Raw genomic sequence first — 111085 nt, forward strand, 5'->3', positions numbered from 1 at the left:
GAACTGGGAAGAGCATCTCGAGTTCTTCAGCATCAAGGTTCCCGATGGTCCGCTGACTTCCCAGCTGCAGCATTTGAAGGAAGGCGACGAGATCATCATCAGCAAGAAGCCTACCGGTACCCTGGTACTGGATGACTTGAAGCCTGGCAAACACCTGTACCTGCTCAGCACCGGCACCGGCCTGGCGCCGTTCATGAGCGTCATCCAGGACCCGGAAACCTACGAGCGTTTCGAAAAAGTGATCCTGTGCCACGGCGTGCGTTACGTCAACGAAGTCGCCTACCGCGAGTTCATCACCGAGCACCTGCCGCAGAACGAGTTCTTCGGCGAGGCGCTGCGTGAAAAGCTGATCTACTACCCGACCGTGACCCGCGAGCCGTTCGAGAACGAAGGCCGCCTGACCGACCTGATGCGCAGCGGCAAACTGTTCAGCGACATCGGCCTGCCGCCGATCAACCCGCAGGACGACCGCGCTATGCTGTGCGGCAGTCCGAGCATGCTCGACGAGACCAGCGAAGTGCTCAACAGCTTCGGCCTGACCGTTTCGCCGCGTATGCGCGAGCCGGGCGACTACCTGATCGAGCGCGCCTTCGTCGAGAAGTAAGCGGCGCAGGTGTAGGTAGAAGCGAGCTTGCTCGCGATGGATCTGTAAGCAACCCGAGCATTCAGAAACTACGCGTTATCGTTAACGCCCATCGCGAGCAAGCTCGCTCCTGCAGCAGCACACAGAAAGCCCGCGTTGCCTTTCCAGGCAACGCGGGCTTTTTCGTTTTCAGGGGCCGTCAGCGCGCGGGAACCACTTCCAGGACCTGGATCAGGCCCGGCTGCGGGTAGTGCCAGCGTACATCCAGGTCCCAGAACTGTGCGCCGTATTCGCGCTCCGGGGTAGGCGTCTGGTAGGCGGGGCGCGGGTCCTGGGCCAGGCATTGCTCGATCAGTTCGAGCAGCGGCTCCTGCAGGCGCTGTGCGTGCGTATGCGCCTGTTGCCGGGCATTGTCGCTCCATTGCACCGGGATCAGCTGCGGGGCCGCGCTGGCGATGCTGTTGCTCGCGCTGGGGATGATGTCGGCGTAGGGCACGTAGGGCTTGATATCGAGAATCGGCGTGCCGTCCAGCAGGTCGATGCCGGAGATCCACAGGCGGTCGGCCTCGACCCGGTCCAGCTTGACCACCGATTGGCCGATACCGTTGGGGCGGTGGGTGGCGCGGGTGGCGAATACGCCCATGGATTTGTTGCCGCCCAGGCGCGGCGGGCGGACCTTGAGCCGCGGCTTGTCCTCCAGCGCCTGGTGAAACAGGAACAGCAACCAGACATGGCTGACCTGTTCCAGCCCCTGCACCGCGTCGCCCTGGTCGAAGGGCGCCACCAGTTCCAGCACGCCACGGGCCGCCGGGGCCAGTTGCGGTTGGCGCGGGATGGCGAACTTTTCCTTGAAGCAGGAACGCACGAAGCCAATGGGGGAAACGCTGTAGGTCATGGTCTGGAGTCGAGGCGGGGCAGGGCCGCCATGATAACCCGAGACGGGCAGGGGCCGATGTCGCTATCGCGAGCAAGCTCGCTCCTACGGACAGCGCGAATCCTGTAGGAGCGAGCTTGCTCGCGATGAGCCCCCTACAGGCTGAACCCGCCATCCAGCGGGATGATATTCCCGGTCATGTAGGCCCCGGCGGTACTCGCCAGGCTGATGGCCAGGGCGGCCATTTCTTCCTCGCGGCCCCAACGCTTCATCGGGATCAGCGCGGTGTCGTCGGCCAGCGCCTGTTCGTCGTTGCCGATATGTTGGGTCATCTTGCTGGGAAAGCGTCCGGGGGCGATCACGTTGACGTTGATGTGTTGGCTCACCAACTCTCGGGCGAGGATGCGCGACAGTTGGTGCAGCGCGGCCTTGCTCGGGCCATAGGCGTAGGCCTGCTCGCCGAAGGACGAAATCCCGGCTACCGAACCGATATTGATGATGCGTGCCGGGTTGGCCGCGGAGCCGGCCTTGCGCAGCAGCGGCAGCAGTTGCTGGATGCAACTGAACACCGAGGTCACGTTCAATTGCATGACCTTCTCCCAGCCCTTGACCGGGTAACTTTCCAGGGGCGCGCCCCAGGTGGTGCCGGCATTGTTCACCAGGATATCCAGCTGGCCGATCCGGGCTTCGAGGTGGGCGGCGAGTTGCTGTGCGCCTTCCTCGCTGGCCAGGTTGGCGACCAGGGCATGGCACTGGCCCAGGGCACCGAGCTGCGTCGCGGTCTGCTGGCAGGCCTCGGCGTCGCGGGCGCAGAGGTAAACGGTGGCGCCGGCTTCGACATAAGCCTTGGCGATCATCTTGCCGATACCGCGGGTGCCGCCGGTCACCAGGGCGGTGCGGCCTTGCAGGGAAAAGTAGGGGTGCATGGCGAATCCTGAGGGCTGAGGGTCAGTGCATACCCTAGTCGTCAGGCGCGGCGGGCGGAGCCACTATTGTGCGGGGGAATGAAGGGGCATGCATGGCGGCGGCCGGAAGCGGCCACCGCGAACCAGGACAATCAGGCGCGAATGCGCAGGGTCAGGCCCTTGAGGAAGTTGCGCAGCAACTGGTCGCCGCACGGGCGGTAGTTGGTGTGGCCGAATTTGCGGAACAGCGCGCTTAGCTCAGGCTTGGACACCGGGAAGTCGGCGGCCTTGAGCACGGCGTGCATGTCGTCTTCCTTCAGCTCGAAGGCCACCCGCAGTTTCTTCAGGATGATGTTGTTGGTCACCGGCAGCTCGATCGGCAGCGGCGGACGGCTTTCGTCCTTGCCCCGCTTGAAGATCACCAGGCCGTCGAGAAAGTGCGCCATGACCTCGTCCGGGCAATGCACGAAACCTTCTTCCTCGTCCTTTTTCAAGTAGCTGACCACGTCGTCCAGGCTGACGTCGAAGCCGGTGAGCTTGATGATCTCGACGACCTTCTTGTCGCTGATGTCGAGCATGTAGCGCACGCTGCGCAGTACGTCGTTATGAATCATGTCTACAGTCCTGATGTGTGCGTGTTGAGCGCCGCGGGCGAGCGCGGCGCTTGAGTGGAGCTCGCCTAGAATTTCTCCTTGGCGGACAGGTAGCGCCATTGCCCGAGCGGCACCTTGCCGATGGACACCCCGCCGATACGGATGCGGCGGATGGCGACGACCTTCAGGCCCACGGCTTCGCAGAACAGGGCGATCACGCCCGGTTGCGGGTTTTTCATGGCGAAGCGCAGGCGGTTTTCGTTCTGCCAGCTGGCCTTGACCGGCGGCAGTTCCCGGCCCTTGTAAGTCAGGCCGTGGCTCAGGCGATTGAGGCCGTGGTCGATTATCTCTCCCTCCACCTCGACCACGTATTCCTGCTCGATCTTGGCCGCGTCGGCGGTCAGCTTGCGCAGGACTTTCCAGTCCTGGGTGAACACCAGCAGGCCGCTGGCGTTGGCTTGCAGGTCGGCGCTGGCGGTCAGGCGCAGGAAGTGTCCCTTGAGCGGCCGTTTGCCGAAGCGGTGTTCCTCGGACAGGCTGGCGGCGCCCAGCGACGCCATGGCGCTCTCGACATCCTGGCCGGCCGGCACGTTCAGCAGCAACGTCACCGGTTCCGGTGCGGTGGCCTTGGCCTGCGGGTCGAGTTCGACTTTCTGGACGTCGACCTTGAATTGCGGCTCGTCGATGACTTCGCCATCCACGGTGACCCAGCCGCCCTCGATGAACAGCTCAGCCTCCCGGCGGGAACAGCCGACGAGTTCGATGAGGCGCTTGGAGAGACGAATCGGGTCGGTCATGACAGGGGCCGTAACAAAAGGGGGCAAGTATTGTACCTGCCTGGCGCCGGTTAATCGCGGGTCCATTTGCCCGCTGTGGCTATTAGCCGCGCAGCGCCTGCGGCTGTGGCTGTTTCAGGCGCATGTGCAGCAGCGGGTAGGGCTGGCCCATGCCGTCGTGTTCGGAGCGGCCGATGATCTCGAAGCCCTGCTTGAAGTAGAAACCCAGGGCTTGCGGGTTCTGCTCGTTGACGTCCAGCTCGTCGGCGTTCAGGTGTTCGATGGCGTACCTGAGCAGTTGTTTGCCCAGGCCCTGGCCGCGGTGGGCGGGGTCGATGAAGAGCATTTCGATCTTGCCGGCGGCGACCCCGGCGAAACCGGTGATGCGCTGGCGCTGATCCCGGGTACAAATCAGCATCACCGCATCCAGGTAGCGGTTGAGCACCAGGTTCTTCAGCAGCTCGATGTAGCTGTCCGGCAGGAAGTCGTGAGTGGCGCGTACCGAGGCTTCCCAGACCCGGGTCAGTTCCGGGTAGTCGCTGTGTTTCGGGGTGTGGATGACCGAATGATGGCGCATGCCGCCTGCTCCTGTGCTGTGACGCTGGGGGATCCTGAGCAAACGATAGACGTAAAAAAGCCCCGCATCTCGCGAAGAGAGCGGGGCTTTTGCGCTTTTACGCCTTACAGGGTTTCTGCCCACAGGTCGTATTCGTCCGCGTCGGTGACCCGGCACCAGACCTTGTCGCCCGGCTTCAGGCTGCCTGCGCCGTCGATGAACACGTTGCCGTCGATTTCCGGGGCATCGAAGAAGCAACGGCCTACGGCGCCGTTTTCGTCGACCTCATCGATCAGCACTTCGATTTCCTTGCCGATGCGCTGTTGCAGGCGCGCCGAGCTGATTTCCTGCTGGTGCGCCATGAAGCGCTCCCAACGGTCCTGCTTGACCTCGTCTGGAACCACGTCCAGGTCCAGGTCGTTGGCCGGCGCGCCGTCCACCGGCGAGTACTGGAAGCAGCCGACGCGGTCGAGCTGGGCTTCGGTCAGCCAGTCCAGCAGGTACTGGAAGTCTTCTTCGGTCTCGCCGGGGAAGCCGACGATGAAGGTCGAGCGGATGATCAGCTCGGGGCAGATCTGGCGCCAGTTCTTGATCCGGGCCAGGGTCTTGTCTTCGAAGGCCGGGCGTTTCATGGCCTTGAGGACTTTCGGGCTGGCGTGCTGGAACGGGATATCCAGGTACGGCAGGATCTTGCCGGCGGCCATCAGTGGGATCAGCTCGTCGACGTGTGGGTACGGGTAGACGTAGTGCAGGCGGACCCAGACGCCCAGGGTGCTGAGGGCTTCGCACAGCTCGGTCATGCGGGTCTTCACCGGCGCGCCGTTCCAGAAACCGGTGCGGTACTTGACGTCGACGCCGTAGGCGCTGGTGTCCTGGGAAATCACCAGCAGTTCCTTGACCCCCGACTTGACCAGGCGCTGGGCCTCGTCCAGCACGTCGCCCACCGGACGGCTGACCAGCTTGCCGCGCATCGACGGGATGATGCAGAAGCTGCAGCTGTGGTTGCAGCCTTCGGAAATCTTCAGGTAGGCGTAGTGGCGCGGGGTCAGCTTGATGCCTTGCGGCGGCACCAGGTCGATCAGCGGGTTGTGGTCCTGTTTCGGCGGTACCACTTCGTGCACGGCGCTGACCACTTGCTCGTACTGCTGCGGGCCGGTCACGGCCAGCACGCTCGGGTGCACGTCGCGGATATTGCCTTCTTCCACGCCCATGCAGCCGGTGACGATGACCTTGCCGTTTTCCTTGATGGCTTCGCCGATCACTTCCAGGGATTCGGCCTTGGCCGAGTCGATGAAGCCGCAGGTGTTGACCACCACGACATCGGCGTCCTGGTAGGTGGACACCACGTCATAGCCTTCCATGCGCAGTTGCGTGAGGATGCGCTCGGAGTCGACCAGCGCTTTCGGGCAACCCAGGGAAACGAAGCCGACCTTGGGGTTGGCTGGCGCGGTAGGGGTGGACATGTCTAACCTCGGTATAGGTGTCGGGTCGCTGGGCGGTTTGGATAAAACCGCTGGCGACGAACGGGCGCTTGGCGCGCCTCTGATCAAAAAGTGCGCAATTCTAGCGATGGGCGAGGCACTTGACCAGCTTTATGCAGGGAAATGCGACGAGTGCTGCGCTATGCTTCGCGCCGTTGCGCCAAGGTGAGTTCTTACAGTCAACAAAACGTCTGTAACAACAAGTAAAACAAGGCATGCTGCACGACAAAAGCATAGTGCTTCGCTTAACGAAGCCGGGTCTGGAATCAGGAGTGTTGGATGGGTCAGGCAAGTAGTCAGGCGGCGGGCGCCGAGCATTCGGCGGCGAAACCGCTGAGCATGCTGGTCGCCGCGGTCGGGGTGGTTTATGGCGACATCGGCACGAGCCCGTTGTACACCCTCAAAGAAGTGTTCTCCGGCGGTTACGGCGTAGCGGTCAACCATGACGGCGTGCTGGGGATTCTATCGTTGATCTTCTGGTCGCTGATCTGGGTGGTGTCGATCAAGTACATGATGTTCGTCCTGCGCGCCGACAACCAGGGCGAAGGCGGGATCATGGCGCTCACCGCCCTGGCCCGACGAGCTGCGGCGGGCCATGCGCGGTTGCGCGCGTTGCTGGTGGTCTGCGGCTTGATCGGCGCGGCGCTGTTCTATGGCGACAGCATGATCACCCCGGCGATTTCCGTGCTCTCGGCCATCGAAGGCCTTGGCCTGGCCTTCGAGGGGATCGACCACTGGGTCGTGCCGTTGTCGCTGGTGGTGCTGGTGGCGCTGTTTCTGATCCAGAGCCACGGTACGGCGCGGATCGGCATTCTCTTCGGGCCGATCATGGTCACCTGGTTCCTGGTGCTCGCTGCCCTTGGCGTCTATGGCATCAGCCAGCATCCGGAAGTGTTGCAGGCGATGAACCCGATGTGGGCCGTGCGCTTCTTCATCGTCCATCCGGGCATGGGCGTGGCGATCCTCGGCGCGGTGGTGCTGGCGTTGACCGGTGCCGAGGCGCTGTACGCCGACATGGGCCACTTCGGCCGCAAGCCGATTGCCCGTGCCTGGTTCATCCTGGTGCTGCCGGCGCTGGTGCTCAACTACTTCGGCCAGGGCGCCTTGCTGCTGGGCGATCCGGAGGCCGCGCGCAACCCGTTCTACCTGCTGGCGCCGAGCTGGGCGCTGATTCCGCTGGTAGGCCTGTCGACCCTGGCCACGGTGATTGCGTCGCAAGCGGTGATTTCCGGCGCATTCTCCCTGACCCGCCAGGCCATTCAACTGGGCTACATCCCGCGCATGCACATCCAGCACACCTCCAGCGCCGAACAGGGGCAGATCTACATCGGCGCGGTGAACTGGTCGCTGATGATCGGCGTGGTCTTGCTGGTATTGGGCTTCGAATCTTCCGGGGCCCTGGCCTCGGCCTATGGCGTGGCGGTGACCGGCACCATGCTCATGACCACCATCCTGGTGTCGGCGGTGATGCTGCTGCTGTGGAAATGGCCGCCGGTGCTGGCCGTGCCGGTGTTGCTGGGCTTCCTGTTGGTGGACGGCCTGTACTTCGCCGCCAACGTGCCGAAGATCATCCAGGGCGGTGCCTTCCCGGTAATCGCCGGTATCGCCCTGTTCGTGCTGATGACCACCTGGAAACGCGGCAAGCAATTGCTGATGGATCGCCTGGCCGAGGGCGCCTTGCCGCTGCCGATCTTCATCGGCAGCATCCGCGTGCAGCCGCCGCACCGGGTCCAGGGCACCGCGGTCTTCCTGACCGCCCGCCCGGATGCCGTGCCCCACGCCTTGCTGCATAACCTGTTGCATAACCAGGTGCTGCATGAGCAGGTGGTGCTGTTGACCGTGGTCTACGAGGATATTCCGCGGGTACCGGCAGGCCGGCGCTTCGAGGTGGACTCCTATGGCGAAGGGTTCTTCCGGGTGATCCTGCATTTCGGTTTCACCGACGAGCCGGACGTGCCGGAGGCGCTGAAACTGTGCCACCTGGACGAGCTGGACTTCAGCCCGATGCGCACCACCTACTTCCTCAGCCGCGAGACGGTCATCACCTCGAAGATGGTCGGCATGGCCCGTTGGCGCGAGGCGCTGTTCGCCTTCATGCTGAAGAACGCCAACGGCAACCTGCGCTTCTTCAACCTGCCGGTGAACCGGGTGATCGAGCTGGGGACCCAGGTCGAGATGTAAGCCATCGCCATAACAAAAGCCCCCGTCACCTTGGCAGTGACGGGGGCTTTTTTGTTGGAGGTGCCCGGGTGTGCGCAGGCATGAAAAAGCCCCCGGTGCCGTTGGGCAGCGGGGGCTTCTTGGCCAGCGTTCAGGTCACTCTTCGGCGACCTTTTCCTTGCCCTGGCGTTTCTCGATGATGTCCACCAGACGCTGGGCCAGGGCCGGGTAGTTCTCGTCGAAGTGGTGGCCGCCCGGCAGCTTCATGGCTTCGCCGACCGCGGTCTTGTCGGTGCAACCGCTTTCGTCGACTTCTTCCTCGCCATAGATGCACACCACCTTGGCTGCTGGCAGCTTGGCCATTTCCGGGCCGGTGGCGGCTTCCTTGCCGGCGTTGCCCAGCCAGCCTTCGACTTCGATCTCGAAGCTGCCGGTACGGGCGAAGGCCAGCAGGATAATGGCGTCGACCCGCTGCTGTTCGGCTTCCGGCAGACGGTTGTAGATCGCCGGCAAGACATCGGCGCCGAACGAATAGCCGGTCAGCACGAAGCGTTTGGTGCCCCACTTCTGTCGGTAGTGCTGCATCAGCTCGGCGAGGTCGGTGGCGCTCTGTTCCGGCGTCTTGTGCTGCCAGTAGTAACGCAGGGTGTCGATGCCGACCACGGGGTAGCCGATCTTCGCCATTTCGCCGGCCACGTCGCGGTCCAGGTCGCGCCAGCCGCCGTCGCCGGAGAGGAACAGGGTCACGGTGTCCTTGGTCTGGCCGGCCGGTACTTCGACCACTGGGATGTTCAGGCCGCCATTGTCCGAACCCACCAGCAGCTTGCGCAGTTCGTTGTTCAGCACCTGGGGCAGGTGGATGTCGTAGTCGCTGATGCTGGTGCTGGCATTCGGCGTGTCGCGCACGAAACCGGCGCTTTCGTCATCCGGGTTGTCGTTCCAGGCCACCAGCCAGTGGCCGTGGGCCAGGGTCTTGGGCAGCGGATCGGTGCAGCCCGGCGCCGGGTTGATGGTGAAACCCACCGACACCGCCTGGGCCTTGTCGTCGTTCTGGGCGGCGATCCAGCGCCAGGCCAGGGCAGCGCCCGGGCCGATGCCGCTGACCAGGGTCGCCGGGCCCTTGAGTTGGCCAAGGGCGGTTTGCAGGGCTTGTTCCTGCGCCTTGCAGTCGTCCTTGGGCAAGATCACCTGGACGATCTGCGCCGCGCCGCCGCGGCTCAGGGCTGTCAGCTGGGCGTCGGTCAGGGCTTCGTCGGCGAGGACGGCCACGGCGACCCGAGCCTTGGCCTGGGAGGCCGGGGTGACGCGGGTCAGGGTCGAACCATCGGCCTGGGCCAGGCGTTCCAGGGTCGGCTGGGGAGCCGGACGACTCCAGAACCAGTAGCCGCCTCCCGCAATCAGGGCAAGCACCACCAGGGTGGCTAATACATACCGCCAGGAGCGTTGAATCATCAGCGTTTCACCAATCCAGTCAGGCCGCCCGCAATCAGGGCGGCGGTATCGGCCAGTGCCACCAGCGGATCCAGTCCGGCGGGCACGGCCATATAACGAGGTTCCCAGTCAGGCTGGAATTTGTCTTTGAAACGGCGCAGTCCCTGGAAGTTGTACAACTGCTCACCCCGACGGAAAACCATCGATCCCAGGCGCTGGGTCAGGGGGGCGCCGCGCCGGGGTTGCAGACCCGACAACGGCACCATGCCCAGACTGAAGCGTGCATAGCCATGGTTTTTATAATGCTGGATCAGGCCGACCATCATGAATTCCATGGTCAGCTTCGGGGCGTCCGGGTGGGCGCGCATCAGGTCGAGGCTGGCCAGGTCGTGGCTGTAGGTCTCGAGCAGGTTGGCGAAGGCCACCGGACGTCCTTCAAAACGGATGATCGCGATACGGAAATGCTTGAGGTAATCCTCGCTGAAGCGGCCGAGGGAGAAACCCTTCTCACGGACGTTCTTGCCGGTCAGCCAGGCATCGGAAATGATTTTCAGCTCGTCCATCGGCGCGTGCCCGGCCTCATGGATATCCAGGGTCAGGCCGTCCCGGGTGCCACGGTTCCAGGTGTAGCGCAGGTCCTTCATCTCTTTGCCCTTGGCTTCGAGATCAAAGCGATTCAGGTCGACCCGGGCTTCTTCGCCCAGCTTGATGGCGGTCAGGCCGATGTCCATGTAGTACGGCAGGTTTTCCGCGCGCACCTGATAGAACACCGGTCGCGCATGGTGGAGGTCGCACAGGTCGCGGAACTGCCAGATCATCTCGGCCCGCTGCTGGGTCGGCCCGATCGGGTCGTACAGCGCCACCAGGCTGCGGCCGCGCCGAGCGTACATGAGGAACGCATCGTCGTTGGGGTGGAACAGCAGGGCCTTGTCGCCGGTCAGCGCCAGGCCGCCATCGGGCTGGGAGGAGGCCATGAGGATTTTCGCCGCGCGGTCCAGCTCTTCGCCGGTGGGCTGGTGGATCACCGGACGTGCGGTGCGCAGCAGCCAGGTCAGGGACACCACCACCAGCAGCACCGCGGCGCCCAGCAGCGAGCGCAAGCCCCGTGGGGCGTCGGCGTCGAGGGTGAACTGCCACCAGAGCTGGTGACTGTAGGGCACGTCCTGATAGGCGAACAGCAGCAGCCAGATCGAGGCACCGAGCACACAGACGCTGGCCACCAGGTACAGCGGCGAGAACGGCAATTCGGTGAGGCGGCTCGGCCGGTAGAAAGAACGCCGGAAGATCGCCAGCAGGCTGGCGGTCAGGGTCATGAGGCAGGCTTCTTCCCAGTCGAAACCCTTGAGCAGGGAGAGCAGGGCGCCCACCAGCAGCAGGATGGTGGTGAGCATCCAGGCCGCGGACAGGCGCCGGCGCAGGCCCTGGGCCAGCAGTAGGCAAAGCACGCCGATCAGGCTGGCGCCGAAGTGCGAGGCGTCCACCAGGCGGTGCGGGATAAGAAAGCCGATGTGCTGCAGGCGGGTGTCGATTTCCGGAGTGGCGCCGGAAAACAGCAGCACCACGCCGGACAGGAATACCAGCACCGCGAGGATGGGCGCTGCCAGGCCCGAGGCCACGCGCAGCGATTGGCGAGTCTGGAACAGGCGCTGGGCTTCGTTGATCAGCAGCAGCACACAGGCCACCAGCATCGGCAGGATCACGTAGATCAGCCGGTACAGCAGCAGGGCCGCCGCCAGTGGCGCCGCGCCCAGCGTGTCGGCGAAGGCCGCTAGCAGAATCGCCTCGAACACCCCGACGCCGCCGGGCACATGGCTGAGTACGCCGGCTGCCAGGGCGAGCAGGTAGACCAGCAGGAAGGCACCGAAAGGCGGCGCTTCAGGCAGCAGCAGATAAAGCACGGTGGCCGCCGCCGCGACGTCCAGGGCGGTGATGAGCAGTTGCAGCAAGGTCAGGCGTCGACCCGGCAGGCGCAGGGTACGGCGCCCGGCCCGGACCAGCAGGTTGTCGAGCAATGGCTGTTCGGGCAGGCGACGACGGTAGATGCCGACGACCAGGATCGCGAAGAGCATCAATACGCCGCCGGCGATACCGGCCAGCAAACCTTCGGACAGGCGCAAGGCCGCGGAGGCGGCGGGCAGGTTGCTCAGGGTCGCGAGGGCGGCAAGCGGCGGCAGGGCGCAGCCCAGGGACAGGCTGGCGAACAGCGTCATGTGGGCGACGTCGCCGGCGCCCACGCCATGCCGGGCGTAGAGTCGGTAACGCACCGAACCGCCGGAAAGCAGCGACAGGCCGATCGCGTTGCCAATGGCAAAAGCGGTAAAGCCGCCCAGCGCCAGGGTGCGCGCCGGCAGGTCCACCCCGGCGTAGCGGCTGGCGGACCATTCATAGCCGAGCAAGATGACGAAGCCGACCACGGTTGCGGCCAGGGCGCCAAGCAGGGCCGGTTTCGGCACGTCGAGGATCGAGTCGTGCAGGGCGTACAGGTCCAGCTCGCTGAGCAGGTGACGGCAGGCAATCAGGGCGATGCCGAACAGCAGCAGGGTGACGACCATACCAATGGGCTGGCGGTACTTGCTCAGCAGTTCCAGCCAGCGCAGGCGCGTGGCGGCGACCGGTTGGTTCGCTGTAACGGTATCGGTGTCTTGTGAGTCAGACGAGTTGGCGCGCATCAATCACCTCGTGGATTGTGCGCGACAGGATGGGGGTATCCAGCCAAGTTACCAATCCCTGCAGAAAAAATAATTTCAAATATTAACGCGTCTCACCCTGGCCCTGCGAGCCCGGACGGTCAGGGTTTCATGTTGCGACCTGGGAATGAGCATAGCGGGTTGCAAGCAAGGAGGGAGGCGACTGACGGTTCACGGAAGATTGCCAGGTCATTGTTGCGAAAAGATTTTTTCGACAGATACAAAAAAGGCCACTCTTTCGAGTAGCCTTTTTCGATGTTTGGTTGCGGGAGCCGGATTTGAACCGACGACCTTCGGGTTATGAGCCCGACGAGCTACCAGGCTGCTCCATCCCGCGTCTGATGTGGCGGCATTCTACAGGCGAATGCCGGGGTGTCAACCGTTAATGGCCTGCTCAGTCAAATTAATGCTTTATTGCCCTCGAGAGGGCTTAAGTCTCGGTCTTGAAAGGGGTTTTATTTTTCCCGCGGCCCCGAGCGACAAAACCTGCACGCACAAAAAAGGCCACTCTTTCGAGTGGCCTTTTTCGATGTTTGGTTGCGGGAGCCGGATTTGAACCGACGACCTTCGGGTTATGAGCCCGACGAGCTACCAGGCTGCTCCATCCCGCGTCTGATGTGGCGGCATTCTACAGAGAATCGCCAGGCTGTCAACCTAAGAGTTTTAAAAAACTGTTCCTGTTCAAGCGCTTAGCAGGAAGAGGCAGCGGCTGAATTGCCCTTCAGGGCATGCCAGGCAAGGCTTTCAGCTCTATTGAAGGGTTTTGTTCGATTGAGAAAATAAATTCACATTGAGATTTTTCCGGCCCCGGTCAGGAGAAATCAAACTACTGGTGCTATATACAGGTCTCAGTGAGATACTGTCGGCCCATGTTTCATGATTAACCTCCTGCCTCCATGAACTCTGCCTTTATATGACGCAGCGCAAAATCATCCACATCGATTGCGATTGCTTCTACGCCGCCATCGAAATGCGCGACGACCCGCAATTGGCCGGCAGGCCGATGGCGGTGGGCGGCTCGGCGGAGCGTCGCGGGGTAATTGCCACGTGCAACTACGAGGCCCGCGCCTTTGGCGTGCGTTCGGCGATGTCGTCGCGGCATGCGCTGACGCTGTGCCCCGACCTGTTGATCGTCAAGCCGCGGATGGAGGCCTACCGGGAGGCGTCGAAGGAGATTCAGGCGATCTTCCGCGACTACACCGACCTGATCGAGCCGTTGTCCCTGGACGAAGCCTACCTGGATGTTTCCGACAGCCCCAACTTTGCCGGCAGCGCCACACGCATCGCCCAGGATATCCGCCGCCGGGTGTCCAACCAGTTGCATATCACCGTGTCGGCGGGGGTGGCGCCGAACAAGTTCCTGGCCAAGATCGCCAGCGACTGGAAAAAGCCCAATGGCCTGTTCGTGATCACCCCGGATCAGGTCGAGGACTTCGTCTCGGCCTTGCCGGTCAACAAGCTGCACGGCGTGGGCAAGGTCACGGCCGACAAGCTGGGGCGCCTGGGCATCGTCAGCTGCGAGGCGTTGCGCGAATGGAACAAGCTGGCGCTGGTGCGTGAATTCGGCAGTTTTGGCGAGCGCCTGTGGAACCTGGCCCGGGGCATCGATGACCGGCCGGTGCAGAACGACAGCCGGCGCCAATCCATCAGCGTGGAAAACACCTACGACGTCGACCTGCCCGATCTGCAGAGCTGTCTGGACAAGCTGCCGGAGCTGATGCAGACCCTGGCGGGTCGGATCGAGCGAATCGACAGCAGTTATCGGCCGGGCAAGCCCTTCGTCAAAGTGAAGTTTCACGATTTCACCCAGACCACCCTGGAGCAGGCGGGGGCGGGGCGGGACCTGGAGAGTTACCGGCAGCTCCTGACTCAGGCGTTCAAGCGTGGGGACAGGCCGGTGCGGCTGTTGGGGATTGGCGTGCGCTTGCAGGATTTGCGCGGCGGGCATGAGCAATTGGAGTTGTTCAACCGCTGAAAAGAGCATCGCGAGCCAGCTCGCGCCTACAGGGTCAGGATCAATCCTGCAGGAGCGAGCTGGCTCGCGATGGCTTTCCGGTCAATTGGCGCCAGGGTCGGCGACCAGGCGGCCGGCGTTCTTGGTCAGCGACTTGAGAAACTCGCTTTGCAGCTCCGGATCGTTGCGGGTCAGCTCGATCAGGCTCTGTTCCAGTTCGCTGGCTTCTTCTTCCAGGCCCAGCTCGGAGAGACGCTTGACCCGGTGTACCCACTGGCTCACTTCGTCGTCTTCGAGGTCGTCGTAGATCAGGTTGTGCGCTTCGAGCAGCTTGCCGCGCAGGGTGCCACTGATGGCCAGCGACGAGTCGGAATGCACATCGTCCTGGGCGTCGGTGACGCTGATCTGCAGTTTGCCGACGTGGTTCAGGTCCTGCTCGGAAAACGGGCTGTCCAACAGATTCAGGCGCAGGACGCCGTTACGGTCGGTGCTCAGCTCATGGGTTTCCTTGCCGGCCTTGACCTGCACCGGGCGTTCGCTCCAGGGCAGGCTCGAATACTCCACGCGCTTGTCGCGCTGGACTTCATCGATGCCCGCCAGGTTCTGCTGCGCGCGGCCATGGGACGGTACGTTCATGAACGGGTTGAGCCCCGCCACGCCGTAGCTGATCCAGTCCTTGGTGACGCTGTCCGGCAGGTTGCCCAGGGCAAACACGTTGACCACATTGGCGCCGACCCCGGCAACCACGGCTACCGCGCCCAGCGGAATCTCGTAGAGTTCCCGCCAGGGTTGATAGGGCGTGTAGCGATCGTAACGACGCGTGACTTCGAATTCGGTGACTTCGAAGGTCTTCTGCTCGTGGATGCGTACCCGGCGTTGCGGCAGCTCAAGCACCTTAGGCTCGCCGACATCGATCTGCAGGCTGTGATCGAGCAATTTGCGCTCGACACGTTCCTCGTGTTCGCTGCGTTGCGACATCTGGTTGGCACAGCCGCTGAGCAACAGGGCGCCGCACAAGGCGGCGCCCCCGAAGCTTAAGGTGTTTCGCTCGAACATGACTTCTCTATCTGGTTTCAGCGACGGATACGGGCTTGGAGGAAGGACAGCACGTCAGCCACCGGCAGCGCTTGCGCCTCGGCTTCGGTACGGCTCTTGTATTCCAGGTTGCCTTCGGCGAGGCCGCGGTCGCTGACCACGATCCGGTGTGGAATGCCGATCAGCTCCATGTCCGCGAATTTGATGCCCGGGCTGGTTTTCTTGTCGCGGTCGTCCAGCAGCACTTCGAAGCCGGCGGCGGTGAGTTCCGCGTACAGCTTGTCGGTGGCTTCGCGAACTTGCTCGGTTTCATAGCGCAGCGGTACCAGGGCGATCTGGAACGGGGCCAGGGTGTCGCTCCAGATGATGCCGTTGGCGTCGTTGTTCTGCTCGATGGCCGCGGCCACCACGCGGGATACGCCGATGCCGTAGCAACCCATTTCCAGGGTCACCGGCTTGCCGTTCTCGCCCAGTACTTCGCACTTCATCGCCTTGCTGTACTTGTTGCCCAGCTGGAAGATGTGCCCGACTTCGATGCCGCGCTTGATTTCCAGGGTGCCCTTGCCGTCCGGGCTTGGGTCGCCGCTGACCACGTTGCGCAGGTCGGCCACGGTCGGGACCGGCATGTCGCGTTCCCAGTTGAAGCCGAAATAGTGCTTGTCATCGACGTTCGCGCCGATGCCGAAGTCGCTCATCAGGGCGACCGAGCGGTCGACGATGATCGGCAGCGGCAGGTTCAGCGGGCCCAGGGAACCGGCACCGGCGCCGATGGCGTCGCGCAACTCGGTTTCCGAGGCCATGACCAGCGGGCTGCCGACGCCAGGCTGGTTGGCGGCCTTGATTTCGTTCAGTTCGTGGTCGCCGCGGACGATCAGGGCGATCAGCTTGCCGGCTTCCTCGGCATGCACCACCAGGGTCTTGACGGTCTTTTCGATTGGCAAGCCATAACCTTCCACCAGCTGCGCGATGGTTTTCGCGTCAGGGGTGTCGACCAGGCGCAGGGCTTCGCTCGGCGCCGGGCGCGAGGTTTCGCGAGGCACGGCTTCGGCTTTCTCGATGTTCGCCGCGTAGTCGGAGCCGTTGCTGAACACGATGTCGTCTTCGCCGGACTCGGCCAATACATGGAACTCATGGGAACCGGCGCCGCCGATGGAGCCGTTGTCCGCTTCCACCGGGCGGAATTTCAGGCCCAGGCGGCTGAACACGTTGCAGTAGGCTTCGTGCATGCGATCGTAGGTGACCTGCAGCGACGCCTGGTCGGCGTGGAAGGAATAGGCGTCCTTCATGATGAACTCGCGACCGCGCATCAGGCCGAAGCGTGGACGGATTTCATCGCGGAACTTGGTCTGGATCTGGTACATGTTGATCGGCAGCTGCTTGTAGCTGCTCAGCTCGTTGCGGGCCAGATCAGTGATCACTTCCTCGTGGGTCGGGCCGGCGCAGAAATCGCGACCGTGGCGATCCTTGAAGCGCAGCAATTCAGGGCCGTATTCTTCCCAGCGACCGGATTCCTGCCACAGCTCAGCCGGTTGCGTGCTCGGCATCAACACTTCCAGCGAGCCGGCGGCGTTCATTTCTTCACGAACGATGGCTTCGACCTTGCGCATGACCCGCAGGCCCATCGGGAGCCAGGTGTACAGGCCCGAGGCCAGTTTGCGGATCATGCCGGCGCGCAACATCAGCTGATGGCTGATCACGACCGCATCGGAAGGTGTTTCTTTCTGTGTGGCGAGCAAAAATTGACTGGTGCGCATGGTAGGCCGTTGTCGGTTGCTGAGACTGGAAATGACGGAGCATTGTACGGGCGAGATCCGCTGGCGTACAGGATTGCGGCCGGGGCGGGCCGGGGCGGCGGGCGAATGCCGGCGTGCCCCGGTGTTTCCTAGGGTTCTTCGCTGACGGCCGCGGCGGGCGGCGTGGTTTCAGGCTTGGCCGGCGGCTCGGCGCGACGGCTTTCCTGGAACCAGTGCAGGGCGATCAGGATCAGGGTCGGTACGCCGAGCAGGGCGGTGATCATGAAGAAGTCGTGATAGCCGAACTTTTCCACCATGACTCCCGAGTAACCGCCGATCAGGCGCGGCAACAGCAGCATGATCGAGCTGAGCAGGGCGTACTGGGTCGCCGAGAACTTCAGGTTGGTCAGGCTCGACAGGTAGGCGACGAACGCCGAGGTGGCCAGCCCCGAGCTGAAGTTGTCGAGGGAAATGGTCACCACCAGCATTTTCAGGTTGGGGCCCATGTCGGCGAGCATCAGGAACAGCAGGTTGGTGGCGGCGGAAGTGGCGCCGCCGATGAACAGGATCGGCAGGATGCCGAAGCGCACGATCAGCAGGCCACCCATGCCGGCGCCGACCAGGGTCATGATCAGGCCGAAAATCTTGCTGACGCTGGCGATCTGGTCCTTGGTGAAGCCCTGGTCGATGTAGAACACGTTGGCCATCACGCCCATTACCGTGTCCGACATCCGATAGGTGGCGATCAGGCCCAGCAGCAGCAAGGCTTGCCAGCGATAGCGCAGGATGAAGTCGTTGACCGGCGTCAGCACCGGGGCCAGGCCGCGGCGACCCATGGCCGACAGGCACAGCGACGTCAGGATGATGTAGAGAATGGCGCGCAGGAACGCCCGGTCTTCCAGCAGCAGGTCCAGCAGGCTGACACCCTCGAACAGCACGCTGGCGAAGTCGGTGTTGTACAGCTGGGTGAACATCGCCGGCACGGAGACCAGCAGCACGATGAGTACGAACACCGAGGCCAGCTGATGCACGAAGCTGTAGCGTCCGGCCGAGAGCTGGGTGCGCAACGGCACCGGCGGCTCGCGCATGAACAGGGTGGTCAGCAAGGCGGGGATCATCAGCACGCCGAACAGCACGTAGGTGCCGGTCCAGGCCGAGTGCTTGTAACTGAAACCGGTGGAGCCGAAGCCTTCGGCGAAGAACAGCGCGCCGGCAGTGGCCAGCAGGGCGGCAACGCGATAGCCGGACATGTAGCTGGCGGCAAGGGCTGCCTGGCGGCTGTCTTCAGCGATTTCCAGGCGGTAGGCATCCACTGCGATGTCCTGGGTGGCCGAAGCGAAGGCGACGACAACGGCAATGGCGATCAGCCAGGACAGATGTTTTTGCGGATCGCAGAACCCCATGCCAATCAGCCCGAGGATCACCAGCGATTGCGATAGGACCAGCCAGGAACGGCGGCGTCCGAGTTTGCCCAGCAGCGGCAGGCGCCATTGGTCGAGCAAGGGCGACCAGACCCATTTGAACGCATAGGCCAGGCCGATCAGGCTGGCATAGCCAATGGTTTCGCGGGCCACGCCAGCTTCGCGCAACCAGACGGAAAGTGTAGAAAACACCAGCATGTAGGGCAGGCCGGCAGCGAAACCAAGCAGCAACAGCACGAGCGTCGAGGGGCTGGCATAGGCGGCGAGCGCGGCGCGCCAGGTTTTACGGGGCATGGGCTGGAGTCTGCCTCAAGAATTACGGAAACAAAGCGCGCACTCTAACCGCTGTGCTCTACCGGACGCCAGCCATGGCGCTGAATATCCACACGATTGTTCAGGATCGAGACACCTTCGGTGCGTAGCCGCGCGCGCTGCTCGTCGCCCGACGGGCTGCCCACGGGCAGGCTGATGCGGCCACCCGCGCCGAGTACGCGGTGCCAGGGCAAAGAGGTGTCGGCGGGCAACTGGCTGAGGGTGCGTCCCACCCAGCGGGCGGCGCGCCCCAGGCCGGCCATTTCCGCCAGCTGCCCGTAACTGACCACCTTGCCTTCGGGAACCTGGGCGAGGGTCAGGTAGAGCGCCGTGCGTCGGATTTCGGCGGGACTTTGCTGGGTATCGAGCGCTTCGGTCACATTCGGGTTTCCTGGCGAGGGCCTGTAAACAGCCTGTAGGACAAAGGGTTTATCAACGCTAGAGAAATTGAACTCACTATAGATAGTCGAGTCAGTCCTACCTGATGCGTTATCGATGTGGATAATGCCGGTTTTTTCGCGAACTCGAGCCCTGTATCTGTTTATGTTGTCCAGAACCCTGCTATGCCTTGCCGTTTTCAGTGCCTCCACCCCTTTGCTCGCCGATACCGTCTGGTTGAAGAACGGCGACCGCCTGAGCGGCAAGATCAAAGTCTTCGATGGTGGCAAATTACTGATCCAGACCGAGTATGCCGGAGCCATTCCGATCGACTGGAAACAGGTCAAGACCCTGGAAAGCGATCAGGAGTTGCTGGTCAAGCAGGATGCCTATACCGGCGAAAAGGCCAAGGCCCTGCATGCCGCGGAGGACGGCAAGGTCACACTGGCCAACGGCGAGGCGCCGAAGACCGTCGAGTTGGCGAGTATCCAGCAGATCATGAAGCCCAAGCCGGTGCTCGAGGACCTGGTGTGGAAGGGCAATGTCGACGTGGCGCTGGATTATCAGCGGGCGGACAAGGACACCGATGACTACGACGTCAACTTCAAGACCTCGGCCCGCCATGGCAAGTGGCGGCACACGGCGGAAGGCGAGTACAACCGCGAATTCCAGAATGATGTGGTGACCACCGACAACTGGCGTGCCGAGTACGCGCTGGACCGCTTCCTGACCGATAAATGGTTCTGGCAGGGCCGGCTGAATTACAAGCGCGACAAGGTCGAGGAGCTGGCACGCCAGCGCGTGGTGGGTACCGGTCCGGGTTATCAGTTCTGGGATGATGAATTGGGCGCGTTCTCCCTGGGCTCGCTGTTGAACCGCACGGACTATGAATACAAGGACGGCGGCATGGACAACTTCTATTCCCTGGCCATGAAGTGGGACTACAACCGTTACCTGATTGGCAAGCGGGTGGAGCTGTTTACCAATGGCGAGATAGGCAAGCCGCTTTCCGATGTCGCCAACTACGCCCTGGATGCCGAGGTCGGCCTGCGCTACAAGGTCACGGACTGGGCCTCGCTCAACCTCAAGGCCGAGCGCGACATCATCAGCGGCACCAAGGACAGCGACCTCAACAAGACCCGCTACACCGCGGGCTTTGGCGTGACCTGGTAAGGTTTTGTGCAGTATGGGCGTGCGGGGCCGTTTTGACGGCCGGGGAGCAGTGGGTCGGTCGGCCGCGTTCTATAGGGTTCAGCTGCAGGACGCTCGAACGCCTGCCTGATACTGGCAGGCGCTTTGCGGGCTGCCGTCCTGGTTCCAGAGGCGCATCCAGCCTTGCTCTTTGCCATCGATATAGTCGGTGGATGATTCCATCTGGCCATTTTCATACCAAGTCATGGCCGGGCCTTCGAGTTTCGCGTCCTTGTAGACCTTGTGGTCCTTGAGCGTGCCGTTGTCGTACCACTCCTTGAAGTCGCCCTGCTCGCGGTGCTGTTCGTCCCATTGCCATTGCAGCGTTTGCACGCCCTGTTCGTTCCAGGTGGCGTAGCTGCGCTGGGTGCCGTGTTCGTCGTTGAACTGTTTCTGTTTCACCTTCCCGTTGGGGTGGTACTGGACTTGCCAGCCCTGGGGTTGGTTGTCGACGTAATCGGTCGTGCTTTCCAGCGTGCCGTCCGGGTAGTAGGTCGGGCTGGGGCCGACTTTCTTGCCCGCAACGAACTGCCCGCTGTCCTTGATTCGGCCATCCGGGTAGTAACTGGTTATCGGGCCGTCCGGTAGATTGGCGCGGTAAGTGATTCGGCCAACCAGCTTGCCGTTCTCGTCGTATTCCAGGTATTCGCCGTCGACGCGTTTGTCCTGGTGCCAGTTGTAGGACTCGGCGACCTTTCCATTGTCGTGGTAGGTGGTTTGCCAGCCTTCAAGAAGATCGTCCTGGTAGTTGGAGCGTTCGACGACGACACCGCTTTCAGAGTAGGTCAGGGCCTCGCCCTGGCGTTTGCCGTCGGGGTCATAGCGAACACTCTGGCCGACCTGGCCATCCGGGTAATAGGTTTTCGAGGCGTGCACGGCCTTGCCCGAAACGAAATCCTCGGCGCTGACGAAATAGTCCCGGCGCAGGGTGGCTGATTCGACATAGAAGACTTTCGCGCTCCAGGCTTTCTGCTGCTTGTCGTAAGGCATTGGCATGGCCAGGAAGTACGAGGCCTGGCCTTTGCCTGTCGGAGCGTAGTGTTCGTCGAGGTAGAGTTTGCCGTCGACCAGGGAGGCCGTGAGTTCAGCGCATTCCTGGGCGGTGCAGGGCCGAACCTGTTCGAAAAAGGCCCGCTTTCCTTCGCACTGCGACAGCGTCAGCAGGAGTGGGGTCTGGTCGTCGATCAGTTGCTGGACCTCCTCCAGGACCTGGCCAAACGACTCGCTGGGAACGCCGATGGATTCAGGTGTGAGGTAAACCTCGTTGCTCCCGCAACGGTGGGCGCTGGAGAGCTCCAGCAGAACCGCGTGGTGCAGTTGGGGCTGTTGTTTGGCGTCCATGGCGATGTAGCTGGCGCCGCTGTCCATACTGACGATGACCGTAGGGTGGGCGGGGAGAGGGGCTGCGCCGAGCGCGAGAGGGGCAGCGAGCGCGAGAGCCGCGACGCTCAAGAACTTCCAGTGTTTGAACGGCATCCTGCTGTTTCCATGTTGTTGTCCGAGGGGGCGGATCATAGTGCGTAGGTGCCGCGGGCAAAAACACCCGGGCACAAAAAAGCCCCGCTTTGAGGGCGGGGCTTTTTTACTGTTTCAGTACAAGTTAGATAACTTGAACTTCTTCAGCTTGCATGCCTTTCTGACCGCGGGTAGCGATGAAAGAAACCTGTTGGCCTTCTTTCAGGCTTTTGAAGCCGTCGGATTGGATAGCTTTGAAGTGTACGAACAGGTCGTCACCGGATTGTGGAGTGATGAAGCCGAAGCCTTTTTCATCGTTGAACCACTTAACGGTACCGGTTTGGCGATTAGACATGGTGTATCTCCTTGGACAAAGTTAACTGCGACTCAGGAAAAGCCCTGGCCGAGACTGAGTGCAAAGAGCAGGAAAAATTCTTGGAGATGGTTGGATCGAAATTCAACATCGTGTAGAGATTCTCAGTGACACAAGCAGCACAGTGGCGCCACCTTAACCCTTTTTCCGGAACCTGCCAATGTTCTTTGCGAAGGATTCGCGCTTTTAGTGACTGGCGGTGTTGCACATGGTCTCCAGCCCACAGGTCATGCGGCTTGCAGCGAGAAAAGCGGCCCAGACTTTGAACCCGCGGGCGCACCCCGGTAAGATGCCGGACAGAATTTTTCCACCTCGCTATTTCAGGACACCCGCCATGAGCATCAAATCGGACAAGTGGATTCGCCGCATGGCGCAAGAGCACGGCATGATCGAGCCTTTCGTGGAGCGCCAGATGCGTGGCGAAGGCGCGGAGCGGCTGATTTCCTTCGGTGTCTCGAGCTACGGCTACGATGTGCGCTGCGCCGATGAGTTCAAGGTGTTCACCAACATCAACTCGGCGACCGTCGATCCGAAAAACTTCGATGCCGGCAGCTTTGTCGACGTCAAGAGCGACGTCTGCATCATTCCGCCCAACTCCTTCGCCCTGGCCCGCACCGTCGAGTACTTCCGTATTCCGCGCAATGTGCTGACCATCTGCCTGGGCAAGAGCACCTATGCCCGCTGCGGCATCATCGTCAACGTCACGCCGCTCGAGCCTGAGTGGGAAGGCCACGTGACCCTGGAGTTCTCCAACACCACCACCCTGCCGGCGAAGATCTACGCCAACGAAGGCGTGGCGCAGATGCTGTTCCTGGAGTCCGACGAAGAGTGCGAAGTGTCCTACAAGGACCGTGGCGGCAAATACCAGGGCCAGCGTGGCGTGACCCTGCCGCGTACCTGATGCCATCTGACCAATAGCGGGAATTCCTTGGCGGGCAGGCACTCTAACCAGAGGACTGCCCCGGTTTGCGCAATGCGGACCGTGCTTTGCTCAGGAGTGCCCCATGAAGATCGATCCGCTTATAAGCGCCACCCTTGCCAGGCTTGAGCCCAATCAGGTCGGCGTCCTGGCCTGGTCATTGCTGGCGCACCCCAGCGTCGCGGGGGGAATTCCCGGTCAACCCGACCCGGACTACCCGCAACCCACCGAGCCGACGGAACCTGGCGAACCGACCCTGCCGGACGAGCCTCCTCCCGCTCCCGTCGCCTGAACGATACCTAACCCATGAAAAAGCCCGCCGGGACCTGTAAGGTTCCGGCGGGCTGGCCTTCGTCTGGCGGCGGGGCTTACTTCAGGTTGCCGCTGAGAAACTGCTGCAAGCGCTCGCTCTTCGGATTGCCCAGCACCTCTTCGGGCGCGCCTTCCTCTTCCACCAGGCCCTTGTGCAAAAACAGCACCTGGCTCGAGACCTTGCGCGCGAAACTCATTTCATGGGTGACCATGATCATGGTCCGGCCTTCCTCGGCCAGGCCCTGGATCACCTTGAGCACTTCGCCCACCAGCTCCGGGTCGAGGGCCGAGGTGGGTTCGTCGAACAACATGACTTCCGGTTCCATCGCCAGGGCGCGGGCAATCGCCACCCGCTGTTGCTGGCCGCCGGAGAGAAAGGCCGGGTACTGGCCGGCCACGCGGGCGGGCAGGCCGACCTTGTCCAGGTAGCGCCGGGCGCGCTCCTCGGCTTCGTGCTTGCTGACGCCAAGCACCCGGCGCGGCGCCATGGTGATGTTTTCCAGCACGGTCATGTGGCTCCACAGGTTGAAGTGCTGGAACACCATGGCCAGGCGGGTGCGGATCCGTTGCAGTTCGTCGGCGTCGGCCACGTGCATGCCGTGGCGGTCGCTGACCATGCGGATCTGCTGGCCGTCCAGGCTCATGGCGCCGTCGTCCGGGGTCTCGAGGAAGTTGATGCAGCGCAGGAAGGTACTCTTGCCCGAGCCGCTGGCGCCGATCAGGCTGATCACGTCGCCGGTCTTCGCCTTGAGCGAAACACCTTTGAGCACTTCATTGTCGCCGTAGCATTTATGCAGGCCTTCAATGGTCAGTTTGTACATGGCATGCATCCTCAAGGCGAAAGTAGGTAACCGCTGCGATAGGCTTCGCGGCCGGCGACATGGGCGACCACCATGCCGGCCGTGGCCATGCGGCGCAGCGAGCGGGCGTAGAGCAGGCCGGCGCCGCTGCAGTGAATGGGCGTGACGCTGTCGTTGATCGGATCGATGACTTCGGCCACCTGCTGCCCGGCTTCCAGGTACTCCCCCGGCAGGGCGGTGAAGACCAGCAGGCCGCCCACGGGCGTGCTCACCGGTTCGACGCCGGCCAATGGCGTCGCCGGGTAGGGCAGTTCGGGCAAGGCCGGAGCCTCGCCGGTAATGGCGCCGAAATGGGTCAGGTAATCCACCAATGCCTGGCAATCGAGGCTGGCCAGGCCATGGTTGACGTCGCCCTGGCCGCGCAGTTCGACGGTGACCGAGAAGCTGCCCTGGGGAATGGCGAACCGCTCGCCGAAGCGCTGCTGCAATTGCCACCAGAGCAGGGTGAAGCATTCGTCGAACGACTGGCCGCCGGAGTCGGTGGCCAGCAGGCTGGCCTCGGAGCCGATATAGCGGGCCAGCGGCTCGACCTGCGGCCAGGCCTCGGGCGTGGTGTACAGATGGGCCACGGCTTCGAAGTCGCAATGCAGGTCCAGCACCATGTCGGCGTCGCAGGCCAGGCGCTGCAGGGCAAGGCGTTGGGATTGCAGCTGGGTGCCAGCGGTCTGCTGCGCCAGGGCCTTGCGCAGGCTGGCGCGGATCAGCTCGCGGTTGTGCCGCGGGTCGTCGTTCAACTGGCCTTCGACGTCGTTGCCGACCTCGTCGCCGAGATCGAGGAACCAGCGATTGAAATTCTGCCCGCTTTCCAGCTCGTAGCGGCCCAGCGGTACATCCATCAGCACCTGTTCCAGGCCGACCGGGTTGGCCACTGGCACCAGGACAATCTCGCTGCGCAGGCGGCCCTGGGTTTCCAGCTGCGCCAGGCGTGCCTTGAGGTGCCAGGCCACAAGCATGCCCGGCAGTTCGTCGGCGTGCAGCGACGACTGGATGTAGATCTTGCCTTCGGCCTGCTCGGGGCCGAAGTGAAAACTGTGGATCTGGCGCGCGGTCCCCGGTACGGGGGCGAGCAGATCATGGGTCTGGTGGCGCATGGGTGAGGGTTTGCCTTGTCAGTGGGTTGGCCCGAGGAAGGCCAGCCAGCGGCGTTCGGCGAGACGGAACAGGCCGACCAGCGCGAAGGTCACGGTGAGATAGATCAGTGCGGCGATGCCGAAGGACTCGAAGGTCATGAAGGTCGCCGAGTTGGCGTCGCGGGCGACTTTCAGCACATCCGGGATGGTCGCGGTGAAGGCCACGGTGGTCGAGTGCAGCATCAGGATCACTTCGTTGCTGTAGTAGGGCAGCGAGCGGCGCAGGGCCGACGGCATGATCACATAGGCGTACAGCTTCCAGCCGCTGAGGCCGTAGGCCTTGGCCGCCTCGACCTCGCCGTGGGCCATGCTGCGGATCGCCCCGGCGAAAATCTCCGTGGTGTAGGCGCAGGTGTTCAGCGCGAAGGCCAGGATGGTGCAGTTCATGGCGTCGCGAAAGAACGCGTCGAGCACCGGCTGGGCGCGGATTGCCGCGATGCTGTAGATCCCGGTGTAGCAGATCAACAGCTGGATATAGAGCGGCGTACCGCGAAACAGGTAGGTGTAGAACTGCACCGGCCAGCGGATGTAGCGCTTGGGCGAGACGCGGGCGATGGACAGCGGGATCGACACCAGGAAGCCGATGCAGATCGAGGCGCTGAGCAGCCACATCGTCATGGCCAGGCCCGTGATGTTGTAGCCGTCGCTATAGAGGAAGGGGCGCCAGTATTCCTGCAGGAGCTCGATCATCGCACGGCCTCCCGCGAGCCCGCGGCATAGTGGCGTTCGAGCCAGCGCAGGACCACGTTGGACGCGCTGGTGATGACCAGGTAGATCAAGGCTGCCAGCACCAGGAAGTAGAACAGCTGGTAGGTGCTCTTGCCGGCATCCTGGGCGGCCTTGACCAGGTCGGCCAGGCCGATGATCGAGACCAGCGCGGTGGCCTTGAGCATCACCATCCAGTTATTGCCGATACCCGGCAGGGCGAAGCGCATCATCTGCGGGAACACCACGAAGCGAAAGCGCTGGCCGCGCTTGAGGCCGTAGGCGGTGGCGGCTTCGATCTGGCCGCGCGGCACGGCGAGGATCGCGCCCCGGAAGGTTTCGGTGAAATACGCCCCGTAAATGAAGCCCAGGGTGATCACCCCGGCGCTGAATGGGTCGATCTCGATGTATTCCCATTCCATGAAATTGGTGAAGGACGTCAGCCAGGTTTGCAGGCTGTAGAAGATCAGCAGCATCAGCACCAGGTCCGGCACGCCGCGGATCAGCGTGGTGTAGAGCTGGGCGGGCAGGCGCACCAGGCCGATCCGGGAGAGTTTGGCGCTGGCGCCGATCAGGCCGAGCAAGACGCTCAGGAGCAGCGACAGGACCGAGAGTTTGATGGTCATCCAGGTGCCTTCCAGCAGCAACGGACCGAACCCCTTGAGGCTGAAGGCGGAAAGCCCAAGGGTTTGCAAAAGTTCTTCGAACATAAATCAGAGACCTGTGGCGATCAAAAAGGCGCCCATCGAGGATGGGCGCCAGGCGCTTATTTACCGCTGTAGAGATTCAGATCGCCAAAGTGCTTTTTCTGAATGGTGGCGTAGGTGCCATCATCGTGTAACGCTTTGATACCTTTATCCAGAAGCGCCTTGAGCTCTATGTTACCTTTCGAGATACCGACAGCTGTCTTCGCTGGCAGCAGAGGGCTGTCCACCGGCTTGCTCACTTCGTAGTCGGCGCCTTGCGGCGACTTCAGGAAGCCCAGCTCGGCTTGCAGCATGTCCTGGATCGAGGCATCGAGACGCCCGGAAATCAGGTCGGCATACACCTGGTCCTGGTTCTGGTAGGCCTGGGTTTTTACCCCGGCCTTGTCCAGCACGGCCTTGGCGTAGGCTTCCTGGATGGTGCCCTGCTCGTAGCCGACGGTCTTGCCCTTGAGCGAGGCGGTGTCTTCGCTCAGGCCGGAGCCTTTCTTGAACACCAGGGAGGTCGGGCCGGAGAACAGCTCGCTGGAGAAGTCGATGACTTTCTCGCGGGCCGGGGTGACGGTCATGGACGAGATCACGCCGTCGAATTTATTGGCCTTGAGGCCCGGGATCATGCCGTCGAAATCGCTTTCGACCCATTTGCACTTGACCTTCAGTTCGGCACAGATGGCATTGCCCAGGTCGATGTCGAAGCCGACCAGGCTGCCGTCGGCGGCCTTGGATTCAAACGGTGCGTAGGACGGGTCGACGCCGAAGCGCAGTTCCTTGTATTCCTTGGCCAGCGCCGAGCCGGCGGCCATGCAGAGAGCCAGTGCAGAAAGGGTCAGCAATGCTTTTTTCATTATTAAATCCCTGGAAACCAATATGAGCGCTCGTGGCGCATTAGTACTGTTACTGCAAAGCGTCAGACTCAATGAAAGTAGCAATTTCCGAACCAGAGTCCCGAACAGGTGTTTTAAAAGGTGGTGCACGCGCGCGTCATGGGCCGGCCCTGCCCTGAAAAGGAGCGTGCCGCAGGCCATGCATCAATAGAGCGCGGGTTGTTCGGCCCGAGAAAACGAGGGGAGGAAAGATTGAAGGGCGCAAGGGCCGGCCCGCCCCTCAGGCGAGGGGCGGGCGGTGCAGGGCTACTTGCCCGGGGTGAGGGTCAGGCGGGTCTTGCCGTAGAGACGGTCGAAGTTCTGCGGCTGCAACGGCAAGCCCTGATACTGCCCCTTGAGCCAGGCATCGATGCCGTTCAGGTAGTAGGGGCTGGCCGGATTGCCGGATTGCCCGCTGCTGTTCATCACGCTCAGCGGTTCGCCCTGGCCGAAATCGACGATCAGGCGCAGCGCCGGGGCCTGGGTGGCGTTGAAGTCCTGCCCCCAGGGGTAAGGCGAGCTGTTCAGGGTGGCGTGATCGCCCCCGGCCGCCAACGGGCCGCGAATCGTCTGGCCGCTGGCGTTTTTCCAGCTGTAGCTGTGCAGCTTGCCCCATTGCCAGGAACGGCGGTCGCCGCCCAGTTGGCGTTCGCCGACGCTGATGGCGGCGGCCAGGCTGCGGGCGAGGATCGCCGGTTTGTCTTCTTTCTGCGGGGTGCGGCTGTCGTCCCAGAACGGACTGTCTTCCTGGCCGAGCAGATGGTCGGCCTGAGCCGAGTAGGACAGCGTGCCGTTGGCGACCAGGGCGCGCCACGCCGGGCTGGACTCCGGGCCCAGCTTGTCGAGGAAGATCTGCCGGGCGCTTTCCTGCAGGAACAGCTCGTAGATCGCCGCGTCGGCGGACACCGGGCTGAGCTTGCCGTCGAACGCCATCAACCGGCTGTAGGCTTCGCGGGCCTTGCCGCGGTCCGCTTCGGGCAGGGCGTCGATGGCTTTCTTCAGCGGCTGGGCCATGCCAGGCGCTTCGAACATCTTCTTGAGCTTGGCGGCGAAGGGGGTGGTCTGGTCGTATTGCATGGCGATCATGCTGCGGCCGTCGTGCTTGCCGCTGCCGGCCAGTTGGGCCAGGCGCTCGCCGCGTTCTGGGTAGTACCAGGAGTTGGACAGCTGCATGCCGTAGCCGTGGGGGATGACCCGCTGGTTGGCGGTGCCGAGCCAGCCCTGGGCCGGGTCCTGGTCGTAGGGGTGGAGCATCGGGTCGGCGTAACCGTCCCAGTCGTAACGGCCTTCCCAGCCCGGCGACGGCAGCAGGCCCTCGCCCTCACGGCGGTTGGGGAAGCGGCCGGTGACCTGCCAGCCGATATGGCTGGCATCGGCGAACAGCATGTTCAGGCCGATGGCGCGGATCTCGCGGCTGGCGTCGGAAGCCCGCTCCACGTTCTGCGCCCGGGTCAGGTCGAAGAACGCGTCCAGGCTCTTGTCGTCTTTGAGGTCCGGCTGTTGCAGGGCCAGGCCGTAGCCGGCGTTGAGGTTGCTCGAACTGTTGAGCAGGGCGCCGTGCCGGGTCTCATAGACCGCCTCGCGAATCGGCCGCTGGCCTTTGACGAAGTAGGTTTCGTTGCGCACCACGGCCGGCAGCCATTTGCCGTTGGCCTCGTAATACAGCGCGTTGCCCTGGCGCTTGAGTTTTTCCAGGAACAGGTCCTGGTTGTCGCCGACGACCGAGCTCATGCTCCAGGCGACCTTGCCGTTGAAGCCCTGGAGAATCATCGGCAGGCCAGCGATCGACGCGCCCGCGGCCTGGTATTTGGGCGCGCGGATCTGCAGCAGGTTCCACGCTGGCGACTGGCTGTCGCTGGCCAGCAGGCTGCGGCCGTTGCGGCTGCGCTGCGGGGCGATGGCCCAGTTGCTGGCGCCGGTGGCGCTCAGCGGGTTGAGTTCGCCGAGCTTGCCGGCGGCGCTGCTGATGTCGGCCAGGCCCGGGATATTCAGGTTGAGGCCCTTGAGCTTGTCGCTCTCGGCCAGCGGCAGAGGCTCGTCCGGATAGCTCGGGGTCAGCCAGGCCAGCTTGTCGGCGCCGACTTTCTGCGCCAGCACCAGGGCGTTGATTTCTTCCGGCAGGTTGGCTGACTGGCTGAAGTTCAGCAGGCAGAAGATCAGCGCCGAATCTTCCGGTTTCCAGTATTCGGGTTTGTAGCCAGTGGCGGCGAGGTCCGGCGGCAGCTTGTCGCGGTAGCGGAACAGGTAGGCGTTGACCCCGCGGGCGTAGACCTCGAAGAAGCGCTTGATCCGTGGGGAAGAAGCCTTGTACAGCTCGCCGGCACTGTTTTTCAGGTTGACCGCGCGCATGTAGCGGTCGACGTCCAGCGCCTCGGCACCGGACATCTCGGCCAGGCGGCCCTGGGCCAGCAGGCGCAGGGTGACCATCTGGTTGATCCGGTCGCTGGCGTGCACGTAGCCCAGGGCGAACAGCGCATCGTGGAAGCTGCTGCTTTCGATCAGCGGCATGCCCATGGCATTGCGCCGGACCGAAACGTTCTGGGCCAGGCCCTTGAGCGGTTGCACGCCGGACGTCGGCGGCAGGCTGTCCTGGGTGTTCCATGACTGGCAACCGGCCAGGCTGAGAACGCCGGCCACTGCCGCGGCAACGCCGAACCGGGGAAGAAATTGTGAGAAGGCTGGCGAGGCCATGGCAAAGCTCCTGCGGGGGGTAGCGTCGATAAAGGCGCTACGTTAGTGAGCAGGCGAGTGCCGCGCAAGCGGGGGCAGCGGGTATTTGTGCGCGACCGGACAAATAGTCCGGGCGCGACGCGAACCGGCGGCTGGACGCTGCGCCGGGTTTGGCGTTCGGGGCAGCGTCGGCCGTGGCTGGAAGAGGGTGGGAATGGACGCCGGTGTCAGGCTTTGGGCGGGTTGATCCGTTGCACGATGGCGTAGGCGCGCCCGGTCGCCGGGCGATCGAGGATGCGGTTGAACCAGCGTTGCAGGTGCGGGAAGTCGTCCAGGTTCTGGCTTTGCCACTGGTGGGAGACGATCCACGGATAGATCGCCATGTCAGAGATGCTGTATTCGCTGCCGGCGACGAAATCGCGGTCCGCCAGGCGTCGGTCCAGCACGCCATACAACCGCGCGGTTTCATCGACGTAGCGCTTGATCGCGTAAGGGATCTTTTCCGGGGCGAACCGACTGAAATGGTGGTTCTGCCCGGCCATCGGCCCCAGGCCGCCCATTTGCCAGAACAGCCATTGCAAGGCTTCCTGGCGGCCGCGCAGGTCCTTGGGCAGGAATTGCCCGGTCTTTTCCGCGAGATACAGCAAGATTGCCCCGGACTCGAACAGCGACAGCGGGGCGCCGCCGTCGGCCGGCTGATGGTCGACAATGGCCGGGATGCGGTTGTTCGGCGCGATTTTCAGGAATTCGGGCTTGAACTGCTCGCCCAGGCTGATGTTGACCGGGTGCACGTTGTAGGGCAGGCCGGCTTCCTCGAGGAACAGGGAGATCTTGTGGCCGTTGGGGGTGGTCCAGTAATACAGATCGATCATGGAACTCTCCAGATAAACGAAAAGGGCATTCTGTTACGGACAGCCAACAACGGTATTCGGTCGTCCGGTCTACGTTCGACGGCTTGCCTGTCTGTTGAGGTGATGTTGAAGTGCGTGGAATTCAATGAGCCCACACGAGAAAAATCAGCATGCAGCTTCAGGCCAACGCGGTATTGATCCTGATCGATCAGCAACAGGGCATCCTCCAGCCCCGGCTCGGACGGCGCAACAACCCCGAGGCTGAGGATCGCATCGCCGAACTGCTGGCGTACTGGCGCCAGACGTCGCGGCCGTTGGTGCATGTGCAACATCTATCCCGCAGTGAACAGTCGGTGTTCTGGCCGGGGCAGTCGGGGGTGGAGTTCCAGCAGCGGTTCATGCCGCAAGAGGGCGAGGCACTGATTCAGAAGCAGGTGCCGGATGCTTTCTGCGCGACGACCCTGGAGGCCGATTTGCGCAGGGCCGGGATCGGCCAATTGGTGATCGTCGGCGTGGCGACGAACAACTCGGTGGAGTCGACGGCGCGGACCGCCGGCAACCTGGGGTTCGACACCTGGGTGGTGGAGGACGCCTGCTACACCTTCGACAAGGCCGATTTTTTCGGCCAGGCCCACAGCGCCGAAGAGGTGCATGCGATGTCGCTGGGTAACTTGCATGGCGAGTACGCGACAGTCACCACGACCCGACAGATCCTGCCCGTGACCCTGTAGGAGCGAAGCTTGCTCGCGATGCAGGCGACTCGGACCTTGCGGTGGCAGACGTTCTGATCGCGAGCAAGCTTCGCTCCTACGGAAGATAAAGGCAGGGCGTTACGACATCAGGCGCCGTGGCACTTCTTGAATTTCTTGCTGCTGCCGCAAGGGCAAGGGTCGTTGCGGCCGACATCTTTCAGGGCGTTGCGCACCGGCTCCTGGTGAGCGTGGTTGCAGTGCGGACCGTGAACATGGCCGTGGTCGTGATCGTGGTGCTCATGATCGTGGTTGCAGTCAGGGCCATGGACATGGGGTTGCTGGGTCATCGAGGTTGCTCCGGAATAATATCGGCGGGAATTATCTCGCCTTTGCGCGTCAGGTGCACGTCATGACCGATGAATAATCCGGTTTCCAGCACGCCTTCCAGACGATAGGGGATAGGTTTCTGCGGTTCCTTCAACCATTTCAGCACCTGGCGCACCTGGGGCCAGAGGTTGGCGCGAACGGGAACCTGGAAGTAGGCGCTGTGCCTGGGGCCGACGGTGAACCAGTGTTCGTGTTCGCCTTCCGCCAGCAAGACGTCGCCGAGATGAATCCGGTATTCCAGGTGGCGCACGGTCAGGTCGGCGTCGGTGCGGTTGTCGACGCGAAAGTGCAGGCGAAAGCGCTGCTCGAGCATGTTCGCCTTGATGACCTCGACCTTGACCAGATGCACCTGTGGGTCGGGGGCGTCGTCGGCGAACCATGAGGCGCACCCTGAAAGCGCCAGTACCGTGAGCAGCCCGAGGGTCCGTAGTGCGCGCAGTTGAGCGACCATGCCATTACTCCGTGTGAACCCCCAGTCTAGCAACGGTGGAGCCGAAGCAAGGGGCCGCCCGGGCGTGGGTCAACTGCTGAAGTAGCCGGCGCAGCACTTCTTGAATTTCTGCCCGCTGGCGCAAGGGCAGGCATCGTTGCGGCCGACCTTGAGTTGTACGGTGGGGTCGATGAAAAACCAGTGCCCGCTGTTCTGCACGAAGGACGAACGTTCGCGGTGGCTGTGTTCGCCGTTGCTGTCGTGCCAGCGCGCGGTGAAGGTGACGAAGGCGTGTTCCGGCTGGCCGCCGAAGACTTCCGAGCTCTCGACCTCCAGCCCCAGCCAGGTGCTTTGCGCGCTCCAGTCGCCGATGGACTGGCGGTCCAGGCCGGCCTGTTGCGCCGGCAGGGTGGTGGCCACCAGGTAATCCACCAGGCCCAGCACATAGGCGCTGTAGCGCGAGCGCATCAAGGCCTCGGCGCAGGGCGCGGGGTGGCCGGCGTGGTAGTGGCCGCAGCAGGCGTCCAGCAGGTTGCCGCTGCCGCAGGGACAAATAGAAGTGCTCATTGCATTACCACCAGTACTTCCCGAAGTTTTCCGGATTCGCCCAGAACCGGGCGTTGAGCCAGTCGGGCACTTGTTTGTATTCAAGCAGATCGTAGGTGAACAGGGTCAGGACCTGGTCGTCGCGCTGGAAACGCTCGCTGGCTTGCAGGGCCAGGGAGAAGAAGTCGGTTTCCTGCCAGCCGCAGGCGTTCAGGTCGGCCAGTACCGCGATGCGGCTGGCGTTGAGGTTGCGAATGCCGCCGAGCAGGTTCAGGCCGTCGCGCTTGGAAAGGTGCTCCAGGCAGTCGACCGCCAGCGCCAGGTCGAAGCGGCGCGCCGCCAGTTCCGCCGGCAACGGACCGGGCGTGGCCAGGGCGATGACAGTGTCGGGGTGGGCCTGGCGAAATGCCTCCAGGGCCGGAAACCCGCTGGCGCCGATCAGCAGCAGCTGGCGCGGAGCGTAACGGTCGAGCAGGGCGGCGAGGGCCTGCTGGGGCGTGCGCGAAGAAATACCTGCGGTCATCGACGTTCCTCAATCGTTGAATGGCCAAGACTAGCCTGCCCGGACTCCCGGGCCTAGAGCCGTTTTGTCTGAAATGACAGGCGTTTGCGGGCCGACGAAGGCGAAAAGCGCGGCGTCCCCTGGCTGGCGCAGATTTAAACCCCAGTCTTTACTCCTCCAATCGGTTCCAAGCCGATTCCCTCAGGAGAAAACTAGATGAGCATAGTTCGGACAGCATTACCCTTGGTTCTGCTAACCAGTGTGTTGACTGGTTGCGCAGGTTTGCAGAAAACCGATTGGCCAACCTGCGCGGTTGTCGGGGGTGTCGGCGGGGCCGCGCTGGGCGCGATCGAAAGCTCGTCTTGGGCGGGCTACGGCGCCCTGCTGGGGGCGGGTGTCGCGGCCGGTTATTGCTGGGTGCACGGCGATGGCGACGAAGACGGCGATGGCGTGCCGGACAGCCGCGACAAGTGCCCGGGCACCCCTAAAGGCGTGCAGGTGGACGCCAACGGTTGCCCGCCCGAGCCTGTAGCCGTGGTCGAGGAGGTCGTGGTCGTCAAGGAAGAAACCATTGTCATCCGTGACGTCCACTTCGAATTCGACTCGGCCAAGCTGACCGGTGCCGACAAGACCAAGCTCGACACCATCGCCACGCGCCTGAAACAGGAAGCGCCAAGCGCGCAACTGCGGGTGACCGGGCACACCGACAGCGTGGGCAGCGACGCCTACAACCAGCGCCTCTCGGAGAAACGCGCGCACTCGGTGACCGAGTACCTGATCAGCGCGGGCGTGCCGCGTAGCAGCTTCGTTTCGGTGGCCGGCGCCGGCGAGAGCCAACCGGTTGCGGATAACAAGACGGCCGACGGTCGCGCGCTGAACCGGCGCACGGAAATCAAAATCAACCGCTGACGGCCCGGCATGGGCGGCTTGTGCAGCCGCCCATGCGGGTCTTTACTCCTGTGTGACCGGTATGGGCCGGTGACACAGGAGCATTCATGATGAGTCTTCTTTCGCGAGCCGCCTTGCCGGTTCTACTGCTCGGCAGCCTGCTCACAGGCTGCGCTACTCACAGCGATGGCACCGCCCCCCTCAACCAGCGTACGTGGCCCGTCTGCAGCCTGCTCGGCGGCTTGGTGGGCGGCGGCCTGGGAGCCATCGAAAGCGGCGGCTGGGCCGCGGGTGGCGCCGCGCTCGGTCTGGTGACCGGCGGCTTGATCTGCTACGCCCAGGACGGCGACGAGGACAAGGACGGCGTGTTCGACCGCCGCGACCGTTGCCCGGATACCCCGGCCAATACCCCTGTCGACAATCGTGGTTGTCCGCTGCCGCAATACCCGGCCGCGACGCCGCCGGCCGCCGAGCCGGCAGCGCAATCTGAAGTGATTACCCTCAGCGATCAGGGCAATGTGCTGTTTGCCTTCAATTCGGCGGAGCTGACCACCGAAGCCCATTACCAGTTGCAGGCGTTGTTGCCCAAGCTGCAGAGCGCCGATGTCGTGGCGATCAAGGTCGTCGGCCATACCGACAGCAAGGGGTCGGACGAGTACAACCAGAGACTGTCCGAGCGCCGTGCCAGCAGCGTTGCGGCATTCCTCCTGAGCCAGGGCCTGGCGCCCGGCAAGCTGACCAGCCAGGGCAAGGGCGAAAGCGAGCCGGTTGCCGATAACGCCACCGAGGAAGGGCGGGCCCAGAACCGCCGGGTGGAGCTGCACATCCAGCGTTGATCGACCGACGCCGGGGCGGCGGCCTTTGTCGCGCCGGCGGTTTGCCTGGGGCGGAGAATTTTCTCCGCCCTCTGGTTTATCCCTCGCGGAAGTGGTTACTGTGCGCGCAAAGAAAAACTCGCAAAGGGGGCGCATATGAAGGTGTTGTGGGGGCTGGGCAAGGCGTTGACGCTGTTGTTCTGGTTGCTGGTGCTGACCAATCTGGTCAACCCGCTGGTCAATCCGATCCATCTGCTGGTCAATCTGGCGGGCAGCCTGTTGTTGCTGACCCACCTGATGGAACTGTTGCTGTTCAACGCCAGCCTCAAGGGGCGTGCCCACCCTTGGCGCGACCGGTTGCAGATCCTGCTGACCGGCATGTTCCACCTCCAAACCTTCAAGGCGGCAAAGCCTGTGGAGGTTAGCCATGCGTAAGCTCTGCCTGCTCGCAGCACTGTGCAGCCCTCTGGCCCAGGCCCAGGTGGTGACGGTCGAGACCAATTCGCTGATGCGCCTGCCCAACACCACCAGCAGCTTGCAACTGGAGCGTCTGGAAGTGGCGGACTACGGCACGTTGCTGATTCCGTCGACTATCACCGAGGTCAAGGTCGGTGAGTTGCGTCTGGGGCGCGAAGCGCGGATCGCCATCGTTCCGGGCGAACAAGGCCTGCAACTGAACGTCGAGCATGCCGATCTGGATGCCGGCAGCCAGATCACTTCCCGCGGGGCTCCCGGGACCTACCAGAAACCCGCCAAGCCCGGGCGCAACCTGACGTTGCGCATCGTTTCGCTGCAGGCCGCGGAGCTCTCGGTGGATGCTCGCGGCGGCACCGGTGCGCCGGGGTATGTCGGCCTCGATGGCGCCAACGGCGAGGAGCCGGGCTGCACCTGGGGCCAGGCCGGGCGCGGCGCCGATGGCGATAACGGCGGCGACGGCCAGCCGGGAGCGGCGGGCGCCCAGGTGCGGGTGGAGCTGCCGCGCGATTACCCGGCAGAGCAGATCAAGGTCTGGGTCGACGGCGGTGCCGGCGGCCTGGCCGGTGCCGCTGGCAAACCCGGTGCCGGGGGCAAGTCCAAGGGCTGTTTCGTCTATCGGGCCGACGGCGGCAAGAGCGGCCGTCCTGGCGCCGAAGGCCAGCCAGGGCCGGTAGGGCCGGCAGGCTCGGTGACGGTGCAGCGCCTTTAAAATGATTGCGAGCAAGCTCGCTCCTACAGATTGCACGATCCCTGTAGGAGCGAGCTTGCTCGTGATGCTTCATATCGGCCTGGCCGCCGCCACGGCGACTACCAGTAGGCCAATGATCAGATTGATCCCTACCAGTTTCCGAATATTGCCCAGGGCCGTTGCCCCCGCCGGCCAGTCCTCGGCTGCCACCGCCTGGCGCAGCTCCGGCAGTTGCAGCGACTGAATCCGGATAAACAGCGCGGTCATCACCACGTACAGGCCCATCATCGCCTGCACATACCGCGGTGCGGTCTCGAACCCGCTGAAGCGCAGGTGGAGCAGGCCGACGCCGCTGACCGGCAACAGCAGCACCGCCGCCCAGACCCAGACGAAAAAGCGCGGAAACACCTCGCTCCACAGCTTCAGGCGTGCCGGCCCCTCGAGGGCCGCCACCGCCGCCGGACGCAGCACCATCCAGGCGAAAAACATGCCGCCGACCCAGACCAGGGCGGCCAGGACATGCAGGGCGTAAACAAGGGCGAAGGGGGTCATTCGGGTACTCCGTTCTGCGCGGGATGAATTAGCGGGGTATGATAGCGGCCGATCCGAACCACTGAAAATTTATCCAGCGTTTCTCGCGCCCGAAGAACATGATCAGCAACGAACTCAAAACCACGATCCAGGGCGCCTATTCGCGTTTTCTCGAAGCCAAGAGCCTGAAACCGCGTTACGGCCAGCGCCTGATGATCGCCGAAGTGGCCAAGGTCCTGGGTGATATCGACACCGACGACGAGGGCCGGCGTTCCGGCGACCCGGCCGTGGTGGCCGTGGAAGCCGGCACCGGTACCGGCAAGACCGTGGCCTACAGCCTGGCCGCGATCCCGACCGCCAAGGCCGCCGGCAAGCGCCTGGTGATCGCCACCGCCACCGTCGCCCTGCAAGAGCAGATCGTCTACAAGGACCTGCCCGACCTGATGCGCAACAGCGGGTTGAACTTCAGTTTCTCCCTGGCCAAGGGCCGGGGCCGCTACATGTGCCTGTCCAAGCTCGACATGCTGCTGCAGGAAGGCCATGCGCAAACCGCCACCGCCCAGCTGTTCGAGGAAGAAGGCTTCAAGATCGAGGTCGACGAGGCCAGCCAGAAGCTCTTCACCAGCATGATCGAGAAGCTCGCCGGCAATAAATGGGACGGCGATCGCGACAGCTGGCCCACCGCCCTGGAAGACGCCGACTGGGCGCGCCTGACCACCGACCACAGCCAGTGCACCAACCGCCATTGCCCGAACTTCGGCCAGTGTGCCTTCTACAAGGCCCGCGAAGGCATGGGCAAGGTCGATGTGATCGTCACCAACCACGACATGGTCCTGGCCGACCTGGCCCTGGGCGGCGGCGCCGTATTGCCCGATCCGCGCGACACCCTGTACGTGTTCGACGAAGGCCACCACCTGCCGGACAAGGCCATCGGCCACTTCGCCCACTACACGCGCCTGCGCTCCACCGCCGACTGGCTGGAGCAGACCGCCAAGAACCTCACCAAATTGCTGGCCCAGCACCCGCTGCCGGGCGACCTGGGCAAGTTGATCGAACAAGTGCCGGAACTGGCGCGGGAGATCAAGACCCAGCAGCAGTTTATGTTCAGCGCTTGCGAGCAGATCGCCGATTTCAAGACCGGCGAAGACATGGAAGGCCGCGAGCGGCCGCGCCATCGTTTCGTCGGCGGGCTGATCCCCGACCACGTGCGGGAAATGGGCATCGAACTGAAGAAAGGCTTCTCGCGCCTGACCGACCTGTTCACCCGCCTGACCGAGCTGCTCAAGGAAGGCATGGACGGCGAGGTCAACATTGGCATCGCCAGCAACCAGGCCGAGGAGTGGTACCCATTGTTCGGCAGCCTGCTGTCCCGCGCCTCGGGCAACTGGGAGCTGTGGACCGCCTTCACCGTTGAAGACCCGGAAGACAACCCACCGATGGCGCGCTGGCTGACCCTGGCGGAAAGCGGTTCGCTGTTCGACATCGAGGTCAACGCCAGCCCGATCCTCGCCGCGGAAATGCTCCGGCGCAATCTGTGGAACGTGGCCTATGGCGCGCTGGTGACCTCGGCCACTCTGACCGCCCTGGGCACTTTCGACCGCTTCCGCATGCGCGCCGGGCTGCCGAAAAAAGCCGTGACGGCAGTCGTGCCCAGTCCGTTCCACCACGCCGATGCCGGGGTGCTGCGGGTTCCCGACCTGCGTGCCGACCCCCGGGATGCGCCGGCCCACACCGCGGCGATCATCCGTGATCTGCCGGAACTGGTGGAAGGCTCGCGGGGCACCCTGGTGCTGTTCTCGTCGCGCAAGCAGATGCAGGACGTGTTCGATGGCCTCGACCGCGACTGGCGCCGCCAAGTGTTTATCCAGGGCAACCTGTCGAAGCAGGAAACCCTGAACAAGCACAAGGCCCGGGTCGACGGTGGCGATTCCAGCGTGCTGTTCGGCCTGGCCAGCTTCGCCGAGGGCGTGGACCTGCCCGGCGCCTACTGTGAGCACGTGGTGATCGCCAAGATCCCGTTCTCGGTGCCGGACGACCCGGTGGAGGCGGCGCTGGCCGAGTGGATCGAAGCCCGGGGCGGCAATCCGTTCATGGAGATCTCGGTGCCGGACGCCTCGCTCAAGCTGGTCCAGGCCTGTGGCCGCCTGCTGCGGACCGAACAGGACCGCGGCACCATCACGCTGCTGGACCGGCGCCTGGTTACCCAGCGTTATGGCAAGGCGATCCTCAATGCCTTGCCGCCGTTCCGTCGGGAAATTTCCTGAGCGCGGCGGGTATCTCGCCCGGCCGCGCTGCCCACTTCATGCCCGCGATTGCACACAGGCCGCTCGTCGGTCGTTAAGGAGCACCAGGTTCATATGATTCGCCGTTCGTTACCCGCTGTCTTTGCTCTGTTGTTCGCCACGCCGCTGCTTGCCGCGCCGGGGCAAACGACGCTGTTCAACTTTGTCCGGCCTGCCGATGTGGTGCAGGTGGCGACACAGGATGCCAGCCTGCCGCAATCCAATGCGGAGCAGACAGCCGAAGGCGAAGTACTGCGCCGGGTGACGTTCAACCCGGTGGCCCGGCCAAGCCTGCGCCTGACCCCGCAGACCGGCGCCTGGGACTGGTCGCAATCCGGGGTCATGAGCCTGCGCGTCCAAAGCGCGATGGATTGGGCCCTGACCCTCTACGTGACGATCCAGAGCAACGACGGCAAGACCCTGGTCAGTCGTGTCGACCTGCCGGCCGGCCCGGCGCAGACCCTGCTGGTGCCGCTGGTCGCCAGTTCGCCCTTGAGCCAGGGCATGAGGGCCGGCCCGCCGATGCCGATGACATTCGAGGGCCAGCGCGTACTGCTGGCCAGCAGCGACGGCGAACTGGATCGCAGCCAGGTGGTTTCGGTGACGGTGTCGATGGATCAGCCGAACGTCGCGCAGAGCATCCTGCTCGAACGTTTTGGCGTGCAGGACGGCGAGGCAGCGCTCAAGGCGGCCTATGGCGGGCTGGTGGATGCCTATGGCCAGTCGACCCGGGCCAAGTGGCCGGAGAAGATCGCCAGCGACGAGCAACTCAAGGCCGCGGCGGCCAAGGAACAACAACAATTGAGTGCCTGGCTGGCCGAACGCCAGCGCTCCTCGCTGGACACGTTCGGCGGTTGGAACAAGGGGCCGACCTTCAAGGCCAGCGGCTTCTTCCGCACCGAGAAGCGCGATGGCCGCTGGTACCTGGTGACGCCGCAGGGGCATCCGTTCTATTCCCTGGGGGTCAACGCGGTCGCGGCGGACAACAGCCAGACCTACGTCGCCGGGCGCGAATGGATGTTCGCTGCGCTGCCCGAGGCCGGCGAGCCCCTGGCCGGTTATTACGGCGAGGGCGACAACCGAGGTGGCAACGGCGCCGACCGGGGCCGCGCCTACAATGCCGGCCGCTGGTACGACTTCTATGGCGCCAACCTGCAGCGTACCTACGGCGTCCCTTGCGCGTCGGCTGGCGAAACCAAGGCTGCCGTGACGGATGCCGCACCGGTCGAGGCCCATGACGCCACAGCCGGGCAGGGCGCCGAGCCGCCATCCGGAACGTGTCCCGCCGCGGCGCTGGACGCCAAGCGCTGGGCCAGCCATACCCTGGATCGCCTGCAGGCCTGGGGCTTCAACACCATCGGTAACTGGAGCGCGCCGGCCCTGGGCCTGAACGACCGGGTGCCGTACACCCTGCCGTTGTCGATCGTCGGCGACTACGCCAGCATCAGCACCGGCACCGACTGGTGGGGCGGCATGCCCGATCCGTTCGACCCGCGCTTTGCCATGGCCACCGAACGCGCCGTGGCCATCGCCGCCCGCGACCACCGCGACGATCCTTGGCTGATTGGCTACTTCGCCGACAACGAACTGGCCTGGGCCGGCCCCGGCGACGACCCCAAGGCGCGTTATGCCCTGGCCTACGGCACGCTGCGCATGACCACCGATGTGCCGGCCAAACGGGCGTTCCTCAAGCAATTGCGCGACAAGTACCGCAACCAGGAAGGTTTGTCGAAGGCTTGGGGCATCGACCTGACCGCCTGGGAACTGATGGAAGACCCGGGCTTCGAGCCGCCGCTGCCCAGCCCGGAGCACCCGGAGATCGAGGCCGACTTCAAATACTTCCAGAAGGTGTTTGCCGACACGTACTTCAAGACCATTTCCGACTCGCTGAAGTGGCATGCGCCGAACCACCTGCTGCTGGGGGGGCGCTTCGCCATCAGCACCCCCGAGGCCGTGGCCTCCTGCGCCCAGTATTGCGATGTCTTGAGTTTCAACCTGTACACCCTCAAGCCCCAGGACGGTTACGACTTCGCTCGGTTGAAGGTGCTGGACAAGCCGGTGCTGATCACCGAGTTCAACTTCGGCTCCAGGGATCGCGGACCGTTCTGGGGCGGCGTGACCGAGCTGGCGCGGGAAGAGGACCGTGGCCCGGCCTATGCCCAGTTCCTCAAGCAGGCGTTGAACGAACCCACGATCGTCGGCGTGCACTGGTTCCAGTACCTCGATCAACCGGTTACCGGACGCCTGCTGGACGGTGAAAACGGCCATTTCGGCCTAGTGGGCATCACCGACGTGCCGTTCCAGGGCTTTGTCGACAGCGTGCGCAAGAGCAACCTGCAGGCCCTGGACCAGTTGGGCAAGGAGGCGGACAAGGCCAAGGCGCAGGCCGACAAGGCCGCGGCTCATGCCGCCGACGGTGGCAAGCCGGGTCGTGATGGCAAAGGCGTGGGGCAGGACCGCGCTCATGCGGGTGGACATTCGGGGAATGGCCATTAATCGCTGAACCAGGCCTTTATCGTGCCGCGGGCCGGTCCGCTTCTACACTCAGGGATAGAAGCTGGCCGGCCCGCGCTGCGTTCAACGCCCGCCGATTTCTGAACAATTCTCCCGGCGTACCCTCGTCGGGCTCGCTTCTGTTCCCAAAACCCGCAAGGGCTGGAACAATGCGCACCACTTTGTAGAGCATGGTCTGGGGGAGTCACGGGTGCAGATTCAGGGTCATTACGAGCTTAAGTTCGAGGCGGTGCGCGAAGCTTTCGCGGCACTCTTCGAGGATCCCCAGGAGCGCGGCGCAGCGCTGTGCATCCGGGTTGGCGGGGAAACCGTGATCGACCTCTGGGCCGGTACCGCCGACAAGGACGGTAATCAAGCCTGGCACAGCGACACCATTGCCAACCTGTTTTCCTGCACCAAGACCTTCACCGCGGTCACGGCCTTGCAACTGGTGGCCGAAGGCAAATTGCAGTTGGATGCGCCGGTGGCCAGGTATTGGCCGGAGTTCGCCGCGGCCGGCAAGGACGCGGTCACCCTGCGCCAACTGCTGTGCCACCAGGCCGGCCTGCCGGCCCTGCGCGAGTTGCTGGCGCCGGAAGCCCTCTACGACTGGCAAATCATGGTCGATGCCCTGGCGGCGGAAGCTCCGTGGTGGACGCCGGGCGAAGGCCATGGCTATGCCGCCATTACTTACGGTTGGCTGGTCGGCGAGTTGCTGCGTCGGGCCGACGGCCGTGGCCCTGGCGAGTCCATCGTGGCGCGGGTCGCCCGGCCGCTGGGGCTGGACTTCCATGTTGGCCTCGCCGACGAGGAATTCCACCGTGTGGCGCATATCGCCCGGGGCAAGGGCAATGTCGGCGATGCCGCCGCGCAGCGCCTGCTGCAAGTGACCATGCGCGAACCCACGGCCATGACCACCCGCGCGTTCACCAACCCGCCGTCGATCATGACCAGCACCAACAAGCCGGAATGGCGGCGCATGCAACAGCCAGCGGCCAATGGCCATGGCAATGCGCGCAGCCTGGCCGGGTTCTACAGCGGCCTGCTCGATGGCAGCCTGCTGGAAGCGGACATGCTGGAAGAGTTGACTCGCGAGCACAGCGTCGGCATGGACAAGACCCTGCTGACCCAGACTCGTTTCGGCCTGGGCTGCATGCTTGACCAGCCGCAAGTGGCCAACGCCACCTTCGGTCTTGGCGCCCGGGCGTTTGGGCATCCGGGGGCGGGCGGTTCCATCGGTTTTGCCGACCCTGAGTACGACGTGGCCTTCGGTTTCGTTACCAATACTCTGGGGCCTTATGTATTGATGGATCCGCGGGCGCAGAAGTTAGTGAGGGTTTTGTCGGATTGTCTGTAAAAAGGTTGCTGTTAAGAACTTTTTTGCTTAAACATGTTTGAAAAGCTGCAGGCAGGAACCCTGTGGCTTTTATACTTTCCAAGCGTCTGTTTGTACGGTTCTCAGAGACCGTAATTATTTATCTCATTTTGTGGATATCCCATGTCGTCGAACAAGTCCTTAGCCTTGGCACTTTGCCTCACTGTTACTGGTTGTGCACAAACTCCACAAAATGACGCAGATGGTGGCCACTGGTGGTCTTTCGGTTCCGATAAGGCCGCCAGCAAGGAAGTCGCGCAACCGGTCGACAAGGCGGCTGCCAGCGAAGCTTCCGCCGCGGTAGCCAAGTCGGCCGCCGATGCCAAGTCCGCCGCCGCGACGAGCGCCAAGTCGGCGACCGCGCCGGCCGCGGCCAAGGTCGAAGCGGCGGCCGCCTCTGCCTCTGCGGCGCCTGCCGCCAAGGCCGAAGCCGCTAACTGGTGGTGGCCGTTCTCCTCCAAGGAGACGGGCAAGGACGCAGCCAAGGAGCCGGTAGCGGATGCCAAGGCCGACGCTGCAACCGCGGCGCCAAAGGTTGCCAAGGCCGGGACCAACAACTGGTGGTGGCCTTTCAACCAGCAGCCCACGTCTCCGACCAAGGAGGACGTGAAAGACATTCCGATGCCGGACCCGAAAATCACCCAGGCCTGGCTGGACGACTACGAGCCGCGCCTGCGTGAAGCCATCAAGGACAGCCGCCTGCAATTGGAGCGTCGCGAGAACTACCTGGTGGTGATTGCACCTGTCGACGGCTCGTTCAACCCGGATCGCCCGGCCATGCTGCTGCCGGTCACTCTGAGCCCGTTCACCCGCGTGGCCAAGACCGTAGGCACCGACGCCAAGACTTCCGTACTGGTATTGGGCCATGCCGACACCACGGGCGCTTCCACCGACAATCAGAAGCTGAGCCGCGACCGCGCCCAGTCCGTCGCCGCGATTTTCAGCCTGACCGGCCTGAAGCGCGACCGCCTGATGCTGCGTGGTATGGGTTCGGTCATGCCGCGCGCCGCCAACGACAGCGCCGCGGGTCGTGCGTTGAACCGTCGAGTGGAAATCATCGTCACTCAGCGCACCACCATGCTGGCCCTGCTGAGCAAGTACAACCAGCCGACTCCACCTGCGGCCGAACTGGTTGCCGTGCAGGACGTGAAACCGGCTGCTCCGGCCGCTACCAGCAAGAAAGCCATCACGGCGAAGAAAGCCGCTCCGGCGAAAAAGGCCCCGGCCAAGAAGCCTGTCGCGAAGAAAGAAGCCGCCAAGAAAACCACCACCGCCAAGGCTTCGGCCAAGGTCGCGGCGGACCAGGCGAAGAACTGATTCATCAGGCATCAGGCAAAAGGAAGCTGCAATGACCCAGGGGCTGGCGGACATGCGCCGCGACTACACCCGTGACGGACTGACCGAAGCCCAGGCGCCGGTCGAGCCCTTCGCGTTGTTTCACCAGTGGTTCGCCGATGCGGTGAAAACCGAGCAGCCACCGGTCGAGGCCAATGCCATGACCCTGGCGACCGTTGACGAAGAGGGCCGCCCCCATTGCCGGATCCTGCTGCTCAAGGGGCTGGATACGCAGGGGTTCACCTTCTTCACCAACTACGACAGCGCCAAGGGGCAGCAACTGGCCGCACGGCCTTTTGCTGCCATGACCTTCTTCTGGCCGGCCCTGGAGCGTCAGGTGCGGATCGAGGGGAAAGTGGTCAAGGTCAGCGCCCAAGAGTCGGATGCCTACTTCCAGGTCCGGCCGCTGGGCAGCCGCCTGGGGGCCTGGGCATCGCCGCAGAGCCGGGTGATCGCCGATCGCGCCGAGCTGGAAGCCTTGCTCAAGAATACCGAGGCGCGTTTCAGCGACACCCAGCCCCATTGCCCGGAACACTGGGGCGGTTATCGCCTGCTGCCCGAGCGCATCGAGTTCTGGCAAGGACGTACGAGCCGGCTGCATGATCGCTTGAACTATCGCCTGCAGGGCGCTGACTGGGCGCGCGAGCGTCTGGCGCCCTGAAGGGCAATTGGGTCATTCGTCGGGATAACCGGCCGCGGCGGCTTCCAGCCATTGCGGCAGGTCCCGGCGTTTTACTTTCTGGCGGTGGGCATTCGCCAGTTGTTGCAACATGAAGGATTTTTTCTGCTCGTCGCCGCCGGCCAGCGACAGCGCTAGGTCCCGATCCATCCAGCGCTTGATTCGCACATACAGCCACCAATGGAAGTACAGGCCGGCAACGGTGGTCGCGACAATGATGAAGTAATCCATGGAAAATCCTTTGGTCGGTGGCGCAAGTCGGGAAATAAGCGCTACCGTGTGAAGCGTTTTTTATCCCCGCGCAGTCTGTACTGCTGCTGAATGGAACCAATTTTATCCGGGCGATGCCGTGACAGGCGTCAAGCTGCGGAGTTTAATGATTATCTGTCCTTTGGAGTTGATCCTATGCGTAAGTCTGTTTTGCTGGTTGCTTCCTTTTCCACGATGGCCATGCTGCTCACTGGTTGCCAATCCAACCTGACCGGTGACTCCTACTCCCGTGACGAGGCGCGTCGCGTACAGACCGTTCGCATGGGCACCATCGAATCCCTGCGTCCGGTGAAGATCGAAGGCACCAAGACCCCGATCGGCGGCCTCGCCGGTGCGGCGGTTGGCGGCGTTGGCGGCAGCGCCATCGGCGGCGGCAAGGGCAGCATCGTGGCAGCGGTCATCGGTGCGGTGGCTGGCGGCCTGATCGGCTCCGCTACCGAGGAAGGCCTGACCCGTACCCAGGGCGTGGAAATCACCGTGCGTGAAGACGACGGCAGCATGCGCGCCTATGTACAACAAGTTGAACAAAACGAAGTGTTCCGTGTTGGCGAACGCGTGCGCATCATGAGCGTCAACGGCACCAGCCGCGTCGCCCACTAAGGGTTAACCGCGGTAAAACAAAACCCCGGCCAGGCAACTGGTCGGGGTTTTGTGTTTTCAGCCTGGGCAACGCCGGCGGTTATGCCGGCAATGGCGGGTTCTTGCGGCTGGCCGCGGCCGTTACGGCGTAGCCGATCAGGGCGGCGAAGAGCGAGCCGGTGAGGATGCCCATGCGGTCCATGCCGGCGTATTCGCTGCTGCCTGGCACAAAGGCCAGAGAGCCGACAAACAGGCTCATGGTGAAGCCGATCCCGCAGAGAATCGCCACGCCCAGCACCTGGCCCCAGTTGGCGCCTCCGGGGAGGGCGGCCAGGCCCGTTTTCACCGCCAGCCAGGTCAGGCCGAACACGCCGACCGTCTTGCCCAGCAACAGGCCCACGGCGATGCCCATGGGCACGTAGTGGGTGAAGCTTTCCAGGGTGATGCCCGAGAACGACAGCCCGGCGTTGGCGAAGGCGAACAGCGGCAGGATGCCGTAGGCGACCCAGGGATGCAGTGCATGTTCCAGGCTCAGCAGCGGCGAAGGCTCGGCATTGCGGGTGCGCAGTGGGATGCAGAACGCCAGGGTCACGCCGGCCAGGGTCGCGTGGACCCCGCTCTTGAGTACGCAGACCCACAGGATCAGGCCGACGATCATGTACGGCCCGAGCTTGACCACGCCCAGGCGATTCATCGCCACCAGCGCCACCAGGCAGGCCGCTGCGAGCAGCAACGACAGGGTCGACAGGGCGCCGGAGTAGAAAATCGCGATGACGATGATGGCCCCCAGGTCATCGATGATCGCCAGCGTCATCAGGAACAGCTTCAGCGATACCGGCACCCGCTTGCCGAGCAAGGCCAGCACGCCGAGGGCGAAGGCGATGTCGGTGGCCATGGGGATCGCCCAACCGCTGAGCGCGGGCGGGTTGTCCTTGTTGAGGAACCAGTAGATCAGCGCGGGTACTACCATGCCGCCGATGGCGGCGGCGCCCGGCAGGACGATCTGCGAAGGCTTGGACAGGTGGCCGTCGAGGACTTCGCGCTTGACCTCCAGGCCGATCAGCAGGAAGAACATGGCCATCAGGCCGTCGTTGATCCACAGCAGCAAGGGTTTGGCGATTTTCAGGGCGCCGATCTGGGCGACCACGGGGGTGTCCAGCAGGCCGTTGTACAGCCAGGACAGCGGTGAGTTGTTGATGATCAGGGCAAGCACGGCAGCGGCAATCAATAACAGACCGCTGGCAGCTTCCAACTGAAAGAAACGCGTGAAAGTGCTACGCAGAGGCAAGGTCGCTCTCCATTTAAAAACTAAGAAGGTGGCACACCCTAACCCGTACTGTTAGTTGTTAAAACAAAAGTTATATTCTTTTTTGTTATATGTAGCAGGGCAGCGGCCTGCCGAAAAACCAGCCTAGCAGTTGTGTATCCAATTGCTTCATAACTGTACCTGTGAGGGCCGCTGGATGTTTCCTAACATGTCCGGCCCAAGCCCGGCAGGCCGAGGCTTGTGCCTGGGGCGAGGGCCTGATTTTCCTGGCGCCTGGCTCGCCTGTGCCGGGTGCATTTCATCTTTGCGCGTCCTGTGTGGCGTTCGAGCCAACGAGAAAAGACCATGAGCGACAACCGTCAGTGGGCCCGCGAGGCCATCCGGATCATCGAAGCCGACTTCCAGCGCAGCGCCGACACCCACCTGATTCCCTTGCCCTTGCCGGGTCTGCCGGGCATCGAGTTGTACTTCAAGGATGAGTCCAGCCACCCCACCGGCAGCCTCAAGCATCGCCTGGCGCGTTCGTTGTTCCTTTATGCGCTGTGTAATGGCTGGCTCAAGCCCGGAGCGCCGGTGATCGAGGCGTCCAGCGGTTCGACGGCGATTTCCGAAGCCTACTTCGCGCGCCTGTTGGGCTTGCCGTTCATCGCGGTGATGCCGGCCACTACCTCCCAGGAAAAGATCGCGCAGATCGCTTTCTACGGCGGCAAGAGCCACCTGGTGCAGGACCCGACGCAGATCTACGCCGAGTCGGAGCGCCTGGCCCGGGAGAGCGGCGGCCATTTCATGGACCAGTTCACTTACGCTGAACGCGCCACCGACTGGCGGGCGAACAACAACATCGCCGAGTCGATCTTCCAGCAACTGCGCTTCGAGCGTTACCCGGAGCCCAAATGGCTGATTTCCAGCCCCGGCACCGGCGGCACCACCGCCACCCTGGGGCGCTATGTGCGTTATCGCCAGCACTGCACCCGGGTGCTGTGCGCCGATGCCGAGCGTTCGGTGTTCTTCGATTATTACCAGAGCGGCGACGCCAGCCTGCGCCTGGATTGCGGTTCGCGCATCGAAGGGATCGGTCGGCCGCGGGTCGAGGCGTCGTTCCTGCCCAAGGTGATCGATGCGATGGTCAAGGTGCCGGACGCCTTGTCGCTGGCGGCCATGCATTACCTGGCGCAGCGCCTGGGACGGCGCGTCGGCGGTTCCAGCGGGACCAACCTGATCGGCGCGTTGATGGCGGCGCAGCAGATGAAACAGGCGGGGGAGAGCGGTTCGATTGTCGCCATCCTGTGCGACGGCGGCGAGCGTTATGCGACCACCTATTACGATCAGGCCTGGCTGGCTGCTCAGGGTTACGAACTGACGGCCTTGATCGAGACCGTGGCAGCAAGCGTGGAACGGGGTGAACCGTTGCCGGCCAGCGTGTTGCGCGCCGGCCTCTAAGCCGCAACCGCCCCTGTAGGAGCGAGCTTGCTCGCGATGGAGGCCAACGATAACGCTGGGTGTCTGAAACACTGCGTTGTCTTGACGCTTTTCGCGAGCAAGCTCGCTCCTACAGGTTTTTTACGCCTCGATCCCGAGGATATCGCGCGCCACGGCCTCGGCGATGCGAATCCCGTCGACGCCGGCCGACAGGATGCCGCCGGCATAACCGGCGCCTTCGCCGGCCGGGTACAGCCCCTTCACGTTCAGGCTCTGCATCGACTCGTCGCGGGTAATGCGCAGCGGCGACGAGGTGCGGGTCTCGATCCCGGTCAGTACCGCGTCGTGCAGCGAGTAACCCTTGATCTGCCGCTCGAAGGCCGGCAGCGCTTCGCGGATCGCCTCGATGGCGAAGTCCGGCAGGGCCAGGGCCAGGTCGCCCAGGGCCACGCCCGGCTTGTAGGACGGCTCGACGCTGCCCAGGGCGGTGGACGGCTTGCCGGCGATAAAGTCGCCGACCAGCTGCGCCGGGGCTTCGTAGTTGCTGCCGCCGAGAACGAAAGCGTGGGACTCCAGGCGCTCCTGCAACTCGATACCGGCGAGCGGGCCGCCCGGGTAATCCACTTCCGGGGTGATGCCGACCACGATGCCGGAGTTGGCGTTGCGCTCGTTACGCGAGTACTGGCTCATGCCGTTGGTGACTACGCGGTTCGGCTCGGAAGTCGCCGCCACCACGGTGCCGCCCGGGCACATGCAGAAGCTGTAGACCGAGCGGCCGTTCTTGGCGTGGTGCACCAGCTTGTAGTCGGCCGCGCCGAGCTTCGGGTGGCCGGCGTATTTGCCCAGGCGCGCGCTGTCGATCAGCGACTGCGGGTGTTCGATACGGAACCCCACGGAGAACGGCTTGGCCTCCATGTACACACCACGGCCGTGGAGCATGCGGAAGGTGTCGCGGGCGCTGTGGCCGAGGGCCAGGATCACGTGTTTCGAGTGGATCCGTTCGCCGCTGGCGAGTTCGACGCCGACTAGCTGGCCGTCTTCGATCAGTACGTCGGTCAGCCGTTGCTCGAAGCGCACTTCACCGCCCAGGGCGATGATTTGCTGGCGCATGTTCTCGACCACACCGGTCAGGCGGAAGGTACCGATGTGCGGCTTGCTGACGTAGAGGATCTCTTCCGGCGCGCCGGCCTTGACGAACTCGTGCAGGACCTTGCGGCCGTGGTGTTTCGGGTCCTTGATCTGGCTGTACAGCTTGCCGTCGGAGAAGGTCCCCGCGCCGCCTTCGCCGAACTGCACGTTGGATTCCGGGTTGAGCACGCTTTTGCGCCACAGGCCCCAGGTGTCCTTGGTGCGCTGGCGCACTTCCTTGCCGCGTTCGAGGACGATCGGCTTGAAGCCCATCTGCGCCAGCAGCAGGCCGGCGAAAATCCCGCAGGGGCCGAAACCGACCACGATCGGGCGTTGCTCCAGGTTGGCCGGCGCCTGGCCGACCACCTTGTAGCTGACATCCGGCGCCGGGTTGACGTTACGGTCGTCGGCGAACTTGTGCAGCAGCCGGGCCTCGTCGCGAACGTTCAGGTCGAGGGTGTAGATGAAGCACAGCTCGGACGACTTCTTGCGCGCGTCGTAGCTGCGCTTGAACAGGGTGAAGTCGAGCAGGTCATCGTTGGCGATGCCCAGGCGCTGCAGGATGGCAGGGCGCAGGTCTTCATCGGGATGGTCGATCGGCAGCTTGAGTTCGGTGATTCGTAACATGACAGGGTCCGGTTCGCGGGACGCACCAATGCGTCAGGGCGGTTTTACAAACCGGCGATTATAAGCCGCAAAGCCCGGACCCCGTGAGGTTAAAACGGTCGCCCGTCGCCTCAGTCGTTACGCGCGCCGCCGAAATACGCGCAACCGCGCTGGACCTGGCCGTCCACCCGCAGCTCGGCGGTCAGGTGCTGCACGCTGCCGGTCTTGCTGTCCACGCAGCGCTGCGGGGCGACCCACAGCTCGACGTGGCGGTTGTTGGCTTCGCTGCTGAGGTTGAAACGGCCGTCGCCCAATTGCTCTTCCAGGTAAGGCAGCGCCAGGGCGGGCTGGCCGGCGCGCTCGATACGCATGCCTTTGGCACTGACGTCGACGCTCCAGTCCGGCGTCTTGCCGCTGGCCCGCAGGATCAGGCGCGGGAAGTCGGGGTCGCCGCAGGCGTCGCTGGAGCGTTCGACGCGGTACAGCTGGCTCAGCGCCACTTCGCTGTCGGCGCCGCCGGCCTTGCTCGGCGAGAAATGCCCGCGCAGGTCGGCGAACAAGGTGCCTTGTTGGTCCGCCAGGCTGGCGGCTTCCTGCAGGATGCTGGTGCCAGCGTCGTCCTTGACCACATAACGCTGGTCGCCGACGCAGGGCTTGAACAGCAACTGGCCGTTGGCCGCGGTCAGCGTGCCCTGCATGCGGGTCTGGCCGGCCTGGGAGGGCGTCCGGGACTGGCCGTCGAACACCGACAGCATCTGGCAACCGGCAAACAGGGGGAGCAGGGCAATACAAACAAGGGTACGGGCGGCGCGCATCGTCGGGTCTCCAATCAAGTGCCGCCACGTTACGCAGCCTGACCGTTCATCACAAGGCTTGAGTACCCCGGGCCGGTGCTTGAGTTGCACGAGGCGCCCCAGCATAGTGGCGCACCTGTCCTGGATCGGGCCCGCCGCGAATGAAGCCATCCCTGTCTGTCTTCCCTGAACGCCTGTACGCGCTGGACGCCTTGCGCGGCCTGGCGGCGTTGGCGGTGGTGTTCTGGCATTGGCAGCACTTTTTCTTCCTGGGCTCCGTGCCTGGGCCGTTACTGCGCGAAGAGCAACCGTTGTACAGCGTCTTTTCGCTGTTCTATCGGCACGGCGGCGATGCCGTATCGCTGTTCTTCAGCTTGTCCGGTTTCATCTTCTTCTGGTTGTTCGGCCAGGCGCTGGCGCGTCGGGAGCTCTCCGGGCGGCAGTTTTTCATCGATCGTTTCAGTCGGATCTACCCGCTGCACCTGGCGACCTTTGTTGCCGTGGCGCTGTTGCAGAAGGTCTATGCCGGCTACACCGGCCATGGGTTCGTGTACCCGTTCAACGACCTGTATCACGGGCTGTTGAACCTGTTCCTGGCGCCGGCCTGGGGGTTCGAGCAGGGCTGGTCGTTCAACGCGCCGGCCTGGTCGATCTCGGTGGAAGTGCTGCTGTATGCGGCGTTTTTCCTACTGTGGCGTTACACGCCGGCGCCGTTGTCGGGCAGCGCGTTGCTGGCCCTGGTCGCGATCTGGGTCTTTCCGGCGCAGTACAAGATCAGCCTGGGGGTGTTCGGGTTCTTCTGCGGCGGCCTGGCGTACGTCGGCGTCGCCTGGCTATTGCGGCGGTTCTCCGGGCGTTGGGTCGGCGCGGCGATGGCGCTGGCCTGTGCGGCCGCCTGGTGGCTGTTCGCGGCCTTCGGGGCCGATTCGCCGTCGATCAAGTTCGCCCTGCTGTTTCCGCTGACCGTCGCCGCCATTGCCGCCTGCCATCGCTGGCTGGAGCCGTTTGCCCGGCGCCTGGCCTGGCTCGGCGACATCAGTTATGCCTCCTACTTGCTGCACTTTCCGCTGCAGATTGTCGCGGCGCTGCTGGCGGACAAGTTTTTCCCGGGGCGCGCCGTGTTCTACCATCCCTGGAGCCTGCTGCTGTTTTTCAGCGTGCTGATCGTGGCCAGCCTGCTGTGCCACCTGTGGTTCGAGCGACCGCTGCAACGCTGGCTGCGCCAGCGCGCACGGCATGCCGCAACGGGCCTTGCAGCGGCCCGTTGAAAGAACGTCGTTCAACCGACGATGTAACTCTGGCCGGTCTGCAGGCCTTCCACGCTCTTGGCGTAAGCCAGCGCCACGTCGGCGCCGGGCACCGGCTTGTAGCCACGGAAGTACGGGCCGTAGCTGTCCATGGCTTCTTCCAGCACGGTCGGGCTCACCGAGTTCACCCGCAGGCCGCGGGGCAGCTCGATGGCGGCTGCGCGGACAAAACCGTCTATCGCGGCGTTGACCAGGGCGGCCGACGCGCCGCTGCGGATCGGGTCGCGGTTGAGGATGCCGGAGGTGAGGGTGAAGGAGGCGCCGTCGTTGGCGAACTCGCGGCCGATCAGCAGCAGGTTGACCTGCCCCATCAGTTTGTCCTGCAGGCCCAGGGCGAAGCTCTGTTCGTTCATCTCGCCCAGCGGCGCGAAGGTGACGTTGCCCGCGGCGCAGACCAGCGCATCGAAAGTGCCGGTTTTCTCGAACAGCGCGCGGATCGAGGCGCTGTCGCTGATATCCACCTGGAAATCCCCGCTGTTGCGGCCGATGCGGATGATTTCATGACGTTGCGACAACTCGTTGTCGACGGCTTTGCCAATGGTGCCGTTGGCGCCGATCAGAAGAATTTTCATGGGAGTGATCCTCGTGTGGGGTGAACGAGGGTGCAGTCTAGTGCTGGTTTTTCCTGTTGATTAGCGCGCTAATAGGCAACCTTTGGTTTTCAAATGGAAACAATCCATGAGCGAAGTGGACGACCTGGCGGCCTTCGCCGTGCTGATCGAGGCGGGCAGCTTTACCCTGGCGGCCCAGCAACTGGGGTGCAGCAAGGGGCAACTGTCCAAGCGCATCAGCGCGCTGGAGGCGCAGTTCGCGGTGGTGCTGCTGCAACGCACCACGCGCCGCCTGAGCCTGACCGCGGCGGGCGCGGCCTTGCTGCCCCAGGCCCAGGCGCTGCTGGCACAGGTGGAGCGCGCGCGCCAGGCGCTGGCACGGCTCAAGGACGACATGGCCGGGCCGGTGCGCCTGACGGTGCCGGTGTCCCTGGGCGAGACGTTCTTCGATGGCGTGATGCTGGAATTTTCCCGGCAGTATCCCGAGGTACAGATCGAGTTGGAGTTGAACAACAGCTACCGCGACCTGTCCCGGGACGGTTTCGACCTGGCGATCCGTTCGGAGGTGGCCAACGATCAGCGGCTGGTGGCCAGGCCCCTGCTGGCCTGGCATGAGATGACCTGCGCCAGCCCGGCTTACCTCGAACACTATGGCGAGCCGCGCACGCCCCGCGAGCTGGCCGAGCACCGCTGCCTGCTCAACAGCCATTACCGCGGCCGTGAGGAATGGCTGTATCACCAGCAGCACGAATTGCTGCGGGTCCGGGTGTCCGGGCCGTTCGCCAGCAATCACTACAACCTGTTGAAAAAGGCCGCGCTGGTGGGCGCCGGAATCGCCCGGCTGCCGTCTTACCTGTTGCAGGCAGAACTGGCCGACGGTCGTTTGCGCGGGCTGTTGCGCGACTACCAGACCCGCAGCATGCCGATGTACCTGGTGCACCCGTACCAGGGCGGGCTGCCCCGGCGTACCCAGGTCCTGGCCGATTACCTGATCGACTGGTTCAAGCGCAGCGGCGAGGCCCTCGACCGTCTCTGAGCGCATTGCTCTTGTAGGAGCGCAGCTTGCTCGCGAAAACGTCAACGCAACGCGGTGTTTCAGCTACCCCGCGTTATCGTTGGCCTCCATCGCGAGCAAGCTGCGCTCCTACAGGGCGCGGGGAAAGATCAGCGGTAGCGGCGGGCGATCAGGTGGTCGATGGACAGCGCGCCCGGGCCGCGGGCCATCAGGTACAGCAGGACCGCCGCCCAGGTGCCGTGGGTCGGGTAGGCGTCGGGGTAGACGAAGAGCTGGATGGTCAGGGTCATGCCCAGCAGGGCCAGGGCCGAGAAGCGCGTGGCGAAACCGACCAGCAGCAGTATCGGGAAAAAATGCTCGGCGAACGCCGCCAGGTGCGCGGCCAGTTCGGGGGAGAGCAGCGGCAGCCGGTATTCGCTCTGGAACAGGGGAATGGTCGAGTCGGCCAGGCGCGGCATGCCAAGCTCGAACGTCCCGGAGAACAGATCGATGGCCAGGCCCTCGACCTTGGTCTGGCCGGACTTCCAGAACACCGCGGCGATGGAGAAACGCCCGATAAAGGCGATCAGGCCGTGGGGAATGTTCTCCAGCAACTGGACGAGCCGGTGCACCAGTCGGGCGAGAGGGTTGTGGTTCGGGCAAGGGCTATTCATGTTCAGGTCTCGGTATGGGGAAACAGGCAGGTGATGGCGCCGCGGCTGATCAGCAGCGCCAGGCTCGGGCTCGGCTCGAACGCCGGGTCGATCGCCAGGGCGTCGGCCGCGGCGGTTTGCAGGGGCTGTGAACGGTGCAGGCAGTGGATGAAACGAGCGGCCCCGGCGTCGATGGCGAACACCTCGACGTCGAGGCCGTGCCGCAGCACCAGGGCGTGTTGTGGGTGTGTCAGGTCGATAGCCTGCCAGTCGCCGTCGCCCTGATGGGCGGCCCATAGCGCCACCACCGGATGGTCCGAATGCAGCAGGCTGAGCGACGGGTGTAGCGCCAAGCGCAATTGCCCCAGCGCCTGCGGTTCGGCCATCACCGCGGCGATCTGCTCCGGGGCGACCGGGTTGGCGTCGGCGGCGTGATAGGCCATGACCCGCAGGCGTTCCAGGCGCGCGACATCCGCCAGGTAAGGCACGCCGGCGGCGGGAGGGAAAGCGCCGATGAAATCGGCGAAGTCATGGCCATAGTCATTGAGCAAGACGCTGCCGGGCGGGAAGCGCCTGACGTAGAGCGTGGCCATGGCGCGAAAGAACGCCTCGCCGACCAGTTGCGCGACCACCGGATAACCGTCGGCCAGGGCGTCGATCAGCGAACCCAGGACGTTGTTGCGGTACACCGCGAAGCGGCTGGCCGGGTCGGCGCCGTTGGCGCAATACAGGTCCGCGGGGCAAGGCCGGTCGGGGTCGAGCAGGGCGCTGGCGAAGGTCGCTTGCGTATTCATGCCGGCCTCCTTGCGCCATGCAGCAACTGGTCGGCCTGACGAGCCTCGGCGTGCAGCACGCTAAAGGCCGGCACCCGGTTGTCGCGCTCGATCAGGGTCGCGGTCGGGCCGATGCGCTCCAGTAGCCGCAGGTACAGCGCCCACACGGCGCTGTCGACCGGCGCGCCGTGATCGTCGATCAGTAGCCGGTCGCCCAGGCTGTCGCTGTCTTCGGCAAAGCCGGCCAAGTGGATCTCGCCCACCGCGTGCAGTGGCAAGGCATCGATATAGGCCAGCGGATCGCGACGGTGGTTGACGCTCGACACGTAGACATTGTTCACGTCCAGCAGCAGGCCGCAGCCGGTGCGGCGGATCGCTTCGCGAATGAACTCGGCCTCGTCCATGCTCGATTGGCGAAACTCCAGGTAGGTCGCCGGGTTCTCCAGCAGCATGGGCCGGCGTAGCGCGTTCTGGACCTGGTCGATGTGTTCGCAGACGCGGTCCAGCGTCGGCCGGTCGTAGGCCAGGGGCAGTAAGTCGTTGAGAAACACCGGACCATGGCTGGACCAGGCCAGGTGTTCGGAAAAGGCTTGGGGTTGATAACGCTCGATCAGCGCGGCCAGGCGAGCCAGGTGCGCCGGGTCCAGCGGAGCCTCGGCACCGATCGACAGGCCGACACCGTGCAGCGACAGCGGATACTGCTCGCGGATCAACCCCAGGTAATGGTGGAACGGCCCGCCGGCGACCATGTAGTTTTCCGCATGGACTTCAAAGAAACCGATATCGGGCTGCTGGCTCAGGACCTCGCGAAAATGCTCGGTCTTGAGCCCCAGCCCGGCGCGGCGCGGCAGACTGGAAACGGTCGCCTGAGTGGCGGGATGGCGGGGGAGTTGCACGGCACTGTTCATCGTCGACACTCAGGCGGGCGGCTTGTTACGACTTGGCCTTGTAGGCTTCGAGCTGGCCGAAACCGGTAGGCGAGGTGCTGCTCGCGGTTTTTTCGCAGGTGCCTTTGGGCACCAGTTTCCAGGCGTTGGCCTGGTGGTCGACCTTGGAGGTGCCGGCACAGGTGGTGCCCGCGCCCGCCGCGCAATCGTTCTTGCCCTTCATGGCGACGCCAAAGCACTTCTCCATGTCGCCGGCGGCTTGGGCGGCGGTCGGCAGGGCAGCCATGCTCAGGGCCGAACCGAGGGCCAGGACCAGGCCGGCGGCGGACAGGGTGCGAGAGGTAGCGGTCATGGTGTTTCTCCAGAAAAAGTAGGGGGACAGACAGGCTTGTGTGCCTGCTTACCCCTCTAGAGAAAGCCCGCCGGAATTCGTTACACCGCGCGGCAGAATTTTTTGTCGCCGCTCTCGGAATCGCCGGAGGTCCTGCGGACCTTGCGCAGCCTTCGGCAGCGGCTACACGTCCGGAGGAGAACGCCGTCGCGCGGTACACCACGATCCCTGTAGCCGCTGCCGCAGGCTGCGCACGACCGCGCAGCGGGCGTCGGTCTTGGGATCGCCAGAGGTCCTGCGGACCTTACGCAGCCTTCGGCAGCGGCTACACCGTCCGGGGAAGAACGCCATCGCGCGGTATGCCGCAATCCTGTAGCCGCTGCCGTAGGCTGCGCACGACCGCGCAGCGGGCGCCGTTTTGACGGAAATAAAAAACGGCCCCGAAGGGCCGTTGTTTTTTCTCGCGGTACTCAACCGCCCAGGTAGGCGTCGCGCACCTTGGGGTCGACCAGCAGCGCTTCGCCGGTGCCTTGCATCACCACCCGACCGTTTTCCAGTACATAGGCACGGTCGGCGATCTTCAGCGCCTGGTTGGCGTTCTGCTCCACCAGGAACACCGTCACGCCGTCGCGGCGCAGTTGTTCGATGATGTCGAAGATCTGCTGGATGATGATCGGCGCCAGGCCCAGGGACGGCTCGTCGAGCAGCAACAGCTTGGGCTTGCTCATCAGCGCGCGGCCGATGGCGAGCATCTGCTGTTCGCCGCCGGACATGGTGCCGCCGCGCTGGCTGAAGCGTTCCTTGAGGCGCGGGAACAGGTGCAGGACCTTGTCCATCTGCTCCTGGTAATCGCCCTTGTCGGTGAAGAACCCGCCCATGGCCAGGTTTTCCTCGACGGTCAGGCGAGCGAACACCCGGCGACCTTCCGGCACCACGGCGATGCTCTTGCGCATGATCTGCGCCGAGGTCTGCCCCACCAGCTCTTCACCCAGGTAACGGATGCTGCCGCTGTGGGCCTGCGGCGAACCGCAGAGGGTCATCAGCAGGGTGGATTTGCCGGCGCCGTTGGCCCCGATCAGGGTGACGATCTCGCCCTGGCGGATCTCGACGTTGACGCTGTGCAGCGCCTGGATCTTGCCGTAGAAGGTGGAAACGTTTTCGAACTGCAGCATTTACGCTTCCCCCAGGTAGGCTTTGATCACATCGGGATTGTCGCGGATCTGTTCCGGCGTGCCGTCGGCCAGGGGCGTGCCCTGGTTGATCACGACGATGTGGTCGGAAATGCTCATGACCAGTTTCATGTCGTGCTCGATCAGCAGCACGGTCACGTTGTGCTCCTCGCGCAGCACACTGATCAGGGCTTTCAGGTCTTCGGTTTCCCTGGGGTTCAGGCCGGCGGCCGGCTCGTCGAGCATGAGGATCCGCGGACGGGTCATCATGCAGCGGGCGATTTCCAGGCGCCGTTGCTGACCGTAGGCCAGGGTCCCGGCGGGACGGTTGGCGAACTCCTTGAGGTTGACCTTTTCCAGCCAGTACTCGGCGAACTCCATGGCCTCACGCTCGCTCTTGCGGAACGAGGGCGTCTTGAACAGGCCGGCGAGGAAGTTGGTGTTCAGGTGACGGTGCTGGGCGATCAGCAGGTTCTCGACCGCCGTCATGTCCTTGAACAGCCGCACGTTCTGGAAGGTGCGGACCACGCCCTTGAGGGCGATCTTGTGCCCCGCGAGGCCTTGGATCGGCTCGCCGTCCAGCAGGATGCTACCGCCGGTTGGCTGGTAGAAACCGGTCAGGCAGTTGAACACCGTGGTCTTGCCCGCGCCGTTCGGCCCGATCAGCGCCACCACCTGTTTCTCTTTCACGGTCAGGGCTACGCCGTTGACCGCCAGCAAGCCGCCGAAGCGCATGCTCAGATTTTCGACTTTAAGGATCTCGCGGCTCATTTGCGCAGCTCCATGTGAGGACGTTGCATGGGCAGCAGACCTTGAGGTCGCCAGATCATCATTAGCACCATCAGGGCGCCGAACATCAACATGCGGTACTCACTGAACTCACGCATCATTTCCGGCAGCAGGATCATCACCACGGCCGCCAGGATCACGCCCAACTGCGAGCCCATGCCGCCCAGCACGACGATGGCGAGAATGATCGCCGACTCGATGAAGGTGAACGATTCCGGGGTCACCAGGCCCTGGCGCGCGGCGAAGAAGCTGCCGGCGAAACCGGCGAAGCTGGCACCCAGGGTGAAGGCCGACAGCTTGATCACCGTCGGGTTCAGGCCCAGGGCGCGGCAGGCGATCTCGTCTTCACGCAAGGCTTCCCACGCACGGCCGATCGGCATGCGCAGCAGGCGGTTGATGATGAACAGCGCCGCCAGCGCCAGCAACAGCGCGACCAGGTAGAGGAAGATCACCTTGTTGATCGAGTTGTATTGCAGGCCGAAAAACTCGTGGAAGGTTTGCATGCCTTCCGCGGCCTTGCGTTCGAAGGTCAGGCCGAAGAACGTCGGTTTCTCGATGTTGCTGATGCCGTTCGGGCCGCCGGTGATGTCGGTCAGGTTACGCAGGAACAGGCGGATGATTTCCCCGAAACCGAGGGTCACGATCGCCAGGTAGTCGCCGCGCAGCCGCAAGACCGGGAAGCCCAGCAGGAAGCCGAACGTGGCCGCCATCAGGCCGGCGATCGGCAGGCAGATCCAGAAGCTCAGGCCGTAGTAATGCGACAGCAGCGCATAACTGTAGGCGCCGACGGCGTAGAAACCGACGTAACCCAGGTCGAGCAGGCCGGCCAGGCCGACCACGATGTTCAGGCCCAGGCCGAGCATCACGTAGATCAGGATCAGCGTGGCGATGTCCACCGCGCCGCGGGAGCCGAAGAACGGCCAGACCAGCGCCCCGAGGATCAGGGCAATGATGATGTAGCGCTGGGTGGTCGGCAGGGTCAGGAAGTTGCTGGCCTTGGCCGGGATCAACGGCATGCTCGGCGAGGATTTCCAGGCCTTGCCGATCTGCTGGTCGAACAGCACCCGCAGGAACATCAGGACCGAACAGACGGCGATAGTCACCAGGGTGGCCGGACTGGTGCCGTGCACTTCGAGGTTGATGCCGACGATGGTCAGTTTCAGACCGAGTACAGGATAGGCCACGGCCCATACCAGCAGGGCGCTGAACAGCGCCTGTTTAAGATTCCTAGTCATACTTTCTCAACCTCCGGGCGGCCCAGAATGCCGGTCGGACGGAACAACAACACCAGAACCAACAAGCCGAAAGCCACGACGTCCTTGTACTGGTCGCCGAAGATATCGGCGCCGAAGGCTTCCGCCACCCCAAGTACCAGGCCGCCCAGCATGGCGCCCGGAATACTGCCGATCCCGCCCAGTACTGCGGCGGTGAAGGCCTTGAGACCGACCAGGAAGCCGGCGTTGGGGTTGATCACGCCGTACTGCATGCTCAGCAGCACGGCCGCGACGGCCGCCAGCGCGGCACCGATGACGAAGGTCAGGGCGATGATGTTGTTGGTGTTGATACCCAGCAGGTTGGCCATCTTGATGTCCTCGGCGCAGGCGCGGCAGGCGCGGCCCAGGCGAGAGCGGGAGATGAACAGGGTCAGGCCGAGCATGGCGATCAGCGTCACCACGAACACCACGATTTGCATGTAGGAGATCAGCACTTCCTGTGCGCCGCCTGGGCCGAAGGAAATATTTCCCGGAATCAGGTTGGGGATGGCCTTGTCCTTGGAGTCTTGCGCCAGCAGAACCGTGTTCTGCAGGAAGATCGACATACCGATGGCGGAAATCAGCGGGATCAGACGGTTGCTGCCGCGCAGGGGGCGGTAGGCGATCCGTTCGATGCTGTAACCGTAGGAACTGGTCACGACGATGCTCGCGATGAAGGCTGCGGTCATCAACAGCGGGACACTTTCGAGCCCCATCATGGTCAGCCCGGCGATGGCGATGAACGCCACGTAGGAACCGATCATGTAGACCTCGCCGTGGGCGAAGTTGATCATTCCAATGATGCCGTAGACCATCGTGTAGCCGATGGCGATCAAGGCATACATGCTGCCAACGTTCAGGCCGTTAACCAGCTGTTGGAAAAAGTGATAGATGTCAGGCATTACAGCGCTCCTAAAAACCTGATACGCATTTCACTGGTGGAGTCATTTTCCCGCCCGAGCCCCGTGGATCTGCATTCACTTCGGGTCGGGTTTTGCCAGCGAACCGCTGATGACGGTTTTGAGATTTTCAGGTGGGGAGGCTGACGGATCACGCCAGCGCGGCCCATTACATTCGTAAAACAAAGCCCACGGCACGCCGTGGGCTTTGTTGGCAGTCAGTAAGACAGGGCCTTATTGAGGCGAAACTTCAGTTTTTGGCTTGCCGTTGTGCCATTCGTAGACCACGAACTTGAAGTCTTTCAGGTCGCCCTTGGCGTCGAAGCTCAGGTCGCCGGTCGGGGTCTTGAAGGTCCCGGCGTGGATGGCTTCGGCCACTTTGGTGGCGTCTTCGGACTTGGCCGCCTTGATGCCTTCGGCGATCACTTCGACAGCCGAGTAGGACGGGAACACGAACGGGCCGCTCGGGTCTTCTTTCTTGGCCTTGAACGCGTCGGCCAGGGCCACGTTGGTCGGGTCCTGGTCGAAGGATTTCGGCAGGGTCACCAGCAGGCCTTCGGAGGCGTCCTTGGCGATCTGGGTGATGGAGTCGTTACCCACGCCTTCCGGCCCCATGAACTTGGCCTTCAGGCCTTTTTCCTGGGCCTGGCGCAGGATCAGGCCCAGCTCCGGGTGGTAGCCGCCGTAGTAGACGAAGTCGACGTTGGCTTGCTTGAGCTTGGCGATGATCGCGGAGAAGTCTTTGTCGCCGGCGTTGACGCCTTCGAACACGGCAACCTTGGTGCCTTTCTTCTCGAGGGTGCTCTTGACGGCGGTGGCGATGCCTTCGCCGTACTGCTGTTTATCGTGCAGCACGCCGACGATTTTCGGCTTCACGTGGTCGGCGATGTAGTTGCCGGCGGCAGGGCCCTGGGCGCTGTCCAGGCCGATGGTGCGGAACACCATCTTGTAACCACGGGCGGTGATGTCCGGGCTGGTGGCGGCGGGGGTGATCATGACCACGCCTTCGTCTTCGTAGATGTCCGAAGCCGGTTGAGTGGAGCTGGAGCACAGGTGGCCGACCACGAACTTGACGCCGTCGTTGACGACTTTGTTGGCCACGGCCACGGCTTGTTTCGGATCGCAGGCGTCATCGTATTCGACGGCCTGGAGTTGCTTGCCATCCACGCCGCCCTTGGCGTTGATTTGCTCGATGGCCATTTTGGCGCCACTGAACTGCATGTCGCCGTACTGGGCTACAGGGCCGGTCTTAGGGCCGGCGATGCCGATCTTGATGGTGTCAGCTGCGAACGAATGGCTGGCGACTCCGGCCAGAACCATAGCGGCAAACAGTTTGGAAATCTGCTTAGTAGCCTTATTCATAGTGCTCCACTCTTACTGTTGTAATTTTTATAGTCCTGGCGCCGTAGCAGCAGAACCGGGTCAGATATCTCGTGGATACCCCCGGAAATGCCCCCGGCAACTGTACCGGTACAGTGTAGAGCGGCGATTGTCAGCCTGGGAAGCTGGCGCCGGGGGGCAAAATCAGGGAACGTCGCTTTATTGAAAGAAAAAGACAGAATTGCGGCGGGGTTTTGATCGTATTCAGCGAGCAATCCTTGGCCCTCCTGCGCTTCTCTATCGTTGACTCAATTGCAACCGGGTTTGTCTGCCAGAGCACCGACGTTATCATTGCGCCGATTTCTTTTCGGGACAGGCCCATGACTCAAGAACCTAGCACCCTCTATGCCAAGCTGCTTGGCGAAACCGCATCTATTACCTGGAAGGAGCTGGAGCCGTTCTTCGCCAAGGGTGCCCTATTGTGGGTCGACGCCGAGCTGGATTTGATCGAGGCAGCCGAGGCAATGGCTGAGAACCAGGCAGGAAAAGTCTCAGCCTGGCTGGCCGCCGATAAGGTCGGCAAAGTGTCTGCGACGCGGGCGCAGGATCTGGTCGAGCGCGATCCGCAGCTGTGGGCGGTGGTGGTTTCGCCGTGGATTCTGGTCCAGGAAAGGGCGTCTGCCGAAGGTTGAGCACCAAAATGGTGCTCAGTTTTGCCGGGCAAAAGTGTGTAGCCGAGTAACCGCGATTACGGTGATGGCAAGTTGCCGTAGAGAAAGGCCCCACCGATTTCGGGCTGACGGTGACGTAAGCGGAATGGGAACAGTTTTCAAGGCAGCCGGCGGGCTGCCTGATTGTTTCCGGGTATCGGCATTGATTCCCTGTAGGAGTAGCCGGTCGACGCTCGATTGCTCGCGATAGCGTCCTGACAGCCGATAGCGCGTGATCTTGATAACGCTGATCGCGAGCAAGCTCGCTCCTACAAGTGGATCTCAGTAAGCCGTCTTGCCGGTGTGGTTGTTCAGCGAGATGACCTTGGTCTTGCCGATGCGGTGGCGATAGATCTCGCGCAGGTACTTGATGGCCTTTTTCACGCAATCGCGGGACAGGCGGATGTCGTTGATCGAGACGAACTTGTCCTTGTCGTTGATCAGCTCGCGGTACTTCTTCTCGTACATCGGCTTGATCGCGTACCAGTTGGTGTCGAGGATCTTCGCCGGGTTCTCGAACTCGTTGAGCAACTCGTCGATGCGGCTTTCGTCGAACGCCTCGCTGACGATGAAGTCGAGGATCGAGTTGTCCAGGGTCTCGTCGAAGCGGTACGGGTTGCGGGCGAAGCAACGCTTGATGAAGGCCACGATCAGGGTCAGGAAGTCGTCCGACAGGCACGGGCTCTTGGCGATCAGGGTGGTCAGCGAGAGGTTGGCCGAGGCGCCGATCACCAGCGCATAACGCTTGAGCGTGGTGTTGGGGAACAGGCTGTTGAGGTGGGTCTTGAGCCGGTTCAGGTCCATGTACGACAGCTTGTAGTCCTTGGGCAGGGAGACGATCGACACCACCGACGAGCAGTTCTTGAAGAAGTGCAGGTCGTGCAGGGCCGCGGCGTCGTAGCCGGACGCCTTGTATTGCTCCAGCGCCGCGCGATAACGCTTGGATTCGATCGGCAGCAGGCTGATGCCCTCGATGGCCTGGGTCACCTTGTTGAAGTGCGGCAGGTCGATGGAGCGGAAGAACAGGTCGTCGATGTTCAGGCGCTGTGGCTCTTTCTCGAACACCTTGAACTTGTCGCCGGTCGGCACCGGGGTTTCCGGGACCACGGATTCGGCGTAGGCGATCGCCACCGGGCCGGCCAGGCTCATGAACAGGTCGTTGGCATCCAGGCGGATGGTCTCGCCGATGTCGATGCCGGCGCGGCGGAAGTAGTTCTGGTCGTAGTCGGTGGTCACCGCCTGGGCGGTCAGGATGTTGAAGATCTGCTGGGAGATGTACTGGTTGGCGTGTTTCTCCATGGCGTTGACGTCAATGTTCTGGATGTTGCCGTCATCGCTCTCCTCGGCGTAACGCATGATGTCGTTGGAGATCAGCATCATCGCGTTCCAGGGGCGGATACGCCCCATGACGCTGGCTTCGCTGCTGTCTTCGTTATCGAAGTTGTAGGAGAAGTCCCATTCTTCCGACAGGTATTTGCACAGCAGGCGTCCGGCGTTGATGTGCAGTGCCTCGGACATTTCGCTGCGGTGGTCGGAGATATTCGGCAAGACGCAGATGCCGCTGGTGAAGATCGGCTCGAAGACGAAGGAGTGGCCGCTCTTGCTGTCGTGTTCGTCGATCGGCTTGGTGTCGAACGTCTTGTTCATATACGAGTACTGCTGGGCCAGGCCGAACTCCGAGGCCATGCCCGAACCGGTACCGCCGCCGGCGCTGAAGATCGAGAAGTACAGGCGTGACTGGTTGGCCTTGATGCCGCACGAGTCGATCAGGTACGAGTGGATCATTTTCCAGTCGGGGCTGGAGAAGCGCTGGGTGTCCTTGTTGAGGATGATCTTGGCCAGGTACTGGCCGAGGATCGGCGCGTTGCCGGCGCCGCCGGCATGGACTTCCGAGAGGTCCATGATCTTCATCTTGCTGTAGTCGCGGATAAAGCCGCTTTTTTCGCCCTTGCGCGAGAAGCGGATGCGTCCGGCGATGTCCTTGTCCAGGTCGCCCAGCATCACCAGTGGTTCGACCAGGAACACCGGTTTACTGGCCTTGCTCTGGCCCAGGCGCAGGTTGTGGCGGATCCACTGCGCGGGGCTGTAGCCCTTGTCGGCATAGGCCTTGTCGTCGTTGTTGAATTCGTTGAGGTAAAACTTGCGGGCGTTGTACACCAGCTCCGCGACGTCCAGGGCGATGTTCGAGCCGCAACGGCCCAGGCCGATCAGGCAAACCGAGGGAAACTCCTGTTCGCGGCGGGCCTCGAGCTCGTCTTCCAGGTGCGGCGCGCGCGGGAATACCGAGTCGCGCAGGCCGTCGAGGTTGTCGAGGATGCGGTCGGTGTTGGTTTCGGTGAAGTAGAGGTACTGCTGGGGCGCCTGCGGGCGTGAGCTGGACAATGGCTTCGAATCTGAAAAGCTCTGGCTGCCTGGGGTCAGCGTCAGTTCGGATACTGCGTTGGCAGAATTGTTTTTAGAAGTCATTGTGCGCCGTGTGCCTGGACTGGTCGGTTCGATGAGGGGATGTCAAAGAGCCATCAAGTGAGATCTCGCGACTTTACAGTGCGATATTGGCCCTAGCGATAGGGATAAGTCTTACGAACGCTAGGGGGAATCCTTTCCTAAGTTCAGATAAATCGGCCAGTTTTCGGTGATCTTTAATCAAAAGGAGGCAAGATGATGGCAACTTTACCCACCCTCGGGTTCGCCGGTATCGGCTTGATGGGCTTGCCCATGTGTCGCCGACTGCTGGCGGCGGGGTACCCCCTGGTGGTGTGGAACCGCAACCCGGAAAAATGCGCGCCGCTGGCGGCGGCAGGCGCCCGGGTGGTGCGTACGCCGGCCGAGCTGTGCGAGCGCGCGGAGCTGGTGTTGCTGTGCCTGGCCAACACCGAGGTGGTGCGCGAGGTGGTGTTCGGCGCCGAGGGTATCGCCCAAGGAGCTCGGGCTGGCCAGTTGCTGGTGGACCTCTCCAGCCTGGAGCCGACCGCGACCCGGGAAATGGCCGCGCAGCTGGCGAGCGCTACCGGCATGGGCTGGGTCGATGCGCCGGTGTCCGGCGGTACGCCGGGGGCCGAGGCCGGCAGCCTGGCGATCATGGTCGGCGGCGAGGCGGCGGCCATCGAACGGGCACGGCCGGTGTTGCTCCAGCTGGGACAACGGGTGACCCATATGGGGGGCGTCGGCGCCGGCCAGGTGACCAAGGCCTGTAACCAGATGATCGTTGCCTGCAATGCGCTGGTGATCGCCGAGGTGGTGGCGCTGGCCGAGCGTTCCGGGGTCGACGCCTCGTTGCTGGCCGAGGCGCTGGCCGGCGGTTTCGCCGATTCCCGGCCACTGCAGATCCTTGCCCCGCAGATGGCCGAAAGCCGTTTCGAGCCGATCAAATGGCATGTGCGCACGCTGCTCAAGGATCTGGACGGGGCGGTGAAGTTCTCGCGCGAACAGGGCTCGGCGACGCCGATCAGTGGATTGGCCGCACAGTTGATGCGCCTGCATGGCGGCCAGGGGTATCTGGAACAGGATCCTGCGACCCTGATCCGCCTGTATCGCCAGCCGCAGTCGAAGGGCTGAGCCCGGCGGCGGTCCGCAGGCGCTGCTCGATTTCGGCAATCGCCGCGGATAGCTCCTGCACAGGCACCGCCTGGCCGAGCAGGTAACCCTGGATGAAATCGCAGCCGTGCTTGGCCAGGAACTCGTACTGCTGCACGTTCTCGACCCCTTCGGTGACCACGTTCAAGTGCAGGGTGTGGGCCATGACGATGATCGCCTGGACGATTTCCTTGTCTTGGGTCGACTGGTGCATGTCCTGAATGAACGAGCGGTCGATCTTCAGGGTGTTGAGCGGCAGGCGCTTGAGGTAGGCGAGGGACGAATAGCCGGTGCCGAAGTCGTCGAGCGACAGCGACACGCCGAGGCTGCGGATCTGCCGCAGCAAGTTCACCGTCGTCTCGATATTACCCATCAGGGCGTTTTCCGTGACTTCCAGCTCCAGGCGCTGGGGGGCGACCCCGGCGGATTGCAGGGCATCGGCGATTTCCCCGGGCAGGGCTTCGCGCGCCAGGTTCAGGGCCGAGCAGTTCACCGCGATACTCAACTCGGCAAAGCCGTGGCGGGACAGGGCGGCCAGGTCCTGGCAGGCTTTGCGCAGCACCCAGTTGTCCAGTTCGGCGATCAGCCCGTTGGCCTCGGCGATGCTGATAAAGCGGTCGGGAGCCAGCAGGCCGTGCAACGGGTGCTGCCAGCGCACCAGGGCTTCGAGCTTGCTGACCTTGTGCTGGTTCAGGTCGTAGATCGGCTGGTAGTACAGGGTCAGCCCGGCCTCGCTGCGCAGGGCATTGCGCAGTTCTTCTTCCAGTTGCAGTTCCAGGCACGCGGTGTTTTTCAGGTTGGCGTTGAAGAAGTGCAGGCTGTTGCGCCCACTCTCCTTGGATTGATAGAGCGCAAGGTCAGCGTGCTTGAGCAGTTCCTCGCTGGTGGTGCCGTCGTCGGGAAACACGCTGATGCCGATGCTCGTGGTCATCACCATGCGCCTGCCCGCCAGCTCGATGGGCTCCTTCATCTTGTTCATGATGCGGTGTGCCATGAGCCGGGCTTCCTCGCGTTCGCGCAGGCTGATGAGAATGCAGAACTCGTCGCCGCCGAAGCGCGCCACCACGTCCTCGTGGCTGCGGGTGGAGCCCTTGATGTGATGGGCGAGCACTTTCAACAGCTCGTCGCCGGCGTCGTGGCCGAGGCTGTCGTTGATCCGCTTGAAGTGATCGATGTCGAGAAACATCACCGCCAGCATGCCGCCCTGTACGGTCTTTTCGATGAGCTTTTCGGCGAACAGCTGGTTGAAGCCGCGTCGATTGATCAGGTTGGTCAGGGCGTCGTAATGCGCCACCTGCTGTAAGGCGACCCGGGCCTGGTCCAGTTGGCTCAACAGGGTGTTGACCCGCAGCAGGTCCTGTTCCTTGTGTTGCAGCTTCTTGTCCGCCAGGGCCGCGCTGATACTGCTGCCGATGATCAGCAGGGCGATGACGGCGATGGTCAGGCCCAGTTGCAACGGGTTGTCGTCCACCGGCATCGAGGGCGTGCCCGCCGCCGGCATCACCAGTTTCAGCGCCCACATGCCGGTGAAATGCATGGCGACTATGCCGCCGCCCAGGAGCAGGCTCGCCGAGTATTTGAGCAACTGGTGAAGCATGCCGCTGCCATCGCTCAGGTAGCGCGACAGCAGCAGCGCGACGAGGCTGGCGCTGATGGCAATGGCGATGGACAGGCCGAAGAGGTCGGGTTGGTAGTAGGCCGTGGCTTGCGAGCGCAGGGCGGCCATGCCGACATAGTGCATGGTGCAGATGCCCAGGCCGATCCAGACCGAGGCCAGCAGGTAGCGCCACAGGGGCAGCTTGGGCTGGCTGAGGGTGTTCATCGCCAGCCAGGAAGCGACTGCCGCGAACAGCAGCGACAGCAGGGTCGTCGGCAGGTCGTAGTGGGTTTCGATGGGCAGTTGCAGCGCCAGCATGCCGATGAAATGCATGGCCCAGATACCGCCGGCCAGGCACAAGGCGCCGACCCAGCACCAGCGCTTGCGGGCTGCTGGCAGATCAACGTGGCGAACCCGTTCGGCCATGTCCAGGGTGGCGAAGCTGCCGGCGCAGGCAACCAGGTAGGCGAGGATCACCAGCACGGGATTATGGCTGCAGTTGAGCAATACCTGCCCGTCTGCGGGAAGCTCGGTAAAAAAATGCAAACCAAGCCAGTCCATAGCGTGCCCCATCAGTGAGTCATCCCAGGCCAGCGCCCGGTGGCTGATCGATGCAGCTGAGTATAGGAAGCCCCGGGCAAGGCGAGGGGCGATGGTGGCAATTTGACTTAAATGATTTTGGAATTCAGCCAATAGCCAATCGAACTAAGCGCTTTGTTCGAAATACAGCTCAGGTTCCAGGGGCGCGAGCCCGAATGCCGCGCGCGCGGCGTCGCAATCGACATTCTGTTCGCCATTCTCCCAGGACGCCTCGAACTCGCGGCAGGTGCTGGAGCGCTGGTGGTAGATCGCGCAACTGACTTCCTGGCCGACCTCACCGGTCAGCGCGGTGCAGCGGGTCGGCTTGCAATCGGTGCCGAGCATGGCGACCCGGCTGGGGCTGATGGACGCCACCAGGTCGTCGGGGACCGTACCGCCGGCAGAGGCGCATTCGCCCCAGAAAAAAGACACACGAAAGTGTGAACAGCAGGCACCGCAATTCAGACACGGACTGGCTTCGGACATGGGCGTATTCAACGGGGAGGAGGTGGATGAAGGGGCAGGCAAGGCGGCTATTCTAGGCTTCGCAATGGCCTTGGGAAGGGGGCGCACGAGGTATTTTTCAGGCCCTGCGCAAGCCCTTGAAAAATCAGGCTTCGGCCCCGGTATCCGGAGACTTGCCAAGGTTTTCATGCACTGTTCTGGTGCTGTCCGGACAGCCGGTGGGCGCGACCGATTACCTGATATCAGACTTACGAATCATTACAGACAACGGCGATCGGGCTGACTAGATTGCAACTTCCAGGCTCGGTTGCGTCTGGCCGAGTAACAATAAAGAGACCGACCCATGCAGAACTCGACCCAAGCGGCGAATGCCTGGCGCATTCTGTTCCTGTTGTTCCTGGCTAACCTGTTCAACTTTTTCGATCGCACCATTCCGGCCATCATCATCGAGCCGATCCGCATGGAATGGCACCTGAGCGATTTCCAGCTCGGCATCATCGGCACCGCCTTCACCATCGTCTACGCCATTGCCGGCCTGCCCCTGGGGCGCATGGCCGATACCGGTTCGCGCAGCAAGCTCATGGGCTGGGGGCTGGCGGTGTGGAGCGGGCTGACCGCGGTCAATGGCCTGGTGGGCAGCTTCTGGAGTTTCCTGATCGTGCGCATGGGCGTCGGCATCGGCGAAGCCAGTTACGCGCCGGCCGCCAACTCGCTGATCGGCGACCTGTTCCCGGCCCACCGCCGGGCCCGGGCCATGGGCATCTTCATGCTCGGCCTGCCTCTTGGGCTGTTGCTGGCGTTCTTCACCATCGGCGCGATGGTCAAGGCGTTCGATAGCTGGCGCGCGCCGTTCTTTATCGCCGCCGTGCCGGGGCTGGTGCTGGCGGTGTTCATGTTCTTCATCAAGGAGCCCAAGCGCGGGGCGGCGGAAACCGTGAAGATTTCCGAGGCGCCCATCGACCGGCCGATTCGTCGGGTGCTGGCGATCCCGACCTTTCTCTGGCTGGTGATGGCCGGCCTGACCTTCAACTTCGCCACCTACGCCTGCAACTCGTTCCTGGTGCCGATGCTGCAGCGTTATTTCCTCATGCCGTTGCAGGACGCCGCGGTGGCCACCGGGGTAATAGTCGGGGTGACCGGGCTGATCGGCCTGACGCTGGGCGGCTGGGTGGCCGACAAGATTCACCAGCGCGTGGCCAACGGTCGGCTGCTGTTCGCCGCGTTCAGTATGGTGATCTCGACCCTGTGCACGGCGTGGGCCCTGCATGCGGGGCGGATCGAGATCGGCGTGTTCGTCGCGGTGTTCAGCGTCGGCTGGCTGTTCGCCTACAACTTCTATACCTGCGTCTACACGGCGATCCAGGATGTGGTCGAACCGCGTCTGCGGGCCACCGCCATGGCGCTGTTCTTCGCCGGCCTGTACTTGCTCGGCGGTGGCCTGGGGCCGGTGGTGGTGGGGGCGCTGTCGGACCATTTCGCCCATTCGGCGATGTATGCCGCCGGGGCCGAGCAGATGACCGAAGCGTTCAAGGCGGTCGGTTTGCATGACGCCATGTACCTGATTCCGGTGGCGCTGCTGCTGACCATGCTGTTCCTGTTCCTGGCCTCGCGCTGCTTCGTGCGCGACGCGCAGCGGATGAAGGACGGATTGGCGCCGAGCCAATCGGTGGGAGCAGCGGTCACGGCCTGAAGCTCTTACGGACACGAATAAAAAAGGCCCGCATTGCGCGGGCCTTTTCATTTACCGGTAGGGCAGGGGATCAACCCGCCACCAGTACCCGGATCGCTTCCAGGCGCAGCGCCGCTTTCTCAAGCATGGCCAGGCCTTGTTCGCGTTGTTGACGCAGGGCCACCAGTTCGCTGTCGCGTACGCTTGGGTTGACCGCTTGCAACGCGGTCAGGCGCGCCAGTTCCTCGTCGGTGTCGGCGGCCAGGCGGCGTTGCGCCTCGGCCACGCGTTCGGCGTGACGCGGGGCGATCTTGGCTTCGCCGGCGTTGATCTTCGGCGTCAGCTGGTCGCGCTGGGCCTGGATGAACTTGTTGGCGCTGGCCCGCGGTACGCTTTCCAGCTGATCGTTGAGGGTCTCGAACGCAACCCGCGCCGACAGGTCGTTGCCGTTGGCGTCGAGCAGGCAGCGCAGGGCGGCCGGCGGCAGGTAGCGGCCCAGTTGCAGCGAACGCGGGGCGACCACTTCGCTGACGTACAGCAGCTCCAGCAACACGGTGCCGGGTTTCAGCGCCTTGTTCTTGATCAGCGCCACGGCGGTGTTGCCCATCGAGCCAGACAGCACCAGGTCCATGCCGCCCTGCACCATCGGGTGTTCCCAGGTGATGAACTGCATGTCTTCGCGGGACAGCGCCTGGTTGCGGTCGTAGGTGATGGTCACGCCTTCGTCGTCGCCCAGCGGGAAGCTGGCGTCGAGCATTTTTTCGCTCGGCTTGAGGATCAGGGCGTTTTCCGAATGGTCTTCGCTGTCGATGCCGAAGGCGTCGAACAGGGTTTCCATGTAGATCGGCAGGGCGAACTGGTCGTCCTGCTCGAGGATCGCCTCCACCAGCGCGTCGCCTTCGCCGGTGCCGCCGGAGTTGAGTTCCAGCAAACGGTCGCGACCGGTGTGCAGCTCGTCTTCCAGGCGCTCGCGCTCGGTGCGCGCTTCGTCGATCAGCGCTTGCCACTGACCGTCGTCGGCCTCTTCCAGCAGCGGCAGCAGGCGCGGGCCGAACTGATGCTGCAGGGCGTTGCCGGTCGGGCAGGTGTTGAGGAAGGCGTTCAGCGCTTCGTGGTACCACTGGAACAGACGCTCTTGCGGGCTGGTTTCCAGGTACGGCACATGCAGTTCGATCACGTGTTTCTGGCCGATCCGGTCGAGGCGGCCGATTCGCTGTTCCAAAAGGTCCGGGTGCGACGGCAGATCGAACAGCACCAGGTGGTGGGCGAACTGGAAGTTGCGGCCTTCGCTGCCGATTTCCGAGCAGATCAGCACCTGGGCGCCGAATTCTTCGTCGGCGAAGTAGGCGGCGGCGCGGTCGCGCTCGAGGATGTTCATGCCTTCATGGAACACCGTGGCCGGGATGCCGGAGCGCACGCGCAGGGCGTCTTCCAGGTCCATGGCGGTTTCCGCGTGGGCGCAGATCACCAGGACCTTGGTGCGCTTGAGCATCTTCAACTGGTCGATCAGCCACTCGACGCGCGGGTCGAATTTCCACCAGCGCTCTTCTTCGCTGGCGTCCGGCTGGGCCTGGAAACTGACTTCCGGGTACAGCTCGGCGTGTTCGCCCAGGGGCAGTTCCAGGTATTCGTCCGGGCACGGCAGCGGGTATGGGTGCAGCTTGCGCTCGGGGAAGCCTTGCACCGCGGCGCGGGTGTTGCGGAACAGCACGCGGCCGGTGCCATGGCGGTCCAGCAGCTCGCGTACCAGGCGTGCGCTGGCTTCGCTGTCGCCATCGTTGACGGCGGCGAGCAGGGCTTCGCCTTCGTTGCCGAGGAAACCCTGGATGGTCTGGTGCGCTTGCGGCGACAGGCGGCCGTTATCCAGCAGCTCCTGCACGGCTTCGGCCACCGGGCGATAGTTCTCGCTCTCGGCGCGGAACGCGGCCAGGTCGTGGAAACGGTTCGGGTCGAGCAGGCGCAGACGGGCGAAGTGGCTGTCCTGGCCCAGCTGTTCCGGGGTCGCGGTGAGCAACAGGACGCCAGGAATGACTTCGGCCAGCTGTTCCACCAGCGCGTATTCCGGGCTGACCTGGTCTTCGTGCCACACCAGGTGGTGGGCCTCGTCGACCACCATCAGGTCCCAGCCGGCGGCGAACAGCGCGTCCTGGGCCTTCTCGTCGTCCACCAGCCATTCCAGGGCCACCAGGGCGAGCTGGGTGTCCTCGAAGGGGTTGGCGGCATCGCTTTCGATAAAACGCTCTTCGTCGAACAGCGCGACCTGCAGGTTGAAGCGCCGGCGCATTTCCACCAGCCACTGGTGCTGCAGGTTCTCCGGCACCAGGATCAGCACGCGGTTGGCGCGGCCCGACAGTAATTGGCGATGGATCACCAAGCCGGCTTCGATGGTCTTGCCCAGGCCCACTTCGTCGGCCAGCAGAACCCGCGGCGCGATACGATCGGCGACTTCGCGGGCAATGTGCAACTGGTGGGCGATCGGTTGGGCGCGTACGCCGCCCAGGCCCCACAGCGTCGACTGCAATTGGCGGCTGGTGTGCTCCAGGGTGTGGTAACGCAGGGAGAACCAGGCCAGCGGGTCGATCTGCCCGGCGAACAGACGGTCGCTGGCCAGGCGGAACTGGATGAAGTTCGAGAGTTGGGTTTCCGGCAGGGTAACGACTTCGTTCTGCCCGTTGAGACCGTGATAGACCAGCAAGCCGTCGACGTCGTCGACTTCGCGCACGGTCATTTTCCAGCCTTCGAAGTGGGTGATGGTGTCACCCGGGGAAAACCTCACGCGAGTGAGGGGCGCATTCCGTAGCGCATACTGGCGGGTGTCGCCAGTGGCCGGATAGAGCACGGTCAGCAAGCGGCCGTCCTGTGCCAGAACGGTGCCTAGACCTAGCTCGGCTTCGCTGTCACTAATCCAGCGTTGCCCCGGTTGATACTGCTGCGCCATGCTGCCTGACTCCCGCCTTGAAAAAGCCGGCTATGTTAACGGATCAGCGCCCTCAGGCCAAAGGACTCTGAGAAAAACAACTACGTTTGGAAGGTAGCGTATCAGGGCGTTTGTCGGGGCCCGGGGCACCATCGGCTGACGACTGGGTCACAAGTTTACGACCGATGGCTCAAGTCGCCCCCCCAGCAGCCGACAGCCTGCGGACAGGAGAATAAATACTATGCTGCCCCCGATGCTGCCCTTGAGTGCCGTGCCAGTGACTTCCCAGCAGGATCCGGTCCGGCCGCGTCCGGACATCCCGCCCGTGGTACCGGTGCAAGAGAGTTCCAACGAAAGCACCATCGACCTGAAGAAGCGCGATGCCGAGCAATCGGCCCTGCTGCTGCGCGAAGAACAGCAGCGCCAGCAGCAAAAGCACAAACGCGAGCGCGAAGCCGAGGACGATCCCGAGCGCCACCTGGCGATTCCCGGCGACGAGCTGAATGCCGACAACACCGTGCCGGTGGCGCCGCTGATCGATGACGCGCCGCGCCAGGGGCTGTGGGTCGACGTCGAGGTCTAGGCGCACGGCCTTTCTTGCGTTCGACACCGTCTATCGCTGGTCAGCCGCCGCGTCAGGTCGCATTATTGGCCAACCCGCGAGGGCCGCAGCCTTGCTATCCAGAGGCTCCGGTCGATATTGACCCGAACGATGCCAGCCAATGCCATGAGCCAAGACGACAATCTGATCGACCTCAACGCCGAACGAACCAAGCGCGTGCATGACCTGAAGGAAAAGCGCCTGAACGAAGTGCGCCAGGCATTCGAGCAGGCCATGCCCCTGGGCAAGCCGAAGAAGAAACCGAAAAAGCCGAAAAAGCGCTGATCCGGGCGCGATCCGTTGATGCAAGTCAGTTATTTCCCCTGCCTGTCGCCCTGTCTTGGGCGACATTGACCCCGGTCAATTTTCCCCGCCGCCTCTTTGGTTAACTTAGCCCCATCGCAACAGGGCAAGAGCAGGAGGCCAGTCATGTTTTTCGATAACGTGGTAATAGCCGGAGTGCTGACGGTCGGCCTCATGGTTCTGTTTTTCGCAGGGTTTGGATTCTTCATCTGGAAAGACGCGCATAAACGCAAAAAACCTTAGGTCTTTCCGGTCACGAGCACGCAAGGCATTTTGGGCAACTTCGGTTGCCCTTTTTTTTGCCTGCGATTTTGTACCGCCCCCTGCTTTCTGTAGGCGCGAGCTTGCTCGCGATGGGCTGTGCAGCAGTCCCCAAACCTGGCACTGCGTTCTATCTGAAGAAACGTGTTGCCTGAGCTGACGCCATCGCGAGCAAGGACGGACCACAGGCATAAAAAAAGGTGCGACCCCGAGGGGCGCACCTTTTTTTGTCGCAGACGGGCTGAATCAGGTCCCGAGGGCTTTCGAAGCCAGCCAGAACAGGCCGGCCGACAGCGCCACGGTTGCCGGCAGGGTCAGTACCCAGGCCAGCAGGATGGTGCGAACGGTGCCGCCTTGCAGGCCGCTCTTGTTCGCCACCATGGTGCCGGCCACACCCGAAGACAACACGTGGGTGGTCGATACTGGCAGGCTGAAAATGTTGGCCATGCCGATCAGGCCGGCGGCGGTGATCTGCGCCGACATGCCCTGGGCGTAGGTCATGCCTTGCTTGCCGATCTTCTCGCCGATGGTCAACACCACGCGTTTCCAGCCGATCATGGTGCCCAGGCCAAGGGCCAGGGCCACAGCCAGGATCACCCAGAACGGCGCGTACTCGGTGGTGGCGGTCAGGTCTTTGCGCAGCTTGTCGAGGTCGGCCTTTTCACGGGCGGCGAGGCTTGGCAGCTTGCCGACCTTCTTCGCCGTGTCGTCCAGGCAGAGCAGGTAGCGACGCACTTCGATGCGGCTTTCGGCCGGCAGCGAGTGATAGTCGGCGACGCCCTGCAGGGTGCCCAGCAGCGCGGCGATGGTCGGTTCGGTCTGTTGCGGGTTGCAGCGGAACTTGCCCGGCAGGTCGTCTTTCACGCTTTTGCCCAGGGCCAGGAATTCGCCCAGGGAATCCTGGTTGCGCTGGTAGAACTGACTCAGGTGCAGGGTAGCGTCGCGGGTCCGCTCGATCTGGTAGGTGGTGCTGTTGAGGTCGAGCACGAACTGCGCGGGCACGATACCGATCAGCACCAGCATGATCAGGCCGATACCTTTCTGGCCGTCGTTGGAACCGTGCACGAAGCTCACCGCCATGGCCGAGATCACCAGGACCAGGCGATTCCAGAAGGGCGGGTGTTTCTTGTCGTCGATTTTGCGGCGGTCTTCCGGGGTCTTGTGCATCTTCGAGATCGGGCGCCACCACTTCAGGCCGATCAACACCAGGGCGGCAATCAGGAAGCCGGCCATTGGCGAGAACACCAGGGACGCGCCGATATCGATCGCCTTCTGCCAGTTCACGCCATCGCCCAGCGGGATGTCGTTGAGCAGGGCATTGGCCAGGCCGACGCCGAGGATCGAGCCGATCAGGGTGTGGGAGCTGGAGGCGGGGATACCGAAGTACCAGGTGCCCAGGTTCCAGGTGATGGCCGCGGCCAGCAACGAGAAGACCATGGCCAGGCCGTGGCCGGTGTTGACATTGATCAGCAGCTCGACCGGCAGCAGGTGGACGATGGCATAGGCCACGCCGACGCCGCCCAGCAGCACGCCGAGGAAATTGAAGACACCGGAAAAGAACACGGCCAGGTGCGGCGGCATGGCTTTGGTGTAGATAACGGTGGCAACCGCATTTGCGGTGTCATGAAAGCCGTTGATGAACTCGTAGGCGAGGACAAAAGCCAGGGCGAGCAAGAGGCTCACAAGCACCCAAGCATCCAGTCCGCTGAATAAATCGATCATGAAGGTTTTCTGACCCGGTCATAAGGGGGCGCGATTATGCCAGAAAACCCTGCTAATCAATGCACCAGGTGCTCGTTGGTAACATTCTTCAACGAAAAAGCCGGAGGCGGGCAAATGACCATGCCTTTTTGTCAGGCATGGGCAAGCCATTGATTTTGTTAGTGCTAACCCGCAAGGCCTGGGGTGCGGCGCTCAAGGAAAGGTCTCAAACGCTTGTATGAAATTTCAGCCTTGGAGGGCTTTTATGCCTTGTGCCTCGATGGGGTATCTGCCTGTCCGGTCTTGCGACCGACGGCCGGAGCGGGCAGTCCGAATCCTTCAGGCGAACAGTGTCACGGCTGTTCTGCCTTGAGCTCTTTTTCCATCTTTTGCAATTCTTGAGTGAAGGCCTGATCGTGGACGGTCGCGCGCTTGCGCCACGGTTTGCGTTCCGGTTCAGGCTGGGCGGCGTAGGTGGTGACTTCGCCTCCGTAAACTTCCTTGTAACGTTGTTCCTGGCGCTCAAGTTCCGCGCGCAGTTCGTCTTTCGTCACAGTGTTACCTAATTGAGTTGAGATAATTCCGGCGATACGCATTGCCTCGATCGGGTTTATCAAACCGCCTCGTACTCGCCTTGATTAACAGGTCGGAGTTGCGATGGGAGTTCGCTAAACCGCTTTCTTGTTGCATGCGGCCACGCCACCGGATAAGAACAGCTGTCGTAGCAACAGTTTCTGTTTTGCAAACGCACTGGCCGGGCATAGCGTAATGAGCGTCAAGCGTTTGCGGCAAGAGGCGTCATTTACCTGGACGCCACCTGATGATGCTGCCGAACGCAGGATAAGCGTCGGTGATCACGTTGCTCATTATAGCGGCGGCCATGAATAACTCTATCGGCAATAAGTTAAAAATCCTCAACTTCATATCAGGGTTTTGTTACACGAAAGTTTTAATCCGCATGATTGCAGTGGTCATGCAACCACTCTGTAACAAGACAAGTTGCAGGGATTAACGCGGCGAGAGCGGACTTTTATTGACGACGGAAAACAGGCGCGGCAGGTCGCCAGAGTCTCCTGTCGGCTGATTGCGATTATCGGTCGACGGTTCGATAATCGCCCAATGTTGGCTGTGCAGGCTTGTGCGGCCTCGCCAATACGGCTTGTAATAAGCCAGCCTTCCGTTGCCGAGAACTTCAATGAACGATCAATTGCGTAACTCTTTCGCCTGTGCGGCACCGCCGATTGTCGCTTCGCCGGCCAAGCGGATTCAGGCGCTGACAGGTGATCCGGACTTCATGACTTCTCTGGCTCGCGGGCTGGCGGTGGTCCAGGCCTTTCAGGAGCGCAAGCGCCATCTGACCATTGCCCAGATCAGCCACCGCACCGAGATCCCGCGGGCCGCGGTGCGCCGCTGCCTGCATACCCTGATCAAGCTTGGCTACGCCACCACCGACGGCCGCACCTATTCGCTGCTGCCCAAGGTCTTGACGCTGGGGCACGCCTACTTGTCTTCCACGCCGCTGGCGGTGTCGGCCCAACCGTATCTGGACCGCATGAGCGAACAGCTGCACGAAGCCTGCAACATGGCCACCCTGGAAGGCGACGACATTCTCTACATCGCCCGTTCGGCCACTACCCAGCGCCTGATCTCGGTCGACCTCTCGGTCGGTGGGCGCTTGCCGGCCTATTGCACGTCCATGGGGCGGATCCTGCTGGCGGCGCTGGACGATGCCTCGTTGCGCGAATACCTCGAGCATGCCGACCTGCAAGCCAAGACCAGCCGCACCCTGCATACGCCCGATGCACTGCTCGAATGTCTGCAACAGGTCCGGCAGCAAGGCTGGTGCATCGTCGACCAGGAGCTGGAGCAGGGCTTGCGTTCCATCGCCGTGCCGGTCTACGACGCCTCGGGCCAAGTGCTGGCCGCGCTGAACGTCAGCACCCATGCCGGCCGGGTCAGCCGCGCCGAGCTGGAACAACGTTTCCTGCCGGGGCTGCTGAGCGCCAGCCGCGACCTCAGCGCGCAACTCTTTGCCTGAGGCGCGTGCTTAAGCTGTTCGGTAAACGCACAGATACGCGCTTGGCGAATTGACGCTCTTTCCCTCGTCTCATTAATGTCGCGGCAGCGTTATCCGGCCACTGGAGCAGTGCTCTCCAGGGGCCGGGCGGCGACCCCATAATAATGAATAATGAAGAGGCCAACCCCCATGAGCATCGCCCCCGCGCCCAGCCGCGCTCGTCTGTCCTGCCTTCGCCTGCCGAGGGCCTGACCCCGCAAGCCCTTTTTGACCTGAACCGACCAGCTTTGGCTGGCGCCTGTTCGCCTGCGTATTTCGCGTGGAATAAAAATAATGAACCAGCCTCAATCCGCTGTAGGGAATTGCCTCGATGTGCAGTCCTTTATCAATGCCCAGCCGCTGTCGCGTTACCAGTGGCGGGTGGTGATCCTGTGTTTCCTGATCGTTTTCCTCGATGGCCTCGACACCGCGGCCATGGGTTTCATCGCGCCGGCACTGTCCCAGGACTGGGGCATCGACCGCGCCAGCCTGGGCCCGGTGATGAGCGCGGCGCTGATCGGCATGGTCTTCGGCGCGCTGGGCTCCGGCCCGCTGGCCGACCGCTTCGGCCGTAAAGTGGTGCTGGTGGGAGCGGTGCTGTTGTTCGGGGCCTTCAGCCTGGCCTCGGCCTACAGCACCAATGTCGACCAGTTGCTGGTCCTGCGTTTCCTCACCGGCCTGGGCCTGGGCGCGGGGATGCCGAACGCCACCACCCTGCTTTCCGAGTACACCCCCGAGCGCCACAAGTCGTTGCTGGTGACCAGCATGTTCTGCGGCTTCAACCTGGGCATGGCCGGCGGCGGTTTCATTTCCGCCAAGCTGATTCCGGCGTTCGGCTGGCACAGCCTGCTGCTGATCGGCGGGGTCCTGCCGCTGATCCTGGCGCTGGTGTTGCTGGCCTGGCTGCCGGAGTCGGCGCGTTACCTGGTGGTACGCAACCGCGGTACGGACAAGGTGCGCAAGGCCCTGGCGCCGATCGAGCCGGCCACCGTCGGCCAGGCCGCGAGCTTCAGCGTGCCAGAGCAGAAGACGGTGAAGGCGCGCAACGTGTTCGCGGTGATTTTCTCCGGCACCTACAGCACCGGCACCTTGCTGTTGTGGCTGACCTATTTCATGGGGCTGGTGATCGTCTACCTGCTGACCAGCTGGCTGCCGACCCTGATGCGCGACAGCGGCGCGAGCATGGAGCAGGCCGCGTTCATCGGCGCGCTGTTCCAGTTCGGCGGCGTGCTCAGCGCGGTGGCGGTGGGCTGGGCGATGGACCGCTTCAATCCGCACAAGGTCATCGGCACCTTCTACCTGCTGGCCGGGGTCTTTGCCTACGCGGTCGGGCAGAGCCTGGGCAACATCACCCTGCTCGCGACCCTGGTGCTGATCGCCGGCATGTGCGTCAACGGAGCGCAATCGGCGATGCCGTCCCTGGCCGCGCGTTTCTACCCGACCCAGGGCCGCGCCACCGGCGTGTCGTGGATGCTTGGCATCGGGCGCTTCGGGGCGATCCTCGGGGCCTGGATGGGCGCGACCTTGCTCGGGCTGGGCTGGAACTTCGAGCAGGTGCTGACCGCGCTGGTGATCCCGGCGGCGCTGGCGACCACGGCGGTGGTGATCAAAGGCGTGGTCAGCCATGCGGATGCGACCTGAGGGAATGATCGAGCGCTCCTGAAGAGGAGCGCTGGATACCTGTGGCCGGAACGGCCGTAAAGATCTCAAGATCGTTGAAGGCCTTCGGCCTTTTCGCAGCCTGCGGCAGCGGCTACAACTCAATCGATAGTCAGGTAACAATCTGTTCGATAAACGAACGCTTAGTCGATTATCGGATTGTTTGGGTTTTCCCCGCGGATTAATCTTCAGCCAATCCGGCGTATGCCTTACGCCTTTTTCTTCCAGTCGCTCAACAACAATCGGGAGATCCCCATGGCTGAAATCCTTTCGCTGCACGACGCGGTGAAGCAGTTCGTCAACGACGGCGATACCGTCGCGCTCGAAGGCTTCACCCATCTGATCCCGACGGCCGCAGGGCATGAAATCATTCGCCAGGGCAAGAAAGACCTGACCCTGGTACGGATGACCCCAGACCTGATCTACGACCAGTTGATCGGTGCCGGTTGCGCGCGCAAGCTGATTTTCTCCTGGGGCGGCAACCCGGGCGTGGGCTCCCTGCATCGCCTGCGCGACGCGGTGGAGAAGCAATGGCCGCACGCCCTGGAAATCGAAGAGCACAGCCACGCCGACCTGGCCAACGCTTATGTGGCCGGCGCCTCGGGCCTGCCGTTCGCGGTGTTGCGTGCGTATGCCGGTTCCGACCTGCCCAAGGTCAACCCGCTGATCAAGAGCGTGACCTGCCCGTTCACCGGCGAAGTGCTGGCGGCGGTGCCGTCGGTACGCCCCGACGTCACCGTGATCCACGCGCAGAAGGCCGACCGCAAGGGCAACGTGCTGCTGTGGGGCATCCTCGGCGTGCAGAAGGAAGCCGCCCTGGCCGCCAAGCGCTGCATCGTCACCGTGGAAGAAATCGTCGACGACCTGAAGGCGCCGATGAACGCCTGCGTACTGCCGACCTGGGCCCTGAGCGCGGTCTGCCACGTGCCGGGCGGGGCCCATCCGTCCTACGCCCACGGTTACACCGAGCGCGACAACATCTTCTACCAGGCCTGGGACCCGATCGCCCGCGACCGCGAGACTTTCACCGCCTGGATCAACGAATACATCCGCGGCAGTGCCGACTTCAGCGAATTCCAGGCCAAACTGGCCGCCGCAACGGGGGCCAAATAATGACTTACTCCACCAATGAAATGATGACCGTGGCCGCCGCCCGCCGCTTGCAGAACGGCTCGGTGTGTTTCGTCGGCATCGGCCTGCCGTCCAAGGCCGCCAACCTGGCGCGCCTGACCTCGTCGCCGGACGTGGTGCTGATCTACGAGTCTGGCCCGATCGGCGCCAAACCCAGCGTGCTGCCGCTGTCCATCGGCGACGGCGAACTGGCCGAGACCGCGGACACCGTGGTGCCGACTGGCGAGATCTTCCGCTACTGGCTGCAGGGCGGGCGTATCGACGTCGGTTTCCTCGGCGCGGCCCAGGTCGACCGCTTCGGCAACATCAACACCACGGTGGTCGGTGACTACCACCAGCCCAAAGTCCGTCTGCCGGGCGCGGGCGGCGCGCCGGAGATCGCCGGCTCCGCCAAGAGCGTGCTGATTATCCTCAAGCAGTCGTCGCGCTCCTTTGTCGACAAGCTGGACTTCATCACCTCGGTCGGCCACGGCGAGGGCGGCGATTCGCGCAAGCGCCTGGGCCTGCCCGGGGCCGGGCCGGTGGGCATCATCACCGACCTGTGCATCATGGAGCCGGAAGCCGGTACCCATGAATTCGTGGTGACCTCGCTGCACCCGGGCGTGACCCGCGAGCAGGTGGTGGCCGCCACCGGCTGGGCCATCCGCTTCGCCGAGCAGGTGGCGGAAACCGCCGCGCCGACCGACATCGAACTGACCGCCCTGCGCGATCTGGAAGCCCGCACCGCCGCGGCCCACGGTCAGACTCCGGGAGAAGCCTGATGCGCGACGTGTTTATCTGTGACGCCATTCGTACCCCCATCGGCCGCTTCGGCGGCGGCCTGTCGAGCGTGCGCGCCGACGATCTGGCCGCCGCGCCGATCAAGGCGCTGATCGAGCGCAACCCGTCGGTGGACTGGAACGCGGTGGACGAGGTGTTTCTCGGCTGCGCCAACCAGGCCGGCGAAGACAACCGCAACGTGGCGCGCATGGCGCTGCTGCTGGCCGGACTGCCGGAGACGATTCCCGGCGTGACCCTCAACCGCCTGTGCGCTTCGGGCATGGATGCCATCGGCACCGCCTTCCGCGCCATCGCCAGCGGCGAGATGGAGCTGGCGATCGCCGGCGGCGTCGAGTCGATGTCCCGCGCGCCTTTCGTCATGGGCAAGGCCGACGCGGCGTTTTCGCGCAACATGAAGCTGGAAGACACCACCATCGGCTGGCGTTTCATCAACCCGCTGATGAAGGCCCAGTATGGTGTGGATGCCATGCCGCAGACCGCCGACAACGTCGCCGACGACTATCGGGTATCGCGCGCCGACCAGGACGCCTTCGCCCTGCGCAGCCAGCAGCGTACCGCCGCGGCCCAGGCCGCCGGGTTCTTCGCCGAGGAAATCGTCCCGGTGCGGATCGTCCACAAGAAGGGCGAGACCGTTGTCGAGCAGGACGAGCACCCGCGTGCCGACACCTCGCTGGAAACCCTGGGCAAGCTCAAGCCGGTCAACGGCCCGGACAAGACCGTCACCGCCGGCAACGCCTCGGGCGTCAACGACGGGGCCGCGGCGCTGATCCTGGCCTCGGCCGAAGCGGTGAAAAAACACGGCCTGACCGCCCGTGCCCGAGTGCTGGGCATGGCCAGCGCCGGCGTCGCGCCGCGGGTGATGGGCATCGGCCCGGTACCGGCGGTGCGTAAACTGATCGAGCGCCTGGGCGTGGCGGTCAGCGATTTCGATGTGATCGAACTCAACGAAGCCTTCGCCAGCCAGGGCCTGGCGGTATTGCGCGAGCTGGGCCTGGCGGACGACGCGCCGCAGGTCAACCCCAACGGCGGCGCCATCGCCCTGGGGCACCCGCTGGGCATGAGCGGCGCGCGCCTGGTACTGACCGCGCTGCATCAGCTGGAAAAGACCGGCGGCAAAAAAGGCCTGGCGACCATGTGCGTGGGAGTCGGCCAGGGGCTGGCGCTGGCCATCGAGCGCGTGTAGCGCCGTGGGGATCGCGAGCACGCTCGCTCCTACAGGTTTCTGCGATCCCTTGTAGGAGCGAGCGTGCTCGCGAAAGGGCCGAACAGGCCTTTGCATCGAAGGTCGTCTTGCGGAACGGGACTGTTACAAAGTATGTCTAGACTCACAATGTCCCCAAAGAGTGAAAAGCCATGACAACGTTAACCAGCCACTACACGGCGGAAGAGCGCAGCAAGAGGATCTTCGCGATCGTCGGTGCGTCCTCGGGCAACCTGGTCGAATGGTTCGACTTCTACGTCTACGCCTTCTGTGCGATCTACTTCGCCCCGGCGTTTTTTCCTTCCGACGACCCCACCGTGCAATTGCTCAATACCGCCGGTGTGTTCGCCGCGGGCTTCCTGATGCGCCCCATCGGCGGTTGGCTGTTCGGCCGGGTGGCCGACAAGCACGGGCGCAAGAATTCGATGATGATCTCGGTGCTGATGATGTGCGCCGGCTCCCTGGTCATCGCCTTTTTGCCGACCTACGCCAGCATCGGCGCCTGGGCACCGGCGCTGCTGTTGTTGGCGCGCTTGTTCCAGGGCCTGTCGGTGGGCGGCGAATACGGCACCACCGCGACCTACATGAGCGAAGTCGCGCTCAAGGGGCAGCGCGGTTTCTTCGCTTCCTTCCAATACGTGACCCTGATCGGCGGGCAACTGCTGGCGGTGCTGGTGGTGGTGATCCTGCAACAGTTTCTCGACGAGGCCGAACTCAAGGCCTGGGGCTGGCGGATTCCGTTCGTGATCGGCGCCATCGCGGCCCTGATCTCGCTGCTGCTGCGCCGCTCGCTGAAGGAAACCAGCAGCAAGGAAATGCGCGAAGACAAGGAGGCGGGCAGCGTCGCCGCGCTGTTCAAGAACCATTCCAAGGCCTTTATCACCGTGCTCGGCTACACCGCCGGCGGCTCGCTGATTTTCTACACCTTCACCACCTACATGCAGAAGTACCTGGTGAACACCGCCGGGATGCACGCCAAGACCGCCAGCTACATCATGACCGGCGCGCTCTTCCTTTATATGTGCATGCAACCGTTGTTCGGCATGCTCGCGGACAAGATCGGCCGGCGTAACTCGATGCTCTGGTTCGGCGCCCTGGGCACCCTGTGCACCGTGCCTATCCTGCTGACCCTGAAAACCGTCACCAGCCCGTTCCTGGCCTTCGTGCTGATCACCCTGGCCCTGGCGATCGTCAGTTTCTACACCTCCATCAGCGGCCTGGTGAAAGCCGAGATGTTCCCGCCGCAAGTGCGGGCGCTGGGGGTAGGCCTGGCTTATGCGGTGGCCAACGCGCTGTTCGGCGGTTCGGCGGAATACGTGGCCCTGGGCCTGAAGTCCCTGGGCATGGAAAACACCTTCTACTGGTACGTGACGGCGATGATGGCGGTCGCCTTCCTGTTCAGCCTGCGCCTGCCCAAGCAGGCGGCGTACCTGCACCACGATCTTTGACCTGTCCGCGTGCGCCCGCCCCGGGCGCACGCCTCCAACGGATTGTTTATGAGTACAGCGGCAAGCAACCAACTGTTCGATGCCTATTTCACCGCCCGCGATATGCGCCAAGTGTTCTGCGACCAGGGACGGGTCCAGGCCATGCTGGACTTCGAGGCCGCGCTGGCGCGGGCCGAGGCGCGGGTCGGGGTGATCCCGGCCACCGCCGTGGCGCCGATCGAGGCCGCCTGCCGTGCCGGGCTCTACGATTTCCTTGCCCTGGGCCAGGCCATCGCCACCGCGGGCAACTCGGCGATTCCGCTGGTCAAGGCCCTGGGCAAGCAGATCGCCACGGCCGATGCCGCCGCCGAGCGCTATGTGCACCTGGGCGCTACCAGCCAGGACGTGATGGACAGCGGCCTGGTCCTGCAACTGCGCAGCGCGCTGGCCCTGATCGACGCCGATCTGGCGCGTCTGGGCGATATTCTCGCGGTGCAGGCCCAGCGTCATGCCGCGACGCCCATGGCCGGCCGCACCTGGCTGCAACACGCCACGCCGGTCACCCTCGGCATGAAGATCGCCGGCTGGCTGGGGGCGGTAACGCGCGGCCGCCAGCGTCTGGCCGAACTCAAGCCGCGCTTGCTGGTGCTGCAATTCGGCGGCGCCTCGGGCACCCTCGCGGCCCTGGGCGAGCAGGCGCTGCTGGTGGCCCGGGCCCTGGCCGAGGAGCTTGGGCTGAACCTGCCGGAGCAGCCCTGGCACACCCAGCGCGACCGGCTGGTGGAATTCGCCGCGGCGCTCGGCCTGATCGCCGGCAGCCTCGGCAAGCTTGGCCGCGACATCAGCCTGCTGATGCAGACCGAAGCGGCGGAAGTCTTCGAGCCTTCGGCGCCGGGCAAGGGCGGTTCCTCGACCATGCCGCACAAGCGCAATCCGGTGGGCGCGGCGGTGCTGATTGGCGCGGCGACCCGGGTGCCCGGGCTGCTGGCGACCCTGTTCAGCGCCATGCCCCAGGAGCACGAGCGCAGCCTGGGCCTGTGGCATGCCGAATGGGAAACCCTGCCGGACATCTGCTGCCTGGTGTCCGGTGCCTTGCAACAGGCGTTGCTGGTGGCCGAGGGCCTGGAAGTCGACGCCGCGCGCATGGCCCGCAACCTCGACCTGACCCACGGCCTGGTGCTGGCCGAAGCGGTGAGCATTGCCCTGGCCCAGCGCCTGGGCCGCGAGACCGCGCATCATCTGCTGGAACACTGCTGCAAGCGCGCGGTGGCCGAACAGCGGCACTTGCGCGCGGTGCTGGGGGAGGAGCCGCGCGTCACCGCCGAGCTGTCGGCGGCGGAACTGGACCGCCTGCTGGACCCGGCGCATTACCTCGGCCAGGCGCAGGCCTGGGTCGAGCGCGCCGTGGCCGAACATATTGCCTTGAACGCCTGAAGGAGACTGCCCGTGGCATTCGTACAACTCGCCGATGGCGAACTGCATTACCAACTCGACGGCCCGGAGCATGCGCCGGTGCTGGTCCTGTCCAACTCCCTGGGGACCGACCTGCACATGTGGGACGTGCAGATCCCGGCCTTTACCGAACACTTCCGGGTGCTGCGTTTCGACACCCGCGGCCACGGCAAATCCCTGGTCACCGAAGGGCCCTACAGCATCGAGCAACTGGGCCGCGACGTGCTGGCCCTGCTGGATGCCCTGCCTATCGAGCGCGCGCATTTCTGCGGCCTGTCCATGGGCGGCCTGATCGGCCAATGGCTGGGGATCAACGCCGGCCAGCGCCTGCACCGGCTGGTGGTGTGCAACACCGCGGCGAAGATCGGCGATCCGTCGGTGTGGAACCCGCGCATCGAAACCGTGCTGCGCGACGGCCCGGCGGCGATGGTGGCACTGCGCGATGCGTCGATCGCCCGCTGGTTCACCCCGGACTTCGCCGCGGCGCACCCGGACCAGGCCAAGCTGATTACCGACATGCTGGCGGCGACGTCGCCCCAGGGTTATGCGGCCAACTGCGCGGCCGTGCGCGACGCGGATTTCCGCGAGCAGCTGTCGGCGATCGAAGCACCGACGCTGGTGGTTTCCGGCAGCGAAGACGCGGTCACGCCGCCCTCGGGCGGGCATTTCATCCAGGAGCGGGTACGCGGCGCCGAGTACGCCGAGTTCCATGCCGCGCACCTGTCCAACGTCCAGGCCGCTGCCGCGTTCAGCGAGCGGGTCGTGGCATTTCTGCTGGCCGGCCAGCGCTAAGGAGCTCCCGTGGACGAGAAACAACGTTACGCCGAAGGCATGCAGGTACGTCGTGCGGTACTGGGCGACGCCCATGTCGACCGCAGCCTGAACGCCCTGACCGAGTTCAACTCGGAGTTCCAGGAAATGATCACCCGGCATGCCTGGGGCGATATCTGGACCCGCCCGGGCCTGCCGCGCCATACCCGCAGCCTGATCACCATTGCCATGCTGATCGGCATGAACCGCAACGAAGAACTCAAGCTGCACCTGCGCGCCGCGGCGAACAACGGCGTGAGCCGCGGTGAGATCAAGGAAGTGATCATGCAGAGCGCGATCTACTGCGGCATTCCAGCGGCCAACGCCACCTTCCACCTGGCCGAGTCGGTGTGGGACGAACTGGGCGTCGAATCCCGCGGCTGATTGAGCCGCAGTCGATAAAAGGGGGCGGTGCCGGGCAATCCGGCGCCGCTGCGTTTCAGACAGTGGCGAGAATGAAGATCCGCTTGAACGGAAACAGCGTCCGGCCATCCTCCTCGGGTGGGTAGTGCTGCCGCACCCGGGCCAGGTAGCGTTCGAGGAACCACGGGCGCTCCTGCTCGTTCAGCGCCAGCAGCACCGGGCGCAGGGCTGACACCTTGACCCAGTCGAAAATCGGCGATTGGCCCTCGACCACTTGCAAGTGTTCGGTTTCCCAGATGTCCAGCTCCCGGGTCAGCGGGGCCAGCAGCCGGTAATAACAGTCCAGTGACAGTACCGTGCGCCTGGCCATGAACCGACGCAGCTCCGGCGTACCCAGCGGGCCGCCGCCGGGCCCGGCCTGGTCGAGGCTCTCAAGCATCAGCCGGTACCACAGCGCGTCGCGCCAGTTGGGCATGTGGGTGGCCAGGCAACCCCCGGGGTTGAGCTGGCGCAGCAGGCGCGGCAGCAATTGTTCGTGGCCGTCGATGAAGTGCAGCACCGCGGCGGCGAACAACAGATCGGCAGGTTGTTCGGCACGCCATTGCAGCAGGTCGCAGCGGTGCCAGAGCGCCTTGATTGGCAGGTAGGTGGCCTCGCCGAGCATTTCCGCGGAGCTGTCGACGCCGGTCAGGTTGGCCTGGGGCCAGCGCTTGGCCAGCAATTGGGTGGCGATGCCGGTGCCGCAACCCAGGTCATAGATGCGCTCGGGGTGTTCCAGGCTGACGTGGTCCAGCAGTTCTACCACCGGCCGCTCTCGCAGACGGGCGAATGTCTGGTACGCCTGGGGATCCCATTGGGTGCTGGCGGTCCTGGCCGTGGTCGGCTGAGGCTTGATGTTCATGCAGGATTCCTTTCATTCAGCATTGTCGTCCGATGACACTCAGGGTTCTGAGGACCAATGCCACGCCGCGTCGGGTGTCGGCGTTGCGTAGCAGTGCCAGCAGGTCGCGCAGGCTCGGCGGCGCGTGCGTCATGGTTTCGGCCTTGGCCTGGCGCAGGGCGTTGCCCAGGTGCCAGGTGGCGGCCGTGCCTTCCTCGAACAGCCGGGCGAGTTTCTCGACCATGGGCGGGTCGAGCAGATCCACCAGGTCGGAGAGCAGTGACAGCAGGTCGACCACGTTGTCGAGGCGGCCGCTGTCGAGCAGTGGTTGCAGTTTTTCCAGCAAGGCGTCGAGGCCCGCGTTGGGCCGGGTGCTGTCGGAAGTCGGGCCGGTTGGCCGTTGAGCGGAAGTATCCATGGCGATTCACTCCTCCCTGTGCAGGGTCAAAGCATTCCGCGGGCTACGGCCCAGTAGAGGCCGCGATTGAAGCCGTTACGCAACAGGCCGCCGAGTTTGTTCGGCGGGGTAGGCAAGACATCGTGGGCGTAGTCGTACCACAGCGGCATGCCGGCATTGAGGCCCATTTGCGCCACCGCCTGGACGCGTCCGTCGTACACGGCGTTGGGCGCGCCCAGGCGGATCTCGGCGGCAATATTGTTGGCGATCACCGGCGCCTGGTTGTGGCAGGCACCGCCAGCCTTGCTGATGGGCAGGTCGACCGTGTCGCCGATCACGTAGACGCCCTCGAGGCCATAGACTTGCAGCGTTTCGTGATGGGTCGGCAGCCAGCCTTCCTGGTTTGGTGCCTGGGACACACCGGATTCCAGCACCGCGTCCACGGCGCGGATCGGTGGGGTGGCCATCAGGATGTCGAAGGGCTGTGCGTCACCTTCCTCGGAGTAGGCGATGCGTTGGTCCGGGTCGACCCTGCTCAGGGTGAAGCCGCGCTGAAAGCGGATGTTCTTCTGTTCGAAGAGGCCGGGCAGGATCTCGCCGGTAGGGCGTTGCAGGAACAGGCAGTTGCGCAGCAGCTGGGCGGTGGTGGGGTAGGTGTAGACGATCTCGACCTTGTCGCGGACCCCGCGGCGGCGCAGGAAGTCGTCCAGCATCAGGGTGGTTTCCACCGGGGCGATGCCGCACTGGTGAGGCACGTTGGGGGTTTGCGGGAAGGACACGGTGATGAAGATCCGGCCCTTTTCGATGCGGCTCAAGCGTTGCGCCAGCCGGCGTGCCGGCAGGTACTGATAGAAATGATCGCCGGCTTCCTTGAGCCCTTCGATGCGTTCCGGCGCCGGCAGGCAACCGGTGGCGATCACCAGGAAGTCATAACCCAGGCGTTTGCCGCTGCGGGTGCGCAGTTCCTGGCGGGCGAAATCGAAGCGTGTGACCTCGTCGACGGCAAAGGTGATTTCCGGACGCAGCAGCGAACGTTCCGGGCGTTTGAGTTCTTCCTCGAAGAACAGGTTGAACGCCACGTACATGAAGGCGGGCTTGTAGAAGTGGTCCGGCGAGTTGGACAGCAGGCTGATCCGCACCTCGTCGCGCAGGATCTCGGGATACAGTTTGCCGGCCAGTTGGTTGGCGAGCATGGTGCCGCCCACGCCGCCGCCGACAATCACAATATGCTTGCTCACTACGCGGACCCTCCCTGGTCGGGTCGGCTTCACGTACTGCATCGCTCGGATAACGGAAGTGGACGGGGGTAGAGATTTTCCTCAGATAAATCGGCCAGTGCCTGAGTAAATGTCCTCCCACTCTATACGGGTATATTCAAAGCGCCATAGGTCCCGACAAGCGGCCTGGAGATGGCTACTTTTCCCTTGCAGGAGCGAAGCTTGCTCGCGATCCAGGCCGCAGGCCGCCTGTGGATTCACCAGCGAGTCGCGGGCAAGCTTCGCTCTTGCAGAAACTACAGCAGGCTGATCGGGTAGCTGACGATCAGGCGGTTCTCGTCGAACTCGTTGGTGCTGAAGTCGCGGCGCATCGTCGAGTTGCGCCATTTGAAGTTCAGATCCTTGAACGTGCCGCTCTGCACGGTGTAGGCCAGTTCGCTCTCGCGTCCCCATTCCTTGCCGTCGGTGACGGTGCCGGTGTGCACGTTGTCGCCCTTGATATAGCGGTTCATCAGGGTCAGGCCGGGAATGCCGAGCGCGACGAAGTTGTAGTCGTGGCGCAGTTGCCAGGAGCGCTCCTGGGCGTTGTCGTAGCTGGCGTTGTAGCTGTCGTTGGCCAGGGTGCCGCCGCTGGTGCCGTTGACGCGCATCCAGGCGCTGTCGCCGGTGAGTTTCTGCACGCCGACGTAGAAGGTGTGGCCGCCGTACCTGGCGGAGAACAGGCCCGACCAGGTCTTGTTGTCCAGGTCGCCGGCGCGGGCGCTGCCGTCGTCCTTGCCGTAGAAGAAGCCGATGTTGGCGCCCAGGGTCCAGTCGCCCAGCGGCTGGCTGTGGATCAGGTTGAGGTATTGCTGGCTGTAGATGTCCTTGAGCTGGGCGTTCCACACGCCGACCTGGGTGCGCTTGTCGTTGAAGCTGTACTCACCGCCCTGGAAGTTGAAGCGATCGGAGGTGAAGGCCGCTTTGCCGGTCATCGACATGTCGCTCATGCTGCTGTCGTCGCGCGGGCTGTTGGCGCGGAACTGGCCGCCGTAGAGGGTCAGGCCGGCGATTTCCCTGGAGGTGATCTGGCCGCCGCGGAAGGTCTGGGGCAGGGAGCGGCCGTCGTCCGAGCGCAGGATCGGCAGCACCGGCATCCATTCGCCGACCTTCACCTCTGTTTGCGATACGCGGGCCTTGAACGCCACGCCCAGGCGGCCGAAGTTGTCGGCCGGGCGCCCGTCGTGATCCAGCGGTAGCAACTGGCTGCCGCCGGTGCCTTTGCCGCCGTCGAGTTTCAGCGAGTACAGCCCCAGCACGTCCATGCCGACGCCGACGGTGCCCTGGGTGAAGCCGGACTTGGCGTCGAGGATAAAGCTCTGGGTCCATTCTTCAGCTTTGCCCTGGGCCTTGCCCGGGTTGGTGAAGTTGCGATTGATGTAGAAGTTGCGCAGGTTCAGGTTGGCCTTGGCATCTTCGAGAAAGCCGGACTCCTGGGCCATGACCGGCAGCGCCGTGCCGGCGATGCTGGCGGCCAGCAGGCCAGGCAACAGGGAGTGTGGAGTGCGAGTGGATGGCTGCATGGATCGGTCTCTCTAATTGTTAGGGATGAGGCAGGGCGCTGCCGCAACTCAAGTTGCAGACAAGGTTGAAACCGGGAGGGCGAAAAGGGGCGGTATCAGCCGGAGCGGGCAGGGCGTGGGGTCATGACGACGAACCTGTTGTTATTGGTTTTTGTAGGTGCGGGGGCATGGTGCAGGCGATCCCGCGGGCGATTCAATTGCAGCAAGGGGGTTCTGGGCGATCATCGAACACAAACGTGCGGCAATCCTCGAATGTTCGGCGCCAGGCAAGGCATGGGCAGTATTCCTGGCGGCATCTCATTGATTCGTTATTGGTATCAAGTAAGTAACGCTTTGGTTGTAAGTGATTGTCCATCGCTCGGATAGTATCGAACGGTATATAAGTAATCGCTGGTCATGCTTGATAAAGCGTATTAGCGATTATCGTGAAATGGTTTAAGGGAAAGCTATGTGGTAACTGGCAAAGGAAACCCGTCTTGCTATATTAAAATTCCTCAGGGCGAGTAAGGAGAAGTTTGGAAGTTTCGTCAGGAGCCATGTTTCATATCGTGCCGAAACAATAAATGGAGATACATCATGACTACTCGGGTAAATCAGGAACGTCTCGCGTCGGTGGTAGGTCGTGCACTTCTGGACAAGGAGTTTGCCGCGCAACTGCATAAGGATCCGGAGGCTGCGGCCAAAGGCATCGGTGTGCACTTGAGCGCCACCGAGTTGACCGCAGTCAAAACCATCGATACGGCAAAACTGACCACCGCGGCTTCTGCCATTCGGGACAAGATTGGCGTCGCCGCGATATTCGATACCCAGCAGCAGCAACAAGCGCGAATGGATTGATTCGCCACTGCCCTTTGGCGTGCCGCCTCCGCAGGGAGCGGCGCGCCTCAGGGCTCCGGGACCCAGACCACGCCCATTTACCCCGTCCGGAGTGCTGCTTCATGTCCGTGATCCTGACTGCCATGGAACCCGACGATTTCTCCCTGTTTGCCGCAAGGGCCCTGGCCGAATACGCCGAGGGCATGGTGGCCGCTGGCGAGTGGGTGGCGTCGCAGGCCGCGGCCAAGGCCGGGGAAGTCTGGGCGCAACTGCTGCCCCAGGGCCGCTTGAGCGAGAACAATCAGTTCTGGCGGGTCGCCAGCGATGGCGAACGGGTCGGCGAATTATGGCTGGCCGAGCGCCGGGTGGGCGACAGGCGCGTGGCGTTTATCCTGGATATCTATATCGAACCCGCGCGGCGACGGCAGGGCTATGCCCGGCAGACGCTGCTGGCCATTGAGGACAAGGCCCGCGAAGCCGGCTGCGAGGAGATGCGCCTGCATGTCTTCGGCCATAACCGGGCGGCGCGCAGCCTTTACGAGCGACTGGGTTACGGCATCGCCAGCCTGACGATGAGCAAGGACCTGCCGCGATCTTGAGGGAAGCTTGAAAAATGGACATGTCCAATTCCAATCAACAGGTCGACGATCTGTTTCATGGCAGCACTTTCCTGCCCGATACCGAGCCGGAACGCTTCGAACGTTTGTTAGCGCAAGTTGAACGCAACCGATACACGATGTTTGTCGCGCTTTATACGGAGTTGTTTCAACTCTTCTCCGCTCATGAACAAGTGGCGGGGTTCTTTGAACAGGCATTGGCTGTTGTTCTAATGCCCGCGGCCGAACAACGGCTGATTATCAATCATCCGGTATTTCAGATCTGGTCGATATTGACCTTTTGTGAAACCAACTTGGTATTGACCGGGAAGAATAGCGATACTTTGCCGTTGCAAGGAAAGTTGCTCGAGTTCTGCGACGTGCTCAAGCGTATCGATGTTGCCCGGGACGAGAGTCCGCCGGTCTATCGTTTCGATGCCGACCCTTTGATCGCCCAGGTCACGCCGCCCAGTTACGAGTTTCCCCAGGATGAACACCTGAGGAAGCAACTGGAGCGGGGAGGTTATTCCACGGCGTTTTTCCGCGACGTGATGCAGATCGCCCTGCTGCGGATCCAGCACACCTGGCCCGAATGCCATCGGCAGTGGCAGGTGCTGGTCAAGGCGGTCTGCTATCTGCCCGACGGCGCTTTTCGCAGTTGCTCCGCGTCCCGCTATACGGGGGTCATTCTGCTGTCCAGTCGGGACAATTCGATCCTGGACATGGAAGAGTCCCTGGTCCACGAGGCCATCCATCAGTTGCTGTACAACATTGTCGAGGTCTGCCCGGTGGTCGATCCCCAAGCCTCGCGGGAAACCCTGTTCACCTTGCCGTGGTCGGGGCAGCAACGCGACCTGTACGGTTACTTCCATGCCTTCTACGTGTACGTCGCCCTGGTCAAGTACCTGGAGCGGGTGAAGTCGCGCCCGCCCCGGGAGCTGCAGGCTGCCCGGGAGCGCCTGGGGTTTATCCTGCGGGGCCTGGTCAGGGCGTTGCCGGATTTCGCCGCCAGTCCGGATTTCACTCCCCAGGGCCGCGAGCTGCTGGAAAACCTGATGCGCGAAGTGCAGGACCTGGCCTTGCGGCATGCCGCGCTGCTGGGCGACGGCGAGCCGGCGGCGGGGCCGGTGCTGGGCATGACGGCTTGAGCCTGGGAGGCGGACATGGACCGGTTCGACTCTTCGCGTTTTGCCCAGGCCGGCGTCGGCCTGGAATACCACCTGCCGCGGCGATCCGCTGAGGGCGATCCGACCCTGGAGCGGATTCTCGGCGAGGGCCTGCCGTTTTTCGACTATCTCGAATTCCAGCCCACCCATTGCATCCTCCAGCCGGGCCTGCTGGAGCTGAGCGGGCATACGCCGGTGTTGCTGCATTCTTCCAGTTTGTCCCTGGGCAGCGTCGGCATCGAGATGGACCCCGAGTTTCTGCGCATGACTCGCCGCCTGTGCGACAAGACCGGCTCGCCCTGGCTGGCGGAGCATATTTCCTGGTCGCGCTTTCATGGCGGCGACACCCAGCACTTCATCCTGCCGACCCTGGCCGAGGAGGTGGCCGACACCGTGGTGGCCAATGCCCTGGCGCTGCGGGACTACACCGGCACGCCGCTGGTGCTGGAGAACGCGCCGCGCCTGCTGGCGCTGGACGACAACCGGGGCGGGGCGGAAGGCGCGTTCATTTCCAGCATCGTGCAGCGCAGCGAGGCCGGGTTTCTGCTCGACCTCGACAGCGCGATCGCCACTGCCCGGACCCTGGGCTACGACCTGCACGACTACCTGGGGTCGCTACCGCTGGACCGGTTGATCGAAGTGCATATCGCCGATCCGCTGCGGGATTGGGAGATGCTGCGGCAGCTGTTTGCCTGCTCGCCGCTGAAGGCGGTGACCCTCGAATGGGACATCGGCAACCCGGACGACGACGAAGCCCTGGCGCGGCTGGTCGGGGCGATCAAGGCGCTGCGCCCGCAAACGTTGTTCTGGCAAGGCTGCCCGGCGCCGGACGAGCCCGCGGCGCCTGTCACGGCCGGGACGCCGCTGACGCTGCGGGACAGTGTCTGGCTCAGCTTCGCCGCCGAGTCGTTCCGCGTTCGGGACCGGCAGTTGGGGATCGACCAGGCGTTCGCCGCGGACAACCTGGGGCTGTTGCAACACTTTCTGCGACCGCAGAGCCTTGATAGCGCCCTGTTGCTGCCGGGCGTGCTGGAAGAGGAGGGCCGCCTGGCGTTCTTGCAACAATTGCTCGAACTGGGCGTGCTGGTGCCTGGCGACGCTCGAACCCAGGCCGAGGGGCCTGGCCAATCGCCCTGGACGCACTGGGACGCCGCCCTGGATTTTTACCTGGGGACCCGGACCGCGGCGGATACGCCCTACGTCAGCGTGCTCGACCTGGAGCAGCAGTTGACGGACAAGACCGTGCAGCGGCGCCAGCCTTCGGCCTTCAAGGATTACTTTTCCCATCCGTTCTTCGCCCTCGACAACCCGCTGCTGGCGTCGGCCGGGCTGATGGAGCGGCCGGCCCTGCTCGACACGTTGATCCAGCGCAGCACCTCGCGCGCGTTCGAGGCACGGCCGTTGAGCGCGCAACAGCTGTCGGTGCTGCTGTATTACACCTGGGGCGCGACGGTCATGGAGCAGAACCGCATGGGCGATTTCTTCCTGCACAAGACCTCGCCGGCCGGCGGCTCGTTGCATGTCACCGAGGTCTACCCGCTGCTGATGAATGTGCAGGGCCTGGACAACGGCCTGTATCACTATTCAGTGCGGCGCCACGGCCTGGAACTGTTGTCGCGGGAAGATCCGCGGCAGTGGATCAACGAGGCCTGCGGCGGCCAGCCCTGGATCGACCAGGCGGCGGTGGTGTTCCTGTCCACCGCGCGGCTGGAGCGCATGGCCTGGAAGTACGAGTTCAGCCGGGCATTGCGGGTGGCCCTGATGGACAGCGGGCACCTGAGCCAGAGCTTCTCCCTGGTGGCCACCGCGCTGGGCCTCAAGTGCTGTACCACGGCGGCCCTGCGCGACGAAACCTTCGAAACCCGGTTGGGCCTGGACTACTTGCAGGAGCCGGTGTTTCTGCTCAATGGCGCGGGCTATTGAGGGGATAGCCCGTGCGCCAGGCATAAAAAAAACCCGCCATCAGGCGGGTTTTTTCAAGCGCGGAGCGCGGATCAGAACAGACGCAGTTTCGGCGCTTGTTCGGGCACCGGCTCGTTCTTCGCGGTCTGTTCGTTCCAGCCGCCGCCCAGTGCCTTGTACAGGTTGACCTCGCTGGTCAGCTGCGAAAGCCGGTCGGTGATCAACGCTTGCTGCGCGCTGAACAACTGACGCTGGGCGTCGAGGAAGGTCAGGTTGCTGTCGACCCCGATGCGGTAGCGACGCTCGGCCAGACGGTAGTAGTCCTGGTTGGCGTTGACGAAGTCACGCTGGGCCTGCAACTGCTGGTTGTAGGTCTGGCGTGCGGCCAGGCCATCGGAGACTTCCTGGAAGGCGGTCTGGATGGACTTTTCGTACTGCGCGACGTTGATGTCTTTCTGGATTTTCGAGTAATCCAGGCTGGCGCGCAGGCTGCCGGCGTTGAAGATCGGGATGTTGATCTGCGGCGCGAACGACCAGGTGCCCGAGCCGCCCTTGAACAGGCCGCCGACATCCGGGCTCAGGGTCCCGGCATTGGCGGTCAGGCTGATGCTCGGGAAGAACGCTGCGCGTGCCGCGCCGATATTGGCGTTGGCGGCTTTCAGGTTGTGCTCGGCGGCGAGGATGTCCGGACGGCGTTGCAGCAGCTCCGACGGCAGGCCGGCCGGCAACTCGCTGAGCAGGTCGGCCGACAACGGCTGGGCGCCCGGCAGGTTGGCCGGAATCGCGGTACCCAGTAGCAGGGTCAGGCTGTTCTCGTCCTGGGCCACTGCACGGGTATAACGCGCCAGCTGGACCCGGGCGTTTTCCACCGAGGTCCGCGACTGGCTCAGGTCCAGGGCCGAGGCCACGCCGACTTCGTTGCTGCGCGCGGTGAGCCGGTAGCTCTCCTCGTAGGCGCCCAGGGTCTCCTGGGTCAGCTTCAGCAGTTCCTTGTCGGCCTGCCAGGTCATGTAGGCGTTGGCCACGCTGGCCACCAGGCTGATCTGCGTGCTGCGGCGGGCTTCTTCGCTGGAGAAGTAGGTCTGCAAGGCCTGCTCGCTCAAGCTGCGAACGCGACCGAACAGGTCCAACTCATAGGAGCTGATACCCAGGGTTGCCGAGTACTGGCTGGTGATGGTCGATTCGCCGGTGCCCGACGCGCGGGCCGGAACCCGCTGGCGGCTGCCGCTGCCGTTGGCCGAAATCGCCGGGAACAGGTCCGCGCGCTGGATCTGGTACTGCGCGGCATAGGCGTCGATGTTCAGCGCCGCGACCCGCAGGTCGCGGTTGTTCACCAGCGCGGTCTGGATCAGCTGCTGCAGCGCCGGGTCATGGAAGAACTGGCGCCAGCCCTGTTCGGCGGCTGCCTGGTTGGCAGCCTCCGCAGGCGAATAGGCCGGCCCTTGCGGGTATTGCGCCGCGACCGGCGCTTCAGGCTGCTGATAATCGGGTATCAGCGAGCAACCACTCAGCACGGCGGCGGTGATTGCGAGGGAGAGTAGCGACTTGCTCATTGGCCAGCCTCTTTAGGAGTTTCAGTGGTGTCTGGCTCGTCGATCTTGCGGCGGCCCATCGAGGACACGGTGACGAAGAACAACGGGACCCAGAATATCGCCAGGATGGTGGCGGTGAGCATACCGCCAATCACCCCGGTACCGATCGCGTGCTGGCTGCCCGAGCCTGCGCCGGTGGAGATCGCCAGCGGTACCACGCCGAGCACGAAGGCCAGGGAGGTCATGATGATCGGACGCAGGCGCATGCGGCAGGCTTCGATCGCCGCGTCGATCAGGCTGCGGCCCTCTTCGTGCAGTTCCTTGGCGAACTCGACGATCAGAATGGCGTTTTTCGCCGCCAGACCGATGGTCACCAACAGCCCCACCTGGAAGTACACGTCGTTGGACAGACCGCGCAGGCTGGTCGCCAGCAGCGCACCGATGATCCCCAGCGGCACCACGAGCATGACGGCGATCGGAATCGACCAGCTTTCATACAGGGCCGCCAGGCACAGGAACACCATCAGCAGCGACAAGGCGTACAGCGCAGGCGCTTGCGAGCCCGACAGACGCTCCTCGTAGGACAGGCCGGTCCAGGAGATACCGACGCCGGCCGGCAGCTTCGCGGCAATGGCTTCGACTTCGGCCATGGCTTCGCCGGTACTGTAGCCAGGGGCTGGAGCACCGAGGACTTCCACCGCTTCCACGCCGTTGTAACGGGCCAGCTTCGGCGAACCGTAGACCCATGTGCCCTTGGCGAAGGAGGAGAACGGCACCATGGTCCCGGCGCTGTTGCGCACGTACCACTTCTTCAGGTCTTCGGGGCTCATGCGAGCGCCGGGTTGGCCCTGGATGTACACCTTCTTCACCCGACCGCGGTCGATGAAGTCGTTGACGTAGCTACTGCCCAGGGCAATCGACAGGGTGTTGTTGATGTCGGAGATGGTCACGCCCAGGGCGCTGGCTTTCTCGTCGTCGATTTCCAGCTGGTACTGCGGTTCGTCGTTCAGGCCGTTCGGACGCACCTGGGACAGGATCTTGCTCTGTGCCGCCATGCCGAGGAACTGGTTGCGGGCTTCCATCAGCTTCTCATGGCCGATACCGGCGCGGTCCTGCAGGAACACGTCGAAACCGGTGGCGTTACCCAGCTCCAGTACCGCTGGAGGAGCAAAGGCGAACACCATGGCATCGCGGAAACTGAAGAAGTGCTGCTGGGCGCGGGCCGCCAGGTTGAACACGTTGTTCTCGGCGGAGCGCTCGTCCCAGGGCTTGAGCATGATGAACGCCATGCCCGAGCTCTGGCCGCGACCGGCGAAGTTGAAACCGTTCACGGTAAAGACCGAGGCGACGGTGTCCTTTTCCTTGTCCAGTAGGTAGGAACGCATTTCATCGATCACCACCTGGGTCCGCTCGGCGCTGGAGCCGGCCGGGGTCTGCACCTGGGCGAACAGTACACCCTGGTCTTCTTCCGGGAGGAACGCGGTCGGGATGCGGGCAAACAGCCAGATCATGCCGACCACGATCAGCAGGTAAGCCAGCAGGTAAGGTGCCTTGTGCCGCAGGATGTTGCCCACGCCGCGCTCGTAGCTTTTCACGCTGCGGTCGAAGGTGCGGTTGAACCAGCCGAAGAAACCTTTTTTCGGCGCAGCGTGCTCGCCATGGGGAATGGCCTTGAGCATGGTGGCGCACAGGGCCGGGGTGAAGATCAGGGCAACCAGTACCGACAGGGCCATGGCCGAGACCACGGTGATCGAGAACTGCTTGTAGATCACGCCGGTGGAGCCGCTGAAGAACGCCATCGGCAGCAGTACCGCCGACAGTACCAGGGCGATACCGACCAGGGCGCCCTGGATCTGGCCCATGGACTTCTTGGTGGCTTCCTTGGGTGACAGGCCTTCCTCGGCCATGACCCGCTCGACGTTTTCCACCACGACGATGGCGTCGTCCACCAGCAAGCCGATGGCCAGTACCATGCCGAACATGGTCAGGGTGTTGATGCTGAAACCGGCGGCCGCGAGGATCCCGAAGGTACCCAGCAACACCACCGGAACGGTCATGGTAGTGATGACGGTGGCGCGGAAGTTCTGCAGGAACAGGAACATCACCAGGAACACCAGCACGATGGCCTCGACCAAGGTTTCAACCACACCCTTGATCGATTCGGTCACCACTGGGGTGGTGTCGTACGGGAACACCACTTTCATCCCTTCCGGGAAGAACGGTTCCAGGTCGCTAATGGTCTTGCGCAGGGCCTTGGCGGTGTCCAGGGCGTTGGCGCCGTTGGCCAGTTTCACGGCGAGACCGGAGGCCGGGGCACCGTTGAACTGGGCGCTGACGGAGTAGTTTTCACCCCCCAGGGCCACGTCCGCGACATCCTTCAGACGCACTTGCGAGCCGTCCGAATTGACCTTCAGCAGGATCTCCTTGAACTGCTCGGCAGTCTGCAGGCGGGTCTTGCCGATGATGGTGGCGTTCAGTTGCTGCCCTGCCAGGGCTGGCAAGCCACCGAGTTGGCCGGACGAAACCTGGACGTTCTGCGCCGCCACGGCGGTCTTCACGTCGACCGGAGTCAGGTTGAAGTTGTTCAGCTTGGCCGGGTCGAGCCAGATCCGCATGGCGTACTGGGCACCGAACACCTGGAAGTCACCGACACCCGCGGTCCGCGAGATCGGGTCCTGCATGTTCGACACGATGTAGTTCGACAGGTCGTCCTTGGACATGCTGCCGTCCTCGGAAACCACGCCGATCACCAGCAGGAAGTTCTTCACCGCCTTGGTCACGCGGATACCCTGTTGCTGCACTTCTTGCGGCAGCAGCGGGGTGGCCAGGTTCAGTTTGTTCTGTACCTGGACCTGCGCGGTGTCCGAGTTGGTGCCCTGCTCGAAGGTCGCGGTAATGGTCATGCTACCGTCGGAGTTACTTTCCGAGGACACATAACGCAGGTTGTCGATACCGTTGAGCTGCTGCTCGATGACCTGGACCACGGTGTCCTGCACGGTCTGTGCGGAAGCGCCTGGGTAGGTCACGGAGATGGCGATCGCCGGAGGCGCGATGCTCGGGTACTGGTTGATCGGCAGTTTGAGGATCGATAGAGCCCCGACCAGCATGATCACCAGGGCAATTACCCAGGCGAAAATCGGACGGTCGATAAAAAATTTCGACATGGTTTACTCCCCTTTGCCGCCTGCGGCTTTGTCAGTCGCCTGCGCAGGGGCCGGGTTTTTCGCTGAAACGTTGGTCGCTTCGCTGGCCTTGACCTCGACGCCAGGCCGGACGAATTGCAGCCCTTCGGTGATCAGGCGATCGCCGGCCTTGAGGCCGTCCTCGACCAGCCATTGGCTGCCGACGGTGCGGCTGGCCTTGAGCTGGCGCAGTTCGACCTTGTTGTCCGGGCCGACGACCAGCGCGGTCGGTGTGCCCTTGAGGTCGCGGGTCACGCCTTGCTGCGGGGCGAGAATCGCCGCGGCGTTCACGCCGGCCTGCAGTTGCGCGTGCACAAACATGCCTGGCAGCAGGTTGTGTTCCGGGTTCGGGAACACCGCGCGCAGGGTCACGGAACCGGTGGTTTCGTCGACCGACACTTCGGAGAACTCCAGCTTGCCCTCGAGCTTGTACTGGCTACCGTCTTCCAGGGTCAGCTTGACCTTGGCGGCGTTTTCGCCGGCCTTCTGCAAGCGGCCGCTTTCCAGCTCGCGGCGCAGTTCCAGCAGTTCGACCGAGGACTGGGTGACGTCGACGTAGATCGGATCGAGTTGCTGGATCGTCGCCATGGCAGTGGCTTGGCCGTTGCTGACCAGCGCGCCCTCGGTGACCGAGGAACGGCCGATGCGCCCGGAGATCGGCGCCAGCACCTTGGTGTAGCGCAGATCGATCTGGGCGCTCTGCAACGAGGCTTCCGATTGCAGGCGGTTGGCGACGGCGGTGTCGTATTCCTGGCGGCTCACGGCCTGTTCGTCGACCAGTTGCTTGTAGCGATCGGAGATCGACTTGGTCGATTGCAGGTTGGCCTGGGCGCTCTTGAGGGTCGACTCATAGACCGACGGATCGATCTGATAGAGCTGCTGACCTTCCTTGACGTCGCCGCCTTCCTTGAACAGGCGCTTGAGAATGATGCCGTTGACCTGAGGACGGACTTCGGCGATCCGGAACGCAGTGGTGCGCCCTGGAAGCTCGGACGTCAGGGTAAAGGCTTGAGGTTGTAGGGTGACTACGCCGACCTGAGGGGCTTGCGGGGCAGGGGCCGCCTCTTCCTTTTTACATCCGCTGAGCAGCGATGCCAGGGCGACGGCAGTGACCAGAGCGGTAACAGCTGGCTTGAGTTGCATGAAGATCCTCGGGTCAGGCACGCAAAACGCGCACTCGAAAAGTGGAAGGGTAAAAAACAGGCGCTGAGTGGATAAGTAGCTTGCTAAGGAATATACTTACGTTCATGGTTGTTTGTAAATACCTTGGCGGCGTACCCATTCGGTTACAAAAGCCGTTGCAAAGGTTGAATTGTAGGCTGGGTAAACGGCACCCGAGATGCCGTTCCATATTTGTTCAGATGAGCTTCACGCATCGCTGAAACATCCTGATCGAGGTTTACTGCCATGGTCCGTCGTACCAAAGAAGAAGCTCAAGAAACCCGAAAACAGATACTCGAAGCGGCCGAAAAAGCCTTCTACGAGCGCGGTGTCGCGCGTACTACCCTGGCGGATATCGCGGCGTTGGCCGGGGTGACGCGCGGCGCGATCTACTGGCATTTCAGCAACAAGGCGGACCTGGTGCAGGCCATGCTCGATACCTTGCGCGAGCCGCTGGATGAAATGGCCAAGGCGAGCGAGAGCGAAGAGGAAGCCGATCCGCTGGGATGCATGCGCAAGCTGCTGATTCATTTGTTCCATCAAATTGCCCTGGACCCGAAAACCCGACGCATTAATGAGATTTTATTTCACAAGTGCGAGTTCACCGATGAAATGTGCGACTTGCGGCGCCAGCGTCGCGCGGCCAGCCTGGATTGCAACGTGCATATCGAGCTGGCGTTGCGCAACGCTGTGAAGCGCGGTCAGTTGCCCGAGAGTCTCGACACTGCCCGGGCGGCCATCAGTATCCACGCTTATATTGACGGCATTCTTTACCAGTGGCTTCTGGCACCGGACAGTTTCGAACTCCATAAGGAAGCGGAGCGCTGGATCGATACCGGTCTGGACATGCTGCGTTTGAGTCCCAGCCTGCGTAATTGAGACAAAATGCGGAATTACCTCGACGGATGTCAACGTTTGCGCGTTATAAAGCTCGAGGTTTCATATCTGACTGCGACGCAGGGGTGCCTTTATATACGTGGCGACTTTATCTTGATAGATAGCGAGCTACGTATTTTGTAGGGAAATTGTTGCGGGTGTGTGAATGAGTGCAAGTACCGCGGCTTACAAGGGTACCGAGCAACCTGTAAAAGGTATCGCGTTGATTTGCCTGGCGGTTTTGCTCTTTGCCAGCCACGACGCCCTGTCCAAGTACCTGTCCGGGTTCTACCCCATCGTCATGGTGGTCTGGGCCCGGTATGTGGTGCACACGTTGCTGATGCTGGTGGTGTTCGTGCCGCGCAGCGGCTTTTCCGCGGTGGTGCGTACCAAGCGGCCGGGCCTGCAATTGCTGCGCGCCCTGTGCCTGATCGGCACCAGCCTGTTTTTCACCACCGGCCTGCGTTATATCCCGCTGGCTGAGGCCACCGCGGTCAACTTCCTCGCGCCCTTGCTGGTCACTGCGCTGTCCGTGCGGTTGCTGGGCGAGCGGGTGAGCCGCAGCCAATGGCTGGCGGTGCTGGCCGGGTTCGTCGGGGTGTTGATCGTGGTCCGTCCGGGCGGGGCCTTGTTCACCCCGACCATCCTGCTGCCGCTGTGTTCGGCATTGTGTTTCGGCTTTTATCAAGTGCTCACCCGCAAGCTCAGTGGTATCGACAGCCCCACCACCAGCAACTTTCTCACCGGTATTCTCAATAGCCTGATCATGAGCGCGGCATTGCCGTTTTTCTGGAGCACGCCGAGCCTGTGGCACGGCCTGTTCATGATCGGCCTCGGCACCTGCGGCATGCTCGGCCACCTGCTGCTGACCCAGGCCTTCCGTCATGCCGCGCCGGCGATGCTGGCGCCCTTCAGCTACGGGCAAATCCTCTTCGCCGGCCTGTACGGCTACCTGATCTTCGATCACACCCCGGACAACATCGGGATTTTCGGGATCGCGGTGATCTGCCTCAGCGGTCTGGCAGTGGCCTGGGGCCAGCACTCGCGCCGCTGATTGCCAGCGCCGAAGCCGGCGCCATCTCCTACACTCGATTCACGCTTCGGCCGATGACGAAGCCATCTCTCCCGGGCGGGGACGTCCGATTCGCACGTTCGCCCCGGGCAACCCGGCCGCGCCGGCAACGGCGCGCGTCGTGCTGAATTCGAGGAGCAGCCCGTGAACAAGATTTACTCGAGTGCCGAATCCGCGTTGCAAGGCCTGGTCGAGGACGGCATGACCCTGGCGGTCGGCGGCTTTGGCCTGTGCGGTATTCCCGAGGCGCTGATCGCGGCCCTGCGCGACAGCGGCAAACGCGAACTGACGGTGATCAGCAACAACGCCGGCGTCGACGGCTTTGGCCTGGGGCAATTGCTGAGCACCCGGCAGATCCGCAAGATGATTTCTTCCTATGTCGGCGAGAACAAGGAGTTCGAGCGTCAGTACCTGGCCGGCGAACTGGAGCTGGAGTTCACCCCGCAGGGCACCCTGGCCGAGAAGCTGCGGGCCGGCGGCGCTGGTATCCCGGCGTTTTTCACTCGCACCGGCTACGGCACCCTGGTCGCCGAAGGCAAAGAGACCCGCGAGTTCGATGGCGAGTGGTACGTGATGGAGCGTTCCTTGCGCGCCGACGTCGCCCTGGTCAAGGCCTGGAGAGCCGACATGTCCGGCAACCTGCTGTTCAGCAAGACCGCCCGCAACTTCAACCCGCTGGCGGCGATGGCGGCCAAGGTCTGCGTGGTGGAAGTGGAGGAGATAGTCGAGACCGGTGCGCTGGACGCCGACCAGATCCACTTGCCGGGCATTTATGTGCAGCGCCTGGTGCTCAACGCCACCCCGGAAAAACGCATCGAACAACGCACCGTACGGAGTGCCTGACCATGGCCTGGACTCGTGAAGAAATGGCGCAGCGCGCCGCCCGGGAATTGCAGGACGGTTTTTACGTCAACCTGGGCATAGGCCTGCCGACCCTGGTGGCCAACTACATTCCCGCAGGGATGGACGTCTGGTTGCAGAGCGAAAACGGCCTGCTCGGCATCGGCCCGTTCCCGCTGGATAGCGAGGTCAACCCGGACCTGATCAACGCCGGCAAACAGACCATCACCACCTTGCCCGGCAGCAGTTTTTTCAACAGCGCCGATTCCTTTGCCATGATCCGCGGCGGCCACATCAACCTGTCGATCCTCGGCGCCATGCAGGTGTCGAGGCAGGGCGACCTGGCCAACTGGATGATCCCCGGCAAGATGGTCAAGGGCATGGGCGGGGCCATGGACCTGGTGGCGGGGGTGAAGCGGGTGGTGGTGTTGATGGAGCACACGGCCAAGGGCGGCGCGCACAAGCTTCTGGAACAGTGCGACCTGCCGCTGACCGGCGTTGGCGTGGTGGACCGGATCATCACCGACCTGGCGGTATTGGACGTGGGCGAGCAGGGCTTCAAGCTGGTCGAGTTGGCCGCGGGAGTCAGTTTCGAGGATCTGCAAAACGCCACCGGCAGCCCAATCGCCCGCTGACCTGCTTCTGCTTTTCTGTAGGAGCGAGCTTGCTCGCGATTGAACTCAAGGACCGCGCATGGCTTCAGGCACACGGCGTTATCGTTGACCGCCATCGCGAGCAAGCTCGCTCCTGCAACAAAGGCGGGACGCAGCAAAAAGCCCCGGCTCTTGCGAGTCCGGGGCTTTTTTATTGACGCGTGTTACAGCGTCGGGTAGTCGATATAGCCGACCGGGCCCTTGGCGTAGAACAGCTCGGGGCGCGCGTCGTTCAGCGGCGCGTCGGCCTTCAGGCGGGCCGGCAGGTCCGGGTTGGCGATGAAGGGCACGCCGAAGGCCACGGCATCAGCCTTGCCGCTGGCCAGCCAGGCGTTGGCGCTGTCCTTGGTGAAGCGTTCGTTGGCGATGTACGGGCCGCCGAAGGCTTCTTTCAATTGTGGGCCGAGGCTGTCGGCGCCTTCTTTTTCGCGGGAGCAGATAAAGGCGATACCGCGTTTGCCCAGTTCGCGAGCGAGGTAGGTGAAGGTTTCCGAGAGGTTCTCGTCACCCATGTCGTGCAGGTCGGCACGTGGCGACAAGTGCACGCCCACACGGCCGGGGCCCCAGACGTCGATCGCGGCATCCGTCACTTCCAGCATCAGTCGCGCGCGGTTCTCCAGGGAACCGCCATATTGGTCGGTGCGCTGGTTGGTGCTGCTTTGCAGGAACTGATCCAGCAGGTAGCCGTTGGCGCCGTGGATTTCCACGCCGTCGAAGCCGGCGGCCTTGGCGTTCTCGGCGCCAGTGCGGTAGGCGTCGACGATATCGGCGATCTCAGCGGTTTCCAGGGCGCGCGGGGTCGGGAAGTCGGCCAGCGGGCGCACCAGGCTGACGTGGCCCTTGGGCTGGATGGCGCTCGGTGCCACCGGCGCTTCGCCGTCCAGGTAGCTTGGGTGGGAAATCCGCCCGACGTGCCACAGTTGCAGGAAGATCTTGCCGCCCGCGCCGTGAATGGCCTTGGTCACGTTGCTCCAGCCACGCACCTGGTCGTTGGACCAGATGCCCGGGGTGTCCGGGTAGCCGACGCCTATCGGGGTCACCGAGGTGGCTTCGCTGAGGATCAGGCCGGCGGAGGCGCGTTGTACGTAGTACTCGGCCATCAGCGAGTTCGGCACGCGGCCTTCGTCGGCACGGCAGCGGGTCAGCGGGGCCATGATGATGCGGTTGGCCAGCTCGAGGTCGCCGAGTTTGATTGGATCGAAAATAGTCGTCATGAAATACACCCTTCTCTAGATGAACGTATCAGTGGGTCGCAGGAGCCAGTTCGGCATTGCCGCCCTGGCGAAAGGTAATCAGCGTGACCAGCAGGGCCAGGACCGCCAGCGCGGCAGCCGCCAGCGGTACGCTGGTCAGGCCGTAGCCGTGGGCGATGACGCTGCCGCCAACCCAGGCGCCCAGGGCGTTGCCGATGTTGAAGGCGCCGATGTTCAGCGTGGACACCAGGTTGGGCGCGGCCTTGCCGAAGGTCACCACGTTCACTTGCAGGGCCGGCACCGCGGCGAAGCAGGCGGTGGCCCAGAGGAACAGGGTGATCTCGCTGGGGATCAGCGCCACGCTGGTCCAGCTCAGCACGGTCGAGACCACGGCCATGGCAATGAACACGCCGATCAGCGTGGCGCCCAGGCGCTTGTCCGCCAGCTTGCCGCCGATGATGTTGCCCAGGGTCAGGCCCAGGCCGATCAGCATCAGGGTCCAGGTCACGCCCTTGGGCGAAACCCCGGTGACATCCCCCAGCAGCGGCGCGACATAGGTGAACAGGGTGAACACCGAGGCGGCGAACAGCACGGTCATGCTCAGCGACAGCCAGATCCCGGCGCCCTTGAGGGCGGCCAGTTCCGAGCGCAGGTCGAGCATCTCTTCGTCGTGCTTGGCCGGCAGGAAGCGGATCAGGCCGGCGAGGGCGATCACGCCGATCACTGTCACCGCCCAGAAGGTCGAGCGCCAGCCGGCTTCCTGGCCCAGCGCGGTACCCAGCGGTACGCCGAGGACATTGGCCAGGGTCAGGCCGGTGAACATCAGGGCCACGGCGGAAGCCCGCTTGTTGGCGGGCACCAGGCCTGCGGCGACCACCGAACCGATACCAAAGAAGGCGCCATGGCACAGGGCGGTGACCACACGGGCGAACATCAGCACGTTGTAGTCACTGGCCAGCGCACACAGCAGGTTGCCGACGATGAACACCCCCATCAACGCTACCAGGGCGGCCTTGCGCGGCAGCTTGGCGGTAGCCAGGGCCATGAAGGGCGCGCCGATGGCCACGCCCAGGGCGTAGCCGGTCACCAGCCAGCCGGCGCCAGGAATCGACACACCGAGGTCGCTCGCCACATCGGGCAGCAAGCCCATGATGACGAACTCGGTGGTGCCGATGGCGAAGGCACTCAAGGCCAGGATGAGAAGCGGGAGGGGCATTGTCGGGTCCTTGTCAGTCTTTGAGGCGAAGTTCGCTGATCAGCGCTTCGAGGAAGGCCTGGATCACGTCTTCGTTACGTTTGAAAAAATGCCATTGGCCGGCTTTCTGGCTGCTGATCAGGCCTGCTCGCTGCAAGGTCGCGAGGTGCGCCGACACGGTCGACTGCGACAGGCCGCAACGCTGGTCGATCTGTCCGGCGCAGATGCCGTACTCATGGTTGTGGGTCTGATCGGGAAACTGGACCTTGGGGTCCTTGAGCCAGGTAAGGATGTCTCGCCGTACTGGGTGCGCCAGGGCTTTTATTATTTCGTCGAGGTCGATGGTCATGGCAGTGCTCGGATTCCGTAGAACGTTATATCGCGATGAGGCGAACTTTAAATCGGTATTTCGCGATATACCAATATGATTTTGATCTGAGATCAGCGCGAATCGGTATATCGGGTTATAACGATATGTGTGTCGCAGTGCTAAGCTGCGCGGATGAATTATCTCGCACATCTGCACCTTGGCGGCCAGCGCCCCGGTCAATTACTTGGCAGTCTGTACGGCGACTTCGTCAAAGGGCGCCTGCAGGGCCAGTTCGCCCCCGAGATCGAGGCGGCGATCCAACTGCACCGCAGCATCGATATCTTCACTGACCGCCACCCGCTGGTGGGTGAGTCGCTGTCGCGGTTTTCCCTGACCCGCCGCCGTTATGCCGGCATCGTCCTGGACGTGTTTTTCGACCATTGCCTGGCCCGGGACTGGGCGCTGTACGCCGACCGGCCGCTGGCGTCGTTCACGTCGGACGTGTACCGGGTGCTGGCGGCCGAGCCCCGGTTGCCGGAGCGCCTGGCGCAGATCGCGCCGCACATGGCGGCCCACGACTGGCTGGGTTCCTACCGTGAGTTCGAAGTGCTGGAGCAAGTGTTGCGGGGGATTGCCCGGCGCCTGTCGCGCCCGGAAGAACTGGCGGCAGCAATGGGCGAACTGGAGCGGCTGTACCAGCCGCTGAGCGAGGATTTCCGGGCGTTCTACCCACAGTTGCAGGCGTTCGCCGCGCAACATATCCATACCTTGTAGGAGCTAGCTTGCTGGCGAAAAAATCTTCAACGATAACGCGGTGTGATCGTTGACGCGCCGCTTTGCGGCTATCGCGTGCAAGCTCGCTCCTACCAATAGGAGCAGGCGGTACAGGGTTCAGGCGGCGATCAGCTCGCCGGCACGGCGCGGTTCGGCGGGCTGGACGATATCGCCAAACAACACCTTCTGCACCGCTTGTTGCGCCTGGAACGCCAGCGCGGCGCGTTCCTGGCCCTGGCAGGCGATCGGCTTGAGCAGATGGATCTCCACCCGGCCCTGATCGTTGGCGAACAGGCGCATCAGGTGCGTCAGCAGGTCGTCGTCGCCAATGAACGGCGCCAGCGGATCGATATCGCCACCACGCAAGTAACGAATGGCCACCGGCTGCAAGGCCACGTCGGCCTCGATGGCGCTGGCCAGCAAGCGCCCGTGGAAGGTGCGCAGGCTGCGCCCGTCGGTGGTGGTGCCTTCGGGGAACATCAGCAGCGGGTGGGTCTGCTGCAAATGGCGGGTCATCTGCTTGCGGATCAACTGGCTGTCGCCCGAGCCGCGGCGGATAAACAAGCTGCCGGCCTTGGCGGCCAGCCAGCCGGCGACCGGCCAGGTACGCACTTCGGCCTTGGACAGGAACGACAGCGGCGTCAGCGCGCCGAGCAGCGGGATGTCGGTCCAGGACACGTGGTTGCTGACCCACAGCATCGGTTGTTTCGGCAGCTCGCCGTGCACCGTCACCGCGAAGGGCAGGGCATTGCTCAGGCGTGCCATGAAAAAGCGCGACCAGCGTTGGCGCCGGACCATGGAGTTGGCGATGCCCAGGCGCTCGAACACGCCGAACACACTGGCCATGCCCAGCCCCAGCGCCACCACCACCAGCACCCGGGCGATACGCCCGTAGACCCGTAGCCGGCGCATCACACGGCCGCCTTGAAGTGGCGGGCGTAGCGCGGGCACAGCTCGTCGCGCTTGAGCAGGATGAACACGTCGGCGACCTGGAAGTCCTCGTCCCAGCACGGCTCGCCGCAGATCTTCGCGCCCAGGCGCATGTAGGCCTTGAGCAGCGGCGGCATTTCGGCGATGACATTGGACGGAATGTCGAGGTTCGGCAGCGGGTTCTTCGGTTCGGCGCGCAGGTGTTCGGTGCACAGGTAGCGTTCGCGCAGGCGCTGCATGATCGCCTGGGCCTGGACGCCGCCGTCCTGCATCGGAATGCTGGCGCAGCCCATCAGGTAGCTGTAGCCGCCCTGGTTGAGCACTTCGGCCAGTTCGCCCCAGAGCACGGCGATGGTGCCGCCGTTGCGGTAGGCCGGGTCGACGCAGGTGCGGCCGATTTCCAGGATCGGGCCCTTGAGCTGGACCAGGCCGTGCAGGCTGAATTCTTCTTCGCTGTAGAAACGCCCCAGGCTGCTGGCGGCCTGGTGGTCGAGCAGGCGGGTGGTGGCGACCAGGCGGCCGCTGTTCAAGTCGCGCACGCCGATGTGGCTGCAGTGGACATCATAGTCATCCATGTCCAGACCCAGTTCCGCGCCCTTCAGCTTGGCGTTGAACTCGCCGCTGAAGACGTTGAAGCGCAGGGCCTGGGCTTCTTGCAGGGCCGCGGCGCCAACCAGGCGCTCGGCTTGCAGGCGGCGTTCATTGCCGGTGTCGCTGATGCGGGCGATCTGAGTCATTGTGAATCTCCGTGCGGGCCACTGACCCGCCTTGGGTTGCAGCCGATCGACTTTGTTGTGCAAAGTCAGGCTATGTAGCCCCGGTGTCATCGCCATGAAGCTTTGGTGATGCTTATATGACAGCCCCTGAGGACCCGCTTATGCCCTGGCAAGCCCTGCTGCACAGCCGTCGCCGACTGCCCGCCGACCCGGACCTGGCCGAAGGTTTTGCCGCGTTGCTGGAAGAATTGGGGCCGGTCGCGCCCTTCGAACTGGCGGTGCGCGGCGCTCGTCTGATGGCCACCCCGGGGCTGGCTTTCCTGGTGGGTTACCAGGCGGCGCTGCGCATGCTCTGGCCCAGTGCGCCGCCGAGCCTGGGCGCGCTGTGCGTCACCGAGCAGCGCAGCCTGCGCCCGGCCGACATGCAGACCCGCCTGGACAACCTGCACCTGAGCGGGCGCAAGGACTTCGTCACCGCCGGCGACGCCGCCGACTGGCTGCTGGTCGGCGCGCGGTGCGAGGCGGCGGGCGAGTCGCCGCGCCTGAGCCTGGCGCTGGTCTACGCCGGCGAACCCGGGGTCAGGGTGGAAAAACTGCCGGCGATCCCCTTGATGCCGGACATCAGCCACGGTCGCCTGCTGCTGGACAACGCCCAGTGCGAACTGCTGGCGGGCGATGGCTGGGATGCCTACGTCAAACCCTTCCGCACCCTGGAAGATATCTATGTGCTCAGTGCCATGACGGCCTGGCTGTACGGCGTCGGCCAGGACAACGATTGGCCCCAGGCCCTGCTCCTGCAATTGCTGGCCCTGCTCGCCGGTTGCGCGGAAGTCGGCCGG

General features: G+C 63.5%; 103 protein-coding genes and 2 tRNA genes (2 of these 105 running past the window's edge). 45 read left to right on the forward strand and 60 right to left on the reverse strand.

Features of this window, described 5'->3' with window-relative positions:
• Positions 1 to 604, forward strand: the 3' portion of a protein-coding gene (fpr, locus tag BTN82_RS05695) for a ferredoxin-NADP reductase (protein ID WP_007923929.1). It extends 176 nt beyond the left edge of the window; 604 of the gene's 780 nt are visible here — the last part of the coding sequence; its start codon lies beyond the left edge, outside the window; it ends in the stop codon at positions 602 to 604.
• A gap of 178 nt (positions 605 to 782) precedes the next feature.
• Here the strand turns inward: fpr and tsaA are convergent, their stop codons facing one another.
• The 6 genes from tsaA to rimO form a co-directional block, all read right to left on the reverse strand.
• The gene (gene tsaA, locus BTN82_RS05700; RefSeq protein WP_075118188.1) at positions 783 to 1478 is read right to left on the reverse strand and encodes a tRNA (N6-threonylcarbamoyladenosine(37)-N6)-methyltransferase TrmO; all 696 of its coding nucleotides are present in this window, start codon (positions 1476 to 1478) and stop codon (positions 783 to 785) included.
• Positions 1479 to 1612: 134 nt separating this feature from the next.
• On the reverse strand, positions 1613 to 2383 hold the full coding sequence (locus BTN82_RS05705) for an SDR family oxidoreductase (protein WP_075118189.1): 771 nt from the start codon (positions 2381 to 2383) through the stop codon (positions 1613 to 1615).
• 131 nt (positions 2384 to 2514) lie between these two features.
• The gene (locus BTN82_RS05710; RefSeq protein ID WP_075118190.1) at positions 2515 to 2976 is read right to left on the reverse strand and encodes a DUF1456 family protein; all 462 of its coding nucleotides are present in this window, start codon (positions 2974 to 2976) and stop codon (positions 2515 to 2517) included.
• A gap of 65 nt (positions 2977 to 3041) precedes the next feature.
• Complete coding sequence (locus BTN82_RS05715; protein ID WP_075118191.1) at positions 3042 to 3752, reverse strand: rRNA pseudouridine synthase; 711 nt, start codon at positions 3750 to 3752, stop codon at positions 3042 to 3044.
• 82 nt (positions 3753 to 3834) lie between these two features.
• Positions 3835 to 4308 (reverse strand): GNAT family N-acetyltransferase, encoded by a 474-nt coding sequence (locus BTN82_RS05720; RefSeq protein WP_075118192.1) that lies wholly within the window; start codon positions 4306 to 4308, stop codon positions 3835 to 3837.
• 104 nt (positions 4309 to 4412) lie between these two features.
• Positions 4413 to 5750: a 30S ribosomal protein S12 methylthiotransferase RimO gene (gene rimO, locus BTN82_RS05725; protein ID WP_075118193.1), complete on the reverse strand. Its 1338-nt coding sequence runs from the start codon at positions 5748 to 5750 to the stop codon at positions 4413 to 4415.
• Between the two features lie 357 nt (positions 5751 to 6107).
• Between rimO and BTN82_RS05735 the strand changes: the two genes are divergently transcribed.
• The gene (locus BTN82_RS05735; protein WP_410002792.1) at positions 6108 to 7949 is read left to right on the forward strand and encodes a potassium transporter Kup; all 1842 of its coding nucleotides are present in this window, start codon (positions 6108 to 6110) and stop codon (positions 7947 to 7949) included.
• 135 nt (positions 7950 to 8084) lie between these two features.
• On the opposite strand, the gene BTN82_RS05740 is transcribed toward BTN82_RS05735, so the two are convergent.
• The 4 genes from BTN82_RS05740 to BTN82_RS05755 form a co-directional block, all read right to left on the reverse strand.
• Positions 8085 to 9380: a virulence factor family protein gene (locus BTN82_RS05740; RefSeq protein ID WP_075118196.1), complete on the reverse strand. Its 1296-nt coding sequence runs from the start codon at positions 9378 to 9380 to the stop codon at positions 8085 to 8087.
• Positions 9380 to 12028 (reverse strand): bifunctional lysylphosphatidylglycerol flippase/synthetase MprF, encoded by a 2649-nt coding sequence (gene mprF / locus BTN82_RS05745; protein WP_075118197.1) that lies wholly within the window; start codon positions 12026 to 12028, stop codon positions 9380 to 9382. Before mprF ends, BTN82_RS05740 begins: the two co-directional genes overlap by 1 nt.
• A 278-nt stretch (positions 12029 to 12306) precedes the next feature.
• Positions 12307 to 12383, reverse strand: a tRNA-Met gene (locus BTN82_RS05750).
• Positions 12384 to 12580: 197 nt separating this feature from the next.
• A tRNA-Met gene (locus BTN82_RS05755) sits at positions 12581 to 12657 on the reverse strand.
• A 302-nt stretch (positions 12658 to 12959) separates the two neighbouring features.
• On the opposite strand from BTN82_RS05755, the gene dinB reads away from it, so the two are divergent.
• Complete coding sequence (gene dinB, locus BTN82_RS05760) at positions 12960 to 14021, forward strand: DNA polymerase IV (protein ID WP_075118198.1); 1062 nt, start codon at positions 12960 to 12962, stop codon at positions 14019 to 14021.
• 81 nt (positions 14022 to 14102) lie between these two features.
• Here the strand turns inward: dinB and BTN82_RS05765 are convergent, their stop codons facing one another.
• The 4 genes from BTN82_RS05765 to BTN82_RS05780 all read right to left on the reverse strand — a co-directional run bounded on the left by BTN82_RS05765 (position 14103) and on the right by BTN82_RS05780 (position 18881).
• Positions 14103 to 15056, reverse strand: a complete 954-nt coding sequence (locus BTN82_RS05765; protein WP_075118199.1) for a hypothetical protein — start codon at positions 15054 to 15056, stop codon at positions 14103 to 14105.
• A gap of 17 nt (positions 15057 to 15073) precedes the next feature.
• Positions 15074 to 16789, reverse strand: a complete 1716-nt coding sequence (locus tag BTN82_RS05770; protein ID WP_075118200.1) for a proline--tRNA ligase — start codon at positions 16787 to 16789, stop codon at positions 15074 to 15076.
• A 128-nt stretch (positions 16790 to 16917) separates the two neighbouring features.
• Positions 16918 to 18483 carry an AmpG family muropeptide MFS transporter gene (locus BTN82_RS05775; RefSeq protein ID WP_075118201.1) on the reverse strand — a complete coding sequence of 522 codons (1566 nt, stop codon included), beginning with the start codon at positions 18481 to 18483 and terminating at the stop codon, positions 16918 to 16920.
• Positions 18484 to 18527: 44 nt separating this feature from the next.
• Positions 18528 to 18881: an MGMT family protein gene (locus BTN82_RS05780; protein WP_075118202.1), complete on the reverse strand. Its 354-nt coding sequence runs from the start codon at positions 18879 to 18881 to the stop codon at positions 18528 to 18530.
• A 163-nt stretch (positions 18882 to 19044) separates the two neighbouring features.
• Here BTN82_RS05780 and BTN82_RS05785 point away from each other — a divergent pair, with 163 nt between their 5' ends.
• Complete coding sequence (locus BTN82_RS05785) at positions 19045 to 20052, forward strand: DUF481 domain-containing protein (RefSeq protein ID WP_075118203.1); 1008 nt, start codon at positions 19045 to 19047, stop codon at positions 20050 to 20052.
• Positions 20053 to 20130: 78 nt separating this feature from the next.
• On the opposite strand, the gene BTN82_RS05790 is transcribed toward BTN82_RS05785, so the two are convergent.
• Both BTN82_RS05790 and BTN82_RS05795 read right to left on the reverse strand, forming a co-directional pair.
• Entirely contained in the window at positions 20131 to 21546 is a 1416-nt protein-coding gene (locus tag BTN82_RS05790; RefSeq protein ID WP_075118204.1) for a toxin-antitoxin system YwqK family antitoxin, read from the reverse strand.
• A gap of 124 nt (positions 21547 to 21670) precedes the next feature.
• Positions 21671 to 21880, reverse strand: a complete 210-nt coding sequence (locus BTN82_RS05795; protein ID WP_002554837.1) for a cold-shock protein — start codon at positions 21878 to 21880, stop codon at positions 21671 to 21673.
• A gap of 352 nt (positions 21881 to 22232) precedes the next feature.
• On the opposite strand from BTN82_RS05795, the gene dcd reads away from it, so the two are divergent.
• Positions 22233 to 22799 carry a dCTP deaminase gene (dcd, locus tag BTN82_RS05800; protein ID WP_075118205.1) on the forward strand — a complete coding sequence of 189 codons (567 nt, stop codon included), beginning with the start codon at positions 22233 to 22235 and terminating at the stop codon, positions 22797 to 22799.
• A 103-nt stretch (positions 22800 to 22902) separates the two neighbouring features.
• The gene (locus BTN82_RS05805; RefSeq protein ID WP_075118206.1) at positions 22903 to 23109 is read left to right on the forward strand and encodes a hypothetical protein; all 207 of its coding nucleotides are present in this window, start codon (positions 22903 to 22905) and stop codon (positions 23107 to 23109) included.
• 76 nt (positions 23110 to 23185) lie between these two features.
• On the opposite strand, the gene BTN82_RS05810 is transcribed toward BTN82_RS05805, so the two are convergent.
• The 7 genes from BTN82_RS05810 to BTN82_RS05840 form a co-directional block, all read right to left on the reverse strand.
• Positions 23186 to 23950, reverse strand: a complete 765-nt coding sequence (locus BTN82_RS05810) for an ABC transporter ATP-binding protein (RefSeq protein ID WP_075118429.1) — start codon at positions 23948 to 23950, stop codon at positions 23186 to 23188.
• A gap of 11 nt (positions 23951 to 23961) precedes the next feature.
• Complete coding sequence (locus tag BTN82_RS05815; protein ID WP_075118207.1) at positions 23962 to 25080, reverse strand: succinylglutamate desuccinylase/aspartoacylase family protein; 1119 nt, start codon at positions 25078 to 25080, stop codon at positions 23962 to 23964.
• Between the two features lie 18 nt (positions 25081 to 25098).
• Positions 25099 to 25809 carry an ABC transporter permease gene (locus tag BTN82_RS05820; protein WP_075118208.1) on the reverse strand — a complete coding sequence of 237 codons (711 nt, stop codon included), beginning with the start codon at positions 25807 to 25809 and terminating at the stop codon, positions 25099 to 25101.
• The gene (locus BTN82_RS05825; RefSeq protein WP_075118209.1) at positions 25806 to 26534 is read right to left on the reverse strand and encodes an ABC transporter permease; all 729 of its coding nucleotides are present in this window, start codon (positions 26532 to 26534) and stop codon (positions 25806 to 25808) included. Before BTN82_RS05825 ends, BTN82_RS05820 begins: the two co-directional genes overlap by 4 nt.
• 56 nt (positions 26535 to 26590) lie before the next feature.
• Positions 26591 to 27373 carry a transporter substrate-binding domain-containing protein gene (locus BTN82_RS05830; RefSeq protein ID WP_075118210.1) on the reverse strand — a complete coding sequence of 261 codons (783 nt, stop codon included), beginning with the start codon at positions 27371 to 27373 and terminating at the stop codon, positions 26591 to 26593.
• Positions 27374 to 27658: 285 nt separating this feature from the next.
• Positions 27659 to 30082 carry a penicillin acylase family protein gene (locus BTN82_RS05835; RefSeq protein ID WP_075118211.1) on the reverse strand — a complete coding sequence of 808 codons (2424 nt, stop codon included), beginning with the start codon at positions 30080 to 30082 and terminating at the stop codon, positions 27659 to 27661.
• A 206-nt stretch (positions 30083 to 30288) separates the two neighbouring features.
• Entirely contained in the window at positions 30289 to 30933 is a 645-nt protein-coding gene (locus BTN82_RS05840) for a glutathione binding-like protein (RefSeq protein WP_075118212.1), read from the reverse strand.
• Between the two features lie 149 nt (positions 30934 to 31082).
• Between BTN82_RS05840 and BTN82_RS05845 the strand changes: the two genes are divergently transcribed.
• Entirely contained in the window at positions 31083 to 31643 is a 561-nt protein-coding gene (locus tag BTN82_RS05845; protein WP_075118213.1) for a cysteine hydrolase family protein, read from the forward strand.
• A 107-nt stretch (positions 31644 to 31750) separates the two neighbouring features.
• Here the strand turns inward: BTN82_RS05845 and BTN82_RS05850 are convergent, their stop codons facing one another.
• The 4 genes from BTN82_RS05850 to BTN82_RS05865 form a co-directional block, all read right to left on the reverse strand.
• The gene (locus BTN82_RS05850) at positions 31751 to 31951 is read right to left on the reverse strand and encodes an SEC-C metal-binding domain-containing protein (RefSeq protein ID WP_075118214.1); all 201 of its coding nucleotides are present in this window, start codon (positions 31949 to 31951) and stop codon (positions 31751 to 31753) included.
• Positions 31948 to 32442, reverse strand: a complete 495-nt coding sequence (locus BTN82_RS05855; RefSeq protein WP_075118215.1) for an LEA type 2 family protein — start codon at positions 32440 to 32442, stop codon at positions 31948 to 31950. The genes BTN82_RS05850 and BTN82_RS05855 overlap by 4 nt, the downstream gene beginning before the upstream one ends.
• 69 nt (positions 32443 to 32511) lie before the next feature.
• Complete coding sequence (locus BTN82_RS05860; protein ID WP_075118216.1) at positions 32512 to 32988, reverse strand: YchJ family protein; 477 nt, start codon at positions 32986 to 32988, stop codon at positions 32512 to 32514.
• 4 nt (positions 32989 to 32992) lie between these two features.
• Positions 32993 to 33490, reverse strand: coding sequence for a DUF6231 family protein (locus tag BTN82_RS05865; RefSeq protein ID WP_075118217.1), 498 nt, complete (start codon positions 33488 to 33490; stop codon positions 32993 to 32995).
• A 195-nt stretch (positions 33491 to 33685) separates the two neighbouring features.
• Between BTN82_RS05865 and BTN82_RS05870 the strand changes: the two genes are divergently transcribed.
• From BTN82_RS05870 to BTN82_RS05885, 4 genes are all read left to right on the forward strand, one after another.
• Positions 33686 to 34378 carry an OmpA family protein gene (locus BTN82_RS05870; protein ID WP_075118218.1) on the forward strand — a complete coding sequence of 231 codons (693 nt, stop codon included), beginning with the start codon at positions 33686 to 33688 and terminating at the stop codon, positions 34376 to 34378.
• An 89-nt stretch (positions 34379 to 34467) separates the two neighbouring features.
• Positions 34468 to 35193, forward strand: coding sequence for an OmpA family protein (locus tag BTN82_RS05875; protein WP_075118430.1), 726 nt, complete (start codon positions 34468 to 34470; stop codon positions 35191 to 35193).
• Positions 35194 to 35328: 135 nt separating this feature from the next.
• Positions 35329 to 35607 carry a DUF1145 domain-containing protein gene (locus BTN82_RS05880; protein ID WP_075118219.1) on the forward strand — a complete coding sequence of 93 codons (279 nt, stop codon included), beginning with the start codon at positions 35329 to 35331 and terminating at the stop codon, positions 35605 to 35607.
• The gene (locus BTN82_RS05885; RefSeq protein WP_075118220.1) at positions 35600 to 36358 is read left to right on the forward strand and encodes a collagen-like triple helix repeat-containing protein; all 759 of its coding nucleotides are present in this window, start codon (positions 35600 to 35602) and stop codon (positions 36356 to 36358) included. The genes BTN82_RS05880 and BTN82_RS05885 overlap by 8 nt, the downstream gene beginning before the upstream one ends.
• A gap of 69 nt (positions 36359 to 36427) precedes the next feature.
• Here BTN82_RS05885 and BTN82_RS05890 read toward each other — a convergent pair whose 3' ends face one another.
• Positions 36428 to 36889: a CopD family protein gene (locus BTN82_RS05890; protein ID WP_075118221.1), complete on the reverse strand. Its 462-nt coding sequence runs from the start codon at positions 36887 to 36889 to the stop codon at positions 36428 to 36430.
• 98 nt (positions 36890 to 36987) lie between these two features.
• Between BTN82_RS05890 and dinG the strand changes: the two genes are divergently transcribed.
• The 5 genes from dinG (at position 36988) to pdxH (ending at position 45014) form a co-directional block, all read left to right on the forward strand.
• Entirely contained in the window at positions 36988 to 39132 is a 2145-nt protein-coding gene (dinG, locus tag BTN82_RS05895; protein ID WP_075118222.1) for an ATP-dependent DNA helicase DinG, read from the forward strand.
• A 93-nt stretch (positions 39133 to 39225) separates the two neighbouring features.
• Positions 39226 to 41646, forward strand: coding sequence for a beta-galactosidase (locus BTN82_RS05900; RefSeq protein WP_075118223.1), 2421 nt, complete (start codon positions 39226 to 39228; stop codon positions 41644 to 41646).
• A gap of 208 nt (positions 41647 to 41854) precedes the next feature.
• Entirely contained in the window at positions 41855 to 43000 is a 1146-nt protein-coding gene (locus tag BTN82_RS05905) for a serine hydrolase domain-containing protein (protein ID WP_075118224.1), read from the forward strand.
• 141 nt (positions 43001 to 43141) lie between these two features.
• A complete protein-coding gene (locus BTN82_RS05910) occupies positions 43142 to 44335 on the forward strand; it encodes an OmpA family protein (protein ID WP_075118225.1) in 1194 nt (397 codons plus the stop codon).
• 31 nt (positions 44336 to 44366) lie between these two features.
• The gene (gene pdxH / locus BTN82_RS05915; protein ID WP_075118226.1) at positions 44367 to 45014 is read left to right on the forward strand and encodes a pyridoxamine 5'-phosphate oxidase; all 648 of its coding nucleotides are present in this window, start codon (positions 44367 to 44369) and stop codon (positions 45012 to 45014) included.
• Between the two features lie 12 nt (positions 45015 to 45026).
• Here the strand turns inward: pdxH and BTN82_RS05920 are convergent, their stop codons facing one another.
• Positions 45027 to 45263, reverse strand: coding sequence for a hypothetical protein (locus BTN82_RS05920; RefSeq protein ID WP_075118227.1), 237 nt, complete (start codon positions 45261 to 45263; stop codon positions 45027 to 45029).
• A gap of 174 nt (positions 45264 to 45437) precedes the next feature.
• Here BTN82_RS05920 and BTN82_RS05925 point away from each other — a divergent pair, with 174 nt between their 5' ends.
• Positions 45438 to 45902 (forward strand): glycine zipper 2TM domain-containing protein, encoded by a 465-nt coding sequence (locus BTN82_RS05925; RefSeq protein WP_075118228.1) that lies wholly within the window; start codon positions 45438 to 45440, stop codon positions 45900 to 45902.
• Between the two features lie 79 nt (positions 45903 to 45981).
• Here BTN82_RS05925 and nhaA read toward each other — a convergent pair whose 3' ends face one another.
• The gene (gene nhaA, locus BTN82_RS05930; protein WP_075118229.1) at positions 45982 to 47169 is read right to left on the reverse strand and encodes a Na+/H+ antiporter NhaA; all 1188 of its coding nucleotides are present in this window, start codon (positions 47167 to 47169) and stop codon (positions 45982 to 45984) included.
• A gap of 324 nt (positions 47170 to 47493) precedes the next feature.
• On the opposite strand from nhaA, the gene BTN82_RS05935 reads away from it, so the two are divergent.
• Complete coding sequence (locus BTN82_RS05935; RefSeq protein ID WP_075118230.1) at positions 47494 to 48588, forward strand: PLP-dependent cysteine synthase family protein; 1095 nt, start codon at positions 47494 to 47496, stop codon at positions 48586 to 48588.
• Positions 48589 to 48708: 120 nt separating this feature from the next.
• Here the strand turns inward: BTN82_RS05935 and BTN82_RS05940 are convergent, their stop codons facing one another.
• Entirely contained in the window at positions 48709 to 50322 is a 1614-nt protein-coding gene (locus tag BTN82_RS05940) for an NAD(P)/FAD-dependent oxidoreductase (RefSeq protein WP_075118231.1), read from the reverse strand.
• Between the two features lie 110 nt (positions 50323 to 50432).
• Positions 50433 to 51116, reverse strand: coding sequence for a COG3650 family protein (locus BTN82_RS05945; RefSeq protein WP_075118232.1), 684 nt, complete (start codon positions 51114 to 51116; stop codon positions 50433 to 50435).
• 140 nt (positions 51117 to 51256) lie between these two features.
• Between BTN82_RS05945 and BTN82_RS05950 the strand changes: the two genes are divergently transcribed.
• Entirely contained in the window at positions 51257 to 52363 is a 1107-nt protein-coding gene (locus BTN82_RS05950; RefSeq protein WP_075118233.1) for an acyltransferase family protein, read from the forward strand.
• 11 nt (positions 52364 to 52374) lie between these two features.
• Here the strand turns inward: BTN82_RS05950 and BTN82_RS05955 are convergent, their stop codons facing one another.
• The gene (locus BTN82_RS05955; RefSeq protein ID WP_075118234.1) at positions 52375 to 52974 is read right to left on the reverse strand and encodes a short chain dehydrogenase; all 600 of its coding nucleotides are present in this window, start codon (positions 52972 to 52974) and stop codon (positions 52375 to 52377) included.
• A 106-nt stretch (positions 52975 to 53080) separates the two neighbouring features.
• Between BTN82_RS05955 and BTN82_RS05960 the strand changes: the two genes are divergently transcribed.
• Positions 53081 to 53989 (forward strand): LysR family transcriptional regulator, encoded by a 909-nt coding sequence (locus BTN82_RS05960; RefSeq protein ID WP_075118235.1) that lies wholly within the window; start codon positions 53081 to 53083, stop codon positions 53987 to 53989.
• 128 nt (positions 53990 to 54117) lie between these two features.
• Here BTN82_RS05960 and BTN82_RS05965 read toward each other — a convergent pair whose 3' ends face one another.
• The 9 genes from BTN82_RS05965 to BTN82_RS06005 form a co-directional block, all read right to left on the reverse strand.
• Positions 54118 to 54621: a DoxX family protein gene (locus BTN82_RS05965; RefSeq protein ID WP_075118236.1), complete on the reverse strand. Its 504-nt coding sequence runs from the start codon at positions 54619 to 54621 to the stop codon at positions 54118 to 54120.
• Between the two features lie 2 nt (positions 54622 to 54623).
• Positions 54624 to 55394 carry a DUF2063 domain-containing protein gene (locus BTN82_RS05970; protein WP_075118237.1) on the reverse strand — a complete coding sequence of 257 codons (771 nt, stop codon included), beginning with the start codon at positions 55392 to 55394 and terminating at the stop codon, positions 54624 to 54626.
• On the reverse strand, positions 55391 to 56281 hold the full coding sequence (locus BTN82_RS05975) for a DUF692 domain-containing protein (RefSeq protein WP_075118238.1): 891 nt from the start codon (positions 56279 to 56281) through the stop codon (positions 55391 to 55393). The genes BTN82_RS05970 and BTN82_RS05975 overlap by 4 nt, the downstream gene beginning before the upstream one ends.
• A 25-nt stretch (positions 56282 to 56306) precedes the next feature.
• Complete coding sequence (locus tag BTN82_RS05980) at positions 56307 to 56612, reverse strand: DUF2282 domain-containing protein (protein ID WP_075118239.1); 306 nt, start codon at positions 56610 to 56612, stop codon at positions 56307 to 56309.
• A 449-nt stretch (positions 56613 to 57061) separates the two neighbouring features.
• Positions 57062 to 57763, reverse strand: coding sequence for an ABC transporter ATP-binding protein (locus BTN82_RS05985; protein ID WP_075118240.1), 702 nt, complete (start codon positions 57761 to 57763; stop codon positions 57062 to 57064).
• The gene (livG, locus tag BTN82_RS05990; protein ID WP_075118241.1) at positions 57764 to 58531 is read right to left on the reverse strand and encodes a high-affinity branched-chain amino acid ABC transporter ATP-binding protein LivG; all 768 of its coding nucleotides are present in this window, start codon (positions 58529 to 58531) and stop codon (positions 57764 to 57766) included.
• Complete coding sequence (locus BTN82_RS05995) at positions 58528 to 59784, reverse strand: high-affinity branched-chain amino acid ABC transporter permease LivM (RefSeq protein WP_075118242.1); 1257 nt, start codon at positions 59782 to 59784, stop codon at positions 58528 to 58530. The genes livG and BTN82_RS05995 overlap by 4 nt, the downstream gene beginning before the upstream one ends.
• Positions 59781 to 60704: a high-affinity branched-chain amino acid ABC transporter permease LivH gene (livH, locus tag BTN82_RS06000; protein WP_075118243.1), complete on the reverse strand. Its 924-nt coding sequence runs from the start codon at positions 60702 to 60704 to the stop codon at positions 59781 to 59783. The genes BTN82_RS05995 and livH overlap by 4 nt, the downstream gene beginning before the upstream one ends.
• Positions 60705 to 60935: 231 nt before the next feature.
• Complete coding sequence (locus tag BTN82_RS06005; RefSeq protein WP_075118244.1) at positions 60936 to 62063, reverse strand: branched-chain amino acid ABC transporter substrate-binding protein; 1128 nt, start codon at positions 62061 to 62063, stop codon at positions 60936 to 60938.
• A 338-nt stretch (positions 62064 to 62401) separates the two neighbouring features.
• Here BTN82_RS06005 and BTN82_RS06010 point away from each other — a divergent pair, with 338 nt between their 5' ends.
• Entirely contained in the window at positions 62402 to 62713 is a 312-nt protein-coding gene (locus BTN82_RS06010; protein ID WP_075118431.1) for a DUF2288 domain-containing protein, read from the forward strand.
• Between the two features lie 300 nt (positions 62714 to 63013).
• Here BTN82_RS06010 and BTN82_RS06015 read toward each other — a convergent pair whose 3' ends face one another.
• Positions 63014 to 65197 (reverse strand): hypothetical protein, encoded by a 2184-nt coding sequence (locus tag BTN82_RS06015; protein ID WP_075118245.1) that lies wholly within the window; start codon positions 65195 to 65197, stop codon positions 63014 to 63016.
• A gap of 192 nt (positions 65198 to 65389) precedes the next feature.
• Between BTN82_RS06015 and BTN82_RS06020 the strand changes: the two genes are divergently transcribed.
• Complete coding sequence (locus tag BTN82_RS06020) at positions 65390 to 66286, forward strand: NAD(P)-dependent oxidoreductase (protein WP_075118246.1); 897 nt, start codon at positions 65390 to 65392, stop codon at positions 66284 to 66286.
• On the opposite strand, the gene BTN82_RS06025 is transcribed toward BTN82_RS06020, so the two are convergent.
• On the reverse strand, positions 66177 to 68462 hold the full coding sequence (locus tag BTN82_RS06025) for a putative bifunctional diguanylate cyclase/phosphodiesterase (protein ID WP_075118247.1): 2286 nt from the start codon (positions 68460 to 68462) through the stop codon (positions 66177 to 66179). The genes BTN82_RS06020 and BTN82_RS06025 overlap by 110 nt on opposite strands.
• Positions 68463 to 68606: 144 nt before the next feature.
• The gene (locus tag BTN82_RS06030; protein WP_075118248.1) at positions 68607 to 68966 is read right to left on the reverse strand and encodes a YkgJ family cysteine cluster protein; all 360 of its coding nucleotides are present in this window, start codon (positions 68964 to 68966) and stop codon (positions 68607 to 68609) included.
• A gap of 322 nt (positions 68967 to 69288) precedes the next feature.
• Between BTN82_RS06030 and BTN82_RS06035 the strand changes: the two genes are divergently transcribed.
• Positions 69289 to 70635, forward strand: a complete 1347-nt coding sequence (locus BTN82_RS06035; protein WP_075118249.1) for a spinster family MFS transporter — start codon at positions 69289 to 69291, stop codon at positions 70633 to 70635.
• A gap of 70 nt (positions 70636 to 70705) precedes the next feature.
• On the opposite strand, the gene rapA is transcribed toward BTN82_RS06035, so the two are convergent.
• A complete protein-coding gene (gene rapA, locus BTN82_RS06040; protein WP_075118250.1) occupies positions 70706 to 73552 on the reverse strand; it encodes an RNA polymerase-associated protein RapA in 2847 nt (948 codons plus the stop codon).
• Positions 73553 to 73772: 220 nt separating this feature from the next.
• On the opposite strand from rapA, the gene BTN82_RS06045 reads away from it, so the two are divergent.
• From BTN82_RS06045 to ccoM, 3 genes are all read left to right on the forward strand, one after another.
• Positions 73773 to 74114 carry an aspartate-semialdehyde dehydrogenase gene (locus BTN82_RS06045; protein WP_075118251.1) on the forward strand — a complete coding sequence of 114 codons (342 nt, stop codon included), beginning with the start codon at positions 73773 to 73775 and terminating at the stop codon, positions 74112 to 74114.
• Between the two features lie 144 nt (positions 74115 to 74258).
• Positions 74259 to 74417, forward strand: a complete 159-nt coding sequence (locus BTN82_RS31280) for a hypothetical protein (protein ID WP_164485749.1) — start codon at positions 74259 to 74261, stop codon at positions 74415 to 74417.
• Positions 74418 to 74561: 144 nt separating this feature from the next.
• Complete coding sequence (gene ccoM, locus BTN82_RS31680; protein ID WP_007926603.1) at positions 74562 to 74678, forward strand: cytochrome c oxidase subunit CcoM; 117 nt, start codon at positions 74562 to 74564, stop codon at positions 74676 to 74678.
• 264 nt (positions 74679 to 74942) lie between these two features.
• On the opposite strand, the gene BTN82_RS06050 is transcribed toward ccoM, so the two are convergent.
• Both BTN82_RS06050 and BTN82_RS06055 read right to left on the reverse strand, forming a co-directional pair.
• Complete coding sequence (locus BTN82_RS06050; RefSeq protein ID WP_075118252.1) at positions 74943 to 76418, reverse strand: inorganic phosphate transporter; 1476 nt, start codon at positions 76416 to 76418, stop codon at positions 74943 to 74945.
• 332 nt (positions 76419 to 76750) lie between these two features.
• On the reverse strand, positions 76751 to 76951 hold the full coding sequence (locus tag BTN82_RS06055; protein ID WP_075118253.1) for a hypothetical protein: 201 nt from the start codon (positions 76949 to 76951) through the stop codon (positions 76751 to 76753).
• Positions 76952 to 77592: 641 nt separating this feature from the next.
• On the opposite strand from BTN82_RS06055, the gene pcaR reads away from it, so the two are divergent.
• The 9 genes from pcaR (at position 77593) to pcaC (ending at position 87297) form a co-directional block, all read left to right on the forward strand.
• The gene (pcaR, locus tag BTN82_RS06060; protein WP_075118254.1) at positions 77593 to 78435 is read left to right on the forward strand and encodes a pca regulon transcriptional regulator PcaR; all 843 of its coding nucleotides are present in this window, start codon (positions 77593 to 77595) and stop codon (positions 78433 to 78435) included.
• 312 nt (positions 78436 to 78747) lie between these two features.
• Positions 78748 to 80094 carry an MFS transporter gene (locus tag BTN82_RS06065; RefSeq protein ID WP_075118255.1) on the forward strand — a complete coding sequence of 449 codons (1347 nt, stop codon included), beginning with the start codon at positions 78748 to 78750 and terminating at the stop codon, positions 80092 to 80094.
• A 273-nt stretch (positions 80095 to 80367) separates the two neighbouring features.
• Positions 80368 to 81225: a CoA transferase subunit A gene (locus tag BTN82_RS06070; RefSeq protein WP_075118432.1), complete on the forward strand. Its 858-nt coding sequence runs from the start codon at positions 80368 to 80370 to the stop codon at positions 81223 to 81225.
• The gene (locus BTN82_RS06075; protein WP_186828360.1) at positions 81222 to 82004 is read left to right on the forward strand and encodes a CoA-transferase subunit beta; all 783 of its coding nucleotides are present in this window, start codon (positions 81222 to 81224) and stop codon (positions 82002 to 82004) included. Before BTN82_RS06070 ends, BTN82_RS06075 begins: the two co-directional genes overlap by 4 nt.
• Positions 82001 to 83206 carry a 3-oxoadipyl-CoA thiolase gene (gene pcaF, locus BTN82_RS06080; protein WP_186828361.1) on the forward strand — a complete coding sequence of 402 codons (1206 nt, stop codon included), beginning with the start codon at positions 82001 to 82003 and terminating at the stop codon, positions 83204 to 83206. Before BTN82_RS06075 ends, pcaF begins: the two co-directional genes overlap by 4 nt.
• A gap of 170 nt (positions 83207 to 83376) precedes the next feature.
• Complete coding sequence (locus BTN82_RS06085) at positions 83377 to 84672, forward strand: MFS family transporter (RefSeq protein WP_075118258.1); 1296 nt, start codon at positions 83377 to 83379, stop codon at positions 84670 to 84672.
• Between the two features lie 48 nt (positions 84673 to 84720).
• On the forward strand, positions 84721 to 86085 hold the full coding sequence (locus BTN82_RS06090; RefSeq protein ID WP_075118259.1) for a 3-carboxy-cis,cis-muconate cycloisomerase: 1365 nt from the start codon (positions 84721 to 84723) through the stop codon (positions 86083 to 86085).
• Positions 86086 to 86097: 12 nt separating this feature from the next.
• Positions 86098 to 86895 (forward strand): 3-oxoadipate enol-lactonase, encoded by a 798-nt coding sequence (pcaD, locus tag BTN82_RS06095; protein ID WP_075118260.1) that lies wholly within the window; start codon positions 86098 to 86100, stop codon positions 86893 to 86895.
• Positions 86896 to 86904: 9 nt separating this feature from the next.
• The gene (gene pcaC, locus BTN82_RS06100; protein WP_075118261.1) at positions 86905 to 87297 is read left to right on the forward strand and encodes a 4-carboxymuconolactone decarboxylase; all 393 of its coding nucleotides are present in this window, start codon (positions 86905 to 86907) and stop codon (positions 87295 to 87297) included.
• Between the two features lie 55 nt (positions 87298 to 87352).
• Here the strand turns inward: pcaC and BTN82_RS06105 are convergent, their stop codons facing one another.
• The 4 genes from BTN82_RS06105 to BTN82_RS06120 all read right to left on the reverse strand — a co-directional run bounded on the left by BTN82_RS06105 (position 87353) and on the right by BTN82_RS06120 (position 91332).
• Positions 87353 to 88177 (reverse strand): methyltransferase domain-containing protein, encoded by an 825-nt coding sequence (locus BTN82_RS06105; protein WP_075118262.1) that lies wholly within the window; start codon positions 88175 to 88177, stop codon positions 87353 to 87355.
• 16 nt (positions 88178 to 88193) lie between these two features.
• Positions 88194 to 88574 carry a DUF1641 domain-containing protein gene (locus tag BTN82_RS06110; protein ID WP_075118263.1) on the reverse strand — a complete coding sequence of 127 codons (381 nt, stop codon included), beginning with the start codon at positions 88572 to 88574 and terminating at the stop codon, positions 88194 to 88196.
• 26 nt (positions 88575 to 88600) lie between these two features.
• Positions 88601 to 89791, reverse strand: coding sequence for an NAD(P)/FAD-dependent oxidoreductase (locus BTN82_RS06115; protein WP_075118264.1), 1191 nt, complete (start codon positions 89789 to 89791; stop codon positions 88601 to 88603).
• Positions 89792 to 90066: 275 nt separating this feature from the next.
• The gene (locus BTN82_RS06120) at positions 90067 to 91332 is read right to left on the reverse strand and encodes an OprD family porin (RefSeq protein WP_075118265.1); all 1266 of its coding nucleotides are present in this window, start codon (positions 91330 to 91332) and stop codon (positions 90067 to 90069) included.
• A gap of 576 nt (positions 91333 to 91908) precedes the next feature.
• Here BTN82_RS06120 and BTN82_RS06125 point away from each other — a divergent pair.
• From BTN82_RS06125 to BTN82_RS06140, 4 genes are all read left to right on the forward strand, one after another.
• Positions 91909 to 92169: an Os1348 family RiPP precursor gene (locus BTN82_RS06125; protein WP_075118266.1), complete on the forward strand. Its 261-nt coding sequence runs from the start codon at positions 91909 to 91911 to the stop codon at positions 92167 to 92169.
• Positions 92170 to 92270: 101 nt separating this feature from the next.
• Complete coding sequence (locus tag BTN82_RS06130; RefSeq protein ID WP_075118267.1) at positions 92271 to 92747, forward strand: GNAT family N-acetyltransferase; 477 nt, start codon at positions 92271 to 92273, stop codon at positions 92745 to 92747.
• A 341-nt stretch (positions 92748 to 93088) separates the two neighbouring features.
• Complete coding sequence (locus tag BTN82_RS06135; protein ID WP_261792936.1) at positions 93089 to 93892, forward strand: aKG-HExxH-type peptide beta-hydroxylase; 804 nt, start codon at positions 93089 to 93091, stop codon at positions 93890 to 93892.
• A gap of 15 nt (positions 93893 to 93907) precedes the next feature.
• Positions 93908 to 95833 (forward strand): DUF692 family multinuclear iron-containing protein, encoded by a 1926-nt coding sequence (locus BTN82_RS06140; RefSeq protein ID WP_075118269.1) that lies wholly within the window; start codon positions 93908 to 93910, stop codon positions 95831 to 95833.
• Between the two features lie 71 nt (positions 95834 to 95904).
• Here the strand turns inward: BTN82_RS06140 and BTN82_RS06145 are convergent, their stop codons facing one another.
• From BTN82_RS06145 to emhA, 3 genes are read right to left on the reverse strand one after another with little or no spacing between them, the layout of a single operon-like run.
• Positions 95905 to 97365, reverse strand: a complete 1461-nt coding sequence (locus BTN82_RS06145) for an AdeC/AdeK/OprM family multidrug efflux complex outer membrane factor (RefSeq protein WP_075118270.1) — start codon at positions 97363 to 97365, stop codon at positions 95905 to 95907.
• The gene (gene emhB / locus BTN82_RS06150; protein ID WP_075118271.1) at positions 97362 to 100508 is read right to left on the reverse strand and encodes an efflux RND transporter permease subunit EmhB; all 3147 of its coding nucleotides are present in this window, start codon (positions 100506 to 100508) and stop codon (positions 97362 to 97364) included. The genes BTN82_RS06145 and emhB overlap by 4 nt, the downstream gene beginning before the upstream one ends.
• A gap of 3 nt (positions 100509 to 100511) precedes the next feature.
• Positions 100512 to 101669, reverse strand: a complete 1158-nt coding sequence (gene emhA / locus BTN82_RS06155) for an efflux RND transporter periplasmic adaptor subunit EmhA (protein ID WP_075118272.1) — start codon at positions 101667 to 101669, stop codon at positions 100512 to 100514.
• A gap of 264 nt (positions 101670 to 101933) precedes the next feature.
• Between emhA and emhR the strand changes: the two genes are divergently transcribed.
• From emhR to BTN82_RS06175, 4 genes are all read left to right on the forward strand, one after another.
• Positions 101934 to 102566, forward strand: coding sequence for an efflux system transcriptional repressor EmhR (gene emhR / locus BTN82_RS06160; protein WP_075118273.1), 633 nt, complete (start codon positions 101934 to 101936; stop codon positions 102564 to 102566).
• Between the two features lie 163 nt (positions 102567 to 102729).
• The gene (locus BTN82_RS06165; protein ID WP_075118274.1) at positions 102730 to 103617 is read left to right on the forward strand and encodes a DMT family transporter; all 888 of its coding nucleotides are present in this window, start codon (positions 102730 to 102732) and stop codon (positions 103615 to 103617) included.
• A 162-nt stretch (positions 103618 to 103779) separates the two neighbouring features.
• Positions 103780 to 104478: a CoA transferase subunit A gene (locus tag BTN82_RS06170; protein ID WP_075118275.1), complete on the forward strand. Its 699-nt coding sequence runs from the start codon at positions 103780 to 103782 to the stop codon at positions 104476 to 104478.
• Positions 104479 to 104480: 2 nt separating this feature from the next.
• The gene (locus BTN82_RS06175; RefSeq protein WP_075118276.1) at positions 104481 to 105110 is read left to right on the forward strand and encodes a CoA transferase subunit B; all 630 of its coding nucleotides are present in this window, start codon (positions 104481 to 104483) and stop codon (positions 105108 to 105110) included.
• Between the two features lie 182 nt (positions 105111 to 105292).
• On the opposite strand, the gene BTN82_RS06180 is transcribed toward BTN82_RS06175, so the two are convergent.
• The 3 genes from BTN82_RS06180 to BTN82_RS06190 are packed head-to-tail and all read right to left on the reverse strand — an operon-like array spanning position 105293 to position 107865.
• Positions 105293 to 106342, reverse strand: coding sequence for an alkene reductase (locus tag BTN82_RS06180; RefSeq protein WP_075118277.1), 1050 nt, complete (start codon positions 106340 to 106342; stop codon positions 105293 to 105295).
• Positions 106343 to 106370: 28 nt separating this feature from the next.
• Positions 106371 to 107537, reverse strand: a complete 1167-nt coding sequence (locus tag BTN82_RS06185) for an MFS transporter (protein ID WP_075118278.1) — start codon at positions 107535 to 107537, stop codon at positions 106371 to 106373.
• Between the two features lie 13 nt (positions 107538 to 107550).
• The gene (locus tag BTN82_RS06190) at positions 107551 to 107865 is read right to left on the reverse strand and encodes an ArsR/SmtB family transcription factor (RefSeq protein WP_075118279.1); all 315 of its coding nucleotides are present in this window, start codon (positions 107863 to 107865) and stop codon (positions 107551 to 107553) included.
• A 153-nt stretch (positions 107866 to 108018) separates the two neighbouring features.
• Between BTN82_RS06190 and BTN82_RS06195 the strand changes: the two genes are divergently transcribed.
• Complete coding sequence (locus BTN82_RS06195; RefSeq protein WP_075118280.1) at positions 108019 to 108600, forward strand: ACP phosphodiesterase; 582 nt, start codon at positions 108019 to 108021, stop codon at positions 108598 to 108600.
• A gap of 117 nt (positions 108601 to 108717) precedes the next feature.
• On the opposite strand, the gene BTN82_RS06200 is transcribed toward BTN82_RS06195, so the two are convergent.
• Together BTN82_RS06200 and olsB are read right to left on the reverse strand one after the other, a co-directional pair.
• Positions 108718 to 109512, reverse strand: coding sequence for a lysophospholipid acyltransferase family protein (locus BTN82_RS06200; RefSeq protein ID WP_075118281.1), 795 nt, complete (start codon positions 109510 to 109512; stop codon positions 108718 to 108720).
• Positions 109512 to 110267, reverse strand: coding sequence for an L-ornithine N(alpha)-acyltransferase (olsB, locus tag BTN82_RS06205; protein WP_075118282.1), 756 nt, complete (start codon positions 110265 to 110267; stop codon positions 109512 to 109514). The genes BTN82_RS06200 and olsB overlap by 1 nt, the downstream gene beginning before the upstream one ends.
• 140 nt (positions 110268 to 110407) lie before the next feature.
• Between olsB and BTN82_RS06210 the strand changes: the two genes are divergently transcribed.
• On the forward strand, positions 110408 to 111085 hold the 5' portion of the coding sequence (locus BTN82_RS06210; protein WP_075118283.1) for an acyl-CoA dehydrogenase family protein. Its footprint extends 198 nt past the window's final position; only the first 678 of its 876 coding nucleotides appear in the window; it begins with the start codon at positions 110408 to 110410; its stop codon lies beyond the right edge, outside the window.

This window comes from Pseudomonas chlororaphis, assembly GCF_001921865.1.
GTDB lineage: Bacteria > Pseudomonadota > Gammaproteobacteria > Pseudomonadales > Pseudomonadaceae > Aquipseudomonas > Aquipseudomonas chlororaphis_D.

Excerpts from the sequence above, each read along its gene's own strand:
- tsaA (WP_075118188.1), bottom strand. The coding sequence starts at position 1,478 with ATGACCTACAGCGTTTCCCCCATTGGCTTCGTGCGTTCCTGCTTCAAG.
- BTN82_RS05705 (WP_075118189.1), bottom strand. The coding sequence starts at position 2,383 with ATGCACCCCTACTTTTCCCTGCAAGGCCGCACCGCCCTGGTGACCGGC.
- BTN82_RS05710 (WP_075118190.1), bottom strand. The coding sequence starts at position 2,976 with ATGATTCATAACGACGTACTGCGCAGCGTGCGCTACATGCTCGACATC.
- BTN82_RS05715 (WP_075118191.1), bottom strand. The coding sequence starts at position 3,752 with ATGACCGACCCGATTCGTCTCTCCAAGCGCCTCATCGAACTCGTCGGC.
- BTN82_RS05720 (WP_075118192.1), bottom strand. The coding sequence starts at position 4,308 with ATGCGCCATCATTCGGTCATCCACACCCCGAAACACAGCGACTACCCG.
- rimO (WP_075118193.1), bottom strand. The coding sequence starts at position 5,750 with ATGTCCACCCCTACCGCGCCAGCCAACCCCAAGGTCGGCTTCGTTTCC.
- BTN82_RS05735 (WP_410002792.1), top strand. The coding sequence starts at position 6,108 with ATGCTGGTCGCCGCGGTCGGGGTGGTTTATGGCGACATCGGCACGAGC.
- BTN82_RS05740 (WP_075118196.1), bottom strand. The coding sequence starts at position 9,380 with ATGATTCAACGCTCCTGGCGGTATGTATTAGCCACCCTGGTGGTGCTT.
- mprF (WP_075118197.1), bottom strand. The coding sequence starts at position 12,028 with ATGCGCGCCAACTCGTCTGACTCACAAGACACCGATACCGTTACAGCG.
- dinB (WP_075118198.1), top strand. The coding sequence starts at position 12,960 with ATGACGCAGCGCAAAATCATCCACATCGATTGCGATTGCTTCTACGCC.
- BTN82_RS05765 (WP_075118199.1), bottom strand. The coding sequence starts at position 15,056 with ATGTTCGAGCGAAACACCTTAAGCTTCGGGGGCGCCGCCTTGTGCGGC.
- BTN82_RS05770 (WP_075118200.1), bottom strand. The coding sequence starts at position 16,789 with ATGCGCACCAGTCAATTTTTGCTCGCCACACAGAAAGAAACACCTTCC.
- BTN82_RS05775 (WP_075118201.1), bottom strand. The coding sequence starts at position 18,483 with ATGCCCCGTAAAACCTGGCGCGCCGCGCTCGCCGCCTATGCCAGCCCC.
- BTN82_RS05785 (WP_075118203.1), top strand. The coding sequence starts at position 19,045 with ATGTTGTCCAGAACCCTGCTATGCCTTGCCGTTTTCAGTGCCTCCACC.
- BTN82_RS05790 (WP_075118204.1), bottom strand. The coding sequence starts at position 21,546 with ATGCCGTTCAAACACTGGAAGTTCTTGAGCGTCGCGGCTCTCGCGCTC.
- BTN82_RS05795 (WP_002554837.1), bottom strand. The coding sequence starts at position 21,880 with ATGTCTAATCGCCAAACCGGTACCGTTAAGTGGTTCAACGATGAAAAA.
- dcd (WP_075118205.1), top strand. The coding sequence starts at position 22,233 with ATGAGCATCAAATCGGACAAGTGGATTCGCCGCATGGCGCAAGAGCAC.
- BTN82_RS05805 (WP_075118206.1), top strand. The coding sequence starts at position 22,903 with ATGAAGATCGATCCGCTTATAAGCGCCACCCTTGCCAGGCTTGAGCCC.
- BTN82_RS05810 (WP_075118429.1), bottom strand. The coding sequence starts at position 23,950 with ATGTACAAACTGACCATTGAAGGCCTGCATAAATGCTACGGCGACAAT.
- BTN82_RS05815 (WP_075118207.1), bottom strand. The coding sequence starts at position 25,080 with ATGCGCCACCAGACCCATGATCTGCTCGCCCCCGTACCGGGGACCGCG.
- BTN82_RS05820 (WP_075118208.1), bottom strand. The coding sequence starts at position 25,809 with ATGATCGAGCTCCTGCAGGAATACTGGCGCCCCTTCCTCTATAGCGAC.
- BTN82_RS05825 (WP_075118209.1), bottom strand. The coding sequence starts at position 26,534 with ATGTTCGAAGAACTTTTGCAAACCCTTGGGCTTTCCGCCTTCAGCCTC.
- BTN82_RS05830 (WP_075118210.1), bottom strand. The coding sequence starts at position 27,373 with ATGAAAAAAGCATTGCTGACCCTTTCTGCACTGGCTCTCTGCATGGCC.
- BTN82_RS05835 (WP_075118211.1), bottom strand. The coding sequence starts at position 30,082 with ATGGCCTCGCCAGCCTTCTCACAATTTCTTCCCCGGTTCGGCGTTGCC.
- BTN82_RS05840 (WP_075118212.1), bottom strand. The coding sequence starts at position 30,933 with ATGATCGATCTGTATTACTGGACCACCCCCAACGGCCACAAGATCTCC.
- BTN82_RS05845 (WP_075118213.1), top strand. The coding sequence starts at position 31,083 with ATGCAGCTTCAGGCCAACGCGGTATTGATCCTGATCGATCAGCAACAG.
- BTN82_RS05850 (WP_075118214.1), bottom strand. The coding sequence starts at position 31,951 with ATGACCCAGCAACCCCATGTCCATGGCCCTGACTGCAACCACGATCAT.
- BTN82_RS05855 (WP_075118215.1), bottom strand. The coding sequence starts at position 32,442 with ATGGTCGCTCAACTGCGCGCACTACGGACCCTCGGGCTGCTCACGGTA.
- BTN82_RS05860 (WP_075118216.1), bottom strand. The coding sequence starts at position 32,988 with ATGAGCACTTCTATTTGTCCCTGCGGCAGCGGCAACCTGCTGGACGCC.
- BTN82_RS05865 (WP_075118217.1), bottom strand. The coding sequence starts at position 33,490 with ATGACCGCAGGTATTTCTTCGCGCACGCCCCAGCAGGCCCTCGCCGCC.
- BTN82_RS05870 (WP_075118218.1), top strand. The coding sequence starts at position 33,686 with ATGAGCATAGTTCGGACAGCATTACCCTTGGTTCTGCTAACCAGTGTG.
- BTN82_RS05875 (WP_075118430.1), top strand. The coding sequence starts at position 34,468 with ATGAGTCTTCTTTCGCGAGCCGCCTTGCCGGTTCTACTGCTCGGCAGC.
- BTN82_RS05880 (WP_075118219.1), top strand. The coding sequence starts at position 35,329 with ATGAAGGTGTTGTGGGGGCTGGGCAAGGCGTTGACGCTGTTGTTCTGG.
- BTN82_RS05885 (WP_075118220.1), top strand. The coding sequence starts at position 35,600 with ATGCGTAAGCTCTGCCTGCTCGCAGCACTGTGCAGCCCTCTGGCCCAG.
- BTN82_RS05890 (WP_075118221.1), bottom strand. The coding sequence starts at position 36,889 with ATGACCCCCTTCGCCCTTGTTTACGCCCTGCATGTCCTGGCCGCCCTG.
- dinG (WP_075118222.1), top strand. The coding sequence starts at position 36,988 with ATGATCAGCAACGAACTCAAAACCACGATCCAGGGCGCCTATTCGCGT.
- BTN82_RS05900 (WP_075118223.1), top strand. The coding sequence starts at position 39,226 with ATGATTCGCCGTTCGTTACCCGCTGTCTTTGCTCTGTTGTTCGCCACG.
- BTN82_RS05910 (WP_075118225.1), top strand. The coding sequence starts at position 43,142 with ATGTCGTCGAACAAGTCCTTAGCCTTGGCACTTTGCCTCACTGTTACT.
- pdxH (WP_075118226.1), top strand. The coding sequence starts at position 44,367 with ATGACCCAGGGGCTGGCGGACATGCGCCGCGACTACACCCGTGACGGA.
- BTN82_RS05920 (WP_075118227.1), bottom strand. The coding sequence starts at position 45,263 with ATGGATTACTTCATCATTGTCGCGACCACCGTTGCCGGCCTGTACTTC.
- BTN82_RS05925 (WP_075118228.1), top strand. The coding sequence starts at position 45,438 with ATGCGTAAGTCTGTTTTGCTGGTTGCTTCCTTTTCCACGATGGCCATG.
- BTN82_RS05935 (WP_075118230.1), top strand. The coding sequence starts at position 47,494 with ATGAGCGACAACCGTCAGTGGGCCCGCGAGGCCATCCGGATCATCGAA.
- BTN82_RS05940 (WP_075118231.1), bottom strand. The coding sequence starts at position 50,322 with ATGTTACGAATCACCGAACTCAAGCTGCCGATCGACCATCCCGATGAA.
- BTN82_RS05945 (WP_075118232.1), bottom strand. The coding sequence starts at position 51,116 with ATGCGCGCCGCCCGTACCCTTGTTTGTATTGCCCTGCTCCCCCTGTTT.
- BTN82_RS05950 (WP_075118233.1), top strand. The coding sequence starts at position 51,257 with ATGAAGCCATCCCTGTCTGTCTTCCCTGAACGCCTGTACGCGCTGGAC.
- BTN82_RS05955 (WP_075118234.1), bottom strand. The coding sequence starts at position 52,974 with ATGAAAATTCTTCTGATCGGCGCCAACGGCACCATTGGCAAAGCCGTC.
- BTN82_RS05960 (WP_075118235.1), top strand. The coding sequence starts at position 53,081 with ATGAGCGAAGTGGACGACCTGGCGGCCTTCGCCGTGCTGATCGAGGCG.
- BTN82_RS05965 (WP_075118236.1), bottom strand. The coding sequence starts at position 54,621 with ATGAATAGCCCTTGCCCGAACCACAACCCTCTCGCCCGACTGGTGCAC.
- BTN82_RS05970 (WP_075118237.1), bottom strand. The coding sequence starts at position 55,394 with ATGAATACGCAAGCGACCTTCGCCAGCGCCCTGCTCGACCCCGACCGG.
- BTN82_RS05975 (WP_075118238.1), bottom strand. The coding sequence starts at position 56,281 with ATGAACAGTGCCGTGCAACTCCCCCGCCATCCCGCCACTCAGGCGACC.
- BTN82_RS05980 (WP_075118239.1), bottom strand. The coding sequence starts at position 56,612 with ATGACCGCTACCTCTCGCACCCTGTCCGCCGCCGGCCTGGTCCTGGCC.
- BTN82_RS05985 (WP_075118240.1), bottom strand. The coding sequence starts at position 57,763 with ATGCTGCAGTTCGAAAACGTTTCCACCTTCTACGGCAAGATCCAGGCG.
- livG (WP_075118241.1), bottom strand. The coding sequence starts at position 58,531 with ATGAGCCGCGAGATCCTTAAAGTCGAAAATCTGAGCATGCGCTTCGGC.
- BTN82_RS05995 (WP_075118242.1), bottom strand. The coding sequence starts at position 59,784 with ATGACTAGGAATCTTAAACAGGCGCTGTTCAGCGCCCTGCTGGTATGG.
- livH (WP_075118243.1), bottom strand. The coding sequence starts at position 60,704 with ATGCCTGACATCTATCACTTTTTCCAACAGCTGGTTAACGGCCTGAAC.
- BTN82_RS06005 (WP_075118244.1), bottom strand. The coding sequence starts at position 62,063 with ATGAATAAGGCTACTAAGCAGATTTCCAAACTGTTTGCCGCTATGGTT.
- BTN82_RS06010 (WP_075118431.1), top strand. The coding sequence starts at position 62,402 with ATGACTCAAGAACCTAGCACCCTCTATGCCAAGCTGCTTGGCGAAACC.
- BTN82_RS06015 (WP_075118245.1), bottom strand. The coding sequence starts at position 65,197 with ATGACTTCTAAAAACAATTCTGCCAACGCAGTATCCGAACTGACGCTG.
- BTN82_RS06020 (WP_075118246.1), top strand. The coding sequence starts at position 65,390 with ATGATGGCAACTTTACCCACCCTCGGGTTCGCCGGTATCGGCTTGATG.
- BTN82_RS06025 (WP_075118247.1), bottom strand. The coding sequence starts at position 68,462 with ATGGACTGGCTTGGTTTGCATTTTTTTACCGAGCTTCCCGCAGACGGG.
- BTN82_RS06030 (WP_075118248.1), bottom strand. The coding sequence starts at position 68,966 with ATGTCCGAAGCCAGTCCGTGTCTGAATTGCGGTGCCTGCTGTTCACAC.
- BTN82_RS06035 (WP_075118249.1), top strand. The coding sequence starts at position 69,289 with ATGCAGAACTCGACCCAAGCGGCGAATGCCTGGCGCATTCTGTTCCTG.
- rapA (WP_075118250.1), bottom strand. The coding sequence starts at position 73,552 with ATGGCGCAGCAGTATCAACCGGGGCAACGCTGGATTAGTGACAGCGAA.
- BTN82_RS06045 (WP_075118251.1), top strand. The coding sequence starts at position 73,773 with ATGCTGCCCCCGATGCTGCCCTTGAGTGCCGTGCCAGTGACTTCCCAG.
- BTN82_RS31280 (WP_164485749.1), top strand. The coding sequence starts at position 74,259 with ATGAGCCAAGACGACAATCTGATCGACCTCAACGCCGAACGAACCAAG.
- ccoM (WP_007926603.1), top strand. The coding sequence starts at position 74,562 with ATGTTTTTCGATAACGTGGTAATAGCCGGAGTGCTGACGGTCGGCCTC.
- BTN82_RS06050 (WP_075118252.1), bottom strand. The coding sequence starts at position 76,418 with ATGATCGATTTATTCAGCGGACTGGATGCTTGGGTGCTTGTGAGCCTC.
- pcaR (WP_075118254.1), top strand. The coding sequence starts at position 77,593 with ATGAACGATCAATTGCGTAACTCTTTCGCCTGTGCGGCACCGCCGATT.
- BTN82_RS06065 (WP_075118255.1), top strand. The coding sequence starts at position 78,748 with ATGAACCAGCCTCAATCCGCTGTAGGGAATTGCCTCGATGTGCAGTCC.
- BTN82_RS06070 (WP_075118432.1), top strand. The coding sequence starts at position 80,368 with ATGGCTGAAATCCTTTCGCTGCACGACGCGGTGAAGCAGTTCGTCAAC.
- BTN82_RS06085 (WP_075118258.1), top strand. The coding sequence starts at position 83,377 with ATGACAACGTTAACCAGCCACTACACGGCGGAAGAGCGCAGCAAGAGG.
- BTN82_RS06090 (WP_075118259.1), top strand. The coding sequence starts at position 84,721 with ATGAGTACAGCGGCAAGCAACCAACTGTTCGATGCCTATTTCACCGCC.
- BTN82_RS06105 (WP_075118262.1), bottom strand. The coding sequence starts at position 88,177 with ATGAACATCAAGCCTCAGCCGACCACGGCCAGGACCGCCAGCACCCAA.
- BTN82_RS06110 (WP_075118263.1), bottom strand. The coding sequence starts at position 88,574 with ATGGATACTTCCGCTCAACGGCCAACCGGCCCGACTTCCGACAGCACC.
- BTN82_RS06120 (WP_075118265.1), bottom strand. The coding sequence starts at position 91,332 with ATGCAGCCATCCACTCGCACTCCACACTCCCTGTTGCCTGGCCTGCTG.
- BTN82_RS06125 (WP_075118266.1), top strand. The coding sequence starts at position 91,909 with ATGACTACTCGGGTAAATCAGGAACGTCTCGCGTCGGTGGTAGGTCGT.
- BTN82_RS06130 (WP_075118267.1), top strand. The coding sequence starts at position 92,271 with ATGTCCGTGATCCTGACTGCCATGGAACCCGACGATTTCTCCCTGTTT.
- BTN82_RS06140 (WP_075118269.1), top strand. The coding sequence starts at position 93,908 with ATGGACCGGTTCGACTCTTCGCGTTTTGCCCAGGCCGGCGTCGGCCTG.
- BTN82_RS06145 (WP_075118270.1), bottom strand. The coding sequence starts at position 97,365 with ATGAGCAAGTCGCTACTCTCCCTCGCAATCACCGCCGCCGTGCTGAGT.
- emhB (WP_075118271.1), bottom strand. The coding sequence starts at position 100,508 with ATGTCGAAATTTTTTATCGACCGTCCGATTTTCGCCTGGGTAATTGCC.
- emhA (WP_075118272.1), bottom strand. The coding sequence starts at position 101,669 with ATGCAACTCAAGCCAGCTGTTACCGCTCTGGTCACTGCCGTCGCCCTG.
- emhR (WP_075118273.1), top strand. The coding sequence starts at position 101,934 with ATGGTCCGTCGTACCAAAGAAGAAGCTCAAGAAACCCGAAAACAGATA.
- BTN82_RS06165 (WP_075118274.1), top strand. The coding sequence starts at position 102,730 with ATGAGTGCAAGTACCGCGGCTTACAAGGGTACCGAGCAACCTGTAAAA.
- BTN82_RS06175 (WP_075118276.1), top strand. The coding sequence starts at position 104,481 with ATGGCCTGGACTCGTGAAGAAATGGCGCAGCGCGCCGCCCGGGAATTG.
- BTN82_RS06180 (WP_075118277.1), bottom strand. The coding sequence starts at position 106,342 with ATGACGACTATTTTCGATCCAATCAAACTCGGCGACCTCGAGCTGGCC.
- BTN82_RS06185 (WP_075118278.1), bottom strand. The coding sequence starts at position 107,537 with ATGCCCCTCCCGCTTCTCATCCTGGCCTTGAGTGCCTTCGCCATCGGC.
- BTN82_RS06190 (WP_075118279.1), bottom strand. The coding sequence starts at position 107,865 with ATGACCATCGACCTCGACGAAATAATAAAAGCCCTGGCGCACCCAGTA.
- BTN82_RS06195 (WP_075118280.1), top strand. The coding sequence starts at position 108,019 with ATGAATTATCTCGCACATCTGCACCTTGGCGGCCAGCGCCCCGGTCAA.
- BTN82_RS06200 (WP_075118281.1), bottom strand. The coding sequence starts at position 109,512 with ATGCGCCGGCTACGGGTCTACGGGCGTATCGCCCGGGTGCTGGTGGTG.
- olsB (WP_075118282.1), bottom strand. The coding sequence starts at position 110,267 with ATGACTCAGATCGCCCGCATCAGCGACACCGGCAATGAACGCCGCCTG.